The sequence below is a fragment of the Alteromonas sp. 5NW40-0090 genome (assembly GCF_057552975.1).
In genome coordinates this window covers 1-115,343 of the sequence record NZ_BAAJLT010000002.1, presented here as the reverse complement: position 1 = coordinate 115,343, position 115,343 = coordinate 1, and the positions used below count along the sequence as shown (strand labels likewise).

Sequence of the window (115,343 nt, the reverse complement as noted above, 5' to 3'; positions counted from 1 at the left end):
AGAAAGTAGGCGTTGCTCTTCTTCTTTCGCTTTGCGAACAATTTCTTCTTGTTCGCCCATCCATTTATCAAATTCCGCAGGCTCTTTAGCAATCACCACAACCGGCATATAGCCGTGGTCTTTTCCACAAAGCTCTGCGCACTGTCCGCGATAAATACCAGGCTCATTCACCTTGGCCCAAGACTCGTTAATAAAACCGGGGTTGGCATCTTTTTTCACAGCAAAATCAGGAACCCACCAAGAGTGGATCACGTCGTCTGAAGTAATAAGAAAGCGTACTTTTTTTCCAGTAGGAATAACCAATGGGCGGTCAACTTCCAGCAGGTAGTTATCTGTTTTCTGAAATTTGTTTTCTATTTGCTCGCGCTGAGTGGCGAGTAAAGAATAAAACTCTACGTCGCTATCCATGTACTTGTAATGCCATTTCCATTGAGAGCCTGTTACTAACACCGTCATGTCAGGCTCAGACGTGTCTTCCATAGCAATTAGGGTATTCGCTGCGGGTACCGCCATGAAAATAAGAATAAGGAAAGGAATAACGGTCCAAGCAATTTCAACCTTCACGTTCTCATGAAAATTTGCTGGCTTCGCGCCACGGGACTTTCTGTGCAGATACATCGAGGCAAACATAACCCCAAACACTACAACAGCAATGCCAACGCATATAAAAAACATCAGCATGTGGAGGTCGTAAACCTGACCACTGATGTCGGTGGCACCGCGTCTTAAATTAAGTGAAGAAGCCTCTTCACTGACTTCTTGGGCAAGAAGCAAAGGAGAAAAAAGCAAAAACGGTATTGTTGAACACCATTTTGCGAAAACGGTCGTTAGTTGTTTCACTCAGCACCTCCGTAATAGCAAGACCAAAAACGCTGATTATTTTGCGCGATGCCCTACCAAATGGTTTGCGAACGATTGACCCATCACCTCAACTTGTAAAACAAATTTAGAGTCATTGTTATTATTTTGTTAATCTCTGTCTAAGAATTGCGCAATAATGCCGTGCCGTCTAGTCTTTTCTGTTAAAAATTTAACGAAGCGTTCAATTTTTAATCATTTGCCGTGGCAGCCTTACGTTACATATTGGATGGAAAAAGAAATGAGCATGTACTAAGCGAGGATGAAATCAAACGCACATTTTGAACAACCCAAAGGTTCTATGAGCAATCATTTGACCATAAAATCAACAACTAATAGGTTGTAAATATTTATTTTCAAACAGACTTTAAAATAATGAATGCATATTCAGTAGTTCATTCACGGGCAAAATACGCTTAATACGTTTTCTGACAGTTTTGGTTGGGTTCATTTTTTAAAAGCGTGCTTGTACACCCTAACTCCAGAAAACTGGTAGAAATAAAGCAATAAAAGGCATAAAAAAAGCGGCTAGTGCGCCGCTTTTCGTTGAAGGTGTTAAAACCTTACATCCAGTCCGCGTTTCTTATAACGCCTACTGCGATCCCCTCAATAGCAAAAGGTTCGTTGGCTAGGTCTACTCGAATAGGTGCAAATTCTTCGTTTTCGGCATGAAGTAATACTTCACGACCACGTTTCTCTAAACGCTTTACCGTAACGTCTTCGTCTACACGTGCCACAACGACTTGGCCATTGTGAACATCGGTGGTGCGATGCACAGCAAGGAGGTCACCATCTAGAATACCTATGTCTTTCATACTCATGCCGTTAACACGCAGTAAAAAGTCTGCTTGAGGTTGAAACAGTGCAGGGTCTACCTTGTAGTGTGATTCTACATGCTCTTGCGCCAAAATTGGCTCACCCGCCGCCACACGTCCAATGAGAGGTAGGCCTTCTTCTTCAGGTACGTCATTTTCGAGGGGAATATTGAGTTTGATACCCCGAGAGGTACCCGGCAGAATTTCTATCACGCCTTTACGCGCCAAGGCTTTCAAATGTTCTTCTGCAGCGTTGGCAGAACGAAAACCAAGTTGACGAGCGATTTCCGCACGCGTGGGCGGCATCCCCGTTTCTTGCATGGTGGTTTTGATAAGTTCTAAAACTTCTGTTTGTCGAGCTGTGAGTGGGCGCATAAAAGACCTGTCTGTTCATACAGTTCCTGTAAGTATATACACCTAAAACTAAATAACAAGCACTTGCCGCGTCTTTTGCCATAAGCAATAGATAGCGACAAGTGTCTTACCTTTATTTCACAAGAAGGGCCATGTTCGGATTACCTATTTGAAGCTCTACTTCACCGGCATTGTTCTCTCGGGTATGCATACCATCGACATGATTAATGCCAATGGAAGGGCTACGCCAAATAACATGTCCTTTGTTATCTATTTCAGTGACTCGGTAAGCAACGTTGTCATAATAACCATACGATGAGTCATATTCTTCAGCTTGGTAAATGCCAAGTATTGATTGATTAGACGATGTCGTCGGAATAACGGCTATATTTTGAAGATTGAATGTAGGCGTTATGGCGTCCTTAAGTACCAAGGCGTCATTTGTTACGTCATAAATATTTATTCTATTGTAGTTTCTATCTAAGCATGCGAACTCAGAGGCGTCGTCGCCATCGGCATTAATTCTTATCAATTGACTACAAGAAACATCTAGTTCATTAAGTCCGACAAACTCGCCATCTCGCATTGTATAGAGCTTTAATGATTCATAGCCACTAACAGCAAAGAAGTGTTCACCATTATTGGTGAGCTCAGCGACAGCATCAATTGAAAACTCGTTGATGACAGAATCGATGAGGACTTGGTTTTCAATATCGAATGCTTTGAGTCGATTGTTTTCGACAATGACCGCATCAACAAAATTATCGTCATTAACGTCTACAGCTTCGATGAGTGAGACTTGGCTGTTTTGATTTTGGCTCAGCGACCACTGAATTGAGTTATCTGACAACTTAACTACGTTGAATGATGTATTGCTATTCAAAGCTCCTGTGAATAATTCACCCACGCCATCATTGTTATAGTCAGTAACAACGGGGCTGCTGTAGTCAAAAACATCGTCGCCGAGTTCGTCGCTAATGGTAACCTCATTATCCTTGTTAACTGACAGCACTTGAATTGATGTGTAGTAGTTAGTTGTCTCACTAACAAAGACAGCTCTTTCATCATTATCACCAAAAGGGGCCCAGCCGGCAGCAAAGTAATTAGAAGATTGTGCTTCAGTTCGTATATCTGATAAGACGTAGTCGCCCTCAGCATCTTGCTGTGCAACCTGAATTTCGCTGTCGCCGGTCCAGATAATTTCGTTTCGGCTATCGTTATTCAGGTCGCCGATTAAAAGCGACATACCGCTATACGTATCATGAATAACGCTCCATTGTTCCGAAATTTGACCACCTTCAAGCGTGAAAGCTTTCACCTCTCCCCACTGGCACTCAGAAATTACAAGCATTCCCTCATTTGAATGGTTATCTTTGCTATAGCTCAAATCGCAGATATCGTTATGCTCAGCTGTCGCCAAGTTACTTTTCGATACCGCTGAGTAGACTGAAATATTCTCCCAACGGTCGGCACCAATGATTTCATCGACACCGTCGTTATTCATGTCACCGACCGCGACGTAAGCGTCGCTAAACCCATTGCCAAAAAGCCATTGATTTGTGCCGCTATTAATATCGAAGACGTAACCATTGTTAGTCACCAACTCGATAGACGCGTCGTCATCTACATTACCAAAAGAAAGGGTTGATACACCATCGACATCGAACTGCTGTAACTTCTCACCAGTTGTTACATTATGAATGGAGATAGAAGTCGCATCGTAATAATGATCGCCGTGGAGGTATGCAATTTCTTCAATACCGTCGCTATCAATATCGTAGAACCATCCTGACGTAATTTTATCCTCTGCTACAAATACAGTTTCCGCGTTGTCGTTACGATCTTTTATAACTGACAAGCCTTGTTCAGTAAGGATATAGATTTCATCATTGCTATCACCGTCAGCATCCTGTGTATAAACGCCTTTAATTTCTCCTCTTGTAGGCAACTTGTAAGGGTACACATAGGTATTTTCTAGTTTATTTCCGTTTAACGAGAAGGCGCCCACATTTCGATGATTGACCGATATGAGTTCATTCACACCATTGGTTGAGGCAATCGCAAAACCTCTATTGTAAATCGGTGTTATTGAAGTTGTGCGGGCAAACGCCGGTGCTTTATCTGCATAAGCAGTTATTTCGACGGTTTGCAGGCTCTCATCGCCATCCAGACTCGCAAAGCTAAAGATATATGTTTGCGCATTGAACAGTTGACTGTCGGGCACCTGCCACGTTAGTAAGCCGTTGTCGTTTAAGGTAACTCCTGTAGGTGCAGCGACAAGCTGGCCTGCAACATCACTATTAATTTGATCAGGGTCAGTCATGCTTACCGTGAACTCGACGTAACCACCAGCAGTAACCGATTCAGGCATATTGGAGACGACAAGTGTCATTGGAGAGTCACTGATAGTGATAAAAACGGGTTGAGATTCAACGATATTAACACCGTCGGACACTACCATAGTTACTTTCAGTTCATCGCCGAATACCGCGTTATAAGCAGGCAGTGTACTGCCGCTAACCCCCTCTATAACAACGTTATTAATGTACCAGCGGTAAGATACTGACAAGTCAGATTCAGGCGTATCAGAGTCGTAATAATACCCCTCATCAACGGTTATATCGTCAGACGTGTAAACAGGGTCATAAGCATAATAATAGGGTTCACCAGCAACGGGAGGCGCTGAAATAGTTTCTATATCGGATAGAACGATGTTCGCGGTATTGCTGCTTGCAAATGTCTCGATACTGCTGAAAAACACGCCAACATCATAGGTGTCATCCCCGTTCGTATCTTCACCATAGCGAACCGCACCTTGCATAATATCAATGCCTGCGGTTCTATTGCCTTTAACTACAAGAGAACCTTGGTAAGCATAAGGTAGTCCTCCTTCCTCAGAGAAGTAAGAGAAATCAAGCTTACCTTTTGAGCCAATATGCATTGTCCCCTCGAACTCAGAGGAATACCTCAACCCATTAAAGCCATCGAAAGCAGTTCCATTTATTTTATAGGCTTCACCGTTAAAGGTCGCGGCCATGTACTGAATGAGTTCTTCGTTGTAGTAACCCGTGCGTGGGTCGTAACTTATTTCAGCTTTCATTAACCCTTTTAGCGTTGCACGTTGACTCCCTCTCCCTATCGAAAGACTCGTAAAATAGGACGTTGCCTCAAAATTGTCGTCATCTGATTTCGTAATAGCCACAGAAAACTGACCATCGTGATACGCGTTTAGATAATAGTGTAGGCATTGATCATAATCGACAATTATAGTTCCGAGGCCTGTGCTTAAATCGAGTTTTCCAGAGTACTTGATTGAGCCACTATCTGAGCATTGTATAACGCCATCAATGTTGCCGTTAGCATCGACAAGTTCAGAAACTTCAAATATGTCAAGATAAGGTGAACTAGCGAGATCTTCACCAAAAAGCGCAATATATACATTTTGCACAGCGCTTATGTCAGCGATTGCAACGTTTGTTTCACCCGTATAGCTATTATCAGCATAACGCTTAGCTGCGGTGTCTAGCTGTGCTATCGAGTAGTCTAAGGGATTCGATAAAATTTCTAATGCAGTGGGCTCTGGGGGCGGTGCAGGTGTCGGGTTAGTCGGAGAGTCCGAGCCCCCTCCACCACCACAGGCTGTAAGAGCTAGAATAGAAAAAAGACCAGAGAAACCCAAGCGCGAAGTGTTCATACATCGTCCCTGATTTGTAAGGCATGGTGGCCTAACATCAGCCAAAAGTACGAAACACGCCTAATTTGTTTACAACAATAAAATATTTGGTTTTTTTATAACTTATCTTCGTTTTCCTGGCAATATCTCTTTTGCCTGATACACAAGTCGCTAGCGGTTATCGACAAACAGCGACGGTCAATCGCCCCCCCAGACCACGCGATTTCGGCCTTGCTCTTTTGCCTTATAAAGGGATTTGTCAGCGGTTGATAACAGCGCGCTAAAGTCTGCGCCGTAGGTACTATCGACAAAAGTGGCTCCTATGCTGATGGTAAGGTTTATTTTATCGGTTTTATAGTTAACAACACTTTCTTCAACGGCTATGCGCAGCGCCTCTAGCTGCGTGTTAATTTCTTTTTTATTTTCCCCCAACATCACGATTGCGAACTCTTCACCGCCAAGACGGGCAACTACATTCGGTGAACCGTTTTGCTTGGATATTTTTCGAGCAACAGTAATAAGCGCTTGGTCACCTGCGTCATGACCGTACGTGTCATTTACACTTTTAAAATGGTCGATATCAACAATGGCAACACACGCACTGTGATGCAGCTTTGAAAACGCGACACACTCGTTAATGAATGCTCTTCGGTTATACAAACCCGTTAATGAGTCAGTCATAGCTAATTGCCGCAGCTTTTCTTCAGCGACAGCGCGTGCATCTTCTAATTCTACTGCATAGAAAAGACCGGCTAATGCATCTAAAAGAGGCTGTAGAAATTTGGCATCCTCTATAGAGTAGGGTTCAAACTTATTGGCCAACCCAATCATACCCACGACTCTGTCTTTGACTTTGATAGGCAAACCTAAAAAACGGCTAATTCGCGGATGCCCTTGGGGCACACCTTTAGATTTCGGATGACTCCCAGAAGTATTACTTATCGTAATTTCTCCCGTTAAAATAGTGGTACCAAAGAGGTTATCAAAACTGCTGAAGTATAAATTTCGCTTTTTATACTCGTTATATTGTGTGAAGCTGCTGGTGTCCCAAACGATTTCGGAAATGGCATGGATAAACAGCCTCGATGCATCGCCTTCATTTTTCATTTGCCCTACGAAAGCAAACTGACTGTCCGAAATATCAATGAGTTCGGGCAATACTGTTTGACAGGCCATGGTTAAATCGTTGTTTTGAAGGTATGAAGCTCGGGTCTTATTAATAAATTGCAGGAGCTGAGTTTTCTTTCGCTCGTGAAGCTCGCTTTCCATTCGTTGGGTAATGTCACGATGAATTCCGGCAACCCGAGTGGGTTTACCCATAGTGTCAGATTCTACAGTTTTTCCATAGCTTTCGACCCAAACCCAAGAGCCGTTAGTATGCTTCATACGAAACGTAGTATTGAAAACCTTGCTCTTTCCAGCAATATGTTCGTGTAACTGCTTTTCTACTTTTACATAATCCGCAGGATGAATCAGCTGTCTGAAAAAGCGCGAACTGGTGTCATAGTATTCATATTCAAGACCAACAATATCACACCAGCGTTTGTTTACTTGGTTTACATCAGCGGTCAAATTCCAATCCCACGTACCTAACTCAGAGGCCTCCAATAGTAGCCGCATGCGCTGGTTTGTTTTGTTGAGCTTGTCTTCCACATATTTTTGATCGCTGGTGTCAAATAAAAATGCCTGAACGGAATACAACATACCGTCTTCACGGAAACTAGCGGTAGAGATCATACTTACCCAAATGGTACGTGTGGGCGTGGCAATTTGAAGACGACAGGTATGCGTTTCCACGCCCTCCATATGGGCCTGCATGGCGAATGTAAAGTCGCCCTCAGCGTCTTGTGTCAAAACATCGCCAAGCTCGACTGCGCCGCTCAGTAAATCTTGTGACGATATGCCCAATACACGCTCGCTATTTTTTGAGATATGAACCAGTTTGAGCGACGTAGTATTTCGCCACGTAGCCAGAACAATAGGAGACTTTTCTATTAGCCCATGCTCCCGCTTGAGTGCTTCGTGTTCTTTTGAAAGAGAAATATGCTGACTAACAAGCGCGCCAATTCGATCTAGGACTTCTAGATATTTCTTGTCAATTTCTCTTGGAACGGTATCAATAAGACAAACAGCACCGATAATCTCATCATTAATTTCAATGGGTGTGCCTGCATAAAAGCAGATGTGTGGTTCACCGGTTACTAGTGGATTATCTTTAAATCTAAGGTCTTCATGTGCATTGTTAACAACAACTTGTTTGCGCTCTTCTACAACATGACTGCAGAATGCATGTTCTCTGCTTACTTTAGACAGCGACGTTCCATATCGCGCTTTAAATGTTTCTTCGAATTCACCAACAATGCCAATTAGCGCTATCGGCACTTTGTAAGCCCCCGCTAACACCACCATAAGGTCGTCGAGATCTAGCGGCACCTCATTATTGAGCATAAAATCATCAATTGTTTTCAGGCGGTTCTGATCATCCACTACTACTTGCTCATATTCATTAACCTTTATAAAAGTAGTAACTGACTCAACTTATAGCAATAAAATACCAATCTGCACAGATCATTGCCTACTCAGAAGGCGCTGGCGAGTTTAAAGTGTCCGTATTCTTTGCTGTGTCACCTTGATGTAGAACCACTATAATTGCGGCAACACGCCGCGATTACGAACATTTTACCTCTCGCTGAGTGGGTAATTGTCTGTGCGGACTGATGTATATACTGCTAATGTTGCATTGCCAATACCTTTGACAAGCCCTAAGCTAAACAACACTAGCCAAGTCCAAGAAACCCGGACGCTGTTGAACTTTCTGTCCAGCAAGGAGTCATTACAGCATGAAAAGCGATGATATTGGGTTGTCGCGAGATTGTGATGCGATTGTGTTACACTTCACCCGTTTTTATTTCATAGGATTACATAATTCATGTCGTGGATGCGAAAAGCCCTTTTGTCGGTATTTCATTATCCTGTTAAGTTACTGGTTAAAGCCCACAGTATTCCAGTTAACGTTGAAACCGAATTAGGAATAGATAAAAGCAAACCCATTGTTTATCTACTTCCCACCAACTCAGTCACAGATCAGCTTGCACTGAGAATGTCGACCAAAGCACTAGGTTTACCAAGCCCAACAGATACGCTCACATTGGCAGGACGAGAATACTCTTCGACGCTGTTTTTACGTAAAACCCAGCCCATTTTTCGCTCGTCAGCAAAAGATACCGGAATTGAAGAAGTCTTTACCGACCTTTTTCACTTGCATAGAGATCATGAAAACCTCGATCTACAAGTCGTTCCGGTTTACGTAACATGGGGCCGTGCGCCAGGACGGGGGAACCCGGGGCTAAGTGACTTAATTACCGATAAAGCCGCGCCAAGCTGGCTGCGAAAGCTCTTTATCGTGCTATTTTTAGGCCGTGATAATTTCATTAATTATTCGAAAGCGGTGTCAGCGCGAGCAATGTCTAATCAGCACGGCAGCGATCAAAGTATTGCTCACAAACTCGTACGTGTAGCGAGTACTCACTTTCAGCGTAAACGCCAAAGCATGACTGGCCCTACGCTGCTAGAGCGCCAGGAACTGAATAACAGTGTGTTAGGTTCAGATGCAGTACGTCGTGCTATTGCTGAAGAGTCGCGAAGCAAAAAAGTGTCTCATGAAAAAGCGAAAGAAACTGCACAAAGCTACATTACCGAGATTGCTGCTGATTATCGTGAAGGGCTTATCCGCTTTGGCGACAGACTGCTAACTAGAATCTGGAACAAAATTTATAACGGGATTAGTGTAGGTCACGCCGATCGCATTCGTGAACTCGCCGCCAATGGTCATGAGATCATTTATGTACCGTGTCACCGCAGTCACATGGACTACCTGCTTTTAACCTACGTGATTTATCACGAAGGTATGGTAACACCTCACATTGCAGCAGGTATTAATCTAAATTTCTGGCCTGTGGGCAAAGTATTCCGCCGTGGCGGGGCTTTCTTCCTACGCCGGAGTTTTGCTGGCAACAAGCTTTACACGGCTGTGTTCAGAGAATATTTAGAGTTGCTGTTTAACAAAGGTTACTCTGTAAAATATTACCCCGAGGGTGGACGCAGCCGTACTGGTCGCCTAATTCCGCCTAAAACCGGTATGTTAGCTATGACTATTCAAGCCATGCTCAAAGGCGTTAACCGCCCTGTAAGTATTGTGCCTGTCTACATTGGCTATGAAAACGTAATGGAAGTGAAGAGCTATTTGAACGAACTTAAAGGCTCTAAGAAGAAAAAAGAATCTAACCTTCAGGTGTTCTCTGCCATTCGTAAACTTAAAAATTACGGGCACGGTTATGTAAACTTTGGTGAGCCTATTGCGCTTAACCAGTTTCTTGAGAGTCATGTGCCGAATTGGCGAGATTGCCGCGACGCCGAACCTGAGAAAAAGCCAGCTTGGTTAACGCCTGCCGTTAATGAATTGGCTAATAACGTCATGACCCGCATCAACCGTGCAGCAGCATTAAACGGAATGGCGTTAGCCTCGTTATGTCTATTATCCTCTAAAAGACAAACCATGAGCGAAGCCGAGCTAAAACAAGCCATGGGCGATTTCATGGATTTATTTAAAGCCGTGCCGTTCAGCGATGATGCCACCATTCCAGATTCGTCGGCGGAAGAGCTACTGCGCGATACGCTCAAGTTAGGTCGCTTTGATATCAACGAAGATGATTACGGGCGCTTGATCAGTCCACAGCCAAAATCTGCGGTGTATCTGACCTATTACCGCAACAACATTTTACACTTATTCGCAATCCCGGGTCTTATTATGGCCTCTATCTTCGCGAAGAAAGGCACCACGAAGAACAGTATTTTTCAGCTTATTGCTGCACTTTATCCGTTGCTGCAAAAAGAGCTGTTCTTGCACCTTACCCAGGATGAAGCGCTTGCGCACACTGACGCACTGATCACAACGATGCTCGACAACGGGTTATTACGCCAAAAAGATGGCGAGCTTTTACCGCCAGATGCACACTGCAAACAATTCCATTCATCATGGTTATTAAGCCGCTGTATGCAGGAAACATTACAGCGTTATGCCGTGGTGTTAACCATTTTAGATAAAGAAAAAGTGATTAGCCGCAGTGCATTAGAGCGAGAAAGCAAACAAGTCGCCGAGCGTTTATCAGCGCTTTACGGGCTTAGCTCACCTGAATTCTACGATAAGAATGTACTGTCTAGTTTTATCAGTGCTTTAAAAGATAACCATTGGTTAGATTCTGAAAAAGACGGCAGCCTAAAATACTCGGAAGAGTGCGAGGCGTTGCGCGCTGATGTTATGGACTTAATATGGCCTGAGATGATTCAGCATTTAGAAAATGTTGCCCTCAACTCTGCAAGCTAGGGATATTGTCGCAGGCAGTAACTTTGCATTAGTCTTAGCAAAAACCCATGCTTTGGCATGGGTTTTTTATTGCGCGTCTATCTAGTCAATGGCCTCTTCTGATGCAGTTACGCAACGCTCAACAAATGCGAAGCCATTAAGGTCAAAATAGTGCCGCTTTGTATCGCTCCTCGGTAAACCTGCGCTTAACGTGAAGCAATACAAAGCGAAAACGGTTAAAAACGAGCCAGTGTTCGTATATGTATTGTTATCAAAGCCTGTTCGGCATACCGATAAGGCTTACGCTGGTTGCGACAGGAAAAAGCGATACGCTGGGTTATCCGTTACTTCTTCAACCTTATAGCCTAGCTCGGCGACATGCTGGTTAAAGTCATCTCGACTTTCTGGTGCGATATCAAAGCCCGCCAATACCAAACCTTCTGCTGCGCCATGGTTGCGATAGTGAAATAGCGTGATGTTCCACTGTTCACCTAACGTATTTAAGAAGTTCAGTAGCGCACCCGGGCGCTCCGGAAACTCAAAGCTGAAAACTTGCTCATTAAGTATTGTCGGCGGGCGGCCTCCAACCATGTGACGGACATGAAGCTTCGCTAATTCGTTATCGGTTAAGTTAACGCAGTCATACCCTTTGCTTTCAAGGTCGCTTTGCAGTGCCGCAAACTCTTGCTGACCGCCTTTAAGCTTAACGCCCACGAATATATGGGCTTCACTCTCGCTGGCATAGCGATAGTTAAACTCGGTGATGGCCTTTGCCCCAACGCATTCGCAGAACTGTTTAAACGCACCTTTCGTTTCAGGAATTTTAACTGCAAATACCGCTTCTTTCTGTTCGCCTAGTTCACAACGTTCAGATACATAACGCAGGGTGTGAAAGTTGATGTTTGCGCCACACAGAATGCCGCCTAACTTTTTACCTTTAAGGTCGTGTTGCTTAGCGTACTTGCGAATTGCCGCCACCGACAATGCGCCCGCTGGCTCAGCAATAACACGTGTATCATCAAAGATATCTTTAATTGCCCCGCATATTTCATCATTGGTAACGGTAATAGTTTCATCTACCAAACGATTACACAGGCGGAAGGTCTCTTGCCCCATCACTTTAACGGCAACGCCGTCGGCAAAAATACCCACGCTTTCAAGTTCTGTTGGCGCGCCTTGCGCTTTTGCTTTAATAAAACAGGCCGACTCTTCTGACTCTACTGCAACAATTTTTATACTTGGCTTTAATTGCTTTAGGTACACCGCAATACCCGCAGCTAAACCACCGCCGCCAACAGCTATAAACAAAATATCAAGATTGGGGTTTTGCTCTAGCAGTTCTCGCGCAACTGTGCCTTGCCCCGCGATGACATCGGGATCGTCAAAAGGCGGAACAAAGGTATAGCCATGGGTTTCGCACAATGCTTTAGCGTGGTTACTCGCTTGGTCAAAGCTGGTGCCATGCAATACCACATTCACGTTATCACCACCGAAGCGGCGTACTGCATCTACCTTGATATCAGGCGTGGTTTCAGGCATGACAATGGTCGCCTGAATGCCCTTCATTTTTGCGCTGTACGCTAAGCCTTGTGCATGATTACCTGCCGATGCACCAATGACACCGGCTTGTAGCTGTTCATCGCTTAACGAACAAATACGGTTATAGGCACCGCGCAGTTTAAAGCTTTTAACCGGTTGCTGATCTTCCCGTTTTAGAAAAATTTCATTACCAAGTTCAGCCGAAAGCAACGACATATAAGACAATTCACTCGCTACCGCCACATCGTAAACTGGCGCTAGCAAGATCTTCTTTAAGTACTCGTGATCGCTTACGTGTGTTGCTGTCATTACAAATTTTCCAGCTTAGTCACATCACGCACTGCACCTTTGTCGGCACTGGTTGCCAACGCCGCAAAGGTTTTAAGCGACGTTGAAACTTCGCGTACGCGATCTTTCGGCTTCCAGGGCTTATCACTGGCTTCCATTTTCGCGCGACGCTGTGCTAGTTCTTCATCGCTAATAGCAATATTAATACTTCGGTTAGGGATATCAATTTCAATTTTATCCCCATCTTCCACTAGGCCAATGCCTCCGCCACTGGCGGCTTCGGGGGAGCAGTGTCCAATAGATAAGCCGCTAGTGCCGCCGCTAAAACGCCCGTCTGTTACCAAGGCGCAGTGCTTACCCAATCCTTTAGATTTCAAGTAAGACGTTGGATACAACATTTCTTGCATACCCGGCCCGCCACGAGGGCCTTCGTAGCGAATAAAGACCACATCACCGGCTTTTACTTCATCGCCCAAGATACCTGCTACCGCGTCGTCTTGGCTTTCGTAAATACGGGCAGTACCGTTGAATTTTAGAATAGACTCGTCCACACCTGCGGTTTTAACAATACAGCCATCTTCTGCTAAGTTGCCATAAAGCACCGCTAGGCCGCCTTCTTGGCTAAACGCATTCTCGATGGAACGGATACAGCCGTTTTCGCGGTCATCATCAGCTTCATCCCAGCGACAATCTTGGCTAAAGGCTTTAGTTGTACGAATACCCGCAGGGCCCGCACGATAGAAAGTAATTGCGTCTTTATTTTCTGGATTAGTGATATCCCACTCGCTAATAACGTCAGTGAGCGGTTTACCTAAAACATGATTAACATCGGTGTTCAGCAAGCCCGCTTTATTAAGCTCGTTTAAGATACCTAAAACGCCACCTGCACGGTGTACGTCTTCCATGTGGTATTTAGGTGTAGAAGGTGCCACTTTGCATAAGTGAGGCACTTTGCGAGACAAGCGGTCGATATCATCCATAGTGAAAGGCACTTCACCTTCCATTGCTGCTGCTAGCAAATGCAGAATGGTATTGGTTGAGCCGCCCATAGCAATATCTAGGCTCATGGCATTTTCGAAAGCTTTAAAGTTGGCGATATTGCGTGGCAATACGCTTTCATCATCATCGCCGTAGTAACGTTTACAAAGCTCAACAATTTGCTTTCCTGCCTGCTTAAACAAACCTTCACGGTCGGCGTGCGTGGCTAGCATAGAGCCGTTGCCTGGCAGTGATAGACCTAACGCTTCGGTAAGACAGTTCATGGAGTTCGCGGTGAACATCCCTGAACATGAGCCGCAGGTAGGGCAGGCAGAGCGCTCAATTTCATCAGTATCAGCATCGCTAACTTTGTCGTCAGCCGCCGCGACCATTGCATCAACCAAGTCTAGTTTAATAAGCTGGTCTGAAAGCTTGGTTTTACCCGCCTCCATTGGACCGCCAGATACGAAAATAACGGGCACGTTCAAGCGCATAGACGCCATTAGCATTCCCGGGGTGATTTTGTCGCAGTTAGAAATACAAACGATGGCATCGGCGCAATGTGCGTTAACCATGTATTCCACTGCATCAGCAATAATTTCTCGAGATGGAAGGCTGTACAGCATGCCGCTATGCCCCATGGCGATACCGTCATCCACTGCGATCGTGTTGAATTCTTTCGCCACACCACCCGCTTCTTCAACGCTGCGCGCTACTAGCTGTCCAAGGTCTTTAAGGTGAACGTGCCCAGGTACAAACTGCGTAAATGAGTTAGCAATAGCAATAATAGGTTTGCCGAAATCAGAATCTTTCATTCCTGTTGCACGCCATAGCGCACGAGCGCCGGCCATATTTCTACCTTGCGTGGTAGTTGCAGAACGTAACTTGGGCATAAATCCTTCCCGTTAATTTAAGGTCTAGGGTTTAATGCTAGACCTAATATGTGAAACTTAAAAACAGTGGTAACTCAGTAATGCTTTGGCTAGTTTTCCAATACGCGCTGTTTTACTCAAAATTGCGTGTCATACTGATGATGTATTAAATCATCTTAGGTCGTTCAAGCGAAGGGCGACAAAGCCTAACTGCTTACAGACCAGTAGCGCTTTGTTTTATATGATATCTTTGACTTATAATGCCGTATTCCTCTGGCATTATAAAAATGAAATGTTGTTCGTTAGGGGTTATGGCTTTACCCCTACACGCAATGCGCGGCAAAACGCGAATTGGTATTGCGCAAAGAAATAGCATGAAACACACAGCATGATCAAGTTTTTTGCGGCAGAAATAGCGAGTTCTTACTAGTAGTAAAAGGGTAAAAAAGCATGTTCGATTGGTTTCACTGGTTAAACCTAGCAGGCGTTGCTGTATGTGCAATTTCTGGCACCCTTATGGCTTATCAGAAACGCATGGATGGATTTGGCGTGGTGGTCCTCGCCAGTGCTACCGCTATTGGCGGAGGAACACTTCGCGATGTGATGTTAGATGTCCCCGTGTTTTGGATCGCTGATACCGATTACTTATATACCACGCTCATTGCCGCTTTTATTCCCATTATCTGGCTACGAGTAAGCCCACGCTTCCCGTTTCACTATTTATTAATCGCCGATGCTTTTGGGCTGGCGCTATTTAACGTGGTTGGCATAGAGAAAGCCCTAGCCAACGAAACAGGCATGGCAGTGGCAGTGGCTATGGGTACCATTACCGGCGTATTCGGCGGCCTGCTACGTGACGTAATATGTCGGGAAGTACCGCTTGTACTCAACGGCGAACTGTACGCAATGACCTGTATTGCAGGGGGCGTGGTTTATGGAATAGGCATGCAATTGGAACTCGCCACACAGTGGTGCGGTATTGCAGCCCTTGTCACAACCGTATTATTTAGACTCGGCGCCATGCGATGGCATTGGCAGCTACCCGTTTTCTACAACGACCATCACTAGCGCTACTCTATATTTGCTGACAAGGCCCACCACTGGCTAGGCTTTGACAGCACGCTCGGTAAATCCCATCGTTAGTACAGTTACATCTTCTCTCTACTCTATCTAGAGTTTACGCCTAATGCGTTGGCTAATTCTATTGGACACGCCGAGGCTTTTGCATTTTTAAAGCTCAAACAATAAGTATGGAAAGAGAGGGGTTGTTTAGATTATGGGAATGGCTGTCGTTAAAACCTTTGCAGGGCAGGGCGTGTCAGCGCCAGAGGTAAGTGTAGAAATTCACTTAGCTAATGGTTTACCTGCTTTTCAACTGGTCGGCATGGCAGAAACCAGCGTTAAAGAAGCGCGAGAGCGGGTACGCAGCGCCCTCATTAACAGTGGTTTTGAGTTTCCCGCAAAGCGAATAACCGTTAATTTAGCGCCAGCAGATATTCCCAAGTTTGGCGGGCGGTTCGACCTTCCCATTGCCGTGGGTATTTTAGCTGCGTCGGGCTACATATCAGATATTAGCCTGCTTAACATTGCCTTTGTGGGCGAGCTTGCATTAAACGGCGAAATAAAGCAAGTGAACGGGCTGATTCCTGTGGTAATGGCAGCTGCAAACGAAGATATTGCGCTCGTATACCCGGGGGATAACGACGTAGAGGCGGCATTGGTTTCTCATGCAACGCGCTATCCCGCTTTCGATTTACTGTCTGTTTATGAACACCTTACCGGCAACAAAAAACTTGCTAAAGGCCAGCCTTTCACTTCTCATTCATCACGCAGCTCTTCAACTGGTTGGGACGATATTATCGGCCAAGAGCAAGCCAAACGTGCGCTAATTATTGCCGCCAGTGGTTCGCATAATTTGCTTATGGTAGGGCCTCCAGGCACGGGCAAAAGCTTACTCGCTAGCCGAATGCTGTCGCTATTACCCGATATGAGCGAGGAAGAAGCGCTGGAAGTTGCTGCTATCCATTCGGTGAAAGGCGAAAAGCTGCATGCAGAACGATTTTTAACCCGCCACCTGCGCTCACCCCATCACACAAGTTCTGCCGTCGCGCTTACTGGCGGTGGCTCTAACCCTGTGCCAGGTGAAATATCGCTGGCTCATAACGGTATTTTGTTTCTAGACGAACTGCCTGAATTTGGGCGAAAGGCACTAGATGTATTGCGCGAACCACTTGAAACCGGAGACGTGCATTTGTCTCGCGCTTCAGGAAGTGCGACATACCCTGCTAACTTTCAGTTAGTCGCGGCGATGAATCCAAGCCCGACAGGAGATATTGACGATAATCGGTTAACGCCACAGCAGCAACTCAACTACTTAAATCGCTTGTCTGGCCCGCTCCTTGATAGAATAGATATACAAGTAGAGGTGCCTCGACTGCCAGACTACGATCTGCCAGAACCTGCCAATAAACCTGACGACTCGTTACATGCCACGCGAGAGAGAGTTATTACGGCACGCCACAAACAAGAGCTTAGGCAAGGCAAACCCAATGGTGCTCTACATGCGGGCGAGCTTGCCGATATGTGCTTACTTGATGACGCTGATTTGCAGTTTCTACAAGCCGCTGCGAAACAGCTTAATTTGTCTATGCGGGTGTTTCATCGCACGCTAAAAGTAGCAAGAACTATTGCTGATATTGAAGAGGAAAACGCCGTGTCGAGAGCGCATATTGCAGAAGCGTTAGGCTATCGCGCTCTCGATAATCTTATTAAGCAGTTGAGCACCAGCTGATTACAAGCTAAATACAGCTTGTATCTTAAATTTACCCACGAGCTTGTACATTAAGCTGCATAAAGGCGTTAATAAGCGGCTCGTTTTGCTTATCCTGCAAGCAGCATAATCCTAGGGCATAAGGCTCAATATCTTCAACAGGTATTTGGGTTACTGCATTGGCCATACTAGAGTGATCAAGTACCACTTTTGGCACAAATCCCACGCCACATTCAAGTGCCACCATGCTTACGATAGCTTCATTCCCGCCAACGTAGGCATAAACGTTAGGGCGAATGCCATGCTCAGCAAACCAGTGATAGGCAGTACGTCGAGTTGGGCCAGTTTCAGGCATTATCACCTGATGTTTGGTCCAATCCAGCTGACTTAGCTGAGTAAGCCGCCACTCCCTTGGCGCAATAAGTACCAAAGGTACGTTATCAAGGGCAGTGAAATGCAAATCTGTCGGCATATCAGGGGTGTAAATAGCTATAGATAAATCGCACTGTTTGCCTTTCACTTTTTCTATCGCAAGGGCAGGATCGCCGGTAATTAAGCGTATATCAACACCCGGGTGCTGTTGTCTGAACTGTCTAAGCATAGCGGGCAAATGACTTTGACTGGCGGTAACCGAGCAAAATACGCTGATCTCCCCCTGTAGTGCGTCGTTGTCTTCTTTTAAATCTATTTTTAATTGCTGCCAATCTGCCAGCGCTTGTTTAGAGAATGACAGCAACTTGTGCCCGCTGTGAGTTAGCGCCACTTTGCGGTTGTCACGTTTGAATAGCGTACATCCTAACTCGTCCTCAAGGCGTTGGATAACCCGGCTTAACGTGGAAGGCGATACATACATAGCTTCAGCAGTTACGCCGAAGTGTAGACTAGTGGCCAGGTGATTAAAGAGCTGTAGACTTCGAAAATCCATACACGTTTCACTTTTTGCAATATTATCTTGCAAATATATCATTTTCCAAAACAAAAGAAATCTTTTAGTCTCACTACCAAGTCGTCATAGACGAGGTCTGTCAACACCAAGGTCGGTGTTTGATATTGACAAAAATGAATGTTGTTCGGAAATTTTTATGGCTAATTATTTCAACACCCTGTCACTTCGCCAGCAGTTAGATCAGCTTGGCCGCTGCCGTTTCATGGCACGCGATGAATTTGCTGACGGTTGTCAGTTCTTAAAAGGCAAGAAAATTGTCATTGTAGGCTGCGGCGCGCAGGGCCTTAACCAAGGTCTGAATATGCGTGACTCAGGGTTAGATGTTTCTTATGCGCTGCGTCAGGCAGCCATTGATGAGCAACGCGACTCATATAAGCGCGCAACCAGTAACGGATTTACCGTTGGTACATACCAACAACTTATTCCAGAAGCTGATGTGGTTTACAACCTAACACCTGATAAGCAGCACGCTAGCGTTGTAGAAGCCGTTATGCCGCTTATGAAAGAAGGTGCGACATTAGGTTACTCTCACGGTTTCAACATTGTTGAAGAAGGCCAGCAGATTCGTAGCGATATCACAGTCATTATGTGTGCACCGAAAAGCCCAGGCTCTGAAGTACGTGAAGAATATAAGCGTGGCTTTGGTGTACCAACACTGATTGCCGTGCACCCAGAAAACGACCCTGAAGGTAAAGGTTGGGATCAGGCTAAAGCACTAGCAAGTGCAACGGGCGGTGACCGCGCAGGTGTACTTGAGTCATCATTTGTGGCTGAAGTTAAATCTGACCTAATGGGCGAGCAAACCATTTTGTGTGGTATGCAACAAGTTGCAGCGGTACTTGCGTTTGAAAAAATGGTTGATGATGGTATCGAGCCAGGATACGCAGGTGCACTTATTCAGTACGGCCTAGAAGCTATTACTGAGGCACTTAAGATTGGCGGTGTGACTAACATGATGGACCGTCTTTCAAACCCTGCAAAAGTAAAAGCATTTGAGCTTTCTGAGCAGTTAACTGATTTACTTCGTCCGCTATTTGAAAAGCACCAAGACGACATCATCAGTGGTGAGTTCTCTCGCACTATGATGGAAGATTGGGCGAATGGCGATGCGAACCTACTTAAGTGGCGTGAAGAAACCGGTGAAACCGCGTTTGAAAACGCACCGGCTTATGAAGGTGAAATCAGTGAACAAGAATTCTTTGACCACGGCATCTTACTAGTTGCCATGATCAAGTGTGGTGTTGAAGTTGCGTTCGACGTAATGGTTGAAGCCGGTATTCTACCTGAGTCTGCGTACTACGAATCACTACATGAAACACCGCTAATTTCTAACACAATCGCACGTAAGCGTTTGTATGAAATGAACGTGGTTATTTCAGACACAGCAGAATACGGAAACTATTTGTTTGCTAACGCAGCAATTCCAATTTTGCGTGAGAAATTTATGCCTACCATTGATACCAGCGTTATCGGTAAGGGTTTAGCAGCTACTTCTAATCAAGTAGAAAACAAACGCCTTGTTGAAATTAACGAAGCCATCCGCTCACACGGTGTGGAATCAGTAGGTAAGACCTTACGTGGCTACATGACTGACATGAAAGCTATAGTTGTGTAAAAACAGAGGTTAAGACAGTTTCTGTCGTTAGGTGCTTAACTAAGCCCTCTTGCCCGACCATTTTGGTCGGGCTTTTTTATGCCTGTAATTCAGTAAGTCACGTCTCTCTTTACAGCGAACTGCTTCTAACCCAAAGCGTTTACTGACAAATGCTTACCTAGTTAAGAAACAACAACTTCCCGAACGCGTTCAGCGAAGCGAACTGACACATAAGCCAGTGCAAAAAAGATAAGAAAACCCCAACCTATTGGCATCAAGGTCCCATTTAAAAAACTATCGACAATAAGCGCAACGGGCACTGAGAATAAGCTTGAAAAGCAGCCAATAATGGCAGCACCTAAGCCTGCCATATCGCCAAGAGGCTGCATTGCCATAGCGTTTAAATTACCAAACAGTATGCCCACGAAGAAAAAGCCAACAAACATAACGGCCACAGTCGGAATTAACGGCGGCAGACCATCGTAAGCAAATAACAATGCCAAATACACCACCGCAAAACAATTTACTCCTTTAAGCGCAAATCGACAGAGCTTGCGCATGCCGAAGCGCATTACCATTTTTCCGTTAAAGTAAGAGGCAAGACCGATAGAAAAGGCAAGAGTAGCGAAGATATAGGGGAACCATTCACCTACATTGTAAAACACAGTAAAGATGGTTTGTGACGCGCTTAAATACGCCAAAAACGCCCCAAAAATACAGCCCATCGCAAAGGTGTAACCCATCACTTCGGGGTGGGTCAGGATAAATTTTGAGGATTTAAAAAAATGTGCGCGCGAGAATTTTCTGCGCTTCGCCCGAGGCAAGGTTTCTCCCTGGCGAGAGAAAAACCAGATTCCAGCCATAGTAGCCACTATGAGGAACATAGTGAAAATATGAAACCATGACGTCAATTCCATCACCGTTTGCCCGATAATGGGGGCCAACATGGGCACCAATATAAACACCATCATGATAAACGACATGACTTTTGCCATGGCATCACCCACGTATAAATCACGAATAATGGCCATTGAAGCTATGCGAGGACCAGAAACACCAAACGCTTGAATAACCCGCCCCACCAGCATGGTCTCTAGGTTGGTAGCCAGCATACACACAAAGGTACCAAGAGCAAAAATACACAGCCCGACAAGAATAGTTAAACGACGACCACGGCTGTCTGAAAAAGGACCAAAGAACATTTGCCCAAACGCCATACCTAAAAAGAACACGGTTACAATCAAATGGGTTTGGTGGGCCTCCTCTACATTTAGAGCTTCACCAATTTGAATAAGTGCGGGCAACATAGCATCTATACTGAGTGCCACCAGCGATGTCATGGTCGCCATCAACGCAACAAATTCAACAAGGCCAAGGGCAGGCTTTTGCACAACTGCAGTATCATCAGATACGCCATTAGATGTCTGGGGCATAAAGTCTCGAATATGAAATAAAGTGGGGAAATTAAAAAGGCGCGAAATAATCGCGCCTTGTATAGTATACCTGAAATTTGGTTAAAAAGCCGTCAACTCACACGCATTTGTCGTAAATACTGACACGTTTAACGGGAGCTATTCGGTTGCAAGGTCTGCCGGCATCGTCTCGCCGCTTTTGGCTGGTTTCAAATACGCACCCAAAAATGCGTCCATTTCTTTAAAAAACAAATGTCGATTACGCTGAATAGAAAGGTGGTGATCGCCACTTTCAAGCTCTACATACTTAAAGACTTTATCGAGGTCTTCCAATTCGTCAGCCATGTAACGACTGTGAAGAGGCGGAACAATACGGTCTTCTTCGCCATGTACAAGTAAAATAGGTGTCTTGATACTTTCCGCATTGTAATATGGTGAACGCGCTTCTAAATCCTCGTAGTCGTCCCCAATCTGATTTTTAACGAATTCATTGTTCAGGAAGCGGCGAGAATGAATGACGACGTGTTTAAGTGAACTTACGCCGGCAAAACTCACAGCGCATTTAAATAAATCAGGGGTTTTAACCGTTGCCATTAAAGCTGCATATCCACCGTAGCTTGCGCCAACAATGCACATATTATCCTGTTCCGCATAACCCTGTTTAACCATCCAGCCTGCCGCGTCAGTGATGTCGTCTTGCATAGCTAAGCCCCAGCCTTTCATTTGGCTTTGCGCGAAGCTGTACCCATAACCTCTAGAGCCTCTAAAGTTGGGACGTAGAACTGCATAACCTTTTGATGTGAAGTATGCTGTCCAATAGTCGAAACCACTGAAATCTCGTGCACCCGGACCGCCATGAGGGTGAATAATTGTTGGGAAGGGCCCGTCACCTTTGGGAAGGGTTAAGTATGCTTCAATCTTGATGCCATCTCGGGCTTCATATTCAATGAGTTTATGTTCTGATAATTGCGTAGAGTCTATTTGGCTGTATTGCTGAAATAATACATCGAGTGTGCCTTCCTTACGATTACCTAGTAAGTACACACCAGGCAAAATGTCCGATTCAGAATAAACAATATAGGTCTGTTCATCATCACTGAAACTGACTAGCGTATTATCGTAATCAGGAAGTCCTATATCGATACCATTTTGTAAGGCAACATAGCGTTCATCCCAGTAAAAACGACCGTCATGACGCACACCTATTGCATCTCGCGTGACCGGTGAGTAAATAAGGCTACCGTTTACGTCGTACCCTTCGTCAGCATAAACTTCCGTTCGCTCATTGGTTTTAAGATTTAGAGTATAAAGCGCGCGGTAGTCGCCTTTGTAACCCTTGAAGTATAAAATATCAGGGTCTTTTGCAAAGCCGACAGGGTATTCCCCTTTCTCAGTCATAGCGTTATAAGCAAACAAGGTTCGCCAGTCGTCACCTTCTTTTAAGAAAACCTCTCGTTCGCCAGTATCATAGTTAAGAGAAATGCCGATACGTACGTTACTCTGTTGATCCGTAAGCCAGTCTCTAATGCGTTTTTTACCACGCACGACTCGGCTTACTCCACCAGTGTTTACATTGACTTTATATACCGAAGGTAAGCCTAAAACCTCGGCATCTAATGCTATTAAAATATGCTCGGGATCATCGGGTAGCCAATCAATGACATCATCGTGAAATTGTGGAATATGACTAGGGTTGCCAGCACGGCGCTTAATACGTTCCCATTCAACCATGTTAAATGCGCCGCCCTCGCCATCAAACTTAACGCTAAGTAACCGTGTGTCGTGCACTTTGGTAGTGCCTCGTCGAGTCTCATAACGAGCACTGACTACCAAGCGCTCGTTATTCACCCAGTGATACCAATTTATTTTGACACGCTCATTGTCAGAGCGCAGCAGGTAATGCTTCTCTCCTTTTATCAGGTCAAAGGTGACAAGCATGGCAAAAGCCTCTTCTTGCTCAACATTTTGAACAAAAGCGATTTTCGTTCCATCGGGTGACAATGACGGTGTCCAATAGGTTGGCAGCGAGCTAAATGCTTCGTAGGTAGGCTTACCAACCGAAGGCTCTGCATTCAACGAGGTAGACATAGTAAATAGCAGTAGGGCAATAAATGAAGCCAGTGAGACAGTCTTTGTATAAGACATAACATTCCCTTGTAATTTTTTGTTGTTGGCGGAACTTAGCGAATGAGCAATTTTCAAAGCTATGCTAGCTTGAGTATACAAATTCACTCTCTAATGTACAAAAACAAACCCTCCAAGATTTGAAGTATCTACATTAGCGCAAGAATTTGATCTCTCGTCGTACTTTACGAATACAAACTGTATATGTGGTACTATTAACCATAGATAGAACATGGATTTTACCCTCTAGTGGTAAGCTTCTAAGCCCAGCGTTACCTTAAGGATTTGACCTTTTCATGCCTTCAACTTGGAGCAGGTTTGCCAGTTTGCAAGACCTATTTTTCCGACAATTTATGCTCAGAACATCCCAAGCAACGCCTTTACTGACTAAAGCTGCATGCTGCACACTGTTGTGGTTACTGTGCATGGCATCGTTTGCTCAAGAGTCAATCACTTATGACATCAAAGGCGTAGACGACTCAAAGCTTCGTAATAACATTCGTCTGCATTTAAATGGGCTTGATGTAGAAAAGGCGCTATTGACGGACCCCTATTGGCAAGACGAAGTTGCAGAAGCGGTGGCTACTGCAGTACAGCCTTATGGCTTTTACAACAGTGAGGCAAAAGTACGCATACTAGAAGGTGACAAGGTCGCCGTAAATGTTGCGTTAAATGCGCCCCTCACGATAAATAAAGTGACCCGTGAAATTATTGGTGCAGGGCGTGAAGACAAAGCCTTTAGAGAGCGATTTAATTCGTTACAACTTAAAGAAGGCGATGTGCTCAACCAAACCATTTATGAATCGTTTAAATCTTCTATGTTCAACTACGCGCTATCCAACGGCTATTTTGATTATTTTTGGCAGGCAACTCGCTTGGATTTGGTTCGCGACGAAAAACAAGCGAACGTGCTTTTAATTGCGCAAAGCGGGCCTCAATATCAATTTGGCGAGTTGAAGTATGTAGGGGATGACAAGGCTAGGGACATTATTGAACGATTAAAGCCTTTCAAAGCTGGCGATGCCTATTCGTCTGCAGTACTGGGTGATTTCAACCGCAGATTGAATCAATCTGGATATTTTACTCGGGTTATTGCCCGCCCCGTTGTCAGTGAAGCTGAAGGCTTACTTGTGCCAGTAGAGGTATCATTACTTCATAGACCCACAGATGCGTTTAATGTATCAGTGGGTGCCGCCACTGATACAGGGCCGAGGGTTCGCTTGGGCTGGGAACGACCTTGGGTAAACGATAAAGGACATTCGGTTTCATCTGATATCTTCATTTCTGAACCCGAACAATCGGTTACCGCCGACTACCGCATTCCTATGAGAAACATAACCCGAGATTACGCCAGCATTGAGGCCGGTTATCAGTTTATTGAATACAGCAACACGTCGTTCGAAAGTGAAACACTATCCCTTTCTGCACACCGCTATTGGCAAGGAGATGATTCTCCGTGGCAGCATGATGGCTCTATTACCTATTTGCGGGAAACATACGATCAGGGAGAATTGAGCACGAATACCACATCACTGGTCTTGCCTGGGTACTCTTTAACCTATCGTGATAAAGATAGTGAGCTTAATATTACCAACGGTGCTTATCTACAAATGCTCACCCAAATAGGGAGAGAGGGCTATGGCTCAGACATCGATTTCGCTAAAGCCGTTGTTGAAGCTATGGTTATTCGCACTTTTAATAATGTACATAGAATTACAATTCGTGGCGAAGTTGGGGCCATTAAAACCAATAGTTTTGATGAAGTACCTACATCACTTCGTTTCTACGCTGGAGGCGATCAAAGTATAAGGGGCTTTGAGTACCGTGAAATTTCACCTACTGCTGAAGTTATCGACCCGGAAACCGGTGATCTTGAAACAGACTCGATAGGTGGTAAGTATTTGTTCACATCAAGTGTAGAGTACGCTTACCAAGTGGCAGATAACTGGCGGGTGGCGGCGTTTATCGACGCGGGAACAGCAACTAACGATACCAGCACAACGCTGACCTACGGTATTGGACCGGGTGTTCACTGGCTTTCACCTATTGGGCCGGTGAGGTTTTACATCGCTAGAGGTTTTGCGCCTGAAGAGAACACATGGGATTTTCATATAATGCTGGGGCCAGAGCTATGAGAAAACGTACGCTTTCGGCTATTTTACTGTCACCTATTTTTATACTGGTGGGCATATATGCAGTATTAATCAGCCCGCTAGGGGGCCCTACCGTTAAGTTAATCGCCAACACGTTTGTTGATAATCTTTCTATTGATGCTATTGAAGGCGGATTCGCTGACACCTTAGAAGTGCATAATGTTGCATGGGAAAACCCGCAATGGAAGGTAACTGCACAATATGCCTATATTGATGTAACGTGGCGTTGTTTGTTTGAGCCCAGAGTATGCGTCAACGAGCTAACGCTTGAAAATGCAACGCTTACGCAACTATCAAACGCGCCTGAATCTTCGAATGACACTCCCACAGGAGACCAAGTTAAATTACCGTTGCCTATTAATGTCGGGTATTTAGCGCTAACGAATATAAAACTTGCTCTACTTACGACAACAGTAGAAATAGATGAATTAGAGTTAGCAGATTTTGAGGGCAATAGCGTCCTTACACTCGACAGCATAGCCGCGAAGGGAGTGCGCATTGCTCTGCTAAATCAAGATGAGGCACCCAGCGCTTCGCCTGTAGCCATAACCAATGCACCGGAAACTAAAAGTGAGCAGCCTGCTCAAAACCCTACTGCAAAGCAAGAGCAGATGGCAGAAGAACAGTCGCCAAGTACTGATAGCGCTTTGCCTACGTCATACTCGCTAAGCTACGACGTACCTGAACTCCCCAGTATAGCTTCGCCTATTCCCTTGTCTCTTGGCACATTGCTGGTAGAAGACCTTCAAATAACCCAAAACGGCAATAAACAGCACATTTCTCTCATCTCTTTATTGGACGCTCACTTCAAAGGCACCGATGTTGCTATTGAAGAATTGGCAGTTGTGCATGAACAGGTGGAAATAAAAGGTAAAGCAATAGCCTCGCTCAGTGGAAACTATCCGTTAGATGTCGCGGCTACCGCCAAAACGAAGCTCGACGATGCTCCGCAAGAAGTTAATATAACCGCCGCAGGTGCGTTGGACGATTTAACACTTTCAGTTGTAGCCAAAGGTGCGGTTACCGCAAACGCTAATCTCATGGCGAACATACTAGACAGTAACCTTCCCATAGAATTCACTGCGAACTGGCAAGAACAAGCCATACCGACAATGGAAAATACCACGCTCAAAGAAGGACAGTTAACGCTTTCCGGCACCATGGGTGATTATGTACTTAAAGGAGCTGGCGCCGCTACATTGCCTGACATTGGCAATGTACCGGTATCACTTGATGTGGTGCTGAAAAAGAACAACATCTTTGTTAATCAAGCCAATATCAATGCGCTAGAAGGCAGCTTAACCAACAAGGGTACACTATATCTTAACGAGAGCATTGCATGGGAAGGTAAGACAACGCTTAAAAACGTGTCAGGTAGACAGTTCAGTGCTTATGCTCCGGAAAAAATTAACGGGCAGATCGACAGCATCTTGCAATATTCTGAGCGCGGCGGCTTACATATGAGCCTGACAGATATGACGGTATCAGGCGTGCTTCAAAACAAACCGTTGCAAGTAAAAGGGAATGCAGTTTATGCCGGCCCCAGTGATTTATTTGTAACTAATATTAATGTTACGCAAGAAAATGAGCAGGAAAGAAATACTATCCGCGCCGTCGCTCAAGTGCTCAATAAACGTCACTTAAATGCTGATATTGCAATTAGCGTTAATGCTATTTCAAGCCTATACCCAGAAATAACCGGCGGGATAAATGGCAAGATAAATGCCACCGGCCCCTGGCAGAACCCGAGCGCAAACGGAACCCTAGCCCTCTCTGATATTGCCATTTCGCCTAATCTAAACGCTACCGCAGCCCAGCAAGGGCCGTTAAATGGCGAAATTGAAATCAATGGAACCTATCGCGATCACACAGCAAAACTTGACTTGGCAGTGCCCGACAACAAGATTGCGCTTTCGCTCAAAGGCGCGTGGACCAATAACCATTGGATTGGTGAAATCAGCGATACCGCATTAAAACTCGCTAATATGCAATGGACACTATCGAGCGCTTTTAGCGTAGATATTGGCAGCACACCGGTAACGGCCAAAATAGGCCAACACTGCTGGTCCTCTAGAAAAGAAGGGGAGCTGTGTATTGCAAATGTGAATTATCAGGAAGATAAAGCCAGTTGGGACATAAGCGCTACCTCACTACCGATTGGGTTATGGGCAAATGAATTAGCGCCCACCGTTGTTTCAAGCCCTTCGCAAGCAACGCTTACGGTAAAAACAAAGGGCAATTATTCACCCAAGGACCCTATAGATGCGACGTTTACAGCGTCGATGAGCGCTGCCCCGTGGCAATTAGGTGAAACACGGCCCCTTACACTTACTGTCAATTCCATAGAAACCAACGGGAAAATCAAGCAAGGTCAACTAACGTCGACATCCTTAATCTCTAGTCAAGACATTGGCGATGCAACGCTTTCGTTAAATACCCGGCCATTTGATGAGCGCATACCGCTAGAGGGTAAGTTAGTGATGGAAGGGCTCAACGTTGCGCCTTTCAAACCGCTTTCCCCAGCTATCAGAACCCTGACCGGAAAGCTTAATGGAGATATTAGGCTAAGTGGTTATGTTGACGACCCGGCCCTTAATGGTGAATTAGCTATTTCAAATGGCGCTATTGATATACAAGATACCCCCGTGACATTGGCAGATTGGAACCAAAAAGTGGTACTTGATGGCCAGACCGCTGCACTAGACGGTGCGTTTGTGCTAGGTGGGGGTAAAGGAGCGCTTAAGGGCAATATAGACTGGTCGTCTGATCCAAGCGCGACATTCAATTTAAAAGGGAATGGTTTCGAAATTCGTCAGCCAAATATCAGGCTAAAGGTATCTCCGAATATTGATATTGCTGCCACAAAAGAAAAGGTTGATGTTACCGGCGAAGTGAATATACCGTGGGCACGAATTGAAATAGAGTCGCTTCCCGAAAGCGCTGTTTCTCCTTCAAAAGACGTGCACCTGCGAGGCGAACCCGATAGAGAAGATCCGCTCGATATCGTTCACGCATCTGTGCTAGTTAATATAGATAAAAACAAAACCGAAGAAGTGAAGCTTGAGGCGTTTGGACTGACCGCAAGCTTATATGGAGGAATTCGCGTGAACACCCAGCCAGCGCTTGTGGGTTACGGTGACCTTCAAATACTGAACGGACGCTATAGTGCTTATGGGCAACAGTTAATCATTCAAACCGGTGAAGTGCAGTTCAACGGCCCCATCGACCAACCTTTGTTGCTGGTTGAAGCCATCCGCGACCCCGCTAAAACCGATGACGACGTTATTGCGGGAATTCGTATAGATGGGGCAGCCGACTCGCCAAGTATCAACCTGTTCTCAGAACCAGCGATGGATCAACAGGGCGTACTGTCGTACTTGCTTACGGGCTCAGGGCCAAACTCGGGAACACAAGATCCTAACTACGCTGCACTGCTATTAGGCTTTGGCTTGTCAAATACCAAAACCCTAACAGGGCAAGTCGGCAGCGCCTTGGGGATAGATGATTTTAGCCTAAGCACCAACGAAAACATGTTGTCGGTTACGGGGCAAATTAACGAACGATTATCAGTGGAGTATAATGTCGATGTTGGCTTAAGTAACAATGATGCAAACAGCACGTTGCGTCGCAGACAGCTTCCCCCTGATTTGGCACTAAAATATCAGTTATTACCTAGCCTTTACTTGGAAGCAATCCAAACCACACTGGAAGACCAGTCAGAGTTTGCGTTAGACCTTTATTATGAGTTTTTCTTGGGCGATAACAGAACCCGTAAAGATAGTGATGAAGACGACAGTGAATCTAACGAGTCCAATGAAAGTGCAGAGCTCAATTTGAAAGATAACGTGAGCGCTCTAAGCACAAGTAATAACAATTAAGCGCTCAAAGCCAAAACATCATACTTTTGCTTTCATACGCCCTTAACGCTGCTGCGCCATCTTCTCAAGCGTTTCGAGTTGACGCTCGAAGCGCTTTTGTCTTTTGCTCGCCCACACATACCACACTAACATCACAATGCTCATGGCAGTCATAACTATAGCCATCTTCATAATTTTCTCTTGGGTAGGCTCCCCATAAAAATAGCGCTCCACCAGAAAGCCACATCCAAACAACACTGCAGTCCAAGTCGAGTGTTTAGTGATTACAGCAATCTTCACGTTATTCTTAATTTGCTTTATTAGCTGCGTTAGGTGGTCAGCGGTTTGAGTGTCTTTTGAAAATGCAGCCACTCTTCTTAACCATAGCTGATAAACAAGCAGGGGAAGAGCCGTGATCAGCATGAAAACAAACATCGCGTGGGCAACAAAAGTGAACTTTTCCCAAGTAACAACTAGCAAGTAGATCGCTGGGATAAACGCTAAGGAGTCAACCACCATATACCAACGCTGCTTGGTTCGTTCACTGTTTAGGCTGGCTTTTACTTCCGAGAGGTTGATAGTCGTAACTGGCTGAGCTTGCCATAGCGCAGAAAGGCCATCATTTTGCTCATCGTCTACTGATACGGGCGGGTTCGTTTGATTCTCTTTATCTAAATTATGCATGCGGTTGCTCCTGCATGATACTTTGCTTGGCGCGCTTTAATATCACGCCAACATGATTTTTTGTCAGACCACAGACGTCTGCAATTTCATCGTAACTTAAGCCTTCAAGAGAAAGCGTTAGCACTTGTCTTGACTGCAATGGAAGTGCCCGTACCGCGCGCAACAAGCGCTCTAGCGACTGGTGTTGACTAGACATTTCCTCTGGTGAGTGGGTAGTACTCGCGAACCCGTCAGAGCCTAAATCATCGTGGTCATATTGATGGGTATCGAGACGCTTCACTTGATTTGCTACGTGAGTAACTGCGCGGTTATGAGCTATCTTCAAAATATAGGTTTTCACGCTGCTATCGCCCTTAAAGCGAGACAGCCCCTGCCAAACGGCAATAGCAATTTCTTGCAATAATTCTTGCTGCATCGCTTCGTTTGCTTCATAGCTGTTGGCTACACGGCTCAGTATTGCCCCGTATTGCGCAAAAACATCTTCAAAACCCTGCCCCAACGTCACATCCCTAATCACAAAAACTGTTGTTATTTTATTGTGTTACTTCTATCAGTCTGCCCCCACGAATTTTTATTACAAACTTTTTTCGTCAATGCTGTAATTTTTTTAAGCAGCAAACGACTAGTTAAAACAGTAAGTGCAGCAACGTGCGTTTAGGGCCATTTTCCCTAAAAGCCTTCAACCTTGAAATTTGGATTAGGAAAAAATTATGTCTACGTTAAGTATCGTTTTGTTAATTGGTAGCCTGACGTCACTTGTGCTTTTGGCAAGCTACTTAGACGCAAAATTTCAGTGGCGACTAAACGACTGGATGAACGGCGAGTGCAGCAACCCGTTCGTTAAAAGCGTGACCGACAAACAGCAGCAGCGTTTAGAGGAAAAAGATGCGCAGATTGAAGCTTTGATGGCGCGGATCGAAACCCTTGAAACCATTGTTACCGAGCCAGCTTACGAACTGAATAAGAAAATCAACGCGCTTAAATAAACCGTTTTACCAGCTCCTAGCTCGACACCGGTGGGCGACGCATAAAGCGGGGAACTTTCCCCATTGCAATGGCGTTGCCTACCAGCACAATGACCACCCCAACTACAGACAACACGCTCCAGGTATAGCCTTCGAAAAAGGTGGAAATAACCAGTGCAACCATGGGGTATACCAAGACCACATATGCAGCCTTGTCAGCGCCCATTTGCTTTAACAGTTTCATGTATGCGCCAAACGCAAACACAGAGCCAAAGATAGCCAGATAAAGCAGCGACAGATAGAACTCGGTATGGGTAGGAATGACCAACTTACCCGGCATTGCCAATGATGTGATGAAAAGCAGCACCATGGCATAGCTCATGGCATAGAAGTTCATTTGGATAACAGGCGTACCCGAGGTCAAAATACGCTCGGAGATAACGTTACCTGTTGAGGCGCAGAAAAAGCTGACAAACGCTATGGCGAGGCCGGTGGCAAGCGCCGCATCCATGGATACTTTGGAAAACTCAGGCACAAACAAACACACAATACCCAGCAAGCCAAACGTCGCGCCTATAACCACTTCTTTTCTTATCGGCTCTTTGAGCCACCAGCGCCGAAGCACAACGTTGATGTAGATAATGCAAGAACTCATAAGGGCTAACAGCGCGCTAATTATGTGCGCTTGCGCCATATACAGCAGCGTGTAATTTAAGCTGTATAAAAAGAGGCCGACTGCGGCCATTTTCACATGAACATGTATCGGTAGCTTAAGCGGTAAACGCCTAATAACACAGTAAATCCCTAAACAGGCCGACGCCAATAAATAACGCAGCGCAATAGCAAAGGTTTCAGAGGTATGCCCTATTTGGTAAGTGATGGCTATCCAAGTTGAGCCCCAAATCAGGCAGCACAGAGCAAATAAGGTTGCGTTATTCATAACGGTGTTCTAGCCCTGGGAAGCTGATAAACAATAAGATAAGTGGGCAGATAAATGGTCGATAGCACTATCGAGCAGTTTTTGCCTAGCTCCATTACCAATCCACGCATTATGCGGCGTTACCAGCAAGTTAGGTAACGCCTCTTTAAGCAATATATGGTCAACAGGCGGGGGCTCGACACTAAGCACATCTAATCCCGCGCCACCAATTTGGTTGTTTTTAAGCGCATGAAAGAGCGCCTCTTCATCAATCAAACCGCCGCGAGCCGTATTAATGAGAAAAGCGGTTGGCTTCATCAGCGACAACGTCTCGGCATTAATAAGCTTGTCGGTGGCTTCAGTAAGAGGGCAATGAAGACTTACCACATCGGCATTTGGTAAAAGCGATGCAAGACTTGGACGAGGGTCGTCTTGTTTACCTGGGCGAGCAGCGATACTCACCTGCATACCCATAGCCTTGAACAATGCCTCCACACGCTTGCCAAGCTCGCCATGCCCAACAATTACCGCATGCTTACCCGCCAATTCCACCACGGGATGATTGAGTAAGCAGAAGTGAGAAGAAGCAGACCATGCTTGGTTGCGCATATCGCGCTGATAGGGCAAAAAATTGGTGGCCAAATTCAACGCCAAGATCAACGTATGTTGAGCAACGCTGTCAGTGCCATAGCCCTCTACATTTTGAACGGTAATACCAGCCTGCTCGCAGTAATTACGGTCGATATTGTTCATGCCGGTCGCAGTTACACCAATATAGCGAAGCTGACTGGCCTGCTGTAAATCTTTGGCTTGTAGCACGACTTTGTTAACCAGCACAGCATCGGCATTTTTAATGCGCTCAGCAACGTCTTCGGCTTGAGTTTGTTGATGAAGCGTAATTGCGGCGTCGAAATTGTTTTGTACGTCATCGAGTGAAGAGGTATCAAGACTGGGCAAATCCATGGTTTCGGCGTCTAGAAAGACAACCTGCTTTTGTTTGCCGTTGCTCATCGCTTGTGATGCATTGTGTTTCGTCATTTTTGCCATGCTCTACATTACTTCCACAATCGACTCTAACGCTGTTTTCACATTAACAGGAATAGGAATGGCCTTGTCGGTTTTTCTATCTACAAACACATGCACAAATTGGCCATGAGCCACGCGTCGCTTATTCTCTCCGGCATAAACCGATAGACCATAAGTCACTGAACTTCTACCAATTTTGATAACGCGCAAACCTACAAAAATATCTTCAGGATAGGCTGCAGGAGCAATGTACTGACACTGACTGCTCACCACATACGCCACGGTTTGCCCGTTGTGTATATCCAGTCCGCCTTCCTCAATTAAAAAGCGATTCACCGCGGTATCAAAGAAACCATAGTACACGACATTGTTGATATGTCCGTACGCGTCATTGTCTTGCCAACGCGTGGCGATTGTGACTTTGTAAGGGTAGTCGGCAAGTGTAGGTGTGATATCAGTCATGATCGTCCCTTAGTGAATAAATGTATCGCTTTGTTGTTGGCGCAAATAATGAAAATCGATGAACGACTAACGCCAATTAATGTTTAATGCGCGGTAGTCTGTTGCAGCGATTCTTTTGAGTAGCGCTATGAGTAAAGCACCATATCGTCACGGTGAATGGCAACATCCGTTGTTTCATAACCTAACACACTGGCAATTTCTTTCGACTTTTTCCCTTTTATAAGCGTTAAGTCTTTTGCGTTATATAAGCAAAGCCCCTTGGCGATAACTTCGTCTTGGCAAACCACTTCAACAGCGTCGCCTTGTTCAAACAAACCGGTAACATCAACAATACCCGATGGTAGTAAAGACGCGCCTTTTCGCACTAACGCCTCTTTCGCTCCGCTATCCACTGCTATTCTGCCAGCGGTTTTAAGAGTATGGGTAAGCCACAGTCTGCGCGCGCTGGCGGGAGTGCTACTAGCATTGAATAGGGTTCCCGGCACTTTACCTTCAAGTAATGCATCGAAGGTTTCGCCTTTTCGCCCGTTTACAATAAGCGTTTGAATACCGCTACTGGTGCACTTATCTGCCGCTTCAATTTTTGTGCGCATGCCGCCTGTACCTACCGCTGTTCCAGCGCCGCCGGCGAGACCGTAAATGGTGCTGTCTATTTTATCTACCTGTGGAATGAGTGTGGCGTTGGCGTCTTTTCTTGGGTCTGCGGTAAATAAACCGTCAATATCTGAGCAGATAATGAGGGTGTCTGCTTGGGCGACCAGGGCGGTGTATGCACCCAAGTTATCGTTATCACCCACTTTGAGTTCGTTGACAGCTACTGTGTCGTTTTCATTCACAATAGGTAACGCATTGTGATTCAGAATTTCACGCAAGGTATTTTTTATATTTACGTAGCGGGTTCTATCGCGTAGATCATCCGCCGTTAACAATACTTGTGCACAGGGAAAGTCAAAAAAGCGCTGCCAGTTGGCCATCATTAAATTCTGGCCAATCGCAGCCATGGCCTGCTTTTCTGCAATCGATGCGTTGTGGCGAACCTTCACTTTGCTGCGGCCCGCGGCAACACTGCCAGAAGAGACAAGAATAATTTCTTTGCCTGCTTCGCGACTAGCAGTAATAAATCGAGCGAGAGACAGCAAATAACGCCCGCTGCATTCGTTGCCTTCAGGAGCAATGAGCGCACTGCCAACTTTTATAACGGCACGTTGCCAATTAAAACGGTTCATAGGGGAAAGAAAAAAGATAACAAGGGCTTAAGAATACGACAGTTAAAGCGCGAAACAAAACGATCTGTTACAGTTTTTTTGCGTTAAAACATGGTTAGTTTACGGTCAAAAAATTGGATTGTGACAGGCATACTTATATACTAAAGACGGTTATCTTATAACAATTCTAACTTACAAGTTGCAAGGAAACTGCATGAGCACCGCAAAACGACACCTATTCTGGCTAGCGCCAGTGTTGTCTATGTTGATTTCTCTTCCTACGACCGCCGCTATAAAACAAACAAAAGGCGATTTTGAAGATAAATTCCGTCAGCTAGACGAAGTTCTTCCTACTCCAAACGTATACCGTAACGCCGCTGGTGAGCCAGGCCACCAATATTGGCAACAACAAGTAGATTACGATATTGACGTAAAGCTGCTTGAAGACAAACGCCGCATTGAAGCAAGCGAAACCATTACTTACCACAACAACGCGCCAGATACGCTTAAGTACTTGTGGATCCAGCTTGACCAAAACAAATTCCGCGACGATTCAATGTCTGCGCTTACTACCACGTTTGGCGGTATCGGTAACCGCGGGCCAGGTACGCAGGCAGCCGATGGCGACAAGCCAGCTAAGCTAAGCATGGGCGCACTGCGCCGCCAGCAGTTTGTTGACGACAATGAACTAGGCTACACAATTTCTCGCGTTGAAGACAAAGCGGGCAACGATTTACGCCACACAATTGTTGGTACGCTTATGCGTGTTGATTTAGCTAAGCCTCTAAAGCCAGGCGGTAAAGTAACGTTCGATATCGATTTTGCGTTTAACATTGTAGAAGAAGACGCTGTTTCAGCACGTGCAGGTTACGAGCACTTCCCAGATGATGAGCGCGAAGGTGGTAACGACATCTTCTTGCTAGCACAGTGGTTCCCACGCCTGGCTGCCTACACTGACTACGAAGCATGGACCAATAAAGAGTTTATTGGCCGTGGCGAGTTCACGCTAGAATTTGGTAACTACGAAGTAGATATTACTGTTCCTGCTGACCACATCGTATCGTCTACAGGTGTGCTTCAAAACCCGAAAGACGTGTTAACTAAGACACAGCGCGACCGCCTGAAAAAGGCAGAAAAAGCTGATCGCATCGTATTCATCGTTTCACCAGAAGAAGCAATTGAGAACGAAAAAGAAGGCACGACCAAGCTTAAAACCTGGACCTTTAAGGCTGAAAACGTACGTGACTTTGCATGGGCCTCTTCGCGTAAATTTGCGTGGGATGCGCGTGGTTATCAGCAAGGCGGTGACACTCAGCCATTGGTAATGGCCATGTCTTTCTACCCGAAAGAAGGTGGTGAGCTTTGGCAGAAGTATTCAACAGAATCAATCATCCACACCATGGATGTTTATAGCCGTTTTAGTTTCGATTACCCATACCCAGTAGCCCAGTCAGTAAATGGCCCGGTTGGCGGCATGGAATACCCCATGATCACCTTTAACGGTCCGCGTACAGAGCTTCGTGACGATGGTTCGCGCACGTACTCGCTTGCTGAAAAACGCTTCCTTATTGGCGTAGTTATTCACGAAGTAGGTCATATCTATTTCCCTATGACGGTTAACTCTGACGAGCGCCAGTGGACATGGATGGATGAAGGTCTTAATAGCTTCCTAGACGGCGTTGCCGGTCGCGAGTGGGATCCTACGATCCCTTGGGGCGTTGAGCCTCGTGATATCACTGGCTACATGAAGTCTCAGACGCAGGTGCCAATTATGACCCAGTCTGACTCAGTTCTTCGCCTTGGCCCAAATGCCTATACCAAGCCTGCAGTAGCACTTAACATTCTTCGCGAAACTATTCTTGGCCGTGAGCTGTTTGATTTCGCGTTTAAAGAGTACGCGCAGCGTTGGATGTTTAAACGTCCTACACCCTCAGATTTCTTCCGTACTATGGAAGAAGCGTCAGGCGTTGATCTAGACTGGTTCTGGCGTGGTTGGTTTTACACCACAGACCATGTGGATATTAGCCTAGACAGCGTATATAAGCTTCGTTTAGACACTGAAGATCCAGATATCGATTTTGCTCGCGAGCGCGAAGCAGAAATGGAAAAACCGAAGTCACTTACCGATATTCGAAACAAAGAAGAAGGTAAAAAACTTTGGGTAGATCGCTTTGAAGATATCAGTGACTTCTACGACGAAAACGATCGTTACACCGTAACTAACAAAGAGCGTAACAAGTACAAGAAATTCTTGAAAGATCTTGAGCCTTGGGAACGTAAAGCCTTTGAGCGTGCGGTGAAAGAAGACAAAAACTACTACGTGCTTGATTTCAGCAACAAGGGTGGATTGGTGATGCCAATCATTCTTGAGCTAACGTTTGAAGACGGCACAAAAGAAGAAATGCGTATTCCTGCGGAAATCTGGCGTCGTACACCTAAAGCGGTAAGCAAGCTTATTGTTACCGACAAAGAAAAAGAGCTGGTAAGCGTGACGGTTGACCCGCATTGGGAAACAGCAGACGTAGACGTGGAAAACAACCACTACCCCCGTCGTATTATTCCTTCGCGTATTGAAGCGTACAAGAATAAGCCGCGTAACACTTACGAGTACCGCGACCTTATGCATGACTCAAAGACCGAGCTAAAAACCGACGACGAGGACAAAGATGACGAATAAGTTATCTTTGACCCGCTTGCAGCAGAGCGCGCATGCTCTGCTTGCAAGCGTAAGTGCATTCGCAATTACGGCTGCGCTATTAATGAGTGCGATGTCATACAGCACTACCGCCCAAGCGCATCAAATAAAAGCTGCAATTACCACAGTATTGTTCAATCCTAGAACAGAAAATATTGAAGTGATGCACCGCTTTAATTTGCACGATGCTGAACACGCGGTTAAAGCGTTGTTCGACAAGCATGCAGATATTATGGACGACGTAGAAACGCAGCAACAATTCGCTGACTACGTAGCCCAACACTTTGCAATTTTAAATGCGGCAGGCGAATCATTAAAACTTGCTGACGTGGGTTTTGAAGTTGAAGGTAAGCACTTTTGGGTTTACCAAGAAACGGCTGAACCACCCGTATTAGAAGGCATTAAAATTCGTCATGATGCATTGCGTGACTTGTGGCCAAAGCAAGTGAATACGTTAAACGTGGAAGGTAAGGGCGATATTAAGACCCTGACCTTTGCTGATAGCGTTAACTTACTGGAAGTGAGCTTTAAGAGCCAAAATAGCAACCACCACTAATACCTAGCAGTATAAGTTTATGAAAGCCCACCAGCATTCCTTGTCAAACGACAGTGAAAGCTGGTGGGCTTTTTTGTTTACTTGCTTCACGTGGCAATGAAGATAACAGATAGCAACCTTAGCTATTGCCGTCTCTCTTTCGAATGCTGCATTCGTATATAGAAACCGAACACTTAAAACACGCCTTTTTTGCGGGGTGTGAGACCGAAGTCGTATAGTCATTTTGGCATGCATGCTCTACCTTAACTATGGATAAACAGTTACTGAATTCAGTTAATGAGGTACATCATGACCCATAGCGCTGCATCACCGTTGCCTTCACAGGTCAAGAAACCCCAATCAAGAAGTGAGCGTAGTGCACGAAAACTACGCGCATCAAAGGCAGCTCAGTGCGCTGTTCAAGCAGAAAATGCACAGCAAACGCAAGATGCCGATGCAAAGAACGTCAAACAAAACAATGCGTTCGCTGATAAGAAAAATATCATGTGGGTGCTGTTAAGTGGCGCAATGGCGCTAACCTTTGTCGTCATGCTGTTTTTGCCAGATACAGGGATGGGCGGCGGCCTTGTTTCCACCTATTCTGCCATGCTTTGGTGTGGCTTTTTTGGTGCAGCACTTTGGCGTTATAGAGCGACAAGTGGCTGGGCTGGGTTTGCCTATGGAAGCGTAGTTGGGCTAGTACTCCAATTCGCTTCACAGATCATCTAAATATATAGCACTGTGTAAGCCGTAAACTTATTCAGTGCGCCACCTTTTTCTCAAATTTCTGCATTATTCCCCCTTAGTATCTGGTTCTCAGTGAAGCTGTCAGGTCTTATACCTTAAAACCCGATCCAGCCACCTTATTTAAAGGTATAAAAGATTGAGGTACTTTTTAAGTTGTGCTTAAAACAATAAAAATCAGTGTTCCTATTCGTCTTCAATAAAACAGAGAGCCCCCATGGCAGAGAAGCCCAATAAATCCACAGAATCGCTAAACCGTTCCAGTAGAGCAGTGCCATCATCGCGTTTATCGCGCATAGGCCGCTTGGGCTCATTGGCAGGTAGAATTGCGGGTAATGTGGTATCGCAAGGTGCCGGACAACTGCTAAAGGGTGAAAAGCCCGTGTTATCTTCGCTTCTCTTAACGCCAAAAAACATTTCTAACATTGCCGATCAGCTTGCCAGCATGCGCGGCGCAGCCATGAAACTCGGCCAGCTTATTTCAATGGATGCGGGCGACTTTCTCCCCGAAGAACTCGCCGCTATTTTAGGGCGGTTACGGGACGACGCTGACCCCATGCCCAAGGACCAGCTAATAGCTACATTAAATCAGTCTTGGGGCGACAAATGGCAAGATGACTTACTTTACTTTTCCTTTGCCCCTATAGCCGCAGCTTCTATTGGCCAAGTCCATAAAGTCATTACGATGGACGGTCGGATGTTAGCAATAAAAGTGCAGTATCCTGGCGTGAAAAAAAGCATAGATAGCGATGTGGACAACGTAGCTACGCTTATTAAGCTTACTGGCTTGGTACCCAAGTCATTAGATATAGGCCCGCTATTGCAGGAAGCCAAAGCACAGCTTCATCAAGAAGCAGATTATGTGCGCGAAGCTGACATGCTCAACCGTTATCGCACGTTCCTTGAAAATACCGACATCCAATGCAATGGGAGTAAGGCGTTTATCATTCCACAAACCTATGCTCCCCTTACCACCAGTACAGTGTTAGCGATGGATTTCATAGAAGCGCAAGATTTAGATACGCTATTAAACGAGCCGCAGGAAGTCCGAGACGCCGTAATGACTGCGTTATTGACTTTGTTTTTTAATGAAATTTTTCACTTTAAGCTGCTGCAGAGCGACCCTAACTTAGCCAACTATCTGTTTAAACCGAGTACAAAAGAAATCGTATTGCTAGATTTTGGTGCTACCCGGGAGGTGCCTGACGCCATTTCTGACCAGTATCAAGCGTTACTCAACAGTGCCGCAGCCAAAGATAGAGCGATGATGCAGCAAGCTGCGTTTAACATTGGGTTAATTGACGAAAACCATTCTCAAGAGCAAATAAACGCCGTCATAAACATTGGTATGGAGGCATGTGAAGCGATCCGCTGCGAAGGTGCTTATGACTTTGGTCAAAGCGATCTCATTGCAAGGCTTCACGAAAAGGGAATGGCACTAACTATGGAGCACAATTTTTGGCATACGCCGCCAGTAGATGCCCTGTTTATACACAGGAAGCTAGCTGGTTTATTTATGTTGGCTAAACGATTGAAAGCTAAAGTAGATATGCGGAAGGCTGCAGGCACATGGCTGAATCTATAATCTGGACTTTGCTAGCGTGTTAAGCGAGCAAGAAACTACTTATTACGCAACTTATATATCGTTTATATCGGTTTTGCGGTGCAGTACCATGTTTTACTGTGTAAACGTTACGCTGCTACCCTACAGAACGTGATAGAACCCACGTCAAAAAAAGCAAACAGCGCTCTCACAACAGTCTAATAGGGCAAATCCATACTGAACGGCAGCGCCATTTGCTCTTTACTTTTTGGCGGGTTGCCAATCATTTCATCGTAAGGCGTGTCGTGCTTCATTACTGCCTGCAGAACGCGGCAATGCGCGAAGGCCTCGCGTATATGACCAGCACTAAAAAAACGCATTGGCTTATCTTTGTTGTCGTAGAGCATGCCGCTTTGACTGTCGATAGTGAGATACACCAAATAAACATTCATCTCATACGACTGAACTTCCAGATAATCTATCGCGGTAGGCGACTCTTCAATATCCCGAAAATAAAACTTATGCATTTTTCTACCTCATGAATCATGTATGCACCTTGCACGCCCTATATTCTTATTTAGTGACAAAAGCTAGGGCAAAAAAGCTAGTTATATACGTCAGGCAAGGTGCTCAGGTTCATTAGATAATTCTAGCGGAGGTCGGTGGTTTTTGAACCGTACCGCATTTGCCAACACCAGCAAGGATGCAAGAGAGCAGGTACTGTATAGGAATGCCGCCGTTCCCATTCCAGAAGCAATCCATAGTAATGGAAATACCAGTAACCTAGGGCCTTCAACAGCTAAAGCGACTTTCGCTTTAAACAGTATAAAGCCATTTTGTATACCCATTACAATGACGGTTGCCACAGCAATGATCTGATGCTTGTTTGACAAGTTATTGATATTTAGAAGGAGATAAAGCAATACTCCCAGCATGATTAGATGCTGCATAACACTGTAGCGTTTTACTGCTCGGTGTAATTTGGGGTGATACTGTCTAAACTTACTCACGCTAATTATCCTATAAGTGCACATTTAAGTTGAAACGGGGTCGTGAGGCTCGAAATATTCATTAACTGTATAGATAACAACGAGCTAGCATTTGCATTTCAATGACTAATCAACACATTAATACACAAACCTAATTTGTTAAACATTTGTTTTAAAATTATTTTTCTCATTTACATAATATCGAAAGTAAATGAGAAGAAAAAATGGGGGTTTTCCTCTAAATTTGTATAAAAAGAAATCGGAAAGTGACTTTTTTACGTTCAAAAGTGTTTGAAATAAGGAATTTACAATCTAATGGAACATTTCTATTGATTGATTTTCTAAATTTGGGTGTTATCTCTGGTAGTATTACCAAAAGGAAAGTTTTGTAGCGGAGTCATTATGAGCGAATCGTCGGAAAAGAAATCGTTAGGCCCACACTTTATTATTGTAGGCATCCTTCTTGTTGTCATTCTGGCTGTTGTGTTTTGGCCGAGCGACGATGAGCCTGAGCCTGTAGTTACTCCTGAGCCCGAAGTGACTGAACCTGAAGTTACTACACCAGAAGAGCCTGAAGTATTTGAGCCTACTCAGCCAGCCCCAACAGTAGAGCTTGAGGAAAAAGACGAGGTCGAGCCGCTTCCAGAGACCGTTGAACCAGAGCCGGAACCTCTGGATACCAGCGATCCTGCGGTGAAAGCTTCACTTATTGAGAGTTCGTCTGCGAGCGAAGAAACCGTTAACCGCATGCTGGTTGACGAAGGTCTAATTCAACGTTTTGTGGTGTCGGTTACGAATCTAGCAAATGATGAGATGGCGCCCAACCACCAGTTGCTAACGCCACCTGAGCAGAACTTCCGCGTATATTCTCAAGCAGGCAAGCAGTGGATTGATGCAGCAAGCTATAAACGTTATACACCGTATGTAGATATGTTGGAGTCATTCAATAACGAAGCACTGCTTAACATATACGGTATTTATAAAGACGACATTCAGGCGAAGTACGCCGAAATTGGAAGTCCTGGCCAAGATTTCAACAGCGTATTACTAGATGCAATTGATCAGCTTCTTGATACACCTGAAGTACCAGTTCCTGTAGAGGTTTATACCGACTCGGTGGCCTACAAATATGCTGATGATCGATTAGAGAGTTTAAATGAGCCACAGAAACAACTTCTTCGTACTGGGCCAGATAACATGCGTCGAATAAAGGCAAAGCTACGTGAACTAAAAGTATTGGTTGAAGAGCGTGGATCTAACTAGATTTCAGCAACAACTAAAGGGCACGTCTTCAAAAGCGCGCCCTTTGCCTCCTGTTGATCAATGGAACCCAGACTTTTGCGGTGACATTAATCTAACTATAGCGCTTGACGGAAGGTGGTTTTACGAAGGCAGCCCTATAGGACGCGCAAGCTTAGTTCAGCTTTTTGCCTCTGTATTAAAGCGTGAAGGTGATAAGTATTTCTTAGTTACGCCTGTCGAGAAAGTGGGCATCACCGTTGAAGATACTCCCTTTCTTATTACGCAATGGGAAAAGGAAGAGGGTGGTTCTAAGGACAACAGTACCTACGTATTTATCACTCAAACAGGCGACGTTGTTCGGTTAGAACGCGCTGATCAGCTTGAACTCCGGGTTCCACCGAAAGCAGTACAGGACCCTGAAGCGACGCCCATTCCCTACCTCTGTGTTCGCAGAAATCTGTGGGCGAGGCTACATCAAAACACTTACTATCAACTATTAGAACAAGCCAAAGAAGTAACGAACGGATCGTGTACGCAATTTAAGATCCAATCTAACGGCACCCCTTTTGTGTTAGGTGAAATACGTTAAACTCGCTTATCCGCCGTTTTATTCGTTACTTCAATGTTTTACGCTATTGCGCTTTACCAGCTACTCCGTTATTCGTCATCAATAATACGCCATTGATGGCGCTTTGTTTTGCGTTATCGGTGCCCGTGCATTACATTCGATATAGTCTATAAAACAATCAACAAGAAGACCTATATCATGAAAAAGCCTCTGATTACGCTGGCTGTTGCCAGTGCCTTACTCTCATCACCCTTTTCTACTGTAGCCGATACCCTGATACATGCAGGAAAAGTGTTTACTGGTACATCAAACTCTCTTCAAGAAAATGTGACCATTGTGGTTGATGACAATAAGATCAAATCAGTAAACAAAGGGTTTGCTGAAGCACAAGAGGGCGATACTGTCATCGACTTGAAAACATCAACCGTGATGCCTGGCCTGATGGACATGCACGTTCATTTATCGTCTCAACATGGCGGGCCACAAACGTATCTGGAGCGCTTTTCACTTAACGAAGCCGACTATGCACTGCGTGCAGCAAATTACGCAAAAATAACCCTAGATGCAGGTTTCACCACGGTTCGTAACTTAGGTGACGGCTATAACGAAACGGTGGCATTAAGAAATGCTATTAGCAAAGGTTACGCCACCGGCCCACGTATCTACACTGTGGCTAAGTCTATTGCCACTACGGGCGGACACGCCGATCCAAGTAATGGTTTATCTCACTTACTTCGCCCTGATGTAGGCCCAAAGCAAGGGGTAGTTAATGGCGAAGTGGAGGCGCGAGAGGCAGTGCGGGCTCGATATCAAGATGGTGCAGACTTAATAAAAATTACTGCAACCGGCGGCGTATTGAGCGTTGCAAAAAGCGGCCAAAACCCGCAGTTCATGACCGATGAACTAGAAGCAATTGTTGAAACGGCAAAAGACTACGGTATGACAGTGGCAGTGCATGCTCATGGGAAAGAAGGCATGAAGCGGGCTATTGAAGCCGGTGTGGACTCTATTGAACACGGCACTTATATGGACGACGAAATTCGCACATTAATGAAGAAGCACGGCACCTACTATGTGCCAACAATACTGGCAGGAAAGTTCGTGGCAGATAAAGCTAAAATTGATGGTTTCTTTCCAGAGTTAGTACGTCCGAAAGCTGCCGCTATCGGCCCGCTTATCCAAAATACGTTTGAACAAGCGCATAAAGCAGGCGTAAAAATTGCTTTTGGTACAGACAGTGGTGTATCAGCCCACGGCGACAATGCGCAAGAGTTCTCTTTAATGGTTGAAGCGGGTATGAAGCCTGCTGACGCTCTGCTTAGCGCAACAGTGAATAGCGCTAATTTATTGGGCATCAGCGATATTCTTGGCACGCTAGAGAAAGGAAAACTGGCTGATATTATCGCGGTTCAGGGCAACCCGCTTGACGATATATCGCTTATGGAAAGCGTGTCTTTTGTCATGAAAGATGGAGTTGTATACAAGCAATAGAGAAAATTAAGTGGTAGAGACTACATGGAACTAGGTAAAAAGGTTAAGCAGAAGACCAAAAAGCTTGTCGATTCTAAGCATATGTTAAAGGGCATCACTCTTGCCTCATTTTTAGAATCGACCATTGTTCCTATACCACTAGAAGCTGTAATGGTGCCACTAATGCAAGCAAGACGGGAGTCGCTTTGGCAAATTGCATTAATGGCCACCATAGGCTGCGTGATTGGCGCAGTCTTCGGCTATGCCCTCGGCTATTACCTTTTTGACCTTGTTGGCCAGTGGGTTATCGATACCTTTTTTAGCCAAGAACAGTTCGAAAGCGTTAAACAACAAATGCAGAATCAAGGCTTTTGGTTTGTGATGACCCTAGGTATTGCCCCAATTCCTTTTCAAGTTGCGATGCTCGCAGCAGGTGCAACCCAATACTCACTCCCGCTTTTTCTTTTAGCCACTGTTATTGCACGTTCAATTCGCTATTTCGGGCTCGCAGCCGTGGTGTATTACACAGGAGACAAAGCTGAGCAGCTTATTAAGCGCTATAAAATGAAAGCCGTTATTGCTATCACTGCTGCAGTGGTTTTTTTATGGTGGCTTTCAAATTTGATAAGCCAATAAACTTGCCTGTAATAGTGGTTCAGAGCACCTAATAGGCGAGACAAACGATGCCGTTGGTTCACGACAACGTAAATATCAAATCAACCCAATAGATTTTTTGAACTTTACATTTGATAATGATTCTTATTTGCACTAATGTAATAAAAAACAGGAGGTGCTTATATGAATGTTCAGCGACTGTACCCGGTTTATAGAAAGTGGCTACAGCTAAACCCTTCAAACGCGCGACAGCATCGCTATGCTATGCAAGCGCAGACGCAACAGGCTCATCAACAGGGTAAATTGGATTACGCTAGAGAATTAGGTTACCAGACCTTTGAAGCGGCGAAGGTTATCCTTAACGCGCTGCAGCCCACATCATCGCAAAAGGTTAGCGTGGTACAAGAGGACGTACTCGCGTTCTCTACTATGGGAATGTACTTATCTACCCTACTTGCTGAAGAACATAGAAAACGAGAATCTCATGCGATTTTGCAGGAATGCCAGCAACAGCTCATTGCTATATTGCCCCTGCACGCCACAAATCCTTCCGTGTGCAGATTGATAACGTCCATTCAGCATACCCTTGAGCAAACTTATGTCCCCCAAGCAAGTAAACAGCTTGCCTCTTTTGCCGTGCATTAAATACTTTAGATAAAGGAGATAGTTATGGCGTCGAAACAAATTTCAAGCGAAGACGGCTTTGTCTCACTAAACGTCAGAGCATCTGTACTTCAAAAAATGCTTAATGGAGAAGTCTTGCACATGACAGATATTCACTGTACCTGTGCAAATAGCAAACGCATGTTGCAAAAGCTTCTCCTTCAAGCTGTAACAGAGAGTTCGGAGCGCTAACTCAGCACTAAGATTAAAGGAAATAGCAAAACGGAACGTAACTTGATAGGCAAATTATTAACTTAACATTTTATTTTGCAATCAAGCTATGAGAGGACACCGTGGAACCTTCGTCTAAATGGAAAGAGATAACCGCTAGAGCGGGATATAGTGCCAAAACCGTCATGTACGTTATGCTTGGTGTCTTCATTCTAACATCTGTATTTACTGCGCTTAACCGTGAAAAAGCCTCTCAGTCCAATGTCTTTCTTACACTTAAAGAACAACCACTCGGGCAGATCTTATTAAGCATTCTTGTTATTGGACTAGCGTGTTATGCCTGTTGGCGTTGGTTGCAGATTTTTATTACTGATAAATCGGACGACGAAAACACCTTCGTTTACATCATCAATCAGCTTTTCTATTTTGTATCGGGCGCAATTTATTTTATTGCTGCTTATGCAGGGGGTAAAACCTTATTAGAAGTACAAAGTAGCGCTTCATCTCAAGGTAGTGGAAAGAAGCTGAGTGAATTTCTAATGCAATACGAATGGGGGCTGTTGCTTGTGGCCGCAATTGGGCTTTGCATCATAATATTTGCCGTTGTGCAGTTCAAACATGCTTACACTGCAGACTTTTTAAAGAAGTTTTCACTACACGCTTTAAATCAGCGCATTAGAAAAAGTGTGAAAGTAACTGGTCGCCTGGGGTATACCGCAAGAGGGGTCGTTTATTCCTTAGTAGGTGGATTTTTTATCCTTGCCGCCATATTAAGTAACCCATCACAAGCAGGTGGATTACAAAAAGCACTAGAAACCTTAATGAAGCAGCCCTTCGGCCCTTATCTCATTGCCGCAATAGGCGCAGGCTTTGTTATGTTCGGCCTTTATTGTGCGCTAGAAGCAAAATACAGAAAAGTAGAGTAGAGACTTAAAAAAAGGCGCAAACAGCCTAAATTTGAGAGATAAAAGGGCGCTTAAGCGCGCCCTTTTTTAATAACATATTGGTAAGGTAAGGTCTCGGTTTGAGACGCAACCAGCGTATGATCCATAAAGCGGCAAAAGCTAGGAATATCTCTGGCAGTTGATGGGTCGTCAGCCGTGACCGATAGGGTTTCCCCATCGGCCAGCTTACGAATATTCAAACGCACCATCATCACCGGCTCTGGGCAACGCAATCCTATCGCATCTAAATGCTGACTAGCCGCGCTAAATGCGCTATCAAAATCAGATGCCATAATTTTCACGGTAGGTGTTTATAGCACTGATTTCATTATCAAAACCGCCTTTCTCGGTCAAATACGCCACCACATCAGCAAGCGATACAATAGAGATAACCTGAGTGCCAAAGTCGCGCTCCACCTCTTGAATAGCTGACAGTTCACCAGTACCGCGCTCTTGTCTGTCTAATGCGATTAACACACCAGACAAGCTAGCCTGCTGCTGTTCAATGAGTGTCATAGATTCGCGAATAGCCGTACCCGCAGTGATCACGTCATCCACCAGCATAACCTTGCCATCAAGCGGGCTACCAACTAGATTGCCGCCTTCACCATGGGTTTTCGCTTCTTTACGATTGAAGCAATAAGGCACGTCAAGATTGTGGCTATCTGCCAGTGCGACTGCGGTAGTAGTCGCAATAGGAATACCCTTATAGGCAGGACCGAACAGTACATCGAACTCGACACCTGCATCCATTAGCGCGTCAGCGTAAAAACGCCCTAGCTTGGCCAGATCGCCACCGCGATTAAACAAGCCTGCATTAAAAAAGTAAGGGCTTACACGGCCTGACTTTAAGGTAAATTCGCCAAATTTCAGTACGCCACGCTCAATGGCAAACTCAATAAAATCACGCTGAAACGCTTTCATGATGACCTCTTAATTGCTAACTAATATGTAGGCGTTAAATACGCTTAATTGTCTCGCTTACGCAAGTGCCGCTTTTTGAATATCGAACAGTTCGCGTAAGCCGTGCTTACCAATTTTCAACAATTCATCAAGCTCTTCAAACGAGAAGGGTTCGCCCTCTGCCGTACCTTGAACTTCGATCAGTTTGCCTGTTTCGGTCATTACGATATTCATATCTGTCTCTGCTTCAGAGTCTTCAGTGTACTCAAGATCAGCAATTGGCGTACCTTCATAAATTCCTACCGAAAGGGCGGCAATCATATGTTTAAGTGGGTTAGTTTTGATAATGCCCTTTGCACGCATGTAAGTAAGGGCATCAACCAAAGCTACGCACGCACCGGTGATTGACGCTGTGCGCGTACCGCCATCGGCCTGAATAACATCACAATCTAGTGTAATTGTGTTTTCACCTAGGAGCTTCAAATCAATCGCAGCGCGAAGTGAGCGCGCGATTAGACGCTGGATTTCTAGCGTACGTCCACCTTGTTTACCGCGCGCTGCTTCACGACCGCTACGCGTATGGGTTGCACGTGGAAGCATGCTGTATTCGGCGGTAACCCAACCTTTACCTTGGCCTTTCATAAAGCGTGGTACACCTTCTTCTACCGTCGCATTACACAACACCTTAGTATTACCAAACTCTACAAGAACGGAGCCTTCTGCATGGCAAGTGTACTGGCGAGTAATAGTAACAGGGCGAATTTGACTGGCGGTTCTGCCGCTTGGACGCATAGTGTTCTCCACAACGTAAGTGCTTAAAAATGGGTAGCGTTTTAAAGGTTTTATTGACGATATGTGAATAGAAAGCCCAATTCGCGGTCAAAACCTATAAATTCGATGTCGCTACGAAATTGCGCCTAAGTATAACGCAATACCCGCGGCCGTTAAAAACGAACTTTACATGTTTGCTTATTGAATTGCGTAAATGTGCGCTAATATACAAAATACAAGAAAACCTGCTGTAGATATTCACGTATACAACACGACGTTCGGGTTGTTTTTGCAGGCTTTCAGTTCAATTTAAAGGATATTTATGATTTACAGCATGACAGCGTTTGCGCGCGTAGAAACCAAAAAAGAATGGGGCTCAGCCGTATGGGAAATACGCTCGGTCAACCAACGCTTTTTAGAAACCTATTTTCGCCTACCGGAACAGTTCCGCTCATTGGAGCCGGTTTTACGTGAACGATTTCGTAAAAAGCTAGCCCGAGGTAAGGTGGAATGTGCGCTACGCTTTACCGCGAACGATGCTGCTGTAACCAAGCTTAGCTTAAACGAAGAGTTGGCTAAGCAAGTGCTTCACGCTGCCGACTGGGTGCAATCCCATGGCCAGTCCACGGGTGTAAACCCACTAGACGTTTTGCGCTGGCCTGGCGTAATTGCTGCAGAAGAAGCTGACATGGATACCATCCACGGTGACGTAATGGCGGCATTCGATCAGGCATTAAACGACTTCATCAGTGCTCGCGCTACAGAAGGGGAAGCCCTTAAAGGTATGATCACGCAGCGCCTAGACGCTATTGAAGTGGAAGCTAAAAAAGTGGCCGCGCGTATGCCTGAAATCATGGTGTGGCAACGAGAAAAAGTACAGGCCCGATTTGAAGAGGCAAAGGTTGAACTTGATGCAGGCCGTTTTGAACAAGAAATGATCATGCTGGCGCAAAAAGTAGATGTGGCAGAAGAGTTAGATCGTCTAAATGCTCACGTTAAGGAAACCCGCAATATCCTTAAAAAGGGTGGAGCAGTGGGCCGCCGTCTTGATTTCATGATGCAGGAGTTTAACCGCGAATCGAACACGTTAGGTTCAAAGTCTATTAGCACCGACATCACACAATCGGCCGTTGAACTTAAAGTACTGATTGAGCAGATGCGCGAGCAAATTCAGAATATCGAATAGATTCCTAGCTAGCAGGTTATTCCACCTATAATGCTAAAAAGCCCCGTATTTTGCTTGTAAATACGGGGCTTTATTTTGCTGGAAGCAAACAGAAAACTTAAGTATTAAACTAACTGAATTCGCATTTAAGTGTGCTCGTGTTTCGCGCCTGCTTATCGTTGGTTAGCTCACTAGATACTTCAAAATAAACAAGTATCATCACAAAGAGGACGTATTTCTATTCACTTGCAAACATAACGCAGAAAGCGCTTTCTTATATTCAGTTATATTTTTAAGTCTCGTGAGAAACCGCTTTCCCAAGAGGCATTCTAAGATTCATTGATCTACAGAGTTCGTTTATTGGTAGATAACATAGACCAAAAATGACGAGTCGCAAATCATTGAGCTTTCCCCGTGCTTTTCATAGCGAACTACTGTATATAGCGGCATAATGCAAAAACGTTAAATGATTGTTTTAATTAACGAGGTTTTGACCCGTGCCCACCATTTATCAAGTTGCCGAACGCGCTGGTGTTTCTTTATCTACGGTATCCCGTGTTTTAAACGGAAAAGCTTCAGTAAACGCAGCGTTGAAAGAGCGCGTAGAGAAAGCGGTTAAAGAGCTAAATTACCGCCCAAATTCTGTCGCTCGTTCATTGGCAAATAACCGCACTGACAGCGTCGGAGTACTTGTACCGGAACCCAACGCCCCTTTTTTTGGCGATCTAATGCAAGCTGTAGAGTCGACACTACGCATGGCCGATAAACACATTATTATTTCGGTAGGTGGGAATTGCCTTGAAACTGAGAAAGATGCAGTAGAGTTTCTTATTAGCCGTAACTGCGATGCCCTTATTATGCATGCCGAAGCATTATCAGACGAATATTTGTTAGAAATAAACAACAACAAACTTCCAATCGCTTTGGTTAACAGACAGGTAGAAGGGCTTCCCGAAGCTTGTACTACCTTAGACAACGAAAAAGGTGGGTACTTGGCAACCCGCCATTTACTCGAGCTTGGCCATAAAGACATTGCATATATCTCTGGACCGACTGACAAGTGTGACGCGAGATTGCGCTTGGAAGGACATAAGCGCGCCTTGTCGGAAGCAGGGTTGCCCACAAACCCACTGTTGATTTTTAAAGGCGACTATTCTGAAGATGACGGCAAGATTGGCCTGTTAGAGCTGATGGCGCGCGATGTGCCCTTCACGGCTTTAGTGTGCGCCAACGACTGGATGGCATCGGGTGCGATAAGCTGCGCGAGAGATTTAGGCATGAGCCTTCCCCAAGACTTATCTATTGTAGGTTTCGATGACGTGGTATTTGCCCACCATGTTTTTCCTCGTCTTACCACAGTCAGTAACCCCATTGTGGAAATGGCTGAAATGTCAGCCAAGTACATACTTAATAAAGTATATGGTCAGGCTAATAATGTTCAGCAGTATTTCGAACCGTCCTTGGTTGTTCGGGAGTCTACGGTAGAGCTTTGAGGATGAAGCCAAGCTGGTAAGTCGTAAACCGACTTTCACCTAAACTCTTAATTGAAACTTTCAATTAAGTGCCTTTCGCTCCCAATGGCGCACTTTGCTATCCATCTTAATGTGATGGTAGAACTCACTATAGACGTAAAGGCCTGTCTTATAAGTATTTAAGCCAAGGCGAGTGGTGTTTGGATTTGTAGGCGCTAAACCATTTAACAGGGAAATAAAGCACTAAACTAAGACCAGCAGCTATTAGCCATATTTGATAAATGTGGTCTACGCCCACGTATTTTCCTTTGTTCGCACCCCAAATAACGAAAGCAATGCCGTACATCACCAGCAATACGTACAGATGGAGGATGTAGAAAAACATCGGGACCGAGCCAAAGGTGTCAAGAAACGCAAACTGCGTATCCTTAACGCGCTCGAAAGCAAACAACAATAGAAACATGCCGGCCAGCGTAAAGAGCAAAAATGCTAGCGACGGGGGGTACTTAGTCAAATTAAGTAATGACATCAACGTAGTGATAGCACTTTGTTGTAGCTCCCAAGGCAAAGTCTCACCGTAAATATTTAAACCGCGAAGTAGGCAAAATAGGCTGAGCGACACAGCAAATAAACCAAGCAACCACCGACCGCGTCGCGCTTTATTAAGTTGTTGACTGTAAAGGGGCCCACATACATAACCGAGGAATATTACCCCTATCCAAGGAAGCACGGGATAACTCACTTTAATGTTTAAGGCGGCTGACTGAAGTATATATCCTCTATCGTGTAGCATTGTCCAAAGCGTATAGCCTGTTTCATGTGGAACATAGCTAATTGACGTAAGTGCATTATGTCCAAAGACAATTAAGAGGCCTAAAATGAGCAACAGAGTTCTTGGAAGATAACTCAATACAGCCAGAGCAATCATACTGATACCTATGGCCCACATCACCTGAAGATAAAGCGTTTGGAAACTTGCCCCCCAGCTAAACGTAATAAATGTGACCTCTAAGAACAAAATAAACAATCCACGCTTAATTAAGAACTCTCTGACATTGCGTGTCGGCTTGGCCTTATTCGCTGAGTCCATTGGATTGGCATAGAGCCATGCAGACAGCCCCGTCAAAAACACGAATGTGGGTGCACAGTAATGGGCGGCTAACCGTGTGAAAAATAGAGAAGGTGACGTAGTATCGATATCCATAGGATCAGATACCTGCAAATGCAGAAAAAAGCGCTCTCGCACGTGATCAATAAGCATAATCAGCATGACAAAGCCACGCATCATATCGATGCTTCGAATACGGTTTCGTTGAATACTAGAAGACATTTTAGCCATTATATCAAGGAGGAAATATTTGCTATCAACACAACTTCATTCAGAATTTCGCGGTAGTTTTAGCCACTTACAGCATCGATAGTTAAACGATTAACCCAATGCTATAACATTGCAGTAAACAGTGGCAATTATTTGCTTCGAATATACTAATGATGCGTTCAACAGCATAATAAGAAATACTAGAAGAAAAACGGAGTCACTATGAAATATCTATTGTTAGGTCTGGTCATGCTTGCTGTTGCGACGACGGCCGTTGCGAACAACGACCGCGACGCAGTGAATCAGACACTTAATGCTCTACATCACAATGCGTCTATTGCAGACTTTGAGCAGTATTTTGGTTTGTATCACGACAGCGCGATCTTTATTGGCACCGACGCATCTGAGGTATGGACCAAAGAAGCGTTTAAGGCGTATGCCAAACCTCACTTTGACAAGGGCAGAGGATGGACATACCACCCGCGAGACAGGCATATCTATTTTTCCCCTAATCACGACGTAGCCTGGTTCGATGAACTGCTCGATAATGAAAGCCTGGGAGAAACACGAGGCACGGGTGTCTTAATAAAAGAGAGAGCGAAGTGGAAAGTAACCCAATACCATTTAACGATCCCTATCCCCAACGCGCTTGCAGATAGCGTTGCTAATCAAATTAAAACCATGCAATAAAAAAAGCCCCGACATAACGGGGCCTTTGTTTCTCTTTAGGTCTTAACTACCTTTAGGTATTAGACTGTGTGAGTGGTTGAATTTCCATCTCTACTCGACGGTTCATCGAGCGGTTTGCTGCACTATTGTTAGGTACTTTAGGTGCGTATTCGCCCATACCTACCGTCGTGATACGCGTCGGGTTAACAGAATAGTTGATAAGTAAATTCTTAACCGCTCCTGCACGTCGCTCAGATAAAGACTGATTGTACTGCTCAGAGCCAGTGTCATCCGTATGGCCTTTAATCATAAGAACGGTTTTTTCGTAGTTGTTTACAACTTTGGCAACGTCTTGAAGAACCGGATTGAAGTTAGGGCTGATGCTAGAACTGTCAGTAGCAAAGGTAATGTCGCCCGGCATGATTAATCGTAGATTATCGCCTTCTCGCACAACTTGAACGCCAGTATCAGAAAGCTCATTTCGAAGCTCTTCTTCCTGTTTGTCCATGTAGTTACCTATCGCACCACCTGCGATTGCACCTACCGCAGCGCCCCACGCATAACGACTTTTGTCGTTATCACCTGTCGCTTTACCCAGCAATGCGCCTACTACCGCACCAATAGCGGCACCTTTTTGCGTATTATTCGGATCGGTTGCGCAACCTGCTACCGTTAATGATGCAGCAATTAAACTTACAGCAAGAGTCTTTTTCATAACTTCCTCTTATTTCGATTAAAAGCTCTACATTGAAAAGTGGCCAATATCCTTTACCACTTTCAACTAGCTTTGTGTAAAAATATGTATTAATTACCCTGGATGTTAGCAATTAACGTTCCATCCATTGGAGGTCGGGTAACGAGTAAAGCTTTATGCACGCTAATCTCCCTTTTAATCTGAAATTAAATAGTAATTTAAAAACAAAGACTAAAAGGTGAATTCCTCGCTTATTTTGTCGTTATCGTCGCTCAATTATATAAGTCATATGCTGAACGTAAGCTAAATGAATGAGCAATTTTATATGGGAAGGTAAGAGGGAGTAGCACCAGCACAATGTAAACTCTACACTGTGTTGCTAATAAGTGACGCTTTATCCTACGGAAACTGACCGTTCGAAAAATCCATTTACATCGATTTTATAGTCTGAAGCAATAACCGCTTTCTCTATACTTACAGTTTTATCTACAGAAAGGTCGATGTCTTTTGGCGTTAAGTAATGACTATTTCGAACTGAATAGAACACCTTAACTAAAGGTGTAAGCGGGGACGCTTTTTGTTCTATCACCATAGCTAGCCTCTCATTTGAGAGTAAAACAAGGCTTCCCACCGGATAAATCCCTAGGCATTTGATAAACTGTTGAACAAGCGATTGATCGAGACGTGCTGGTGCATCACTCATTAATATGGTGAACGCCTTTTGGCTCGACATACCCGCTTTATAAACTCGGTCAGCAGTAAGAGCGTCGTACATATCAGCAATCGCTAACATTCGTCCCGCTTTACTAATATCCTCACCTTTTGTTCCAGCAGGATACCCTAGCCCGTCCAATCGTTCATGGTGCTCACTTATGGCCTGTATAAGGGGAGGCGCTATGTCTGTGTCTTTTAAATAGTCTACGCCGTAATTTACATGACCTTTCATAATCTCCATTTCGCTATCCGTTAAACGTCCCGGTTTGTGGAGAATTTCATCTGGTATTTTTATCTTGCCTAAATCATGTAGAAAGCCAGCGTAAGAGAGGTCTTGGACTTCCTCATCTGACATGCCTAAGAATTTGCCGAAATTTGCCAATAGAATAGCAACGTTAAGAGAATGCTCTAATAAATAGTCGTCTTTCTCGCGAATTTTAGTCAGGCAAAGCAGCGCGTCGGGGTTTCTATCTACCGATTCAACTAATTTGTTTGAAAATGCTTTAGGAATACTTGCATCAAAAGGCGTCTCTTTTTGTACATTGGCAAGTAACAACTTTTGAAGTTCCTTGCCTTGCTCGTGAAGCTTTGCGGCTCTCACCAGCTCATTTTCGAGTGATACTTTTTTTGATTTTACCGGCTGATCAGAAGGCGAGTTTTGGTGCTTTTCCACAGTGGTCGATGAACTAGATTGCTCAACGTTAAACGCCTTATCTGTATCAATGGCGAGTGTCTTTACTCCTCGCTTTTTAAGCGTTTTAACCACATCACCAGACGTAACACGGCCCTGACTCGTAACGGTCAACGCACCTTTTTGCTCTAGAATTTGATGAACAAACATGCCTGGCACTAACTGATCAATAGTAATCTTTTTTATCATCTTATATGCACTGCACTATATTAATCGCCATATATTTGCTAACTGCTCTCATATAAAAAGTGAAAGCTTAGTACTCTAACTCTACTAGTATAGTGTGTAAATCTGGCTTCCAACCAAACTTCTTCATATTCACTCGGTAGTTTTTAACGACCACACCTTCCTCGGCTAATCGCTCTCGCTGCTCATCCGCTTTTTCAGAACCAGCAGGAAAAGCAATCTTGCCATCAGCACGCAGGACGCGATGCCATTGGCAGTCAGAATCAATTTCTCTTAAACACTTACCCATCATTCTTGCTCTGCCAGGTAATCCACACAAGTCAGCAAGCAAAGCGTAACTTATTACCTGTCCCTCTGGTACTAAAGAAAGTGTTTTCTCTACTCGAGATTGTACTGCTTCATGTGGCATGTTGTATATTATCCTATCTATTGAGTTACTTAAGTAATAACAGCTATAAACATATAGAAAGAGAGTCAAAAAAATAGGTTATGCGTCTTTATTGTGAATATTGTAAATACCCAAAGAAAACCTGTATTTGCTCTCATATCAACACCGTAAACACATCACTAGAGATTGTGATAATTCAACATGAAAAAGAAACGCTCCATGCAAAAAACACAGCGCGCTTAGTTTCTTTGTGTATTCCATCAGCGCGGATCATTCTTGCTAATGATGTTGTTGCTATGCAATCTCTATCCGAGCACTGCTTACCTCAGCATTCAGTGTTAATTTACCCGAGTGAACATAGCACACCTATAGAAGATGTAAGAGCCGACGAACGTTCTAAAATCAGCAAATTGATTCTTATAGATGGTAGTTGGAAACAAGCATTTGGCTTAGTTAAACAGAATCCATGGCTAGCAAAGTTGCGAGCGTTTCACTTCATTTCTGCACCGTCGTCTAACTATGCTATTCGTCATACGACATTAAGTAACGCACTCTCTACGCTAGAAGCAACCGCTTATGCATTGCAGCGCTTAGATCAAAACGATGTTTCTGGGCTTTACGAGGCCCAAAGAGCCTTACAAGATAAGTGGCAAGGCCCTATGTCACATAGAAGGCATTTGTAGCGTAGAACTTCGTTTAAAGCACACTACGCATTCATGGGAACGAAGCCCTTTTGATCTTTGACTAAACTTATCCAATTTCGAATGGCAGGGTAAGCGGAAAGGTCAAACCCACCCTCATGGGCAACGTGGGTATAGGCAAACAGTGAAATATCCGCAAGAGTTAGAGCATCACCAAGTAAAAACGGTGTCGTGTTGAGTTGATGCTCCATCACCGCCAGAGCACGATAACCACCGGCTTGTTTAGATTCGTATTCCGCTTTCCGCTCGTCAGGAAGCCCTAAATAAATGTTAATATAGCGAGCAACAGCAATGTATGGCTCGTGGCTATATTGTTCAAAAAATTGCCACTGCAAAAGCTGCGAAAAACTATAGGGAGACGAGGGGATTAAAGGTGTGTTAGATGACAGATAGTGCATGATGGCATTAGATTCAGACAACACCCTGCCATCATCGAGTTCTAGCAACGGAATTTTTCCGTTGGGAGACTTTTCTAAAAAAGACGGTGCTCTTGTCTCTCCCTTCATTATATCTACATCAACCCATTCGCAAGTTTTCCCTAATAAAGAAAGAAGCAGTTGAAGTTTGTAGCAATTTCCAGAGCGTTTATCGCCATATATTCTCACAATAGTAATCTCCATACGCTCACGGAAAAGACGGCATTCCAGTCCCTTTACTTATAAATAGGCTTCCGTTTGCTACAACACTTAATAAATATACATTTATTAATATAAGCAGCACACCTAAACATTGCAGTACCTTTCCTTCAAACCAAGCAAATATTCTATTTCTTTGCTTCTCTCTGATATTACGCTTTCTCTAATTAAATATTCTATTCTTTTGTCTAAATCAGTAGCCAACAACTGCTTTGCTTCACGTAAATTTCCATAATAGCTGATCAAAGGAGATACAAGTAATATTACTAAAAACAGACATATCGCGAAGATAAAAATCATATCGAATAGATGAATCGACAAATTTATCCAAAATACGGGCATAACCAAAAATATCAGTAATGAAGTGGTTATAGTTAAAGTGGCAACAGACAAAACACTTTCATACATTTTTATCTTAACAATAAGCTCTATATCATCAGTATTTAAAAATCTCCTTAAATGTCGATTTACTGTCGTTATCTGAAACAGATATAAGGACAGCAGTAACCAGAATGGTATCGCTCCTACCGCAACGATGAAAACTTCTTTCTCGTTAATTCTTGAGATTAACCCTTCAGTCATCATATACAAAAGGGGCATTATAAAACCAAATGAAGCCGACCATACTAGGTGCTTTTTAAACTGATCTGACAAGATTTTCCGGTGTATCCAAAAATTTTGGTGTCGTTTAGTTAAACCGAGAATAAGCGAAAGGTGCCTAGCAAGACTTCTCTGTATTATTCTGATAGATAGTAGAAATACTCCACTAAGAAGTGATGTGCCAATTGCCGTATTGAAATCTCTTTGTGCATCTTTAGATGCAATATCTAGCTGTACTGTACCTCCTATGATATGCAAAACAATCATAAAAATTACGAGTAATACCGGATACGTGAGACTTGCTAGAAAGTCAGTTTTTTTCATAGGACGAAATCTAATAAAGGATTTTATTACTACCCTTTGATGTTAAAAGAGAAAAGTAAAACCGTCGCCCAAGAAATTGCTACTAACGATACACAAGCAATCAGCCTTAAATTATCTTTCAATCTAAAAAGTCTGATGGAAAGCAAGTTTAACCTCTCAAGTTCTTGCTCGTATCCCGCAAGTTTATTTAATGACTCTTCTTCATTAATTAATTTCTCAAGTTCATCGCAACGTTTACTCTTATCACTTCCCCACTGGGAACGCAGTTTTAAAACAGGATAAAACAAATAAAATGCTGCTACGCACAAGAATAATAAAGCCATCATAATATCAAACAAGGGAACATCTTTGTTAACCCAGAAAACAGGAAATAGAGAAAACGCACCAATCGATAAAGTGGCATTCATAAATGATAAACGAGAAAGAGAAGAGAGCGAGTTTAAATGATCAATGCAACTATCTGTTTGGTTCATTACGTGATCTATCAAATAGCTTACGCTCGACGAGGAATGTATTAAGAAAAGAAAGAATAAGAACCAGAAGAGCACTGCACATACCGTAATGACATACTGATATAGGGGCACGTTAGTGAACAATAAATTTTCCACAAAAACATATATAACGGTGGTAAAGATGGCAGTTATAAGGCTATTGATACTGTGCAACTGAAGTTTTGAAAAAAGTTTTTCTCTGTGCTCGCTTAAGTGACTTAGTTGGTTGGTTTTTACCAGAATAGAAATTAATGTACTCAATAAATTTTTACAATTTAGTTGTAAACAAAGCCAAAAATATCCAGAAAGCAATGTCATGCCTAGTGCTGAGTTAAAATCCCTCTGCGCTCTTATGCCTCCAACGCTCACCTGCGATAAAGCGCCGCTGAAGTAGTGTACTAGTAGAAGGGCGGCGACCAGTATGAATGGGTACACTCCTATAGATACATCACTAGGTGAATTCGAGTAGGGGTTTAGTTTCATTACTAAAATAGTGTTTAAGTAAGCTATGCTTTTGCTTAGATAATATTACAAGATTTAAAGAAGCACATAGATGTCTACAAATATCTGACAAACATTAAGCGTTAAAAGCAGTGTAAGCAATAGAAATAAACGTAAGAGAATGTGAACGACCACTTTTCGTACTGCAATAAAAAACCCGCCAAATGGCGGGTTTTTTCAAAGCTGTGCTTTTTACTTGCGTAACTTCTGAATAAGACGAAGTTGTGCAATCGCTTCTGCAAGCTCGTGAGCTGCTTCTGCATAGTTAAAGTCAGCGCCTGGGTTGGCGATGTGCTCTTCTGCACGTCGTTTGGCTTCTTGTGCTGCCTGCTCGTCAAGATCTTCAGCTCGAACCGCGGTATCAGCCAGTACGGTAACATTGCCAGGTTGTACTTCTAGTACACCACCAGCAACATAGATTACTTCTTCTTCACCGTGCTGTTTAACCAAACGCACCATACCAGGTTTAATAGCAGAGATAAGTGGCGCGTGCCCTGGGTGAATACCCAGCTCACCTTCGCTACCTGTCACCTGAATCGCTTCAACGCGACCTGAGAAAATCGCTTTCTCCGCGCTTACTACGTCCAAATGTACTGTCATTGCCATGTGAACCTCCTGATTAGGTACGTTAGCATGATGCTAGGCTAGCAACTGCTAGCCCTGTCATTATGCTTTCTTGGCTTTCTCTAGCGCTTCTTCGATAGAACCAACCATGTAGAAGGCTTGCTCTGGAAGGTGATCATACTCACCGTCTAGAATGCCTTTAAAGCCACTGATTGTGTCTTTTAGCGATACATATTTACCAGGTGCACCAGTAAATACTTCTGCTACGAAGAACGGCTGAGATAGGAAACGCTGAATCTTACGAGCACGTGATACCACTTGCTTGTCTTCTTCAGATAGTTCGTCCATACCTAGGATCGCGATGATGTCTTTCAGCTCTTTATAGCGCTGAAGAACAGTCTGTACGCCACGTGCTACGTCATAGTGCTCTTGACCAATTACTAGCGGGTCTAGCTGACGAGACGTTGAATCTAGAGGGTCTACCGCAGGGTAGATACCAAGAGACGCGATATCACGAGAAAGTACTACCGTTGCATCTAAGTGAGCAAAGGTTGTCGCTGGAGATGGGTCAGTCAAGTCATCCGCAGGTACGTATACCGCTTGGATTGAAGTGATTGAACCTGTCTTCGTTGACGTAATACGTTCCTGAAGTACACCCATCTCTTCTGCTAGAGTAGGCTGGTAACCTACCGCAGATGGCATACGACCTAGAAGTGCTGATACCTCAGTACCTGCTAGGGTATAACGATAGATGTTATCTACGAAGAATAGAACGTCACGGCCTTCGTCACGGAACTTCTCAGCCATTGTTAGACCGGTAAGTGCAACACGTAGACGGTTACCCGGTGGCTCGTTCATCTGACCGTATACAAGCGATACTTTATCAAGTACGTTTGATTCGTTCATTTCGTGATAGAAGTCGTTACCCTCACGTGTACGCTCACCAACACCAGCGAATACTGAGAAACCGCTGTGCTCGATTGCAATGTTACGGATAAGTTCCATCATGTTTACGGTTTTACCTACACCCGCACCACCGAATAGACCAACTTTACCACCCTTAGCGAATGGACAAACCAAGTCGATTACTTTGATACCAGTTTCTAGTAGTTCTACCGAGCTAGACTGATCTTCGTAGCTAGGCGCTTCACGGTGAATAGACATACGCTCTTCTTCACCAATTGGGCCAGCTTCGTCGATTGGGTTACCCAATACGTCCATGATACGACCAAGTGTCTTCGTACCAACTGGAACCATGATTGGGTTACCGGTATTTTCTACTGCAAGACCACGTTTTAGTCCATCAGTAGTACCTAGTGCGATGCCACGAACAACACCACCACCTAATTGCTGTTGCACTTCCAGGGTTAGACCTGACAAGTCACCTTCGGTAACTTGTAGTGCGTCATAAACTCTTGGTACCGCATCTTGTGGAAATTCAATATCCACAACGGCGCCAATGATTTGGACGACCTTACCTTGACTCATAATTTGTCCTCGTTATCTCTTTTAAACCTTTGCCTACACCGCTGCGGCACCGCTCACAATCTCACTGATTTCTTGTGTGATTGCAGCCTGACGCGCTTTGTTATATACCAGTTGTAACTCATCAATGAGGTTACCGGCGTTGTCGGTTGCTGCCTTCATGGCAACCATTCGCGCAGCTTGTTCTGACGCCGCATTTTCTACAACACCCTGATACACCTGAGACTCAATGTAACGAACCATTAGTGCTTCCAAAATTTCTTTTGGATCTGGCTCGTAGATGTAGTCCCAACGATGTTGATATTCTTCGTCTTCTGACTTTGGCAAAGGCAATAACTGATTGATCACAGGTTTCTGTGTCATGGTGTTAACGAAGTCATTGAATACCAAGAATACTCGGTCAATTTGTCCTTCGTCGTACGCTTTAAGCATAACGCGTACAACACCCACTACATCGCTCACAGACGGCTTGTCACCTAAACCAGATTCAGCAGCAAGCAACTTGCCACCAAAGCGGTTGAAGAAACTGCACGCCTTAGAACCTAATGCAGCGAAATCCACTTCTACACCCTGTTCACGCCATTTTTTGACGTCTTGAGTGACGAGCTTAAATTCATTGGTGTTCAAGCCACCACATAAGCCTCGGTCAGTGGAAATCACAATGTAACCGACGCGCTTGACTTCACGCTCTTCCAAATAAGGATGGCGATATTCAAGGTTACCGTTTGCAATGTGACCAATCACTTTAAGCATATTTTGTGCATATGGACGGCCAGAAGCCATGCGTTCCTGCGCCTTTTTCATTTTAGACGCAGCAACCATTTCCATCGCACTGGTAATCTTCTGAGTATTTTTGATACTCCCAATCTTACCTTTTATTTCTTTACCGCTGGCCATGACTATCTCTCCGATTACTCAACGAATTGCGCTGGTGGTTAAACACCAGCACCATTGATTACCAAGTTTGTGTCGCTTTAAAGTTTGTTAAAGCGTCGTTCAACTTAGAGGCAATCTCGTCGTTGTAGTTACCTGATTCGTTGATAGTCTTCATAAGGTCAGCGTGTTCGCTGTTCATGTAAGAGTGAAGAGCGGCTTCAAAATCTAGGATTTTGTTAAGCTCGATACCCTTAAGGAAACCTTTTTCTACCGCGAACAGAGATACACCCATATCAGCAATTGAAAGTGGTGCGTACTGCTTCTGCTTCATTAGCTCAGTTACGCGCTCACCGTGCTCAAGTTGCTCACGAGTTGCGTCATCAAGGTCAGAAGCAAACTGCGAGAATGCCGCAAGTTCACGATACTGAGCTAGGGCTAGACGGATACCGCCACCCAACTTCTTGATGATTTTAGTCTGTGCAGCACCACCAACACGAGATACCGAGATACCAGCGTTAACCGCTGGACGGATACCTGCGTTAAACAAGTCAGTTTCTAGGAAGATCTGACCGTCGGTAATTGAGATTACGTTAGTTGGTACGAATGCAGATACGTCACCAGCTTGCGTTTCGATAATTGGAAGCGCAGTCAATGAACCTGTCTTACCTTTCACTTCGCCGTTTGTGTAACGCTCAACGTATTGTTCGTTTACACGTGCAGCACGTTCTAGTAGACGTGAGTGAAGGTAGAATACGTCACCTGGGTAAGCTTCACGGCCTGGTGGACGCTTAAGTAGTAGTGAGATTTGACGGTAAGCAACAGCTTGCTTAGACAAATCATCATATACGATTAGCGCGTCTTCACCGCGGTCACGGAAGAATTCACCCATAGTACAACCAGAGTAAGGCGCTAGGTATTGAAGCGCAGCAGACTCAGATGCAGATGCTGCAACCACGATAGTGTGGTCAAGTGCACCGTGCTCTTCTAGTTTACGTACTACGTTAGCGATAGTAGATGCTTTTTGACCAACCGCTACGTACACACATTTAATGCCTGTACCTTTTTGGTTGATGATAGCGTCAACAGCCATTGCTGTTTTACCACACTGACGGTCACCGATGATAAGCTCACGCTGACCACGACCTACTGGGATCATGGCGTCAACTGACTTATAACCAGTTTGTACTGGCTGGTCTACCGATTGACGCTCGATTACGCCAGGTGCAATTTTTTCAACTGGCTCGAAACCAGCTGCGTCGATTGCGCCTTTACCATCGATAGGCTCACCTAGTGTGTTAACAACACGACCTAGTAGTGCGTTACCTACTGGTACTTCAAGAATACGACCAGTAGATTGTACTTTATCGCCTTCTTTAAGGTCCGCATAAGGACCCATAACAACTGCACCTACAGAGTCTCGCTCAAGGTTTAGTGCAATTGCGTAACGGCTTCCAGGAAGCTCGATCATTTCACCTTGCATTACATCTGCAAGGCCGTGAATGCGGATAATACCGTCTGTTACTGCGACGATAGTACCTTCATTACGTGCTTCACTGCTTACATTGAACTGTTCAATTCTTTTCTTGATCAGTTCAGCAATTTCAGTGGAATTAAGTTGCATGCTCTTATCCCCGTTATGCTTGCAACGCGTCTGCTAGACGGTTCAATTTCGACTTTACGGAACCATCAATAACTGTATCGCCGGCATTAATTACCATTCCAGCGATCAGGGCAGGGTCCACGTTACAATTAAGCTTCACTTTACGTGCCAAACGTTTTTCCAAAGATGCAACCAACTCGTTTTGTTGTGCATCAGTCAGCGTAGATGCTGAGGTTACGTCCACTTCTATTTCTTTGTCGTAATCTGCTTTAAATGCATCAAACAAAGTAGAAATTTCAGGCAACGCGGCTAAACGTTTATTCTCAGCCAGAACCTTAACCAGGTTTTGGCCGTGTTCGTCGAGTTGCTCACCACAAACATTGTTAAAAATGTCGGCAAGCGTGTCAGCGGCAACCGCACCAGACAAAAGCTGGTGCATGTCATCGTTCGCTGCTACAGCGCCTGCAAAGGCTAGCATTTCTTGCCATTTTGCAACGGCATCTTTCTCGACAGCAAAATCGAAAGCAGCTTTAGCATAAGGACGAGCAACGGTTGTCAATTCAGACATGGCTCATCTCCCTATTAAAGCTCAGCGACAAGTTTTTCAACAATGTCGTTTTGTGCGTTTGCATCGATTTCACGTTGTAAGATTTGCTGTGCGCCAGCTACTGCAAGTGCAGAAACCTGCTTGCGCAAATCTTCTTTGGCACGATTGCGTTCAGCTTCAATCTCGGCATAACCAGAAGCGATAATCTTTTCGCGTTCCGCATGGCCTTTTTGCGTTTCTTCGTCAACCAATTGGTTGGCACGCTTTTTAGCCTGCTCGATAATTTCAGCTGCTTGCGCTTTCGCATCTTTCAATTGCTCAGTAGCTTTCGCTTGAGCAAGCTCTAGGTCTTTCTCTGCACGCTCAGAAGCTTCAAGCCCATCGGCAATTTTCTTCTGACGTTCTTCAATCGCTGCCATTAGTGGAGGCCATACATATTTCATGCAGAACACCACGAACACAGCGAAGGCGATTAATTGACCAATAAAAGTGGCGTTAAAATTCACAATCGCCCCTCCTCTTAAAGTTCGCTAAAAAAGTGTTTAGTAGAATTAGGCACCAACAGCGAACAATAGGTATAGAGCGATACCAACACCGATCATCGCGATGGCGTCGATAAGACCCGCTACGATGAACATCTTAACTTGTAGTTGAGGTGCTAGTTCAGGTTGACGAGCAGCAGATTCAAGGAATTTACCACCTAGTAGACCGAAACCAATAGCGGTACCTAGGGCACCAAGACCAATCAGTAGTGCAACAGCGATGTATAACATTTACGTCTCCGATTTAAGTTAAATTTAAAGTTAATGTTTAAAAGTCAAACTCTGTAAAAACGGTGCCGATTATAAATAAAAACCGACACCCGTTAATGCTTAGTGGTCTTCACACGCCAGGCTTAAATACACGATGGTTAGCATCATGAAAATAAACGCTTGAAGCGGAAGTACCAGAATATGGAACACAGCCCACATGAAGTGCAGTGGAAGCTGGAAATAACCAATTGTAGCAATCAAAATGAAGATTAGCTCACTGGCATACAGGTTACCGAACAAACGCAGCGCTAGTGAAAGCGGACGCGCAAGCAAAGTAACCGTCTCAAGAATGAAGTTCACCGGAATAAAGATTGGGTGACCGAAAGGCTGCATAGTTAGCTCTTTCGCAAAACCGCCAATACCCTTCATCTTAATTGAATAGAAAAGAATAAGGATAAACACGCCTGAAGCCAGTGCGAACGTTAAGTTAAGGTCAGTGGTTGGAACTGCCTTGTTGTAAACGTCGTGTGGATCCATGCCAAAAGCCGCCTGGCCAATAAGTCCAGATACCCATGGAATAAGATCAACTGGCACCAAGTCCATAAGGTTCATTAGCAATACCCATACAAAGATAGTTAGCGCTAGTGGCGCAATAAGTGCGCTCTTACCATGGAAAGTGCTTTTAACGTTGTCGTCAACAAACTCAACAACAAGCTCAACAAACGCCTGCATTTTGCCAGGTACGCCTGTTGTCGCTTTTGAAGCAACGCTTCTAAAGATAATTAGGAAAAGAAGACCAAGACCGATAGACCATGCCAGTGTATCAACATGCCATGCCCAAAAACCGGCGTCAGAACACGCTTTGTTAAAAGCAATTCCGTTGTCAGTTGAGCACATGGTGGCATTGGTCAAGTGGTGCTTGATGTATTCTGAGGTAGTGTATTCAGATGCCATTGTTTAACCCAAGTTGTAAAGTGTAAAAATTTGGTGACTGGTTTTTTAGTCTCAATCGGTCGAATACGTTGTTTTCGTTATCGCAACGCCTCGCGCTGTCTTTATTCTTTCGTACCGTAATGAAACATGGCTAGCCCGTGGCTAGCAGTTGTAATCACAAATGCCATGAAAATCTCTAATGGCGCGGCGTTTAAGCCTTTAAAAGCAATTACAAATAAAATGATTGTCAGTGCCAGCTTCAATTTTGAGCCTTGGCTAAAACTCCGTGCAACAAGGTCGTTTTTACTTGCACCTGCGTAACGAAACGCGAAAGCCATAAAAACACTGTTCGGCAGTATGCTAATTAAGGCACCTGCCGCTGCCGACATGGCGGAATGACTTCCTCCTGCGGCACCTGCGAAAGCGGTAACGAATAGGGCCGTGACAGCCTGAAAAAGTAGCCCTTTCTTGGCGAGGTCTAACCCGCGTTTTGCTAACTTGTTCGTCACTTTTACTCGCAGCTTGTTCACGTCTTACAAAAAGCGTCAGAAGTATACTGTTTTACCGACAATTTTCAACAGTACAACGCTTTTTGAAAGTTATTCTGAAAATTTTCTATTGCTATAACCGGAAAGGAGAGTGTCCGGTGTTAGCACCGAACAGCGTATCAATTGCGGGTAGGCAAAGGAACCGTCTAAATCTTTATTATTATAAACTATTGAATTTTAGAGATAATTCCATCTAATTGCTCAAGGTCGCTAAAGCTAATCGTCAGCTTGCCTTTGCCTTTCGCATTGTGGTCAATACTCACAGGAGTGCCTAAATTTTCTGAAAGTCGTGTCATAAGGTTTTGCACATCGGGATCAACTTTCTTCTCAGGCTTAGGTTTAGCTGGCTCCAAAAGCTTTTTAACAAGCTTTTCTGTATCGCGCACGGTAAGACCTTTGCCCGATACTACTTGCGCAGTTTCCGACTGGGTATCACCTTCTAGTGCTAACAGCGCTCTAGCATGACCCATTTCAATATCGCCATGTTCGACTAACAGTTTCACGTCGTCGTTTAAATTATTCAGGCGAAGTAAATTTGTCACAGTAGTGCGTGATTTGCCCACCGCTTCCGCCACTTCTTGATGGGTAAGCGCGAACTCATTCATTAAACGGTCGAGGGCTTGCGCCTCTTCCATGGCATTTAAATCTTCACGCTGAATATTTTCGATAAGGGCAATGGCCACTGCCGCTTCATCAGGCACGTTCTTAACCAAACAAGGCACTTCGTCTAGCTGTGCCAGTTGTGAAGCTCGCCAGCGACGTTCACCGGCAATGATTTCATAGCGGTGCTCGTCGACTTTTCTCACTACGATAGGCTGAATAATACCTTGCGCACGAATGGACGATGCCAGTTCTTCTAATGCCTCAGGTGACATGTCTTTACGAGGCTGATACTTGCCCGGCACTAAGTATTCAATAGGGAGTTTACTCAACTCACCGTTGGTTGAATTTACCTCGGCGGCATCTTGTTCTTTTTGAGCAGATGATTGGCTGGTTGCGAGTAGCGCATCTAAACCGCGGCCAAGGCCTCTTTTACGTGCTGACATAGTGTCCTCTATGGCATGTGCTGATAGTGATCAGCTTATTGTCGTTTAACTTGCTTTTGCCTGTGCAGGCGTTGTTTTGTCCCTACGACGCAGTATTTCACCCGCCAGTGCCAAGTAGGCTTTAGCGCCTGTCGATGACTTATCATAGTACATCGCTGGCGTACCAAAGCTTGGTGCTTCAGCTAGACGAACATTGCGCGGAATAACCGTGCGATAAACCTGTTCACCAAAATGGCGCTTCAACTGTTCTGAAACGTCGTTAGCAAGGCGGTTGCGCGGGTCGTACATAGTACGCAATACGCCTTCAATCTTCAATTCTGGATTCACTACAGATGCCAGTTTTTGAATGGTATCCATAAGAGCAGTAAGGCCTTCTAGCGCATAATATTCGCACTGCATAGGTACCATCACTGAATCAGCTGCAGCTAAGGCGTTCACTGTTAGCTGGTTAAGTGAAGGCGGGCAGTCGATAAAGACAAAATCGTAGTAATCCATGACAGGCTTCAACGCGTTGCGAAGCCTTACTTCTCGGGCAAACATTTCCATCAGCTTAATTTCTGCCGCGGTCACGTCACCGTTCGCTGCGATGAGGTCGTACTTGCCGCTTGTCGCTTTAACGATAACATCGTTAATTGGCTTTTCTTCAATCAACAATTCAAATGCCGTAGATTCAACGTCGTATTTATCAACGCCGCTTCCCATGGTCGCATTACCCTGTGGATCGAGATCAATCAGCAACACCTTACGTTTGGTTGCTGCCATTGACGCTGCCACGTTAACTGCAGTGGTTGTTTTTCCAACACCACCTTTTTGATTCGCGATCGCGATTACCTTAGCCACGTTAGATCCTGTTCTCGTCTATTTCTATTTTTCGGCTATTTCTTTTTTAGCCAAACCAGATGTCGTTCGCCTACCAAATTTGGCACAGTGAGGTTTTCCGTTTTGCTCACATGGAAGTGATCACTCACTTCGTCTATCTCATCTTGTGGAAACTGACCTTTAAGCGCCAAAAACTGACCTTCTGAATCTACCAGATGCTGACACCAGTGCAACATATCTTTTAGCGAAGCGAAAGCTCGGCTTAGCACAATATCGTAAGGCGTATCGCCATTGTGCTCTTCAACGCGGCTTTGCACAGGGGTAACATTAGTTAGACCAAGCGTGTGCACACATTGGGTCATAAACCGTACACGCTTGCCCAATGAGTCTAGCAATGTGAATGATTTATCTGGAAACGCGATTGCCAACGGCATACCTGGAAGGCCAGGGCCCGTTCCAACATCAATGATATTGTTACCATCAAGAAAGGGCACAATCGCGAGCGAATCTAGAATGTGTTTCACCATCATTTGCTTAGGATCGCGCACAGAAGTCAGGTTGTACGCCTTATTCCATTTATCCATAAGCAGCACATAGTCAACTAACTGCTGCTGTTGCTTATCACTTAAATCTAGTGAAAGGGCATCGAGTCCAGACACCAAAATGGTGTGCAATTCTTGCTGTATCGTCATCGAAAAATCTGTCTGTTCGCGTTAATGTTTTTTGCTCTACACAGTCCATACCATGAACACGCGCGGCGAATCGTTATTTGCTGCTCATTTACAGCCGTTTCTTAATGCAGCTCTTCATGCTCGATACAAGTGCGCTTGAAGAAGGCACCTGAATTAATTAACGCTGCAATTTATCAAAGCTACGCAATGAACATAAATTGGTGTAATGGGACGGTATGAAAAGCGCCGAGTTTTTCTAGTTTTCGCATAATTTAAGCGACTATGATTATCATAATACGCGAATAATTAAGAAAAACTAAGCGCTGCGAGTCATGTGTTGAGTTAAGCGCGTGTTTTACGCACTAATTTTCTCTTGCTTGCGCAACATGCCGTGTTTTTTAAGGTAAACCAGCAGCAATGAAATGGCCGCCGGGGTAATGCCCGAAATACGCGATGCTTTACCGATAGTTTCCGGTCTGGCTTCGGTTAACTTGGCTACAACCTCGTTCGACAAGCCGGAAATCTTGCTGAAGTCCATATCAACCGGCAACAGGGTATTTTCGTGTCGCTGCGTTTTCGCGATTTCATCCATTTGACGGGCAATGTAGCCGGCGTACTTAATTTGAATTTCCACTTGCTCTGCAGCAATCGGATCTTCAAGACCTGGGCCGACACTTTCAATTTCCATTAACTGACCGTAAGTCATTTCAGGTCTGCGGATCAGCTCTTCAAGAGAATGTTCACGACTCACCGGATTTTTCAGCATGGTATTAAGTTCTGGCGTTGCCGCGTGATCAGGATGGATCCACTGACCGCGTAAACGCTGTAGCTCACTTTCTACCGCTTCCATCTTGTCGTTAAATTTCGCCCAGCGCGCATCATCAACAAGACCAATTTCTCGGCCCATCGCGGTTAAGCGGCTATCTGCATTGTCTTCACGAAGCAGTAGTCTGTATTCTGCACGGCTAGTGAACATGCGGTACGGTTCTTTCGTACCCATGGTAGCTAAGTCGTCGATAAGTACGCCCATGTATGCTTGATCGCGGCGTAAAATCATCGGATCTTTTTCTTGAACTTGTAGCGCTGCGTTCGCACCTGCTACTAACCCTTGCGCACCCGCTTCTTCATAGCCAGTGGTACCGTTAATCTGGCCAGCAAAGAACAAACCTCGAATAAACTTGGTTTCAAGTGTTTGTTTCAGATCGCGTGGATCAAAGAAATCATATTCAATCGCATAACCCGGGCGAACAATGTGCGCATTTTCAAAACCTTTGATCGAGCGGACAAGGTTCATCTGTACGTCAAATGGTAAACTGGTTGAAATACCATTTGGATAAACTTCAATGCTGTTTAAACCCTCTGGCTCAACAAAAATTTGGTGCGATGTCTTGTCTGCAAAACGAGTGATCTTATCTTCGATACTTGGGCAATAGCGCGGTCCAATACCTTCGATAACCCCAGTAAACATAGGTGAGCGATCTAACCCACCGCGAATGATGTCGTGGGTTTTTTCGTTAGTGTGGGTGATGTAACACGGGATCTGTGTCGGGTGCATACTTCTATCACCCATGAACGAGAATACCGGCGTAGGATTGTCACCAGGCTGAGGCTGCATTACAGAAAAATCTAAGGAGCGCGCATCAAGTCTTGCTGGTGTCCCAGTTTTTAAACGGTCAACACGAAACGGAAGGGCACGTAGTCTATCTGCAAGTGCGATAGACGGTGGATCGCCGGCACGACCGCCGCGATAGTTTTCAAGACCAATGTGTATGGTTCCGCCAAGGAAAGTACCCACTGTCAGTACCACTGACTTGGCTTTAAACTTCAAGCCCATTTGCGTAACAACACCGCATACCTGATCGTTTTCAACAATCAGATCGTCAACGCTCTGTTGGAACAAGGTTAGGTTTTCTTGATTTTCAACAATGTCGCGAATAGCGTTTTTGTAAAGCGTACGGTCCGCTTGCGCACGCGTTGCACGAACAGCTGGGCCTTTAGAAGAATTCAATGTTCTGAACTGAATACCACCTTTGTCGATAGCCAGTGCCATTGCACCGCCTAACGCATCGATCTCTTTTACAAGATGACCTTTACCGATCCCACCAATTGCAGGGTTACACGACATCTGGCCTATCGTCTCAATATTGTGAGTGAGCAACAGCGTATTTGCACCCATGCGAGCAGCTGCAAGTGCCGCTTCTGTACCTGCATGTCCACCACCTACAACGATGACATCAAATGCTTCAGCATAAAACATGGTTAAACCTCACTATTAACTTACGATAAGCCGATTAAAAACTAATTTTTTTCACGCAGAGACTGCTGAAAAAAGGGCGCGTATTTTATCTGACTTATTGGATAAAGAAAATGATTAAATTTTCCTCAAAACCTGTTTTTGTAAAGGTGTGATCGAATTATAAGATCTTAAGATCTCTTTTAGATCTGTTTATTTTTACTTTTATTAGGATCGTCAAGATCTGTGGGTAACCGATCAAAGCACATAAAGATCATCAAGTTACGCGATCAATAACATTGGGAAATCCCGATCCATAACCCTACCTCAAACTTGTGTATAAATGGCCTTTTTATCCACACCCCGAATCGTTTGGAAAGTTATTCTTTTTTCGATCAAAGCTTATGCACAGTGGTTTGTAGGATCCTATCCACAGGGGTGATCAAGATGTGATCCAACTGGGGATAAAATGTTTGCTATTTATGTATCGCGATCAAAAGATCGTGTAGATACGTGTGTTATAGCGTGATCACATTGTGGAGGAGATCTTTTCTAAAAGCTGTGATTAGATCGCCCGATCGCATTTATCAACACCTTCAAAAAAAGTGCACGTTTTTATAAACGACGAGATTATTTTTTCAAAACAGCCCATTTTTCAGGAGAAAAACATAGGAGATGACCAAAATACAGTCACTTTTACAAGGGGGAAGTCGGTCTGTAAGAATGGTTATTTGTTTAACTGAAAGAGATCGTTGAGTGTATCTATGAATTGAAACGTATCGTTTTAGTAAAAAAGCGTGATCAATAGGCTAAGTGATTCGCTATTATTTAGTACAACAGGAACATGCAATAAGGTTTAATGAAGGAAAAGACCTAGCAGAGTAAGGGCAAGGTTTTTAGAGAGAGGAAACCAGGTGCTATTAGCGCACCTGGTTGGGTTGATAGCGCGGCTGTGAAACAGAGCCTTGCATGTCTTCTTGTTCAATGGTTAAGCCTTCACGGCGGCTTGGGCCTTGGAACCTAACCTTATAGGTGTCGTACTCTTTAATCGACTCAAAACAATAGGGGCCAAGGGCATTTTCAAGTTCGGCTAAATTGTGATTGGTGATCAAAATACAGTTTTTCTTGTTTACCAAGCGTTGTCTTAGCAGGTTACCAAACCAACTCTGCGCATTTTTCTTTAACACGCTTTCGTTTACACACACCTCATCAAGAATAAGCAGATCAACGTCTAGCAATTCCTGATTGATCTCCCTGAAGCGCTGTCCTGCATTGTCTGAAGCACCAAAATCAAATGAGAAATTGCGCATTTCAAGCAGTGTAGACAGTTGACGATAAAGCACTGAAATTTCGTACTGCTCTATAAGTTGATGGGCTATGGCGCCGGCGATATGTGATTTACCGCGTCCGTAATCGCCGTAAAATAGCATCATATGGGAGCCGCTTTGACGCCACGCAGGGTCATCATGGGCAGCAATAAAAGACTGAGCTATCGATACGGCTTCAATCACATCGTCACTGTCTTCAACTAAGTTGGCGAAGGTCCATTTAGGATTCAGATCAGAACGGCCATGAATAGCCTCTACACGTGCTTTTTTACTACGCTGCTGTAGTTGTGATACTTCTTCGTTCGCTTTCGCCTCGTACTGCTTGCGCAGCGTTTTATAGTCGATGTATTCACGATTGGGATCGACATCTTTGTTGAGCGCTCTCGCTAAATTAGCAATTTTGTCGGTTATACGATCCATAACGAATTAACTCTTCTTAGTTGCGGCATACTTTTCCACCAGCTTTCTAGCATTATCATCTGCTTCTATGCCGGCTGCAACTTTCACTTGTTGCGTTCCCACCACCTTTGTTGGGGCGTAGCCTGAAGCGAGCCGCTTTCGCTTGATATTGTTGGCAAACTTTTGTGTCCATTGAAATTCGCTAAACACTGAACTTGGTCTTCCCAACCAATAGGCAATGAATTCACCCACCTCGTTGTCATCAAATGTTTTATCGATAATACCAAGTAGCGAGGCCATTTCTTCAAACAACGCCTCATTGGGCGCCCAATTAGGGGTCATGGCGCTATGACGGGCATGTAGTTGGTCGAAGTCTGACTGCGGCTCGCTTAGAAGCGGAAGAAGTAAGGTTTTCCCGTTGATTGTATGCTCAAGATCAAGTTCAAGGGGGAGGGCAACCAAACCCACTTGTTCAAGCTGCTTCACCAAGCTATTGATTTGACGACCGCGTTGGTAAGGCTCATCTTTGCTGTCGCCGTTTAGCAAATTCAATAATTGCTTATAATCAATAGGTGCTGACGATGTCGTTGCCGAATTTGCACCTGTTCGAAGCCCAAGTAAATACAGTACCCGGCAATCGTTAGAAAGGGGAGATTGCAACGCCGCTAGTTCAGCTTGGGTAAGGTTGCTGTTCATCGCATTGGTTCCACGTAAAAACGCTTGTTAAGCATTGGCCAGCTTTTCGTCAAACCATTCTACGGCGGCATCTTCAGGGATAGGGTGTTCTAGTACATCAATGTATAGCGCGTCGGTAATTAACGTGCCACCTGCATTTTTAATGTGTTTTTCCATTTCTTTTGCGCCGAAACAAAAGGTGTCGTAACTGGTGTCACCTAGCCCAATAACGTATGCGTTTACCGCGCTTAAATCCGCGCCCTCTAGCTGTTTTGCGAACGGCTGGATGTTGTCAGGTAATTCGCCTGCACCATGGGTAGACGTACACACGATCCACGTTGATTCTGTTTTAATCTCATCTAAATTTGGTTCAGCATGAATAGTGTGGGTGTGCCCGCTCGCTTCAAGTTTTTCCGCAATGGCATCTGCCACGTATTCTGCGGCGCCTAACATGGTGCCAACGATGATTTCAAAATGCTTGCTCATTATTGGGTTGCTTCTCTATTTACGATTGTCGTCTTAACGTAAGTGCGGCTTATTCCGTAGGTTATTCACCTTCTTACTTTTATGGTCACGCTATTTGCCGATACAGAACGATGAAAAAATCTTACCAAGTAGATCGTCTGACGTAAATTCACCGGTTATCTCACATAGTGCCTGATGCGCCAAGCGCAATTCTTCAGCGAGTAATTCACCGGCCATGGCGTCATTCAGTTGTTGTTCGCCGGTGCTTACATAACTGTAGGCTTGATCGAGTGCATCTATGTGTCGTCTGCGCGCAATAAATTGGCCTTCCGTTGTAGTATCGAAGCCCATGGTTTTGGCTAGATGTGCTTTTAGCGTGTCGACACCGCTACCTTCTTTGGCTGATAGATTAATAACTGAGATATCACCTTGCTCGGTGGCAACCGTGCTTTGTCCAATATCTAAGGTACTAAGGTCGGCCTTGTTGCGAACTACGGTAACGGGGATGCCTTGTGGCAATCGGGCCATAAATTCTGGCCATATTTCATAAGGGTCGATAACAGCGGTTGCGGTAGAGTCCACAACAAATAACACATGGTCAGCTTCATTGATAGCTTGCCACGCGCGCTCAATACCAATTTGTTCCACTTTATCTGGGCTTTCTCGAAGTCCTGCTGTGTCGATAATGTGCACCGGCATACCATCAATGTGAATATGCTCTTTAAGCACGTCTCGCGTGGTACCGGCTATATCGGTAACAATGGCGCTATCTCGTCCTGCCAGGGCGTTTAATAAGCTCGATTTACCGGCGTTAGGTCGCCCTGCAATCACCACCTGCATACCTTCGCGCAACAAGGTGCCTTGTTTAGCCTGTTCACGCACTTTGGTTAAGCTTTCCATAATTGCGCTTAAGTCACCTGATACTTTCCCGTCAGATAAAAAATCAATTTCTTCTTCAGGAAAATCGATGGCCGCCTCTACGTACATACGCAGATGCACGATTTGGTCAGATAGCGTTTGAATTTGTGTAGAAAACTCACCCTGTAGCGAGCGCAGCGCACTTTTTGCTGCCTGTTTAGAGCTTGCATCAATCAAGTCGGCAATGGCCTCTGCTTGCGCAAGGTCTAATTTATCATTTAAAAAGGCTTGTTCACTGAATTCACCTGGATTGGCAAGCCGAGCATGGCCCGTTGCAAGCACGGCATCAATCAGCATGTCCATGACAACTTGACCGCCGTGTCCCTGCAGTTCAAGTACATCTTCACCGGTAAATGAGTTAGGCCCTTTAAAAAACAGTGCTATGCCCTGGTCTATTACGCTGTTGTTAGCATCAACAAACGGCGTATAGGTCGCAAGACGTGGTGTTAGTGCGCTTGGTACTAACGCCTCTGCGATGGCTTTAGCCTTAGGACCTGAAACACGTACAATACCTACGCCGCCACGACCGGGCGCTGTCGCTTGTGCGGTAATGGTGTCGGTAGAAAGGGTGAGTGATTCCATAATTAGTCGCGGAAGTTCTTAAATTGGAAAGGTTGGCCTAAGTTCGACTCTTTAACCAGCGAAATCACTTGCTGCAAATCATCACGCTTTTTACCTGTTACGCGAAGTTCTTCGCCTTGAATTGCCGTTTGCACTTTGATTTTGGCGTCTTTCACCAGCTTCACAATCTTCTTCGCCATCGGCTGTTCAATACCTTCTTTAAAGGTAATGGTCTGACGGTAAGTTCTTCCATGGGCATCGTAGGGTTTAACATCCATAGATGAAGTGTCGACGTTACGTTTAGACATCGCCGTTCTAAACATGCTTTCCATTTGCTGAAGTTGGAATTCAGCTTCGGCCTTCATGACCACGGTTTTATCTTTGTACTCAAAGCTCGCGTCAATACCGCGAAAGTCGAAACGCGTTGATAGCTCACGGCTTGCGTTTTCAGTGGCGTTGCGTACTTCTTCCATGTTGATTTCAGAAACAATATCAAATGATGGCACAGGTTATTCCTCTTAAGACAAAACAGCCCGCATAGGCGGGCTGTATAATTCATTGATCAGCGTGTTATTTACTGCTGATGCCCCGCTTCTCCATTGAAGCATAAATCATTTTGGCTTGAACCAAGGTAATCACGTTACTGACTAGCCAGTATAGTACCAGACCTGCAGGGAACCACAGGAAGAATACACTCATTGCTACCGGCATCCATTGCATGATTTTCTGCTGCATTGGATCAGTAATGGTGGTTGGCTGAAGTTTTTGCAATAGGTACATACTTGCGCCAGTTAGAATTGGCAGCACAAAGTATGGGTCTTTTGTAGAAAGGTCAGTGATCCAAAGAACAAAGTCTGCATGACGTAGTTCAACACTTTCCATCAGTACCCAGTAAAGCGCAAGGAAGATAGGCATTTGCAGAAGAAGAGGTAAGCAACCGCCCATTGGGTTTACTTTCTCTTTGCGGTAAAGCTCCATCATAGCTTGAGACATTTTTTGTCTGTCGTCGCCAAAACGGTCTTTTAGCTGCTGCATCTTAGGTGCTAAGTTGCGCATACGTGCCATTGACTCGTATTGCTTCTTAGTTAGCCAGTACATCGCGCCTTTCACTACAATAGTGATAAGGATAATTGCCACACCCCAGTTATTAACTAGGCTATGAAGGAAGGTAAGAAGGGCGAACAGCGGCTGTGAAATCCAGAAAAGAATACCGTAATCAACGGTTAGGTCTAGGCCGCGCGCAATTTTCGCTAGGCTTTCTTGATCTTTAGGACCCATATAAAGGGTAGACGCAAGGGTTTTGGTTTCACCAGGCGCTACGCTCTCAGACGGTGACAATACACCAATTACCGCATACTGATTTTTCAGATTACGAGAATAAAGCGTGTTAGTTTGCTCTTGTGAAGGTACCCATGCTGACACAAAGTAATGTTCAAGCATGCCAACCCATCCCGCTTTAGTGGTTTCGCGTAGGTTGTCATCTTCAATCTCGTCAAACGAGTACTTCTGGTAGCGGTCATCTTCTGTTGAATATGCAGCACCACGGTACGTTGGCATAAACATGTTGCTGTCGTCTTCAAACTCCATCACTTGTTTAAGCTGTGCATACGGCTGAACCGTTGCTGCACTACCGGTACCATTTTCAACGCTATAGCTTACGTTTACGTCGTACTGACCTTTAGTGAAAGTGAAGGTTTTGGTGATAGCCAGGCCCTGATTGTTTTTCCAAGTAAGAGGAATAACAAGGGTGTCTCCCGTCATTTCATAGAATTCACTTTGCGCGTTGTAAACAGGGCGGCCACTGCTGCTGGCATCAGGCCCTTGAGCACCGATTAGGCCACTTTGCGCTACATATAGACCGTTGCCAGAGCGAAGTAGGCTGTAAGGAATATCCGAACCTTGCTCTACCGGAAACTTAAGTAAGTCTGCTGATACTACATCACCGCCTAGCAAATCGATGCGTAAATCTAGCGTATCGGTTTTAACTTCAATAATGCGGTTTGAGCTTTGCGCCGCTGCGACAGGTTGTGCAGCAGGAACGCTATCACTACTTGGTACATCTTCGCTGCCATTTTCATTAAATGACGGTACGCCTTGTGATGTCTCTTGCGTTTGTTGTTGCTCAACAGGCACAACTGGCTGTGGCCCATAATCTTTTTGCCATGATTGCCAAAGCAAAAAGCTAACTAGCGCAAGGCCAATTATCAGAAAACTACGTTGCGATTCCATAGAGGTCTCTTTATTTTGAGTGTTTATCTTGTTGTTTTTCCGGCACTGGATCATATCCGCCGGCATGCAAAGGGTGGCATTTTAATATGCGTTTAATAGATAACCAACCGCCTTTTACTAATCCATGCGTTTTTAATGCGTCTATAGCATACCAAGAACAAGAAGGATGGAAACGACATCGTTGCCCTAACATAGGAGAAATGAACCATTGATAAAATTTTATCAAGGCCAAAGGCACTACAATTAAGAGTTGCCGCAACGCTTGTTTAATTTTTTCCATAGCTTGTCCAATGTAGCGAAAACTTCTTGGTTGCTAAGGTTGTCAGCGCCAGACTTGCCAATAACGATAATATCGACATTGGGTAAGTTGTGCTGTTTATGCCTAAAACTTTCTCTGACTAATCGCTTCAAACGATTTCTATCGTGAGCTTTACGGATACGTTTTTTCGCGAGCGTAATGCCTAAACGAGGAGATGAGAGTGTATTTTTTCTGGCTAGAACAGTAAAAGAGGGAGATACAGCTGGGGTTGCGTTATCAAACACATAGGTAAAGTGGGTGGGAGTTAACAGACGTAACTCCCTAGAAAAATTATTCTCGCCCACTTTGGCGTCTTTCAATTAAGCTGAAAGACGAGCGCGGCCTTTTGCACGGCGAGCTGCTAGTACTTTACGACCATTTTTAGTCGCCATACGAGCACGAAAACCGTGAGAACGCTTGCGCTTTAGATTGCTCGGTTGAAATGTTCTTTTCATGACCAAAGTCTCACTTATATTTAGTTAAACATAGGCGTTTTTGGTAACACATTATGCTGTTGCCAGAACAATGTGGTGTTTTCACCAGAAAAGCCCATCGAAAAAGGACGCTGAATTCTAGAGATCTCGGGGCGTGCTGTCAATGCATATTCTCGCTTTTCGGATGAATAAGTGAACAATTTTTGCTTTTTTTAACCGATAGCTTAATCGATAACGCTGTTTTCGTACAAATCGTCTGTGAATAACGTGTAAAATTTGGTTAGGTTATCCACAGTGTGTTGTGAAAAACCCAGAGATGGATATAAAAAGCAAGGTGATCTAACGGATTTTTAGCACAAATTTAGAATGAATTTTTCTCGTTATAGTTTGATTTGATCTAAAAGAAAAATTTATATTAATCAGTAGTTTGTTGTTTTGATCGAAAAGATCGATCGGGATCGCCATTTACATTGTGTTGATAACGTAAGATAATCCACAGCGATTAAAACGATAACTTAATTTCTCGCTGCTACCCAACACTTCCAACGCTATTTTCTTCTAATGGCGCTTTTTAGTGCCTGCTTTCTCTATGCTTGGCTTTTCAGGAGTTGGTTTTTCTAGCGAGTTACGGGAGCTAACTACGTACCATGTCCTTGTGGAACCAATGCCTTGAAAGATTGCGTCAAGAATTACCAACGCAACAGTTTAGTATGTGGATACGACCGCTTGTTTGTGAAGAACAACAAGGCGTGGTTGCACTCTATGCCCCCAATCGTTTTGTACTTGATTGGGTAAGAGACAAGTACCTGAATAATATTACCGCACTACTAAAAGAGTTTGCCGGTAGTGACGCACCACAATTGCGTTTAGAAGTGATGAATCGTCATAGTGTAAGCCGTAGTCAGCCTGTAAGTACCAGTGGATCTTCGCCTGCTCCAAATACGCCTAATAATAATCAACCAAGTAAGCCTAGTGCGCCTGCGGGCGGTCAAGGGTATCAGAACTATAATACTGGTAATCAGTCTGTTCAAAGCGGCAGTAATGGGCAGCACACATCGTCTTATTCACCAATGTCGAATAGCGGTATGCCATCAACGGCGAGCCAAGCGGGTGATCAAGGACAAAACAACGCGTTTTCAAAATCACCTTCATATACACAGGCTATGGATCTAAATGATCGCGGTACGCAAAACCACGACCGTAATGGATATAATGCATACGCAGATCAAGCGCCAAGATCGTCTACACCGCCGAAAGTGATCCCGATCCCTGAGGCGATGAAGCATAAAAGTAATATTAACCCGACTTATCAATTCGACAACTTTGTCGAAGGTAAATCTAACCAGCTTGCACGTGCGGCTGCGACTCAAGTTGCAAATAACCCAGGCGGTTCTTACAACCCATTATTTATTTATGGCGGAACGGGCTTAGGTAAAACTCACTTATTACATGCTGTGGGTAATGGCATCGTAGCAAATAATGGCGATGCTAAAATTGTATATATGCATTCTGAGCGTTTCGTACAGGATATGGTTAAGGCACTACAAAATAACGCTATAGAGGACTTTAAGCGCTTCTATCGCAGCGTTGATGCGTTACTTATCGATGATATTCAATTCTTTGCTAATAAAGAGCGTTCACAAGAAGAGTTCTTCCACACGTTCAATGCACTTCTTGAAGGTAACCAACAAATCATCCTTACTTCTGATAGATATCCTAAAGAGATTGATGGGGTAGAGGATCGATTGAAATCGCGCTTCGGTTGGGGCTTAACCATTGCTATAGAGCCACCAGAGCTTGAAACTCGAGTGGCTATTTTGATGCGCAAAGCGGCAGAGAACCGGATCCACTTACCTAATGAAGTGGCGTTCTTTATAGCTAAGCGGTTGCGTTCAAACGTACGTGAGCTCGAGGGTGCACTTAACCGTGTTATTGCTAACGCAAACTTTACCGGTCGCCCTATCACAATTGATTTCGTTCGCGAAGCCCTTCGAGACCTTCTCGCACTTCAAGAAAAATTGGTAACCGTTGATAATATTCAGAAAACCGTCGCAGATTATTATAAGATAAAAGTAGCTGATATTTTGTCTAAACGACGTAGTCGTAGTGTGGCGCGTCCTCGCCAGGTCGCGATGGCGCTGGCTAAAGAACTTACCAACCACAGTTTACCTGAACTAGGAAACGCGTTTGGTGGACGAGACCATACTACAGTTTTACACGCTTGTAGAAAAATAGAGCAGCTAAGAGAAGAAAGTCATGATATAAAAGAGGACTATAAGAACCTCATTAGGACTTTGTCTTCCTAACACTACGACCTTAGAGGCGAGATAGCACTGCGATGAAATTTACTATAAGCCGCGAACAATTTTTACAACCCCTACAGTTGGTATCTGGTGCTGTAGAGCGTAGACACACACTGCCAATTCTTTCCAATGTTCTCATCAAAGTAAGTGAGGACGCACTTTGGCTTACTGGTACAGATTTAGAGGTAGAACTAATTTCTAGCGTGAAATTAGAAGGTGAATTCACGGAAGGTGAAATTACTGTTCCTGCTAAAAAGCTGTTTGATATTATTCGCGGTATTTCTGAAGGAACAGATATTCATTTCTCGTTAGACGGCAGCAAAGCACTTATTCGTGCCGGTCGAGGTCGTTATACGCTTTCTACTCTATCTGCCAACGACTACCCAAATCTAGAAGACTGGGAAGGTGAAGTTGAGTTTGAATTATCGTGCAGTGATCTAAAACGTCTTATCGATGCAACGAGCTTCTCAATGGCTCAACAAGACGTACGTTATTATTTAAATGGTATGTCCCTTGAAACGGAAGAGAATATTATTCGTACCGTTGCAACAGACGGTCACCGCCTTGCACTTTGCCGCCTAAACTATGAGACCGCGTTGCCATCTCGTCAGGTAATTATTCCACGTAAAGGCGTGTTAGAAATTTCTCGTCTTATTAGCGAAGATGACAAATCTCTTAAGGTGCAAATAGGCGCCAACCATCTTCGAATTTTCTCAAACGATTTCATTTTCACTTCGAAATTAGTTGATGGTAGATTTCCTGATTATCGCCGTGTTTTACCTCAAAATGGCGACAAGGAAATTATTGCGAGTAAAGCTGTATTAAAAGAAGCATTTTCACGTGCGGCCATTCTATCTAACGAAAAGTTTAGAGGCGTACGATTAAACTTGTCTTCTGGTGAGCTTAAGATAACGGCGAATAACCCAGAGCAAGAAGAAGCGGAAGAAATCGTTGATGTTCAATATCAAGGTGACGATTTAGAAATTGGCTTTAACGTTGCCTATCTAATTGACGTATTGAATGCGCTTGGATCTGATGGTGTTAAAGTGAGCCTATCCGACTCAAACGCAAGTGCGCTTATTGAAGATGATGCAGATGACGCCGCGTTATATGTAATTATGCCAATGCGACTGTAGTTACTACTACATTTAGTATTTGCAGCGTTTCGCATACCCACGTTATTTTGTTATTTAAATTATCAATTCAAGAAGCGATGAGTGTTAATACTCCTCGCTTCTTTTCTTTCATCAGTGTGACCTCATGAAACTGGACCGCGTCCAGATTACACAGTTTCGTAATCTTACTTCCGTATCACTTTCTCCATCACCAGCGTTGACTATTATTAAAGGTGTGAATGGGAGTGGGAAATCCTCGTTAATCGAAGCACTTTATTACCTAGGCTTTGGACGTTCATTTAGAACAAATAAACACAGTTCAGTTATCCAAAATGAGAAGAACAACTTCAGTGTTTTCGCGTCATGCAAAACTGAAGAAGGGGATGAATTAAAGCTAGGCTTTCAACGAAGTAGAAATGAAACATTCACTTGTAGTATTAACGGTGAGCATTCAAATAAGTTATCAGATTTAGTTAGCCTAGTACCACTTCAACTTTTTACTCCGCAGAGTACTGACCTTATAATTGGTTCGCCTTCCGAACGTCGTAGATTTTGTGATTGGGGATTGTTTCACGTGGAACATCAGTTTCAATCACTTGCTAATCAGTACGGTAAATTTTTAAAACATAGAAATGCCTTGCTGAAACAGCAGGCAAATTTAAGTGCACCGCAAAACCAATACTGGGAATCTCAGTTTGCTGAACTTGGAGAGTCTCTTACAACTTCCCGACAAGAATACGTAGATAACCTTACTCCAATCTTCAAGCAATATGCGCAAGAATTTCTTCCTAACTTCGATGTGGAATTAAGTTACTATAAAGGGTGGGAAAAAGATGTCGGTTTATCAGAAAGCCTAGTTAAAAAACGTGAGTATGATGGTAAAATAGGACATACCTCTTCTGGGCCCCATAAAGCCGATTTAAGGCTTAAAGTGAATGGGGTAAATGCCCAAGAGCTTTTATCGAGAGGGCAGCTTAGAATGGCTGTGGCAGCGCTTCAAATGTCACAAACTAAGCTATTTAACTCGGCAACGCAGCGCAAAAGTATATTTTTACTTGATGACGTAGGCGCTGAGTTAGATGCCGATAAAAGAGAACAATTTATTGATGGGTTGCTAAAAATGGATACGCAGGTTTTCGTTACTGCAATAGAATCCACGCAACTCGCTTTTATACAAAAATACAACGAAAAGAAAATGTTTCACGTGGAACATGGAAGCGTGAAAGAGGAGTAAAAGCTAGTATGTCAGCAGAGAACAACTACGACTCGTCCAGTATTAAAGTACTTAAAGGATTAGATGCCGTAAGAAAGCGTCCTGGTATGTATATCGGTGATACTGATGATGGTACCGGATTACACCACATGGTTTTCGAGGTGGTCGATAACTCTATCGATGAAGCACTTGCTGGACATTGTTCTGAGATTACTGTGCTCATTCACAGCGATGGCTCAGTATCTGTGTCTGACGATGGACGTGGTATACCAACTGAATTGCACCCAGAAGAGGGTGTGTCTGCAGCTGAAGTTATCATGACGGTTCTTCATGCCGGCGGTAAGTTCGACGATAACTCTTATAAAGTATCGGGCGGTTTGCACGGTGTAGGTGTATCAGTAGTAAACGCACTTTCAAGCCGACTGAAGCTTCGTATTCGTCGTGGCGGTAAAGCGCATGAACAAGAATATCATCATGGTGTTCCACAAGCGCCGCTAGCGGTAACTGGCGATACTGACAAAACGGGAACTATGATCCGTTTCTGGCCAAGTTCTGACACCTTCACAGATACGCTTTACCACTACGATATTCTTGCTAAGCGTCTCCGTGAACTATCATTCCTTAATTCTGGTGTGTCGATTCGCTTGAAAGATGAACGCGACGGTAAAGAAGACCACTTCATGTACGAAGGTGGTATAAAAGCTTTTGTCGAATATTTGAATGAAAAGAAAACACCAGTTCACCAGAAAGTGTTTCATTTCAGCAGTGAACAAGAAGACGGTATTGCAGTAGAAGTAGCTATGCAATGGAACGATAGCTTCCAAGAGAACGTGTTCTGTTTCACAAACAATATTCCTCAGCGCGACGGTGGTACTCACTTGGCCGGCTTCCGTGGAGCCTTGACGCGTACATTGAATAACTACATGGAAAAGGAAGGCCTGAATAAAAAGGCTAAAACGAATGCCAGTGGTGACGACGCGCGTGAAGGTCTAACCGCGGTTATTTCCGTTAAGGTTCCAGATCCAAAATTCAGCTCACAGACAAAAGATAAGCTTGTATCTTCTGAAGTTCGCCCAGCAGTTGAGTCGGCAATGAATGAAAAGCTAGCAGAGTTCTTGTTAGAGAACCCTGCAGAAAGTAAAATCATTGCGGGTAAGATTATTGATGCTGCTCGTGCTCGCGAAGCTGCACGAAAGGCCCGTGAAATGACGCGCCGTAAAGGTGCCCTCGACTTGGCGGGTCTGCCAGGTAAGCTAGCTGACTGTCAGGAAAAAGATCCTGCACTAAGTGAATTATACATAGTGGAGGGTGACTCTGCGGGCGGCTCAGCTAAGCAGGGTCGTAACCGTAAAAACCAGGCTATTTTGCCGCTTAAAGGTAAAATCCTAAATGTTGAGAAAGCGCGTTTCGACAAGATGCTTTCTTCGCAAGAAGTTGCGACGCTTATCACGGCACTAGGTTGTGGTATTGGTCGTGACGAGTATGACCCTGAAAAGCTACGCTACCACAGCATCATTATCATGACCGATGCTGACGTAGATGGCTCTCACATTCGTACACTTTTACTAACGTTCTTCTATCGTCAAATGCCTGAAATCATTGAGCGTGGATATGTATATATTGCTCAGCCTCCGCTTTACAAAGTAAAGAAGGGTAAACAAGAGCAGTATCTTAAAGATGACGATGCGTTAACAAACTACCTCACATCAATTGCAATTGACGGTGCGTCTTTGCACACCAGCGACGAGGACCCAGGTATTAGTGGTGTAGGCCTAGAAAACCTTGTTAAGCAGTACCAATCGGTAGAGAAAATGATTGCACGTATGAAACGTCTTATGCCTGCATCTATCCTTTACAGAATGCTTTACACGCCTACGCTAAACCTCGAAGACCTTAAAGATGAATCTGCACTAGAGCACGTGGCTAAACACTTCGTAGAGCAGCTTACAGAGCGCGAAAACGACGGTGCTACATACCGCTATGAAATTCGCACTGATGCTGAACTTAGCGAGTACTACATTACAATTATCATGCGTATGCACGGAATTGATTATGAGTACATTATTGATCACGAGTTCATCGAGTCGTCTGAATACCAGCGCCTTAAAGAGCTTAACCTTGCCATTAACGACATGATGGGCAAAGACGCCTATATTCAGCGTGGCGAGCGTAGACAGCCAGTTGAGTCTTTCAAAGAAGCACTAGAGTGGCTAATGAATGAAGCGAAACGCGGCCAATACATTCAGCGCTATAAAGGGCTAGGTGAAATGAACCCTGAGCAACTCTGGGAAACCACCATGGACCCTGAAAGCCGCCGTATGCTACAAGTTACCATTGAGGATGCCATTGGTTGTGATCAGCTGTTCACTACATTGATGGGTGACCAAGTTGAGCCTCGTCGAGAGTTTATCGAAGCTAATGCGCTTAAAGTGGAAAACTTAGACGTGTAGATTATTTATATAATGATGCATATTTTAAAAACGACCCAGGTAGGGTCGTTTTTTTTGTTTACGAAAATGTATCTTAACGAAATATTGAAGAGCCTTACAAAGAGTTAAAGTTGTCCTAATATAAATTTATGTGACAAGCTGATAAGTAGTCTTATCAACTAAAACAGGGACATATAAATGACAGGACGTTTGGGTATTATTTCCATCATCGTAGGGTTTTTAATAATAGGCTGTTCAAAACAGGCTGGACTTACAGAGTCTCAGATTCGACTATCAGAGGCCAAGAAAGCCCAGGCTGTTCTCATTGAAAAAGCGAACACCATTCTAGACACCAAAGTTAAAGGTATTTTTCTAGAAGACTTAAACCACATTTCTTATGCGAGTGAAATAGCACTTCGTGCTAAGCAAGTATTTATTGATGCCAAAATTAACCTTAAGAGCGAAAGCTTAGCAGCCCTTGATAATCGAATTGGTTCTTATGTAAATAGTGCAGGCCTAACAGCAGTAAAGCTGCTGCACCAGTCATTAGATATGACGGTAAGCTTCAAGAAAGACATAGAAGATATGCCATTACAGCCACTAACCAGTAATAGCACGTCGACAAGTGATGGCATGGTGAAATTTTTGGCTAAGCAATACAGCGTTGATATTAAGTCATGTTGTATATCTGATTTGAAAGATATCGCCATATTTTTGAGTCAAGTAGACGAGTTGGAGCATTACCCGTTAAGAAAAATGATTGCGAATGTAGAGGTAAGATTATCAAACGTCTTAAGGCAACCTGAAACCGCGAAGAAATACAAAAATGAAATAAATGCGATAGGTGAGCAATATAAAAACACTCAATTAGAAAATAAACGTTAAATAATGGAAATAAAGGGATGGAAAATATTATGGTAAAAACAGTCATTGCATGCATGGGATTGCTAATGCTCCATACTGTACCAAGCGCTTTAGCACAAACTAATTATAAAACTGTAGATAATGCCGATAAATCAGTAACAGTGACAAAAGGTGCAGGAAAAGAAACAGTGCTAGTCATTGAAGACGAGGTAAAGTTTTCTATATCTCGAACACCAAGTATCAATAAATCCCAGCCGCCGCTACAGAACAATAATATTTCCCTTCAAGATGGAGTATTTGGCTTAACAATCAATGAAAGCGTAACAAGTATGCTGCGCGTACTCGGTACACCTACGTCAACGTATAGCGTTAACGAAGACACAGTGCTGTATTCTTACGGAAGAAACCTTTGGGTGGTGACGCACAAAGGAATAGTAAAAAAAGTGACTACAGAAAACCACTGGGTATCAACAACCCTCACTAATTCTATTGCCTTTGATAACCGTTTTAACAGTGATTGGCTAATAGAAGATAAAGTCGGCTACGAGACTAAAAAGGCGGAATTGTTAAAACAGTTGCCTGAGGGGAATCAAATTGAAAAAGGCAAATACCGAACTACTCTGAACAAAGAAGGCGATGTTAATCTTGATGTAATAATAGATTTGAAAATTATAAACGGTGAAAAGGAATGGCTAGTTAACGGTTTCGAGTATGGATATACGGATACTGTTTATATAAAAGATTCAAGCAATGAAACTAAGAAGGCACATCAATACAATGAAGTTATCGCCTTTGTTGACAGTAAGCGTAAACAGGGCGATACCATAACGATAGAGTTATTAGATGAGCAGGGGGTTCGTCCCGCTTTTGATGCTTATGCGGATAACGGTGATGTCATTCAAGTATATGGCAACCATCTTGTACTGAACTTTAGTTATCAAGAGCTAAGTAAGTTATCTGTTTACGAAAGTGTGTTTAGAAACAAACAGAATCTAGAAGATTGGAAGTTTGCGGAACATTATTTTGAACAACCTAGCACTGAGGTTATGGCCCTTTACGGTGATGAAGTAATGGGTAATGACGATTATTGGCAGGTATTTTTAGATGATGCAAAGTACGAACTATATTTCGTGGAAAACGATGATGGGACAATGATGCTAGCCGAACTTGAAATAGAGTTCTTTTGAATACCTGCTGCGAGAAAGACCAAAACTGATCTTTCTCGCAGAAGGTGAAAAGTCAAACCTATGCTAACTACAATTTAGACACGACCAAGGCGACTTCCCCCGCACTTGCTGCTGTTGCTGTAAAGCGGTAGGTGCCAGTTGAGGAGGGAGTAAATTGCAAGTTCTCTGAGCCCTGTTCACAGACTAAATAAACAGTAGAGCCTAACATGACAGGCTGCCCTTTATATTTGCCGCCACAGCTTTGTGAGGGCGTCCATTTTGCATCTGACAATCTAAAGTCGTAGGGTTGTCCGTCGGCAATGAGTTCAACGTCTACAGTCCAACCTGAACTTGAACGTTTGAACTTATAACTTGGGTCCGCCTCCCACCAGTTAAATACGCCTCTTAGGAACATGTTTTCGAATTGAATGCGAGGCACGTCCGGTGCTATTTCTGGAATTTTAAAGCTTCCACTGCTTGAGCATGCAGAAAGTGCTACGCACATAGAAGCAATAGTTAATAACTTTTTCACAGCGTCTCCATTAATAAAAAAAGCCCAACGTTAAGGCTGGGCTCTTTGTTTATCGCGGCATTAAACCGCGTTAACTTTCACTAGCCTACGACTTCGCGAGAATAGATATATCTGCGGTAGTAAGGAAAAGTTGCCTTAAAAGCGACAGTAAAGCAAGTCGGTTATTCTTAACTGCTTCTTCATCAGCCATAACCATTACGTTATCGAAGAAGTTATCGATTACATTTCGTAAGGTTGCAAGCGCAGTAAGAATGCGCGTGTAGTCCTGTGAAGGAACAGCAATATCAACCTCTTTTTGTGCGGCTTTCAGCTCAACGTAAAGCGCTTTTTCAGCTTCTTCAGCTAACAGTGACTCATCAATATTTACTGTGTCTGTCACTTTAACGTTCTGCTTAGCAAGGATGTTTGCTACACGCTTGTTAGCGGCAGCCAGCGCTTCGGCTTCTTCCAATGCTCTAAACTTATCTACCGCATGAACTCGGGCTAAGTAATCGGCTGGCTTAGTAGGGCGACGAGCAGCAACGGCCTGAATAACGTCAATGGCAATAGCTTGATCTTGTAGGAGCGCAGTAAATCGACCCAATACAAAATCAACAACCTGAGATTGCGTTTCAGTATTCGTTAACTTATCGCCATACACATCGATAGCTTTGCTCACTAGCGTTTCAAGATCTAGCGGCAGTGACAGCTCAGTGACAATACGTAATACACCGATAGCTGCACGACGAAGCGCAAATGGGTCTTTATCACCCTTAGGTAACTGACCAATACCAAAAATACCCACAAGAGTATCTAGTTTGTCAGCAAGTGCGACTGACGCGCTAACGCCTGAACTAGGAAGTGCATCACCAGCAAAACGCGGCATGTATTGTTCGTATAGTGCTTCTGCAACAGGTGCATCTTCACCGTCGTTTAGCGCATAGTATTTACCCATAACACCTTGAACGTCTGGGAACTCCATAACCATGTTCGACATTAAGTCGGTTTTGGCGAGAAGACCTGCTCGTGCAGCTTGTGTTTCATTCGCATCTATTTGCGACGCGATAAACGCCGATAGGGCAGATATACGCTCAGACTTTTCTTTTAGCGTACCTAGCTGTTTTTGGAACAACACGGTTTCTAAGCTTTCAAGGCGGCTTACTAATGTCGTCTTTTTATCGCTGTTAAAGAAGAACTCAGCGTCCGCAAGACGAGGGCGGATAACCTTTTCATTGCCAGAAATAACCTGAGACGCATCGCGACTTTCGATATTCGTTACGAATAAGAAAGTGTTTGAAAGTGCACCATCACTATCTAGCAGCGGAACATATTTTTGGTCGTCTTTCATGGTATAGATAAGTGCTTCTTTCGGTACTGCTAAGAAAGCCTCATCAAACCCAGCTTGAAGTACAACCGGCCACTCTACAAGTGACGCGATTTCTTCTAGTAAGTCTTCGTTATAATCTGGCTTAAGCGACAAGCTTTGTGCTGCGTCTTCAAGCTGCTGACGCACTTTAGCTTTACGCGCCTCAAAATCTGCCAGCACATATTGTTGCTCTAGGGCAGAGGCGTAATTGTCAGCATGATCAAGTTCAAAGCGACCTTCGCCGTGGAATCGGTGACCCTGAACAACGCGGCCGCTTGTTAAGCCCAATACAGAAACGTTAACCACTTCACTTCCGTAAAGCACGCAAAGGGTGTGAACCGGGCGTATAAACTGAGTGTTGTAATTACCCCAACGCATTGGCTTTGGAATAGGTAGCTTGCCTACCGCTTGGTTTATCAGCCCTTCTAGTAGCTCTGCAACTGATTGCCCTGGAACGTGGGCTTTATGAAGTAACCACTCTCCTTTGTCAGTTACAAGGCGCTCTGCGTCAGCAACGTCAATGCCGTTACCGCGAGCCCAACCTTGTGCTGCTTTAGTGGGGTTACCGTCGGCGTCAAACGCGGCTGATACTGCTGGGCCGCGTTTCTCTACTACTTTGTCAGCCTGACCTTCAGCAAGACCTGAAACATAAACGGCTAAGCGGCGAGGGGCTGCAAACCAGCTGACTGAATCAAAGCTTAAGTCAGCTTGTGTAAGCGCAGCTTCAAACTGCGTGGCGAAGGCTTCACCTAAAGACTTAAGCGCTTTTGGTGGGAGTTCTTCAGTACCTAATTCAACTAAACAATTTTCTGTACGCACGCTTATGCCTCCTTGTTACATAGCGGGAAGCCAAGTGCTTCACGTGCTTGGTAATAGCTTTCTGCACATGCTTTGGCTAGCGTTCGAACGCGAAGAATATAGCGCTGGCGTTCCGTCACTGAGATAGCATGACGAGCATCAAGCAAGTTAAATGCGTGTGACGCCTTCATAACCTGTTCATAGGCAGGAAGTGGAAGGTTGTTTTCGATGAGCTTTTTGCTTTCTGCTTCACATTCGTCGAAGGTTCTAAATAAAGCTTCGACGTTGGCGTGTTCGAAGTTATACGTCGATTGTTCTACTTCGTTTTGATGGAATACATCGCCATAGGTCACTTTGCCCATAGGGCCGTCAGTCCAAACCAGGTCGTAGATACTATCTACACCTTGAACGTACATGGCGAGTCGCTCTAAGCCGTAGGTAATTTCGCCGGTAACAGGCTTACATTCAAGGCCGCCTACCTGCTGGAAGTACGTAAACTGAGTTACTTCCATGCCGTTTAGCCACACTTCCCAACCTAGACCCCATGCACCAAGCGTGGGTGATTCCCAGTTGTCTTCTACGAAGCGAATGTCATGAACCAGCGGATCGAAACCTAACTCTTTCAAAGAGCCCAAGTACAACTCCTGAATATTGTCAGGTGAAGGCTTAAGCATTACTTGGAACTGATAGTAATGTTGTAAGCGGTTTGGGTTCTCACCGTAACGACCATCGGTTGGTCTACGGCACGGTTGAACATAGGCGCTACTCATTGGCTCTGGACCTAAAGAACGTAGGAACGTCATAGGGTGAAAAGTACCGGCACCCACTTCCATATCCAGAGGCTGAATAATAACGCAGCCCTGACGCGCCCAATAATCTTGAAGCGCAAGGATCAACCCTTGAAAGGTCTTAATATCGTATTTCTGCATACATCCGCTGCTTATTAGTTATCTGACTTAAAATAAAGGTGGGATAGTATACAATTTGTGAGGCATAGTATGTAGGTGTAAAGGGTGAAAAAACGTCACGAATAAAGCCAATATGCCACTTCACAACAAGGATTTAATCTTAAGCCATGCCCAATCAAACAAAAATAGAAAAAAATACGCCTTTGCATCGCTGTGGTTGGGTAAGCAGCGACCCTATTTATTTAGCGTATCATGATAACGAATGGGGGATACCCGAACTAGATAGTCGCGCGTTGTTTGCTAAATTATGCCTCGATGGACAGCAAGCCGGTTTATCTTGGCTGACTATTTTGAAAAAACAGCAGAATTTTGAACAGGCATTCTATCAGTTCGACCCTGAGAAAATTTCGAAGATGGGCCCCGCTGATGTCGACAGGCTGATGCAGGACAGCGGCATAATCAGAAACAAGCTCAAAATAGAGTCGATTATTAAAAATGCCAAGGGTTTTTTAGCTATCGAAGCGTCGCAGCCATTCAGTGATTTTATTTGGCAATTTACAGATGGACGTACGGTCATTAATGCGTGGGAAGACTTTAGGCAAGCACCCACATCAACTGATGCGTCTAAAGCAATGTCAAAAGCACTTAAAAAGCACGGATTTAATTTTGTAGGTGAAACGATTTGCTATGCTTTTATGCAAGCTGTGGGTATGGTCAATGACCACGAAGTAGGGTGTCATTGCTACGAGCGTACCTGCGAGCTCGCGATAAAATGACATAGGCAAAGGTAACCTGGTCAAAAGAATGGCCGACTACATACTGTACTCAGCCATTTTCGATATTGATTGCATCAGTTTTTATCTTTTAAATCAGCGTAGCGCTTACTCGTTATTTAGGGGCTACGAGTGTTTCACAATAAGCCTTCAGCGGTGGTAATTCGTCCAACACCTTAGATTCGTATTCCGATTCAATCTGCTCTCGAGCGATATCTTGCTTTCTTCGCTCATTCTTAGGTAGCTGTTGCCTTGCTTCTAAAATCGCAAATCCGCTTACCTCTGTAAATAATGCATGAATGTTGGGATACTGCGCTTTAAAATCAGGCGGAGTACTTATTGGAAGCGCGTTAAGCAGGTTCACGATGCGAATTACACCTTCTGACAAATCACATTGCTGCTGCTCCATCGCCTTAGCTATTACTATAATACTGTCGGTTATAGTGGCTACGCGCGACTGCCTTGCCGCTTCTTGTCGCTCTTTTTGTTGTTTTAACATAAACAGCAGTTTGCCTGCGTAAAAACCTAGCGCAAGAATAATTAGTAGCGCGATGCCTGAAAGTACTACCCAAAGCATGACTCTTTCCCGTTTTTATTAGTGCTTAAAGTCGTCGATATTAATAGCGTCTAAATCGTTAAACGGATCCATATCGTCGTCTTCATCATCCTCTTCTACTATTCCTAGTAGGTCACAAAGAATGCGGTGGCGTGCCATCTTCTCGTCGACATAAGCTTGTTGCTCACGGGTAAGCGGTTTATCGTCGTCAAGTTTGTCGAGTAAATCCGACAAGCGTTGATCTGCTTCAAGCGCGGCCAGTTCTTGGGCTGGTGTGGCGTACTTTTTCTTTTGAGCAGGGGTGGGCGTCACTGCTTTTACAAGCTGAATAGGTTTTTTACTGCCGTGGCGCGGATCTTTATTCTCAGCACTCTTTTTGCCCGTCACTTTTTTCTGTTCAACATTGTGGCGATTACCAGCGGGCTTACCTTTATGCTTTTTAGGGCGAGGCGAGTCTGATTTGCGGTTTTCGCTTGGTTTAAAGTCAGGATCTTTACGAACGCCGATTAGGCCGACTTTACGTGATTTCTTTGAACGTGCCATAATTTCCAAATAAACAAAGAGAGTGAAAAAACAACGCTATTATAGCGCGAATTAGCGTGTACGTATTGATCTTTGGGTGTGCTGTGTAAAATCAATAAGGCACGCTTAAAGTATTCCGCAAATTTACTTCAGCGCTTTCTCATCAAAACAACGTCATTAGCGGGGAAAGTGACATCATAGCCGTCCCTTTGTGCCAGAAAATGAAAGGTTGCTTCGCTGAAAAAACTTACGTGGGTGATATCATTTTTGTAGTGCCAATTAACAAACCTGGCCTTATCGAGTACGCGCTTTGTCATGATGGCTAGCACACCACCAGAAGCCACGAGTTTATTGAATAATGCCCACTCGACGTGAGGGGAGTGAAAATGTTCAATGGCCTCAGTACACGTTACAATGTCGTAGTTTTGCTCTAGCACCTGTAAATTATTTGCATAGAAGGGGTCGTACATATTCATCCTAACGCCTTCTTTTTCCAGCATACTGGCTAAAACTGGCGCTGGACCACAGCCAAAATCCAATCCGGCAAGCTCAACGTCTTTCGCACCTCTTATAAAAGGTGTAAGTGGTGTTAAAACCTTTCTTAAAAACTTTCGATAACCTTCGTCTTCAAAGCTATTCTCGTGAAGGTCATATTCCTGCTTTTCCAGTTCTTTAGATGGTAAGAATTCAGGAGAAACATAAACGAGTTTGCATTGATTACATTGAAGGTAATCGCGTTTTTTATCTGAGTGATAGTGAGATGCCGCGTTAGCGCTTTTGCATAAAGGACAGTACATAGGAAAGTGAACAATAATATGGGGCTTAAAAAAGAAAAAGGTGATGGCTTTCGCCATCACCTTACATTGTATGAGTGTCAGATGACACCTCTCCCGTTATACACATCTATGTGTAGCTGGCTTCCCTAGCTGTGCTCCCCTTATTTTTATTGTTAGCAGAGCTGCATTGTTGTTTTTGGCCCTCGTGGCTCTTTATCCCGTCTTCCATGCTGCATTTTTATTATTATTCTTGTTATTTAGCTTGTAGCTTTTCAAAGGCACCTACAAACTACGCCGTTAGATTACACGAATAATTTTAAAATACAACTTTTTCGGTAACAAAAATTTAACAACAATGTGCAAAAACGGTAATGCTTAGTGTAAGCCCGCGATATAGTTAGATAAAATCTCGATATCTTCGTCGGTTAATTTCATCGCAATATCGCGCATCATGCCATTCATGTCATTGTGACGTTGGCCTGAACGGAATGCTTTCAACTGAGCTGCAGTGTAAGTTGCATGTTGGCCGCTGATATCAGGGAAACCTGCTAAGCCCATACCGTTGCCCTTAGGACCGTGACACGCGATACATGCAGTTACGCCTCGAGACTCGTCGCCACCTTGGTACAATGCACGGCCAGCTTCAACGTATTGCTCTGGTGTTTCACCCGCCTTCGGCTCTTGGCTCGAGAAATAGGCGGCTAAGTCTTTCATGTCTTGCTCTGAAAGTGGGGCAGCCATGCCGTTCATCACAGCATTGTTACGACCTTCCTCGCCACCTGTTTGAGAGGCAAGTTTAAATTCGGTTAATTGCTTAACAATGTACTTCTCATGCTGGCCAGCAAGTTTTGGGTTCATGTCAATCATGCTGTTGCCATCAGGGCCATGACAGGCTGCACATACTGCAGATTTCGCTTTACCTGCCTCGGCGTCGCCTTCTGCCATAGCAGTTGCGCTTAAACCTAAAGACATACATACCAACAAACACAGTTTTTTCATAATAAATCTCTTAAATGGATCCAACGGCTCGCGTGATATACGTGATATCATGCGTATTTTACACATTTAACGCGTCAGAAAAACCTATTCCATGATAAAACTATGGTTTTTAGTTGGTTTATTCATTAAAAAACTGTAAACCGAAGGTTGAGACGCATGTGGAGGTAAGTCTAGATGTCGTATTACACCAAAGCAAAGTTCTTTACGAGTGCACCAGACATTCGTCATTTGAAAAACGATACAGGAATTGAAGTCGCGTTCGCTGGCCGCTCAAATGCAGGTAAATCGAGCGCACTTAACACATTAACGCGTCAAAAAAACTTGGCCAGAACCAGTAAGACGCCGGGGCGTACACAATTAATCAATGTCTTTGAGTTAGAAGAAGACTTGCGCTTAGTTGATTTGCCAGGTTACGGGTTTGCAAAAGTTCCTGTTGCTATGAAAAAGAAGTGGCAAGCGTCACTGGGCGAATATCTTCAAAAGCGTAAATCACTAAAAGGCTTAGTGGTATTAATGGATATTCGTCATCCTTTTAAAGATTTAGACCAAGATCTTATTCACTGGGCAGTAGCTTCAAATATTCCGGTATTGGCACTTTTGACCAAGGCCGACAAACTTAAAAGCGGTAAACGTAAGGCGCAGCTGTTAATGGCGCGCGAAGCGGCGATGGCATTTATGGGCGATGTTACCGTGCAAACCTTCTCGTCATTGAATAAGCATGGTTTACCAGAACTAGAGCGTATTTTGGATACGTGGTTCGGCTTAGACAAAAAAGAAGACGCTGAAGACTCTGACAACGAAGTTCAATAATCTTAATAATGTGTAATAAGTCCACTAGCTTGATTTACTACATAGATGGAAGCGGGGTTTTAGAAAAAAGAACGCCCCGCTTAATGCGAGGCGTAAACTGAGAGAAAACACATAAAAACCGTAGATATAGAGTCGTGATAAATAGAGAAGTTCAGAAAAATTAAAATAAAATTCGCTTTATTTTTTAAGTTGTTGATATTTATGGATTATTTATTTTCCGCAGATATAAAAAAACCCCGACAAAACTGTCGGGGTTAAAGCAAAGGTTTGAAAACAGCTTTCTCACCTCTGTACCCTACATGTGTAATATTACAACAAAGCACAGAAAAGGCAAGGGTGTTATGTAATTAAATTACCAAATTTAATGAATATAACGCGCCTTTTAAAGTAAAAACTGTAATCTAATTACCAAACTAGTGCGCTTCATCCCAGTTTTCGCCCACACCAGCCTCAACAACCAGCGGAACATTTAGCGTAGCTGCGCTTTCCATAAGAGCAGTAATAGTAGAGACATAGGTTTCCACTTTGTCTTCTTTTATCTCAAAAACCAATTCATCGTGCACCTGCATCATCATTGTCACATCATCAGATGCATTTTTCCTAATCCAGTCATCAACTTTGATCATTGCCATCTTAATAATGTCTGCCGCTGTGCCTTGCATAGGCGCGTTTATCGCTGCGCGTTCCGCGCCTTTTCTACGCGCACCATTACTGGCTTTGATATCAGGCAAATAAAGTCTGCGACCAAATACGGTTTCTACATAACCTTTTTCCTTGGCGCTCTCACGTGTTGAGTCCATATACTCAAGCACGCCAGGGTAGCGTTCGAAGTAAAGGTCCATATACTTTTGCGCTTCGTTACGCGGAATACTAAGCTGCTTAGACAATCCAAAGGCGCTCATACCGTAAATCAAACCGAAGTTAATCGCTTTTGCGCTGCGGCGCTGTTCAGTAGTTACTTCGTCAAGAGGTACCCCAAATACTTCCGCAGCGGTTGCTTTATGAATATCTTTGCCATGGGCAAATGCATCAAGTAGGCCTTTATCACCTGAAAGGTGCGCCATAATACGCAGCTCAATTTGCGAGTAGTCGGCTGCAACGAATTTATTTCCTTCTCTTGGTACAAATGCCTGACGTACGCGGCGACCTTCTTCATTGCGGATAGGGATGTTCTGTAAGTTAGGATCGGTTGAAGAAAGACGTCCTGTCGCGGTGACCGCTTGATGATAAGACGTATGCACTCGGCCCGTACGATGATTTATCATCTTTGGAAGTTTATCGGTGTAAGTGTTCTTAAGCTTGGTCAAGCCACGGTATTCCATGATCTTTTTCGGCAACGGGTACTCAAGCGCCAGCTCTTGCAATACATCTTCAGAGGTAGACGGCGCACCTTTAGGCGTTTTTTTAATGATCGGTAGCGACATCTTTTCAAACAAGACATGTTGAAGCTGCTTAGTAGAACCTAAGTTGAATGGCTCGCCAGCTTCCTCATGTACTTCACTTTCAAGCTCTGCAATCCGTGTGGCAAGATCTTGGCTTTGCTGACGCAGTCTTTGACTGTCAATCAGTACGCCTTCTTGTTCCATGCGAGAAAGGACGCACGCAAGCGGAACTTCAACGTCTATCAACAAGTTTTTAAGTTCAGGAATATCTTTTAGCTTAGTCCAAATGGCGTTGTGTAAGCGAAGCGTGATGTCAGCATCTTCTGCTGCATAAGGCCCAGCTTCTTCAAGGCTGATTTGATTAAACGTAAGCTGTTTTGCGCCTTTACCTGCAATCTCCTCAAAGTGGATAGTTTTATGACCAAGGTAGGCTAGGGCAAGTGAGTCCATATCATGACGTTGTGCGGTACTGTTTAGTACATAGCTTTCAAGCATGGTGTCAAAGCCGATGCCGTTTAGAGTAATGCCGTAGTTTGCTAATACGTTTTTATCGTATTTGATGTGTTGGCCTACTTTGATCACCTTGTCCGATTCTAAAATAGGCTTTAATGCGTCTAATACAAATTCCCGTGATAGCTGGGCGGGTGCATCTGGATAATCGTGAGCAACAGGCACATAAGCAGCTTCACCTTCATCTATACAAAATGAAACGCCAACTAACTCCGCATCCATGTAGTTAAGGCTGGTTGTCTCGGTATCAAAAGCGATGAGTTCGGCTTTTTCTAGTTTCGCTACCCAAGCGTTAAAACGCGCCTCATCTAGCACGGTCTCATACTTCGACTTATCTATTTCTACCGCTACACTTTGTTCGGTATCTTCTACGCTGTCACTTTTGTTTTCGTCTGCGTTTGAATTGGTACCTGAGGTATCTCCGCCAGCAATTAGCGCACTTACTTCTGCATGCCAGCGTTTGAACTCATATTCCGCAAAAAGATCGCGAAGTTGTTCGTTATCGGCCTGACACGGCATTAACGTCTCAACGTCGTAGTCAAGGTCAAGATCGATACTGATTGTAGCTAGGGTATAAGAAAGACGAGCTTGCTCTTCGTATTCCTGCATTTTAGCCGCCATCGACTTACTGCCTCTAAACGACAGATCTGCAATTTTATCCAGGTTCTTATATATGTCGTCGATACCGCCAATACCGTTTAACAAGGCTTGAGCACTTTTATCACCTACACCAGGTACACCTGGAATGTTATCGACTTTATCGCCTTTAAGCGCAAGGAAGTCGATCACAAGCTCTGGTGGAATACCAAACTTCGTATTTACACCTTCGACATCCATCAGTTGGTTTGTCATTGTGTTGATTAAGGTGACATGTTCATTTACTAGTTGCGCCATGTCTTTATCGCCGGTGCTGATAAGGGTATCAATACCTTTTTCTGTGGCGTGTTTGGCTAATGTGCCAATCACGTCATCAGCTTCTACACCCGATTCAACAATAACAGGTAAACCCATTGCCTTAATGATGGCGTGCAACGGTTCGATCTGGCTTCTTAGCTCATCCGGCATCGGAGGTCGGTTCGCTTTGTACTCTTTATAGATGTCATCGCGAAAGGTCTTGCCTTTAGCATCAAAAATCACCGCCATATGCGTCGGGTTGTATTGTTTGATCAAGCTTTTAAGCATGTTAACAACACCATAAATAGCACCGGTGTCTTGGCCTTTTGAGTTGGTTAATGGTGGTAAACCGTGAAAGGCACGAAAAAGATATGACGATCCATCGACAAGAATAAATGGAGGCTTTTTAGAATCAGGCATAGATGGCGATTTTCCAATAGAGAATATGAGCGCAAGGATGCCACAGCCTAGGGCAGATCGCCATATCATGAAGGAACATTAAGGTCGATAGCGGATCGCATTTCGCCTGTGGATAACTTTGTGATCTAAAATTTTAGGCACAGTGATCCGGATGATCTTTGTCAAGTTAAAGATCACCTTTCAAATCAAGAAAAATAAGGGAATGAGACTTAGGTGTGAAAACAGCGTACCTGCTACTTACCATTCCATTTTATGTGGATAACTTGGTGTACTTTTATTTTTGGTTTAACCAAGTCGGTCAAGTAATGTAGCATAACCATTAACAATGTATACACGTATTATTAAGAACTTTTTTTGAACAGTTGGGTGTTTAATAGCCAAATTTTGAATAAGTAGATGGCATAGCGTCTAGGAGGACAATATGAAACAAGTAGCCGTTATTTTAAGTGGTAGTGGTGTGTTTGACGGGGCTGAGTTACACGAAGCGGTATTGACACTTTTAGCCATTGAGCAAGAAGGCGCGTCTTACCAGTGTTTTGCTCCAGATGTAAACCAACTGCATGTAGTCAATCACTTAACCGGTGAGGTATCAGAAGGTGAAGCTCGAAATGTGTTAGTAGAATCGGCCCGTATTGCCCGAGGTGATATAAAACCCGTGACTGAGTGCGACGTAACTGCTTTTGACACACTTATTTTACCTGGTGGCTTTGGCGCTGCGAAGAACCTGTGTACGTTTGCTGTAGACGGTGAAAATTGTACCTTTAACGAAGAGGTGCTGAGAGTGTGCAAAGCCTTTGCACAAGCTAAAAAGCCCGCAGCGTATGCGTGTATTGCACCAGCGCTAGCAGCAAAAGTGTATGGCAATAAAACTAAACTGACCATTGGCAATGACGAAGCCACGGCTGGTGGGTTGAATGCCTTAGGAGCAACGCATGTAGAGTGCCCAGTTGATGAGGTGGTTGTTGATAATGACGCAAAGCTTGTTACAACACCTGCGTATATGCTGGCGCAAAGCATTAGTGAAGCCAATGCGAGTATTACTCAGATGGTCAAAACCGTGCTTGCTATGAAATAGAAAACTAAAAAAATAAAAGTGGTTGGTTTTTTCCCAGTGAAAAGACTAGGTGCCTTTATGTGTAATTAGCCTAATCTAGTGGGGAGACAAAGGTTTCCCCTTGTTCATTATAGTCCTATAATCAAAACCCTATGCGTAACGTATAGGATTTCATCTACCTTGTTTCACGTAGATAGATTCGCTTTTTGAAACCTTATCAAAAAGCACATTGTAACTAGGGCTCTGTAGTCCTTATGCGCACTATAAAAATAAAGGCATAACAAACAATGCACTACCGTGCCATCATACGAATACTTGGGTTATTAATTGCGCTTTTTAGCGTAACCATGATCCCACCCGCTATCGTGTCGTTGATTTATCAAGATGGCAGTGGCCTGCCTTTTATCCTCGCATTTATATTTTGTGTCATCGGCGGTATGGCACTGTGGTACCCCAACCGTCAGCAGAAAAATGACTTAAGAGCGCGAGAAGGATTTCTGATTGTTGCGCTGTTTTGGTCGGTGCTGGCAAGCGTGGGGGCAATCCCGCTTATCTTGCTAGAGCAGCCAAGCATGACGGTGACCGATGCTTTCTTTGAGTCATTTTCTGGCTTGACTACAACTGGGGCTACGGTTATCGAGGGGATAGATTTTCTTCCTCACTCAGTACAGTTTTACCGTCAACAACTTCAGTGGTTAGGCGGCATGGGTATCATTGTACTTGCCGTTGCTATATTACCTATCCTTGGAGTTGGAGGTATGCAGCTGTATCGTGCAGAAACGCCTGGCCCAGTTAAAGATAATAAAATGACCCCGCGTATTGCCGATACGGCAAAGCATTTGTGGTACATCTATTTGTCTATAACCATTGCATGTGCCGGTGCATACTGGCTTGCGGGAATGAGTATTTTCGATGCTATTTGCCATTCTTTCTCAACGGTTGCTATTGGCGGCTTTTCAAACCACGACGCCAGCTTAGGCTATTTCAGCAGTCCGATGGTTAACGTAGTGTGTACCGTGTTTTTGCTTATTGCTGCGTTGAACTTCTCATTACACTATGCGGCGGTGAGCTCTCGTTCGGTTAAAGGCTATTTTAACGATCCAGAGTTTAAGGCGTTCTTTATCATTCAAGCTTCACTCATCGGGATTTGTTTCTTAGTACTTACACTTTCAGGCTATTACAGTTCGGCTGAGCAAGCTTTGGATCAAGCCATGATCCAAGCGGTATCTATTAGTACAACCGCAGGGTTTGCCACAACCGATTTTTCGGTATGGCCTACATTCCTGCCCATTATGCTAATTTTTTCTAGCTTTATTGGAGGGTGCGCGAGTTCCACGGGTGGGGGCTTAAAAGTAGTACGCGTGTGCTTACTTTTCCTACAAGGCAAGCGCGAGGTTGATAGGCTAATTCATCCGAAAGCGGTATACAGCGTTAAGTTTGGCGACCGTGCTATGCCCGACAGAGTCGTTGAAGCGGTATGGGGGTTCTTTTCGGCCTATGCTGTGGTGTTTGTCATCATTATGATAGGTTTAATTGCTACGGGCTTAGATAATCTAAGTGCCTTTACTGCTACGGCAGCTATGTTAAACAATTTAGGCCCAGGGTTGGGCAGCGTAGCGGCTAACTATGCTGATGTAACAGACGCTGGTAAGTGGATACTGGTGATTGCTATGGTATTCGGTCGGTTAGAAGTTTTTTCATTACTGGTGCTGTTCTCGCCTACTTTTTGGCGCAGTTAACAAATAAACCGGTAGTTTTGATGCGAGCTAAAGGGCGATAAATATCGCCCTTTAATTTTATGTCTTCAACTTTTATTCTTGCGGCACCTATGTCGCTTTGCTAAACCGCTAACCAAAGAAAAATGCGCTGGGCTGGAACAGCTTTTCCACATCATTAATGTACTTCTTATCTACCAAGAACAAAATGACATGGTCGTTTGCTTCAATCTTAGTATCGCTGTGAGCGATAATCACCTGTTCGTCACGAACAATAGCCCCAATCGTGGTACCTGGCGGTAGTTTAATATCGCCTATTTGTTTGCCAACTACCTTAGAAGTATTTTCATCACCGTGTGCTATAGCTTCGATTGCCTCGGCCGCTCCTCGTCGTAATGAATAAACGTTAACAATATCTCCACGGCGCACGTGAGTCAGTAGTGCCGAAATTGTGGCTTGTTGAGGCGAAAACGCAATATCTATTTCACCACCTTGTACCAAGTCGACATACGCACTTCGCTGAATAAGCACCATGGCTTTTTGTGCACCCATGCGCTTTGCCAGCATGGCTGACATGATATTCGCTTCATCGTCGTTGGTAACGGCTATGAAAGCGTCGACTTGCTCGATGTTTTCTTCACTTAGCAATTCAGGGTCAGACGCGTCACCACTAAATACAATGGTTTTATCTAAGTTGGCAGATAAATACTTGGCCCTTTCTGGACTGTATTCGATGAGCTTAACGTTATGATTATGCTCTAGCTTTTTCGCAAGGCCTGCACCAATCAAGCCACCGCCGGCAATCATAATTCGTTTGTAGCTTGATTCGAGCTTTTGCAGCTCACTCATTACTGCGCGAATGTGTTTGGTAGCGGCAATGAAGAACACTTCATCATCGGCTTCAATAACCGTGGTGCCTAACGGGCGAATAGGGCGGCCACGCCTGTAAATGGCAGCAACCCGGGTTTCAACGTTCGGCATATGGTCTTTAAGGGCAGACAACGCATGGCCTACCAATAAGCCACCGTAATAGGCTTTAACCGCAACAAGGCTGGCCTTGCCTTCAGCAAACTCAACCACCTGAAGTGCACCCGGGTAGTCGATAAGACGTTTGATGGCCTTAGTTACCAACTGCTCAGGAGCGATAATGTGGTCAACGGGAATGTCTTGCTGCTTATATAGCTGCTCTTGGTAAATGATGTACTGTTCAGAGCGCACGCGGGCAATTTTAGTGGGAGTCTTAAATAAGCTGTAGGCCACCTGACAGGCCAACATGTTGCTTTCATCACTATTGGTTACGGCTATCAGCATATCGGCATCTTCCGCTCCGGCCTTACGCAACACATCAGGGTGTGATCCCACGCCCGTTACTACTTGTAAATCAAGGCGGTCTTGAAGTGCGCGCAATATAGTGGGGTCAGAGTCAATAACCGTTATTTCGTTATTCTCACCCACTAAGTTTTCAGCAAGTGTTCCGCCTACTTGGCCGGCCCCTAAAATGATGATCTTCATCGTTATTATTTTGCCTTCATATTCGTGCTGGTCTTAACTGTGTGACATTGCGCAACTATTGAACTCAGTCTATCGACTTTACCAGCCTCGCATAATAGAAACCATCCATTTGTTGCTCCCCTGGCGTTATCTGACGTCCAGGTCTATCGACGGTTTCGGTTTTTAGTATGGGCGATAATGTGGCATCTGGTGTGTCGGACAAAAACTGCTGTATTTGCCCCATGTTCTCTTTTGGTAAAATAGAACAGGTTGCATAAAGTAGTGTGCCACCTGGTTTTAATAAGCCCCAGAGCGTATCTAATATGCGGCGTTGAAGCTGCGCTAAATTGTCAATGTCATTAGATTTTCGAAGCCAGCGAATATCAGGGTGACGTCGAATCACGCCGGTAGCAGAGCAGGGGGCATCCAGTAAAATTCTGTCGAAGGGCTTTCCGTCCCACCAAGTTTCTGGGTTAGCAGCATCACCCTGCTTAATATCGACAATGTGCTTAAGGCGAGTCATGTTTTCTTCTACTCGTTTTAGGCGGGTAGCATCAGCATCAAGCGCTAATACGTACTGTGTATCAGGTGCTGACTCAACAATATGCCCTGTTTTTCCGCCCGGTGCTGCACAGCAATCTAAAATACGTTCGTTTGCCTGTGGCTGTAAGTAGTGTGCGGCCAATTGAGCTGCACCATCTTGCACCGCAAAGTGCCCTTTATCAAAGCCAGGCAGGGCTGTAATGTCTTCACGTTTAGTCAGAATTACGGCATCAGCATGGTTTGCGCTAAGGGTATATTCAACCCCTGCTTTATCTAACGCTTGAGTAAATGCTGCCAACGATGTTTGCAACTTATTTACGCGAAGCCAAATGGGGGCCATGGCATTCGTTTCGTAACGAATTTGCTCGGCATCGTCACCATAGGCGTTTTCTATGGCCTTAAACAGCCACTTAGGTAAACCGCTGTTGATAATGGCATCGTCTACTTTTTTGTCGGCAAGGTTCTCTCGCTGAAAATTGCGTAATACCGCATTCACCAAGCCTTTAAGCGCTGCTGCGTTTAAATAAGACGCTGCAGCAACCGTTTCACCTACTGCAGCGTGATTGCTAACGCGGGAAAAGTTAAGCTGATACAAACCAAGAAGAATGAGGTGTTCAATAGCCTTTTTATTTCCCTTTAAGGGTCTATCAAGCAGAGAGCGCAGCCAATACTGTAAAAGGGGAAGTCGACGCATTACCCCTAACGACATCTCCTGAATCCATGCGTTGTCTTTAGCGTTATGTCTGCGCTGAACGCGTTCTAGGCACTCTCGAGATGACTTGCCTTGCTCTAAAATTTGATAAATAACCCACGCGCAATCTGCGCGCAGGTTCTTTTGTTTGGGAAGGGGTAATGGTTTCACGTTTAGTCCGCTTGTGTCAGACAACGGCCCACTTCAAACCATGTTTGGCGGGCATTGATAACGTCTGACGCTGGAAGCGCCTTTTTGCCAGGAATTTGAAGAGATGTAATGCATAGAGCATCGCGCCCAGTAGCGATAGTAATGCCTTCTTTATTAGCACTAACTACAGTACCTGGCTCAACGTCTTTTTCTAACGGCACAACGCTGGCAGACCATACTTTAACGTTCTGATCTTCGACCTGCATCCACGCTACAGGCCAAGGGTTGAAGGCGCGGATATTTCGCTCTATTTGCTCTGCATCGTCTGCCCAATTAATCAGGGCTTCTTCTTTTGAAAGTTTTTTCGCGTAGGTCGCTTGAGAGTCGTTTTGTTTGGTGGGCGTGTAACGATCAAATTCATTAACGACCTCAACCAACGCTTGTGGTCCTAGCTCTGCAAGCTTCTCATATAAGGTGGCGCTGGTATCTTCAGATGTAATAGGTAATGTTGCTATGTGCAGCATGTCACCCGTATCTAAACCTTCGTCCATTTGCATTATGGTTACGCCTGTCTCAGCGTCTCCCGCCCAGATTGAACGCTGTATTGGTGCCGCGCCTCGCCATTTGGGCAGTATAGACCCATGCACGTTAATACACCCTAGTTTAGGTGCATTTAATACCGCGGTAGGCAGTATCAGCCCATAAGCAACAACCACCATTAAATCGGCATTAAGCGAAGCTAATTCATTCTGGGCTTCTGATGCTTTGAGCGTTTGTGGCTGGTATACGGGAATGGTGTTTTCTTCTGCTAACACTTTAACCGGACTAGCAGTAAGCTTTTTACCTCGCCCAGCGGGCCTATCAGGCTGAGTGTAAACAGCAATGACCTCGTGCTCACTTTCTATCAAGGCTGATAGATGTTTAGCTGCAAAATCCGGAGTACCGGCAAAAATCACTTTCAATGGAGTTGTCACGTTATTCCTTAGGCTTTTGCAGCAAGACGCGCTTCTTTCTCAAGCTTTTTACGAATACGTTGGCGCTTAAGCGGTGAAAGGTAATCAATAAACAGTTTACCTTTTAAATGATCCAGCTCGTGCTGAATACAAATCGCTAACAAACCTTCTGCATCCAACTCAAAGCTCTCGCCATTTTGGTCTAGCGCCTTCACGGTAATCGCTTCGGCGCGCTCAACTTTCGCGTAATTACCCGGCACTGATAAACAGCCTTCTTCGCTAATCGTGGAGCCATCTTTACGAATGATTTCAGGGTTAATAAATACGCGTGGCTCGTTTTGATCTTCCGATACGTCCATTACAACAACTTGAACGTGGCGGTTAACTTGCGTTGCAGCAAGGCCAATACCGTTCTCGTCTTTCATGGTATCGAACATGTCCGATACCAATTGTTTAATTTCGTCGTTAACCTCTTCAACCGGCTTAGCTACCGTGCGAAGACGTTCATCAGGAAAACTTAATACGTCTAAAATTGCCATTTCTCGCTTACTTCACCTTTTCGCTGTATAAATTCATATACGATCTAATTGCCAGCACGCTTTACAGTGCTTATTAAGTTACTATTCTAACGTATATCGGGTTGTTTCGTGCAGTTTTTTACCGAAACCCTATTAGAATACCTAGTTATGCCGATATAGTGCTATTGTCTGAAAAAGCAACAATAAGTGACAATGAATAATTTGCAGGTGATTAATTTGAAAAAGCGATTAACTTACGCGCGTTGTGCAACAACTCTTATCCTTGGAGCGCTTTTGTCATTGCCTGCGCTCGCACTTCAATTAAAAGACAGTGCACCTGAAACCTATACCGTTAAGCGTGGTGATACCTTATGGGAAATCGCAAGTATTTTTCTAAACGAACCTTGGTTATGGCCAGAGTTGTGGAGAACGAATACGCAAATCGACAACCCCCACCTTATTTATCCTGGCGATGTTATCGTCGTAGGATATGTTGACGGTCAGCCTGTCTTAAGCGTTAAAAGAGATAAGCTCGCCTACAACTTGTCACCTTCAACCGATAAGCGAATTAAGTCAAAACCTGTCGACGTACTGTCCTGGATAACTATTTCTCCCTTTATAAGACATCATATGCTAATAGACGAGGGGAGCTACTCAGCATTACCCAGGCTTCTAGGTAATCAAGACGGCAATGTAAGATTCGCATCAGATGACTTTGTGCTAAGCCAGCAACAATTCAGTACCGACGACCAGTACAGAGTGATAAGAAAGCACGCTACTATCAAAAATCTTGAAGGCGAGACGTTGGGCATTCAGGTTACGCATGTGTCTAACGCTTCTCTAGTAGAAAAAGACCAAGCAGACGATACCATGCTGCTTTTTATTGACGATGCCAATCAAGAAGCAAAGCGCGGCGATAAACTTATGGCTGGTGGTTTTTCCCACCCTGAAGATTTTGAGCTCATTCCAGCGACTTCACAAAGAGGGGCTGTGGTGGGTGACTTGCACGACCATGATTTACTCGGCAAGTACGACGTTGTCATTCTTGATTTAGGCTCTATGGATGTGGCGCCAGGCACAGTATTGGGCGTGTACGCGCAAGGTCCAGCAATTATTGATGAAGATAGCCCACGCTATATTGATGAGCCCGGTGCTAAAAGTGGTGGTGAGTGGTTTATCGATACAGTAGCGCAGCCTGCGCTTAAAGTAGGCGAAGTGATTGTGTTTAAAACATTTGATGCGGCAAGTTACGGATTAATAACGCGAGCGAACAGAGGGATTAAGCGCGGTTTCATTGTCGCTAAGCCTTAAATGCTTAACGTTTTATTGTCGCTCTAAAAGGAGCGACAATGAACAAGCAAACTTCTCATATAGACGGCGACCTCTCTGCATGGTTAGCACTGGCCTCTGCGCAACGTGTTTCTCCTAAAACCTGGTTACAGGCAATCAAACATTATCAACTATCTCCCGCTGAGTTAGCCGGTAACACATCATCACTTCCCGACACTGTAAAACAGCTTACATGTCAAATATCAAAACCTTTAGTTGATGCAGCTTTTACGTGGAAACAGGGGAGTAACAATAGACATATTATTACTTATTCGTCTTCATACTATCCTCAATCGCTCAAGCAGTTAGACAGTCCACCTCTTGTAATATTGGCAACAGGAGATTGTGCTTTATTGCAAAGTCCACAAATAGCAATTGTAGGTAGTAGAAGATCTAGCTTTCAGGGGAGGCGTATAGCAAGCGACATTGCGTTTGGGTTGTCAGAAAACGGCATTGTGGTGACTAGCGGGCTCGCTATGGGCATTGATAGTGCTGCACACCAAGGCGCGCTGTCTGGTAGTACTGGAACCATTGCAGTAATGGGTACGGGACCTGAAAAGGTATATCCAGCTAAAAATAGTAAGCTCTATGAAGCTATTAATAATGACGGAGGTGTCACCGTCACAGAGTTTTTTCCAGGTCAGGGGCCTAAGCCTTGGCATTTTCCCAGGCGAAATCGAATTATCGCAGCGTTATCGCTTGGAACCTTAGTGGTAGAGGCAAAAATTAAGAGTGGCACCTTGATAACTGCGAATTTGGCCGCAGATATGGGGCGAGAAGTATTCGCTGTGCCAGGCAATATCGCTAATGCTTACGCTGAAGGTTGTCACTGGTTAATCCAACAGGGCGCGAAATTAGTAACGAATATAAGCGATATTCTAGATGAAGTTGGCGTTCAGCCTGAACAACTAGGCTTGAATGTTGACGAGCAAAACGAAAAAAGTACAGCGAATAGCTTGGCAACCGATAAATTATTAGCTAGTGTGGATTATGACATCACCGCTATTGATGTCATAGCCCAGCGCAATGCCTTATCTGTATCGCAAGCAATGGCATCATTATTAGAATATGAGTTGCGTGGTTTAGTGGCCGCTGTCCCTGGTGGTTACGTTAAATTGAGGGGAAAATAATATGTTCGATATCCTCATGTATCTGTTTGAAAACTTCATTCACAGTGAAACGGAAATTCGTGTTGACCAAGACGAGTTAACGGAAGAGCTTGTGCGCGCAGGATTTCATCACGATGAGATTTATAAAGCCCTCGCATGGTTAGAAAAGTTAGCGGCACTGCAAGAGACGGACATCAAACCGTACTTTTGTAAAGGCATTAGCACTAGCTTAAGCCGTATTTACACGCATGAAGAACAAATGCGTTTAGATGTGGAATGTCGTGGTTTTCTTATGTTCTTAGAGCAGGTCAATGTGTTGGATGCCTCCACACGCGAAATGGTTATAGATCGTGTTATGGAAATTGACTCCAATGAATTTTGTTTAGAAGACCTGAAATGGGTTGTGCTAATGGTACTATTCAACGTACCAGGCAAAGAGAAAGCCTACGCACAAATGGAAGATCTTTTGTTCGAAGAGCCAGATGGTGTTCTGCATTAATGCAGTTGTAGTCACTGGTATTTGAATCTTTACTTAAAAATGCGCTGTAAAATTACAGCGCATTTAAGGCCTTAACGTCCAATACATGTCTAAAATAGACCATTCACTCTTTTCAGCACACGAGCATGCTCTTGATGATAATTTCGGAGATTGCCCCGAGTGCGGTAAACCTCTTCATATAAAGAATAGTAAATCTGGCCCTTTTATCGGGTGTACGGGCTATCCGGAATGTAGCTTTAGTAAGCCACTTCACGACAAACAAACCACCATACTGAAAACCTTGGACGGTGTAGCCTGCCCTGAGTGCGCATCCGACTTAGCCATAAAGAAGGGGCGGTTTGGCATGTTTATCGGCTGTACTAATTTTCCTTCATGCCATCACATAGAGCCCATTAAAGAAAAAGAAGACACTTTGGTGGATTGTCCAAAGTGTAAGAAAGGACACCTAATCTCGCGTACTAACAAATACGGCAAACAGTTTTTTGCGTGCAACCATTATCCACAATGTCGATATGTGCTAAATTTCACGCCGGTAAATGAAAGCTGCCCAGACTGCGGTTGGGGAGTATTAATAGATAAAAAAGGGCAGTTACAGTGCCCTCAGCCGGCTTGCGGCTATAAAAAGTAATTACATAAAGAACTATACGTAGAGATCAAAACCATGTCTGATATCCAAAATGGGAACGTAAACACGTTTACCCCCGTTGAGGCTAACTCACCTGAAGTAGACCCTGTTGTTGCCGCATTCCAAGCTGGCAGTTTAATCGTTTATCCAACCGAAGCGGTAATGGGCATCGGATGTGACCCCGACAATGAAGCCGCAGTAAATGCGCTGTTAGAGATAAAACAGCGGCCGGTAGAAAAGGGCGTGATCTTGATTGCTGCAAACTACAGTCAGCTACTGCCTTATGTTAACGATAACGCCATTCGCCCTGACAGACGCACCGATATTTTTTCGAGCTGGCCAGGCCCTAATACCTGGCTATTACCTAAGTCGTCATCTGCGCCAGTTTGGTTAACCGGCAAGCATAGTAAAATAGCGGTGCGCGTAACTAATCACCCTGTAGTAGTGGAATTGTGCAACAAGTTAGGTAAGCCGTTGGTTTCTACAAGCGCTAACCTGACCGGCCAACCGCCAGCCACCACCACTGAAGAAGCAAAAGCCGTATTCGCTGATTCCGTTTTCTATGTAGAAGGGGAAGTAGGCGGTGCAACTAAACCCAGTACCATTCGCGATGGTGACACAGCAGAGGTGATAAGAGCATGACATCAGCAGGATTACTGGACGGTAAAAACGCCGCTGAAGTAATAGAGCAAGTAAAACGCTATTTGCTTGGGCTGCAAGACACCATTTGCCAAACCCTTGAACTTGCCGATGGAAAAGGTCATTTTGTTGAAGACAGCTGGCAGCGTGAAGAGGGCGGCGGTGGCCGTTCTCGAGTACTAAAAAATGGTGCGGTGATTGAACAAGGCGGGGTTAACTTTTCTCATGTTTTTGGCAGTCAAATGCCTGCTTCAGCAACGGCTAATCGCCCTGAGCTTGCGGGAAGAAACTTTCAAGCAATGGGTGTATCACTCGTTATTCATCCACATAACCCGTATATCCCAACGTCACATGCCAATGTTCGCTTTTTTATTGCAGAAAAAGAGGGCGAAGCTCCTATCTGGTGGTTTGGCGGCGGTTTCGACTTAACGCCATTTTATCCGTTTAAAGATGACGTGTCGCATTGGCATAATACGGCTAAAAAATTATGTAAGCCATTTGGCGATGATGTCTACCCTAAATATAAAAAGTGGTGCGACGATTACTTTTATCTAAAACACCGCAATGAAACACGCGGAGTGGGTGGTTTATTCTTCGATGACCTGAATGAATGGGGCTTTGAACAGTCATTTGCGTTTATGCAGGCTGTTGGTAATGGTTTCATCGATGCTTACGTTCCTATTGTTGAACGTCGTAAGCTAACCGATTTCGGTGAAAGAGAGCGTGATTTCCAACTTTATCGCCGGGGCCGCTACGTTGAATTTAACCTTGTATTCGACCGGGGCACTTTATTTGGACTGCAAACCGGCGGGCGCACCGAATCTATCTTAATGTCAATGCCGCCGCTAGCGCGTTGGGAGTATTGTTACACGCCTGCACCAGGTAGCGCCGAGGCCAAGCTGACAGACTGGTTAAAACCTACTGATTGGTAATCAATTGTTAAATAAGGCAGCGCTTAAATCCTTAAGCGGATCGCCGATAGCAGCTTTCATCTTTAATGACTAAAAAACGCCGTATTAACGTTAATGCGGCGTTTTTTTGATCTACATCAAGGTGGAATATCAACTGTGTTTCAGTGAGTTACCAAACTTGCGCTGGATCAATGTTTCTCTTAACCACAGGCGTAAAGTAGCGCCATCTTAGTTAAACACAAAAGAGACACATCATGCGCAAACACTTTTTATCTGCATCTGCACTTTGCCTTACACTTGCTGCACTCTCACCTTTAGCTAGCGCTCACCAGCAGGGCGACTGGATTGTTCGTGGCGGTCTTACTACCGTTGCTCCTGACGAATCGACTTCTAACATCGTCGCGGGTGGAACTGATCTTGGCGTGGCCCTTAATATCGGTAACGATACTCAACTAGGTCTTAATGTAGCGTACTTTATTACTGACAATATTAATATCGAGCTGCTTGCCGCAACGCCCTTTAAGCACGACGTTAATTTTTCTGTTGCTGATCCGTTAGGGACGGGTAATCAGCTTGGTGAAGTCACGCATCTTCCTCCTACGCTTACCGCAAACTACTATTTTAATGATGCCAGCTCTGCGTTTCAGCCGTACATTGGTGCAGGTGTCAACTATACCTTTATCTTTGATGAAGAGTTTACAGGTGCGAATGAAACAGCTGGCTTAAGCGACCTTTCGCTTGATAATTCATTTGGCTTGTCAGCACAGGTGGGAATGGATTACCAAATTGATACCAAATGGCATGTTAATGCATCGGTTCGATTTATTGATATAGATACCGAAGCAACCTTTAAAGTGGGTGATGCTGCTGGAAAGGTGAGTGATATTGAAATAGACCCTTGGGTATACACGATATCGGTAGGTTACACCTTCTAAGGCCTAAACCTAACAATTGAAGCTTTCATAATTGCACTACTTTATACGTCAACAAGAGCGTAGACAGTAACAGGGGACTTGCGCGTTAAAAGGTTAATCCTTTCAACGCGCTTTTTTATTTTGTATTCACCATGTGATTGGCGAGTTGATCAAGTGCGTCTATCAATTGTTGAGCTAAGGCGATATCTTCAACCGTTTTAAACATGGCTTTTCGCATGCAATACATCCACTGCGCTTTTAACTCCGGTGTTACGGTATAAGGTAGGTGGCGTGCACGCAGACGCGGGTGACCAAACTGCTGCTGATAATCATCAGGACCACCAAGCCACAAGCTTAAATACAAAAAGAATACATGGCGAATTCTGTCTAATGGCTGAGGATGAATAGCAAGTAGTTCACTCGCAAGTGGGTCGGTCTCCATAATGTCGTAAAACGTATTTGCTAATTCCCGTACTTTCTCCTCTCCACCTATACGTTCATATGGTGTACTCTGCGAAGCACGATTATCGCTTTTCTTCTTTATATTAAATAAGTCTCGTATTCCCATGAAAAAATTCGCTGTATTCGGAAATCCTATTGCACAGAGTTTATCACCAACTATCCATCAAATGTTTGCTGAACAAGTGGGAGAAAAGATTTCTTATGAAAAGATACTTGCGCCTGAAGATGGTTTTATTGAAGCTGCCAAAGCGTTTTTAGCGCAGAAAGGTGCTGTAGGCTGCAATGTCACCATGCCTTTTAAGCTAGATGCATTCAACCTGGCAAAGGTAGATGACCAAGCGGCTAAAGATGCACAAGCTGTTAATACACTAATGAATAGTGGCAATGATGAAGTGCTTGGGTACAACACAGATGGTGTGGGCCTGGTAAATGATTTACTTAATAGTGGAGTGGAAATTAAGGGTAAGCGCGTGTTGCTTATTGGTGCCGGCGGCGCAGCTCGCGGCGTCATTTCCCCGTTAATAAAAGCAGGGGCCGCTTCTTTAACCATTGCAAATAGAACCAAAGCAAAAGCTGAGGAAGTAGTAAATGCTGCCTCTAACGCTAAAGTGCAGGTGGTCGCGCTTGAAGATATCGCAGATGTTGCGCCTCATATTATTATTAATTCAACAGCCGCCAGTTTAAGCAATGAATTGCCGTGCCGTTTAAATGATGGTGTTTTACAAAATTGTGAAGTGGTGTACGACATGGTTTATAAAAACTCACCCACGCGCTTTATGAGAGATGCGGCCGAACTTGGTGTTAAGACACAAATCGATGGATTAGGGATGCTGGTTGAGCAAGCGGCTGAAGCATTCTACATATGGACACAAAAGCGCCCCGATACTTCAGATATTGTAAAACGTGTCAGGGCTATCGTTGAGCAAGGTGAGAAGCGAAACTAGTTCGCTTCTTCAAGGTACTCATCTTTCAATACAACATAGTTAACGGCAGACTGTTTCAGGAATGCCATTTCAGCGTCGTTGAGCGGTCTTTTCTTTTGCATGGGGTTCCCAACGTAAAGAAATCCGCTTTCTAATCTTTTGTTCGGCGGTACTAATGTACCTGCACCAATAAACACATCGTCTTCAACAACAACACCATCCATTACAATAGCGCCCATGCCAACGAGAATTCGATTACCCAACTGGCAGCCGTGCAACATACACTTATGCCCAACGGTGACGTCCTCACCAATAATAAGTGGGAAGCCGTCGGGGTTTTTCTCAGATTTACGGGTAACGTGTAAAACACTGCCATCTTGAATATTAGAACGGGCGCCAATACGAATTTTGTTAACGTCGCCACGAGCAGCGACCAGCGGCCAAATGCTCGCGTCATCTTCTAAAACTACATCACCGACGATTCTTGCCGAGCCATCAACATAGACATTCTTTCCTAATGTAGGAGAAACACCTTTAAAACTATCAATCGATTTATGCATTACACACTCATATGAATTGCGCAGAAAGTGAATTACACAAACTCTAACAGCAATGCCGGTGAGTTGGTACTAGTAGGGTGTACTGAGCCTACCCGTCATGCTTTAAGCAACAGGTAACTATCCGTACGTTGCAACACGCGAAGAGGAGGGTAGTAAATCACAAGGAGAAAAATGATAATGTAGTTTGCTAATAGAATTTATCGAGACATTGTAATGCCCAAGCGCTATGTATTTTTCACTGCCCTTCCCTATGCCTATCCTATTTATAGACCACTACAAGAGGCCATTAGAGCTAGAGGTGATGAAGTAGCCTGGTTTTTGGAAGGAGAATGTCCCGATCTTTTGAAGCCTGATGAAATTCGCCTTCACACTATTAATGATGTTGTTGAATACAATCCCTTAGCCATATTTGCGTGTGGAAATATCATCTATCACTTTTTGCCGGGAATAAAGGTATCAGTATTTCACGGTTATCCGATTGGCAAGCGAGGGGAGAAGAGTAGCGCTACAGATGATCACTTCTCTATTCGCGGGTGGTTTGATATGTACTGTACTCAGGGGCCAAGTAGCACAGAGTATTTTAAGCAGCTTGAGGCTAAACATCAGTTTTTTAAAGTGTACCAAACAGGTTGGGCGAAAGTGGATGACTACTTTTCTCCATATAAGAGGGAAAACGATGTTCCCACTATTCTCTATGCCACCACTTTTTCTAAAGGCATTACCTCTGCTCCCGTACTTGTCGACACAATAAGTAGTTTAGTGAAAGAAAAGAAATGGAATTGGCGTTTAACATTTCATCCTAAACTCAACGATCAAGCACTATTAAATAGATATCGTGCGCTGGCAGAAGAAAATAGTAATGTTACCTTTGTCGATAATGTGCGTCTTGAAGACTTTCAGCAATCAGATGTCATGTTGTGTGACAGCAGCTCTATAATTTTAGAGTTTATGATGATGAACAAACCTGTTGTCACTTATCGCAATACAAACCCTGGACAACATCTACTTAATGTCACAGAAGTAAGCGAAGTAGAAAACGCCATTGAAACTGCATTAACGCGACCCGCATCATTAATGAAAGAGGTTAATGACTTTGCCCATTATCATGAAGCCTATAGAGATGGACGTAATTGCGAACGTATTTTAGATGCAGTCGATGACTTTAATAGTAATTATAAAGGTAAGATAAAAGCTAAGCCGCTTAACCTGTGGCGCAAGTTCAGGTTAAGGAATAAGCTGAAATACTGGAAATAGTTGGTATTTTGAGCGTTCAAAACGAATATGACACTTTTTTTAAAATAAG

Annotated in this window: 104 protein-coding genes (1 of these 104 running past the window's edge); 41 read left to right on the top strand and 63 right to left on the bottom strand. The window is 44.4% G+C overall.

What is annotated here, in order from left to right; translation table 11 throughout:
• The 4 genes from coxB to AC27KT_RS02560 form a co-directional block, all read right to left on the bottom strand.
• Nucleotides 1-840: the 5' portion of a cytochrome c oxidase subunit II gene (gene coxB / locus AC27KT_RS02575; protein WP_487127131.1), read on the bottom strand. The gene continues 324 nt to the left of window position 1, outside the view; 840 of the gene's 1,164 nt are visible here — the first part of the coding sequence; the start codon lies at nucleotides 838-840; its stop codon lies beyond the left edge, outside the window.
• 581 nt (nucleotides 841-1,421) lie between these two features.
• Nucleotides 1,422-2,048 carry a transcriptional repressor LexA gene (lexA, locus tag AC27KT_RS02570; protein WP_039221362.1) on the bottom strand — a complete coding sequence of 209 codons (627 nt, stop codon included), beginning with the start codon at nucleotides 2,046-2,048 and terminating at the stop codon, nucleotides 1,422-1,424.
• 112 nt (nucleotides 2,049-2,160) lie between these two features.
• Entirely contained in the window at nucleotides 2,161-5,721 is a 3,561-nt protein-coding gene (locus AC27KT_RS02565; RefSeq protein ID WP_487127128.1) for a hypothetical protein, read from the bottom strand.
• A gap of 177 nt (nucleotides 5,722-5,898) precedes the next feature.
• The gene (locus tag AC27KT_RS02560; RefSeq protein ID WP_487127126.1) at nucleotides 5,899-8,187 is read right to left on the bottom strand and encodes a sensor domain-containing diguanylate cyclase; all 2,289 of its coding nucleotides are present in this window, start codon (nucleotides 8,185-8,187) and stop codon (nucleotides 5,899-5,901) included.
• 442 nt (nucleotides 8,188-8,629) lie between these two features.
• On the opposite strand from AC27KT_RS02560, the gene plsB reads away from it, so the two are divergent.
• A complete protein-coding gene (gene plsB / locus AC27KT_RS02555) occupies nucleotides 8,630-11,083 on the top strand; it encodes a glycerol-3-phosphate 1-O-acyltransferase PlsB (protein WP_487127124.1) in 2,454 nt (817 codons plus the stop codon).
• A gap of 279 nt (nucleotides 11,084-11,362) precedes the next feature.
• Here the strand turns inward: plsB and ilvA are convergent, their stop codons facing one another.
• Together ilvA and ilvD are read right to left on the bottom strand one after the other, a co-directional pair.
• Complete coding sequence (gene ilvA, locus AC27KT_RS02550) at nucleotides 11,363-12,910, bottom strand: threonine ammonia-lyase, biosynthetic (protein WP_487127122.1); 1,548 nt, start codon at nucleotides 12,908-12,910, stop codon at nucleotides 11,363-11,365.
• A complete protein-coding gene (ilvD, locus tag AC27KT_RS02545) occupies nucleotides 12,910-14,760 on the bottom strand; it encodes a dihydroxy-acid dehydratase (protein WP_071816478.1) in 1,851 nt (616 codons plus the stop codon). Before ilvD ends, ilvA begins: the two co-directional genes overlap by 1 nt.
• Before the next feature lie 429 nt (nucleotides 14,761-15,189).
• On the opposite strand from ilvD, the gene AC27KT_RS02540 reads away from it, so the two are divergent.
• Complete coding sequence (locus AC27KT_RS02540; protein WP_487127119.1) at nucleotides 15,190-15,807, top strand: trimeric intracellular cation channel family protein; 618 nt, start codon at nucleotides 15,190-15,192, stop codon at nucleotides 15,805-15,807.
• A gap of 208 nt (nucleotides 15,808-16,015) precedes the next feature.
• Nucleotides 16,016-17,530, top strand: a complete 1,515-nt coding sequence (locus tag AC27KT_RS02535) for a YifB family Mg chelatase-like AAA ATPase (protein ID WP_487127117.1) — start codon at nucleotides 16,016-16,018, stop codon at nucleotides 17,528-17,530.
• Between the two features lie 31 nt (nucleotides 17,531-17,561).
• Here the strand turns inward: AC27KT_RS02535 and ilvY are convergent, their stop codons facing one another.
• Entirely contained in the window at nucleotides 17,562-18,434 is an 873-nt protein-coding gene (gene ilvY / locus AC27KT_RS02530; protein ID WP_487127115.1) for an HTH-type transcriptional activator IlvY, read from the bottom strand.
• A 157-nt stretch (nucleotides 18,435-18,591) separates the two neighbouring features.
• On the opposite strand from ilvY, the gene ilvC reads away from it, so the two are divergent.
• Nucleotides 18,592-20,070 (top strand): ketol-acid reductoisomerase, encoded by a 1,479-nt coding sequence (ilvC, locus tag AC27KT_RS02525; protein WP_187447529.1) that lies wholly within the window; start codon nucleotides 18,592-18,594, stop codon nucleotides 20,068-20,070.
• Between the two features lie 161 nt (nucleotides 20,071-20,231).
• Here the strand turns inward: ilvC and AC27KT_RS02520 are convergent, their stop codons facing one another.
• A complete protein-coding gene (locus tag AC27KT_RS02520; protein ID WP_487127113.1) occupies nucleotides 20,232-21,482 on the bottom strand; it encodes a multidrug effflux MFS transporter in 1,251 nt (416 codons plus the stop codon).
• 138 nt (nucleotides 21,483-21,620) lie between these two features.
• Nucleotides 21,621-23,606, bottom strand: coding sequence for an alpha/beta hydrolase family protein (locus AC27KT_RS02515; RefSeq protein WP_487127111.1), 1,986 nt, complete (start codon nucleotides 23,604-23,606; stop codon nucleotides 21,621-21,623).
• Nucleotides 23,607-23,881: 275 nt separating this feature from the next.
• Here AC27KT_RS02515 and AC27KT_RS02510 point away from each other — a divergent pair, with 275 nt between their 5' ends.
• Both AC27KT_RS02510 and AC27KT_RS02505 read left to right on the top strand, forming a co-directional pair.
• Nucleotides 23,882-25,720: an autotransporter assembly complex protein TamA gene (locus AC27KT_RS02510; RefSeq protein WP_487127109.1), complete on the top strand. Its 1,839-nt coding sequence runs from the start codon at nucleotides 23,882-23,884 to the stop codon at nucleotides 25,718-25,720.
• Nucleotides 25,717-29,616: a translocation/assembly module TamB domain-containing protein gene (locus AC27KT_RS02505; RefSeq protein ID WP_487127107.1), complete on the top strand. Its 3,900-nt coding sequence runs from the start codon at nucleotides 25,717-25,719 to the stop codon at nucleotides 29,614-29,616. The genes AC27KT_RS02510 and AC27KT_RS02505 overlap by 4 nt, the downstream gene beginning before the upstream one ends.
• A gap of 42 nt (nucleotides 29,617-29,658) precedes the next feature.
• Here AC27KT_RS02505 and AC27KT_RS02500 read toward each other — a convergent pair whose 3' ends face one another.
• Together AC27KT_RS02500 and AC27KT_RS02495 are read right to left on the bottom strand one after the other, a co-directional pair.
• A complete protein-coding gene (locus AC27KT_RS02500; RefSeq protein WP_487127105.1) occupies nucleotides 29,659-30,279 on the bottom strand; it encodes a hypothetical protein in 621 nt (206 codons plus the stop codon).
• Complete coding sequence (locus AC27KT_RS02495) at nucleotides 30,272-30,778, bottom strand: RNA polymerase sigma factor (RefSeq protein WP_014980752.1); 507 nt, start codon at nucleotides 30,776-30,778, stop codon at nucleotides 30,272-30,274. The genes AC27KT_RS02500 and AC27KT_RS02495 overlap by 8 nt, the downstream gene beginning before the upstream one ends.
• Before the next feature lie 211 nt (nucleotides 30,779-30,989).
• On the opposite strand from AC27KT_RS02495, the gene AC27KT_RS02490 reads away from it, so the two are divergent.
• A complete protein-coding gene (locus tag AC27KT_RS02490) occupies nucleotides 30,990-31,265 on the top strand; it encodes a hypothetical protein (protein WP_014951413.1) in 276 nt (91 codons plus the stop codon).
• Nucleotides 31,266-31,281: 16 nt separating this feature from the next.
• On the opposite strand, the gene AC27KT_RS02485 is transcribed toward AC27KT_RS02490, so the two are convergent.
• The 4 genes from AC27KT_RS02485 to proB all read right to left on the bottom strand — a co-directional run bounded on the left by AC27KT_RS02485 (nucleotide 31,282) and on the right by proB (nucleotide 34,877).
• Complete coding sequence (locus tag AC27KT_RS02485) at nucleotides 31,282-32,184, bottom strand: DMT family transporter (protein ID WP_487127103.1); 903 nt, start codon at nucleotides 32,182-32,184, stop codon at nucleotides 31,282-31,284.
• 9 nt (nucleotides 32,185-32,193) lie between these two features.
• Complete coding sequence (locus tag AC27KT_RS02480; RefSeq protein WP_487127101.1) at nucleotides 32,194-33,210, bottom strand: D-2-hydroxyacid dehydrogenase; 1,017 nt, start codon at nucleotides 33,208-33,210, stop codon at nucleotides 32,194-32,196.
• 3 nt (nucleotides 33,211-33,213) lie between these two features.
• Complete coding sequence (locus tag AC27KT_RS02475) at nucleotides 33,214-33,651, bottom strand: acyl-CoA thioesterase (RefSeq protein ID WP_168463697.1); 438 nt, start codon at nucleotides 33,649-33,651, stop codon at nucleotides 33,214-33,216.
• A gap of 125 nt (nucleotides 33,652-33,776) precedes the next feature.
• The gene (proB, locus tag AC27KT_RS02470; RefSeq protein WP_487127099.1) at nucleotides 33,777-34,877 is read right to left on the bottom strand and encodes a glutamate 5-kinase; all 1,101 of its coding nucleotides are present in this window, start codon (nucleotides 34,875-34,877) and stop codon (nucleotides 33,777-33,779) included.
• A 193-nt stretch (nucleotides 34,878-35,070) separates the two neighbouring features.
• Between proB and AC27KT_RS02465 the strand changes: the two genes are divergently transcribed.
• The 4 genes from AC27KT_RS02465 (at nucleotide 35,071) to AC27KT_RS02450 (ending at nucleotide 40,415) form a co-directional block, all read left to right on the top strand.
• Nucleotides 35,071-37,533 carry a M1 family metallopeptidase gene (locus AC27KT_RS02465; protein ID WP_487127097.1) on the top strand — a complete coding sequence of 821 codons (2,463 nt, stop codon included), beginning with the start codon at nucleotides 35,071-35,073 and terminating at the stop codon, nucleotides 37,531-37,533.
• Nucleotides 37,523-38,107, top strand: coding sequence for a DUF6702 family protein (locus AC27KT_RS02460; RefSeq protein ID WP_487127095.1), 585 nt, complete (start codon nucleotides 37,523-37,525; stop codon nucleotides 38,105-38,107). The genes AC27KT_RS02465 and AC27KT_RS02460 overlap by 11 nt, the downstream gene beginning before the upstream one ends.
• A 288-nt stretch (nucleotides 38,108-38,395) precedes the next feature.
• On the top strand, nucleotides 38,396-38,815 hold the full coding sequence (locus tag AC27KT_RS02455) for a hypothetical protein (RefSeq protein ID WP_487127093.1): 420 nt from the start codon (nucleotides 38,396-38,398) through the stop codon (nucleotides 38,813-38,815).
• Nucleotides 38,816-39,047: 232 nt separating this feature from the next.
• Nucleotides 39,048-40,415 carry an ABC1 kinase family protein gene (locus AC27KT_RS02450; protein WP_487127091.1) on the top strand — a complete coding sequence of 456 codons (1,368 nt, stop codon included), beginning with the start codon at nucleotides 39,048-39,050 and terminating at the stop codon, nucleotides 40,413-40,415.
• Nucleotides 40,416-40,591: 176 nt separating this feature from the next.
• On the opposite strand, the gene AC27KT_RS02445 is transcribed toward AC27KT_RS02450, so the two are convergent.
• Both AC27KT_RS02445 and AC27KT_RS02440 read right to left on the bottom strand, forming a co-directional pair.
• Entirely contained in the window at nucleotides 40,592-40,900 is a 309-nt protein-coding gene (locus tag AC27KT_RS02445) for a DUF6482 family protein (RefSeq protein ID WP_487127089.1), read from the bottom strand.
• 90 nt (nucleotides 40,901-40,990) lie between these two features.
• A complete protein-coding gene (locus AC27KT_RS02440; protein ID WP_487127087.1) occupies nucleotides 40,991-41,383 on the bottom strand; it encodes a hypothetical protein in 393 nt (130 codons plus the stop codon).
• Nucleotides 41,384-41,764: 381 nt separating this feature from the next.
• Between AC27KT_RS02440 and AC27KT_RS02435 the strand changes: the two genes are divergently transcribed.
• The 7 genes from AC27KT_RS02435 (at nucleotide 41,765) to AC27KT_RS02405 (ending at nucleotide 47,017) form a co-directional block, all read left to right on the top strand.
• Nucleotides 41,765-42,625 (top strand): DUF3014 domain-containing protein, encoded by an 861-nt coding sequence (locus AC27KT_RS02435; protein ID WP_487127085.1) that lies wholly within the window; start codon nucleotides 41,765-41,767, stop codon nucleotides 42,623-42,625.
• Nucleotides 42,612-43,193 (top strand): DUF1285 domain-containing protein, encoded by a 582-nt coding sequence (locus AC27KT_RS02430; protein ID WP_487127083.1) that lies wholly within the window; start codon nucleotides 42,612-42,614, stop codon nucleotides 43,191-43,193. Before AC27KT_RS02435 ends, AC27KT_RS02430 begins: the two co-directional genes overlap by 14 nt.
• 177 nt (nucleotides 43,194-43,370) lie before the next feature.
• Nucleotides 43,371-44,663: an amidohydrolase family protein gene (locus tag AC27KT_RS02425; protein WP_487127081.1), complete on the top strand. Its 1,293-nt coding sequence runs from the start codon at nucleotides 43,371-43,373 to the stop codon at nucleotides 44,661-44,663.
• Nucleotides 44,664-44,687: 24 nt separating this feature from the next.
• Complete coding sequence (locus AC27KT_RS02420) at nucleotides 44,688-45,278, top strand: YqaA family protein (protein WP_487127079.1); 591 nt, start codon at nucleotides 44,688-44,690, stop codon at nucleotides 45,276-45,278.
• A 162-nt stretch (nucleotides 45,279-45,440) separates the two neighbouring features.
• The gene (locus tag AC27KT_RS02415) at nucleotides 45,441-45,902 is read left to right on the top strand and encodes a hypothetical protein (RefSeq protein WP_487127077.1); all 462 of its coding nucleotides are present in this window, start codon (nucleotides 45,441-45,443) and stop codon (nucleotides 45,900-45,902) included.
• Nucleotides 45,903-45,926: 24 nt separating this feature from the next.
• Nucleotides 45,927-46,112 (top strand): hypothetical protein, encoded by a 186-nt coding sequence (locus tag AC27KT_RS02410; RefSeq protein WP_334038564.1) that lies wholly within the window; start codon nucleotides 45,927-45,929, stop codon nucleotides 46,110-46,112.
• Nucleotides 46,113-46,213: 101 nt separating this feature from the next.
• Entirely contained in the window at nucleotides 46,214-47,017 is an 804-nt protein-coding gene (locus AC27KT_RS02405; RefSeq protein WP_487127075.1) for a DUF1206 domain-containing protein, read from the top strand.
• 50 nt (nucleotides 47,018-47,067) lie between these two features.
• On the opposite strand, the gene tusA is transcribed toward AC27KT_RS02405, so the two are convergent.
• The 3 genes from tusA to rph are packed head-to-tail and all read right to left on the bottom strand — an operon-like array spanning nucleotide 47,068 to nucleotide 48,730.
• Entirely contained in the window at nucleotides 47,068-47,328 is a 261-nt protein-coding gene (gene tusA, locus AC27KT_RS02400) for a sulfurtransferase TusA (RefSeq protein ID WP_487127073.1), read from the bottom strand.
• Nucleotides 47,318-47,959 carry an orotate phosphoribosyltransferase gene (gene pyrE, locus AC27KT_RS02395; protein WP_487127071.1) on the bottom strand — a complete coding sequence of 214 codons (642 nt, stop codon included), beginning with the start codon at nucleotides 47,957-47,959 and terminating at the stop codon, nucleotides 47,318-47,320. The genes tusA and pyrE overlap by 11 nt, the downstream gene beginning before the upstream one ends.
• A 57-nt stretch (nucleotides 47,960-48,016) precedes the next feature.
• Complete coding sequence (rph, locus tag AC27KT_RS02390) at nucleotides 48,017-48,730, bottom strand: ribonuclease PH (protein WP_025257195.1); 714 nt, start codon at nucleotides 48,728-48,730, stop codon at nucleotides 48,017-48,019.
• A 301-nt stretch (nucleotides 48,731-49,031) separates the two neighbouring features.
• Between rph and AC27KT_RS02385 the strand changes: the two genes are divergently transcribed.
• Nucleotides 49,032-49,895 (top strand): YicC/YloC family endoribonuclease, encoded by an 864-nt coding sequence (locus AC27KT_RS02385; RefSeq protein ID WP_487127069.1) that lies wholly within the window; start codon nucleotides 49,032-49,034, stop codon nucleotides 49,893-49,895.
• 476 nt (nucleotides 49,896-50,371) lie between these two features.
• A complete protein-coding gene (locus tag AC27KT_RS02380; RefSeq protein ID WP_487127067.1) occupies nucleotides 50,372-51,367 on the top strand; it encodes a LacI family DNA-binding transcriptional regulator in 996 nt (331 codons plus the stop codon).
• Nucleotides 51,368-51,515: 148 nt separating this feature from the next.
• Here AC27KT_RS02380 and AC27KT_RS02375 read toward each other — a convergent pair whose 3' ends face one another.
• On the bottom strand, nucleotides 51,516-52,685 hold the full coding sequence (locus AC27KT_RS02375; protein WP_487127065.1) for an acetyltransferase domain-containing protein: 1,170 nt from the start codon (nucleotides 52,683-52,685) through the stop codon (nucleotides 51,516-51,518).
• 201 nt (nucleotides 52,686-52,886) lie between these two features.
• On the opposite strand from AC27KT_RS02375, the gene AC27KT_RS02370 reads away from it, so the two are divergent.
• Nucleotides 52,887-53,354 (top strand): nuclear transport factor 2 family protein, encoded by a 468-nt coding sequence (locus tag AC27KT_RS02370; protein WP_487127063.1) that lies wholly within the window; start codon nucleotides 52,887-52,889, stop codon nucleotides 53,352-53,354.
• A gap of 52 nt (nucleotides 53,355-53,406) precedes the next feature.
• Here the strand turns inward: AC27KT_RS02370 and AC27KT_RS02365 are convergent, their stop codons facing one another.
• The 3 genes from AC27KT_RS02365 to AC27KT_RS02355 all read right to left on the bottom strand — a co-directional run bounded on the left by AC27KT_RS02365 (nucleotide 53,407) and on the right by AC27KT_RS02355 (nucleotide 56,027).
• Nucleotides 53,407-54,048 (bottom strand): YiaD family glycine zipper/OmpA-like lipoprotein, encoded by a 642-nt coding sequence (locus AC27KT_RS02365; RefSeq protein WP_014951442.1) that lies wholly within the window; start codon nucleotides 54,046-54,048, stop codon nucleotides 53,407-53,409.
• 373 nt (nucleotides 54,049-54,421) lie between these two features.
• Complete coding sequence (locus AC27KT_RS02360; protein ID WP_487127061.1) at nucleotides 54,422-55,621, bottom strand: cyclic di-GMP phosphodiesterase; 1,200 nt, start codon at nucleotides 55,619-55,621, stop codon at nucleotides 54,422-54,424.
• A gap of 67 nt (nucleotides 55,622-55,688) precedes the next feature.
• A complete protein-coding gene (locus AC27KT_RS02355; protein WP_487127059.1) occupies nucleotides 55,689-56,027 on the bottom strand; it encodes an MGMT family protein in 339 nt (112 codons plus the stop codon).
• A gap of 80 nt (nucleotides 56,028-56,107) precedes the next feature.
• Here AC27KT_RS02355 and AC27KT_RS02350 point away from each other — a divergent pair, with 80 nt between their 5' ends.
• Nucleotides 56,108-56,689, top strand: a complete 582-nt coding sequence (locus AC27KT_RS02350; protein ID WP_487127057.1) for a tRNA-uridine aminocarboxypropyltransferase — start codon at nucleotides 56,108-56,110, stop codon at nucleotides 56,687-56,689.
• A 23-nt stretch (nucleotides 56,690-56,712) separates the two neighbouring features.
• On the opposite strand, the gene AC27KT_RS02345 is transcribed toward AC27KT_RS02350, so the two are convergent.
• From AC27KT_RS02345 to rpmH, 25 genes are all read right to left on the bottom strand, one after another.
• Entirely contained in the window at nucleotides 56,713-57,312 is a 600-nt protein-coding gene (locus AC27KT_RS02345) for a glutathione S-transferase family protein (RefSeq protein WP_487127055.1), read from the bottom strand.
• Nucleotides 57,313-57,429: 117 nt separating this feature from the next.
• On the bottom strand, nucleotides 57,430-58,266 hold the full coding sequence (locus AC27KT_RS02340; RefSeq protein ID WP_487127053.1) for a hypothetical protein: 837 nt from the start codon (nucleotides 58,264-58,266) through the stop codon (nucleotides 57,430-57,432).
• A gap of 29 nt (nucleotides 58,267-58,295) precedes the next feature.
• Nucleotides 58,296-58,739 carry a hypothetical protein gene (locus AC27KT_RS02335; protein WP_487127051.1) on the bottom strand — a complete coding sequence of 148 codons (444 nt, stop codon included), beginning with the start codon at nucleotides 58,737-58,739 and terminating at the stop codon, nucleotides 58,296-58,298.
• 711 nt (nucleotides 58,740-59,450) lie between these two features.
• Nucleotides 59,451-59,864, bottom strand: coding sequence for a F0F1 ATP synthase subunit epsilon (locus tag AC27KT_RS02330; RefSeq protein WP_039221270.1), 414 nt, complete (start codon nucleotides 59,862-59,864; stop codon nucleotides 59,451-59,453).
• Between the two features lie 60 nt (nucleotides 59,865-59,924).
• Entirely contained in the window at nucleotides 59,925-61,310 is a 1,386-nt protein-coding gene (atpD, locus tag AC27KT_RS02325; RefSeq protein ID WP_039221268.1) for a F0F1 ATP synthase subunit beta, read from the bottom strand.
• A 33-nt stretch (nucleotides 61,311-61,343) separates the two neighbouring features.
• Nucleotides 61,344-62,204 carry a F0F1 ATP synthase subunit gamma gene (gene atpG, locus AC27KT_RS02320; protein WP_012520217.1) on the bottom strand — a complete coding sequence of 287 codons (861 nt, stop codon included), beginning with the start codon at nucleotides 62,202-62,204 and terminating at the stop codon, nucleotides 61,344-61,346.
• A gap of 58 nt (nucleotides 62,205-62,262) precedes the next feature.
• Complete coding sequence (gene atpA / locus AC27KT_RS02315; RefSeq protein ID WP_014951450.1) at nucleotides 62,263-63,804, bottom strand: F0F1 ATP synthase subunit alpha; 1,542 nt, start codon at nucleotides 63,802-63,804, stop codon at nucleotides 62,263-62,265.
• A 13-nt stretch (nucleotides 63,805-63,817) separates the two neighbouring features.
• The gene (atpH, locus tag AC27KT_RS02310; RefSeq protein ID WP_014951451.1) at nucleotides 63,818-64,351 is read right to left on the bottom strand and encodes a F0F1 ATP synthase subunit delta; all 534 of its coding nucleotides are present in this window, start codon (nucleotides 64,349-64,351) and stop codon (nucleotides 63,818-63,820) included.
• Between the two features lie 14 nt (nucleotides 64,352-64,365).
• Entirely contained in the window at nucleotides 64,366-64,836 is a 471-nt protein-coding gene (gene atpF, locus AC27KT_RS02305; protein WP_014951452.1) for a F0F1 ATP synthase subunit B, read from the bottom strand.
• 45 nt (nucleotides 64,837-64,881) lie between these two features.
• Nucleotides 64,882-65,103 carry a F0F1 ATP synthase subunit C gene (gene atpE / locus AC27KT_RS02300; RefSeq protein ID WP_012520222.1) on the bottom strand — a complete coding sequence of 74 codons (222 nt, stop codon included), beginning with the start codon at nucleotides 65,101-65,103 and terminating at the stop codon, nucleotides 64,882-64,884.
• Nucleotides 65,104-65,202: 99 nt separating this feature from the next.
• Nucleotides 65,203-66,036: a F0F1 ATP synthase subunit A gene (atpB, locus tag AC27KT_RS02295; RefSeq protein WP_012520223.1), complete on the bottom strand. Its 834-nt coding sequence runs from the start codon at nucleotides 66,034-66,036 to the stop codon at nucleotides 65,203-65,205.
• Between the two features lie 101 nt (nucleotides 66,037-66,137).
• On the bottom strand, nucleotides 66,138-66,524 hold the full coding sequence (locus AC27KT_RS02290) for an ATP synthase subunit I (RefSeq protein WP_239217921.1): 387 nt from the start codon (nucleotides 66,522-66,524) through the stop codon (nucleotides 66,138-66,140).
• A 206-nt stretch (nucleotides 66,525-66,730) separates the two neighbouring features.
• Entirely contained in the window at nucleotides 66,731-67,609 is an 879-nt protein-coding gene (locus tag AC27KT_RS02285; RefSeq protein ID WP_014951454.1) for a ParB/RepB/Spo0J family partition protein, read from the bottom strand.
• A 45-nt stretch (nucleotides 67,610-67,654) separates the two neighbouring features.
• The gene (locus AC27KT_RS02280) at nucleotides 67,655-68,449 is read right to left on the bottom strand and encodes a ParA family protein (RefSeq protein WP_014951455.1); all 795 of its coding nucleotides are present in this window, start codon (nucleotides 68,447-68,449) and stop codon (nucleotides 67,655-67,657) included.
• Nucleotides 68,450-68,484: 35 nt separating this feature from the next.
• The gene (gene rsmG, locus AC27KT_RS02275) at nucleotides 68,485-69,120 is read right to left on the bottom strand and encodes a 16S rRNA (guanine(527)-N(7))-methyltransferase RsmG (RefSeq protein ID WP_014951456.1); all 636 of its coding nucleotides are present in this window, start codon (nucleotides 69,118-69,120) and stop codon (nucleotides 68,485-68,487) included.
• 334 nt (nucleotides 69,121-69,454) lie between these two features.
• Entirely contained in the window at nucleotides 69,455-71,356 is a 1,902-nt protein-coding gene (gene mnmG / locus AC27KT_RS02270; protein WP_487127045.1) for a tRNA uridine-5-carboxymethylaminomethyl(34) synthesis enzyme MnmG, read from the bottom strand.
• 896 nt (nucleotides 71,357-72,252) lie between these two features.
• A complete protein-coding gene (locus tag AC27KT_RS02265; RefSeq protein WP_014951458.1) occupies nucleotides 72,253-73,080 on the bottom strand; it encodes an ATP-binding protein in 828 nt (275 codons plus the stop codon).
• 6 nt (nucleotides 73,081-73,086) lie between these two features.
• Nucleotides 73,087-73,755, bottom strand: coding sequence for a DnaT-like ssDNA-binding domain-containing protein (locus tag AC27KT_RS02260; RefSeq protein ID WP_487127042.1), 669 nt, complete (start codon nucleotides 73,753-73,755; stop codon nucleotides 73,087-73,089).
• A 27-nt stretch (nucleotides 73,756-73,782) separates the two neighbouring features.
• Complete coding sequence (mioC, locus tag AC27KT_RS02255; protein WP_487127040.1) at nucleotides 73,783-74,220, bottom strand: FMN-binding protein MioC; 438 nt, start codon at nucleotides 74,218-74,220, stop codon at nucleotides 73,783-73,785.
• Between the two features lie 90 nt (nucleotides 74,221-74,310).
• Entirely contained in the window at nucleotides 74,311-75,699 is a 1,389-nt protein-coding gene (gene mnmE / locus AC27KT_RS02250) for a tRNA uridine-5-carboxymethylaminomethyl(34) synthesis GTPase MnmE (RefSeq protein ID WP_487127038.1), read from the bottom strand.
• A gap of 2 nt (nucleotides 75,700-75,701) precedes the next feature.
• Nucleotides 75,702-76,184 (bottom strand): YajQ family cyclic di-GMP-binding protein, encoded by a 483-nt coding sequence (locus tag AC27KT_RS02245; protein WP_014977844.1) that lies wholly within the window; start codon nucleotides 76,182-76,184, stop codon nucleotides 75,702-75,704.
• 64 nt (nucleotides 76,185-76,248) lie between these two features.
• Nucleotides 76,249-77,907: a membrane protein insertase YidC gene (gene yidC, locus AC27KT_RS02240; RefSeq protein WP_487127035.1), complete on the bottom strand. Its 1,659-nt coding sequence runs from the start codon at nucleotides 77,905-77,907 to the stop codon at nucleotides 76,249-76,251.
• 10 nt (nucleotides 77,908-77,917) lie between these two features.
• Nucleotides 77,918-78,166, bottom strand: a complete 249-nt coding sequence (yidD, locus tag AC27KT_RS02235; RefSeq protein WP_081765860.1) for a membrane protein insertion efficiency factor YidD — start codon at nucleotides 78,164-78,166, stop codon at nucleotides 77,918-77,920.
• Complete coding sequence (rnpA, locus tag AC27KT_RS02230; protein WP_487127033.1) at nucleotides 78,151-78,510, bottom strand: ribonuclease P protein component; 360 nt, start codon at nucleotides 78,508-78,510, stop codon at nucleotides 78,151-78,153. Before rnpA ends, yidD begins: the two co-directional genes overlap by 16 nt.
• A gap of 15 nt (nucleotides 78,511-78,525) precedes the next feature.
• Nucleotides 78,526-78,660, bottom strand: coding sequence for a 50S ribosomal protein L34 (rpmH, locus tag AC27KT_RS02225; protein ID WP_014290886.1), 135 nt, complete (start codon nucleotides 78,658-78,660; stop codon nucleotides 78,526-78,528).
• Nucleotides 78,661-79,286: 626 nt separating this feature from the next.
• Between rpmH and dnaA the strand changes: the two genes are divergently transcribed.
• From dnaA to AC27KT_RS02195, 6 genes are all read left to right on the top strand, one after another.
• Nucleotides 79,287-80,945, top strand: coding sequence for a chromosomal replication initiator protein DnaA (dnaA, locus tag AC27KT_RS02220; protein WP_487127031.1), 1,659 nt, complete (start codon nucleotides 79,287-79,289; stop codon nucleotides 80,943-80,945).
• 32 nt (nucleotides 80,946-80,977) lie between these two features.
• Nucleotides 80,978-82,078: a DNA polymerase III subunit beta gene (gene dnaN / locus AC27KT_RS02215; RefSeq protein ID WP_012516526.1), complete on the top strand. Its 1,101-nt coding sequence runs from the start codon at nucleotides 80,978-80,980 to the stop codon at nucleotides 82,076-82,078.
• 124 nt (nucleotides 82,079-82,202) lie between these two features.
• Nucleotides 82,203-83,291: a DNA replication/repair protein RecF gene (recF, locus tag AC27KT_RS02210; protein ID WP_487127028.1), complete on the top strand. Its 1,089-nt coding sequence runs from the start codon at nucleotides 82,203-82,205 to the stop codon at nucleotides 83,289-83,291.
• Between the two features lie 8 nt (nucleotides 83,292-83,299).
• A complete protein-coding gene (gyrB, locus tag AC27KT_RS02205) occupies nucleotides 83,300-85,720 on the top strand; it encodes a DNA topoisomerase (ATP-hydrolyzing) subunit B (RefSeq protein WP_014947711.1) in 2,421 nt (806 codons plus the stop codon).
• A gap of 177 nt (nucleotides 85,721-85,897) precedes the next feature.
• Nucleotides 85,898-86,584, top strand: a complete 687-nt coding sequence (locus AC27KT_RS02200) for a hypothetical protein (protein ID WP_487127026.1) — start codon at nucleotides 85,898-85,900, stop codon at nucleotides 86,582-86,584.
• A 29-nt stretch (nucleotides 86,585-86,613) separates the two neighbouring features.
• Nucleotides 86,614-87,750, top strand: coding sequence for a hypothetical protein (locus AC27KT_RS02195; protein WP_487127024.1), 1,137 nt, complete (start codon nucleotides 86,614-86,616; stop codon nucleotides 87,748-87,750).
• Nucleotides 87,751-87,817: 67 nt separating this feature from the next.
• Here AC27KT_RS02195 and AC27KT_RS02190 read toward each other — a convergent pair whose 3' ends face one another.
• The 3 genes from AC27KT_RS02190 to glyQ form a co-directional block, all read right to left on the bottom strand.
• Complete coding sequence (locus tag AC27KT_RS02190; RefSeq protein WP_487127022.1) at nucleotides 87,818-88,261, bottom strand: hypothetical protein; 444 nt, start codon at nucleotides 88,259-88,261, stop codon at nucleotides 87,818-87,820.
• Nucleotides 88,262-88,346: 85 nt separating this feature from the next.
• Nucleotides 88,347-90,425, bottom strand: a complete 2,079-nt coding sequence (glyS, locus tag AC27KT_RS02185; protein WP_487127020.1) for a glycine--tRNA ligase subunit beta — start codon at nucleotides 90,423-90,425, stop codon at nucleotides 88,347-88,349.
• Nucleotides 90,426-90,427: 2 nt separating this feature from the next.
• Complete coding sequence (gene glyQ, locus AC27KT_RS02180; RefSeq protein ID WP_014947716.1) at nucleotides 90,428-91,333, bottom strand: glycine--tRNA ligase subunit alpha; 906 nt, start codon at nucleotides 91,331-91,333, stop codon at nucleotides 90,428-90,430.
• A gap of 146 nt (nucleotides 91,334-91,479) precedes the next feature.
• Between glyQ and AC27KT_RS02175 the strand changes: the two genes are divergently transcribed.
• Nucleotides 91,480-92,088 carry a DNA-3-methyladenine glycosylase I gene (locus tag AC27KT_RS02175; protein ID WP_487127018.1) on the top strand — a complete coding sequence of 203 codons (609 nt, stop codon included), beginning with the start codon at nucleotides 91,480-91,482 and terminating at the stop codon, nucleotides 92,086-92,088.
• Between the two features lie 112 nt (nucleotides 92,089-92,200).
• Here the strand turns inward: AC27KT_RS02175 and AC27KT_RS02170 are convergent, their stop codons facing one another.
• The 4 genes from AC27KT_RS02170 to AC27KT_RS02155 form a co-directional block, all read right to left on the bottom strand.
• Nucleotides 92,201-92,662 (bottom strand): DUF2489 domain-containing protein, encoded by a 462-nt coding sequence (locus tag AC27KT_RS02170; RefSeq protein ID WP_487127016.1) that lies wholly within the window; start codon nucleotides 92,660-92,662, stop codon nucleotides 92,201-92,203.
• A gap of 18 nt (nucleotides 92,663-92,680) precedes the next feature.
• Nucleotides 92,681-93,184 carry a Der GTPase-activating protein YihI gene (gene yihI, locus AC27KT_RS02165; RefSeq protein WP_014947719.1) on the bottom strand — a complete coding sequence of 168 codons (504 nt, stop codon included), beginning with the start codon at nucleotides 93,182-93,184 and terminating at the stop codon, nucleotides 92,681-92,683.
• A gap of 128 nt (nucleotides 93,185-93,312) precedes the next feature.
• Nucleotides 93,313-94,017, bottom strand: coding sequence for a class I SAM-dependent methyltransferase (locus AC27KT_RS02160; RefSeq protein WP_487127014.1), 705 nt, complete (start codon nucleotides 94,015-94,017; stop codon nucleotides 93,313-93,315).
• 297 nt (nucleotides 94,018-94,314) lie between these two features.
• Nucleotides 94,315-94,938: a c-type cytochrome gene (locus AC27KT_RS02155; RefSeq protein WP_014996768.1), complete on the bottom strand. Its 624-nt coding sequence runs from the start codon at nucleotides 94,936-94,938 to the stop codon at nucleotides 94,315-94,317.
• Nucleotides 94,939-95,112: 174 nt separating this feature from the next.
• Between AC27KT_RS02155 and yihA the strand changes: the two genes are divergently transcribed.
• Nucleotides 95,113-95,748, top strand: a complete 636-nt coding sequence (gene yihA / locus AC27KT_RS02150; protein WP_136782372.1) for a ribosome biogenesis GTP-binding protein YihA/YsxC — start codon at nucleotides 95,113-95,115, stop codon at nucleotides 95,746-95,748.
• A 413-nt stretch (nucleotides 95,749-96,161) separates the two neighbouring features.
• Here yihA and polA read toward each other — a convergent pair whose 3' ends face one another.
• A complete protein-coding gene (polA, locus tag AC27KT_RS02145; RefSeq protein ID WP_487127011.1) occupies nucleotides 96,162-98,954 on the bottom strand; it encodes a DNA polymerase I in 2,793 nt (930 codons plus the stop codon).
• Nucleotides 98,955-99,375: 421 nt separating this feature from the next.
• Between polA and elbB the strand changes: the two genes are divergently transcribed.
• Together elbB and AC27KT_RS02135 are read left to right on the top strand one after the other, a co-directional pair.
• Entirely contained in the window at nucleotides 99,376-100,029 is a 654-nt protein-coding gene (gene elbB / locus AC27KT_RS02140; protein WP_487127009.1) for an isoprenoid biosynthesis glyoxalase ElbB, read from the top strand.
• 266 nt (nucleotides 100,030-100,295) lie between these two features.
• Entirely contained in the window at nucleotides 100,296-101,747 is a 1,452-nt protein-coding gene (locus AC27KT_RS02135; RefSeq protein WP_487127007.1) for a TrkH family potassium uptake protein, read from the top strand.
• Between the two features lie 108 nt (nucleotides 101,748-101,855).
• Here AC27KT_RS02135 and trkA read toward each other — a convergent pair whose 3' ends face one another.
• From trkA to def, 4 genes are all read right to left on the bottom strand, one after another.
• Complete coding sequence (trkA, locus tag AC27KT_RS02130; protein WP_334019400.1) at nucleotides 101,856-103,235, bottom strand: Trk system potassium transporter TrkA; 1,380 nt, start codon at nucleotides 103,233-103,235, stop codon at nucleotides 101,856-101,858.
• A 64-nt stretch (nucleotides 103,236-103,299) separates the two neighbouring features.
• Nucleotides 103,300-104,619: a 16S rRNA (cytosine(967)-C(5))-methyltransferase RsmB gene (gene rsmB, locus AC27KT_RS02125; RefSeq protein ID WP_487127005.1), complete on the bottom strand. Its 1,320-nt coding sequence runs from the start codon at nucleotides 104,617-104,619 to the stop codon at nucleotides 103,300-103,302.
• Between the two features lie 2 nt (nucleotides 104,620-104,621).
• Nucleotides 104,622-105,572, bottom strand: coding sequence for a methionyl-tRNA formyltransferase (fmt, locus tag AC27KT_RS02120; RefSeq protein WP_487127003.1), 951 nt, complete (start codon nucleotides 105,570-105,572; stop codon nucleotides 104,622-104,624).
• Between the two features lie 8 nt (nucleotides 105,573-105,580).
• On the bottom strand, nucleotides 105,581-106,090 hold the full coding sequence (gene def / locus AC27KT_RS02115) for a peptide deformylase (RefSeq protein ID WP_487127001.1): 510 nt from the start codon (nucleotides 106,088-106,090) through the stop codon (nucleotides 105,581-105,583).
• A 207-nt stretch (nucleotides 106,091-106,297) separates the two neighbouring features.
• Between def and AC27KT_RS02110 the strand changes: the two genes are divergently transcribed.
• The 7 genes from AC27KT_RS02110 to AC27KT_RS02080 all read left to right on the top strand — a co-directional run bounded on the left by AC27KT_RS02110 (nucleotide 106,298) and on the right by AC27KT_RS02080 (nucleotide 112,116).
• Complete coding sequence (locus AC27KT_RS02110; RefSeq protein ID WP_487127582.1) at nucleotides 106,298-107,380, top strand: LysM peptidoglycan-binding domain-containing protein; 1,083 nt, start codon at nucleotides 106,298-106,300, stop codon at nucleotides 107,378-107,380.
• Nucleotides 107,381-107,418: 38 nt separating this feature from the next.
• Complete coding sequence (gene dprA, locus AC27KT_RS02105; RefSeq protein ID WP_487126999.1) at nucleotides 107,419-108,528, top strand: DNA-processing protein DprA; 1,110 nt, start codon at nucleotides 107,419-107,421, stop codon at nucleotides 108,526-108,528.
• 1 nt (nucleotide 108,529) lies between these two features.
• Nucleotides 108,530-109,006 (top strand): DUF494 family protein, encoded by a 477-nt coding sequence (locus tag AC27KT_RS02100; RefSeq protein ID WP_014947732.1) that lies wholly within the window; start codon nucleotides 108,530-108,532, stop codon nucleotides 109,004-109,006.
• An 85-nt stretch (nucleotides 109,007-109,091) separates the two neighbouring features.
• Nucleotides 109,092-109,634 (top strand): DNA topoisomerase family protein, encoded by a 543-nt coding sequence (locus tag AC27KT_RS02095; RefSeq protein ID WP_039222332.1) that lies wholly within the window; start codon nucleotides 109,092-109,094, stop codon nucleotides 109,632-109,634.
• Between the two features lie 33 nt (nucleotides 109,635-109,667).
• Nucleotides 109,668-110,273: an L-threonylcarbamoyladenylate synthase type 1 TsaC gene (tsaC, locus tag AC27KT_RS02090; RefSeq protein WP_014947734.1), complete on the top strand. Its 606-nt coding sequence runs from the start codon at nucleotides 109,668-109,670 to the stop codon at nucleotides 110,271-110,273.
• Nucleotides 110,270-111,202, top strand: coding sequence for an oxygen-dependent coproporphyrinogen oxidase (hemF, locus tag AC27KT_RS02085; protein ID WP_487126996.1), 933 nt, complete (start codon nucleotides 110,270-110,272; stop codon nucleotides 111,200-111,202). Before tsaC ends, hemF begins: the two co-directional genes overlap by 4 nt.
• Before the next feature lie 233 nt (nucleotides 111,203-111,435).
• Nucleotides 111,436-112,116: an OmpW family outer membrane protein gene (locus AC27KT_RS02080; RefSeq protein ID WP_487126994.1), complete on the top strand. Its 681-nt coding sequence runs from the start codon at nucleotides 111,436-111,438 to the stop codon at nucleotides 112,114-112,116.
• A 115-nt stretch (nucleotides 112,117-112,231) separates the two neighbouring features.
• Here the strand turns inward: AC27KT_RS02080 and AC27KT_RS02075 are convergent, their stop codons facing one another.
• The gene (locus AC27KT_RS02075) at nucleotides 112,232-112,663 is read right to left on the bottom strand and encodes a group II truncated hemoglobin (protein WP_487126992.1); all 432 of its coding nucleotides are present in this window, start codon (nucleotides 112,661-112,663) and stop codon (nucleotides 112,232-112,234) included.
• On the opposite strand from AC27KT_RS02075, the gene aroE reads away from it, so the two are divergent.
• Complete coding sequence (gene aroE / locus AC27KT_RS02070) at nucleotides 112,662-113,501, top strand: shikimate dehydrogenase (protein WP_487126990.1); 840 nt, start codon at nucleotides 112,662-112,664, stop codon at nucleotides 113,499-113,501. The two genes, AC27KT_RS02075 and aroE, sit on opposite strands and share 2 nt — an antisense overlap.
• Here aroE and AC27KT_RS02065 read toward each other — a convergent pair.
• A complete protein-coding gene (locus AC27KT_RS02065) occupies nucleotides 113,498-114,040 on the bottom strand; it encodes a gamma carbonic anhydrase family protein (protein ID WP_014996785.1) in 543 nt (180 codons plus the stop codon). The two genes, aroE and AC27KT_RS02065, sit on opposite strands and share 4 nt — an antisense overlap.
• 342 nt (nucleotides 114,041-114,382) lie before the next feature.
• Between AC27KT_RS02065 and AC27KT_RS02060 the strand changes: the two genes are divergently transcribed.
• Entirely contained in the window at nucleotides 114,383-115,294 is a 912-nt protein-coding gene (locus tag AC27KT_RS02060; protein ID WP_487127580.1) for a UDP-N-acetylglucosamine 2-epimerase, read from the top strand.
• The last annotated feature ends 49 nt before the right edge of the window (nucleotides 115,295-115,343 follow it).

Coding starts and splice junctions, on each gene's coding strand:
- AC27KT_RS02455 (WP_487127093.1), top strand. CDS start 38,396: ATGACCCATAGCGCTGCATCACCGTTGCCTTCACAGGTCAAGAAACCC.
- ilvY (WP_487127115.1), bottom strand. CDS start 18,434: ATGGATTTTCGAAGTCTACAGCTCTTTAATCACCTGGCCACTAGTCTA.
- rpmH (WP_014290886.1), bottom strand. CDS start 78,660: ATGAAAAGAACATTTCAACCGAGCAATCTAAAGCGCAAGCGTTCTCAC.
- AC27KT_RS02360 (WP_487127061.1), bottom strand. CDS start 55,621: ATGATAAAAAAGATTACTATTGATCAGTTAGTGCCAGGCATGTTTGTT.
- AC27KT_RS02485 (WP_487127103.1), bottom strand. CDS start 32,184: ATGAATAACGCAACCTTATTTGCTCTGTGCTGCCTGATTTGGGGCTCA.
- hemF (WP_487126996.1), top strand. CDS start 110,270: ATGACATCAGCAGGATTACTGGACGGTAAAAACGCCGCTGAAGTAATA.
- AC27KT_RS02565 (WP_487127128.1), bottom strand. CDS start 5,721: ATGAACACTTCGCGCTTGGGTTTCTCTGGTCTTTTTTCTATTCTAGCT.
- tsaC (WP_014947734.1), top strand. CDS start 109,668: ATGTCTGATATCCAAAATGGGAACGTAAACACGTTTACCCCCGTTGAG.
- dnaN (WP_012516526.1), top strand. CDS start 80,978: ATGAAATTTACTATAAGCCGCGAACAATTTTTACAACCCCTACAGTTG.
- AC27KT_RS02475 (WP_168463697.1), bottom strand. CDS start 33,651: ATGACTGATATCACACCTACACTTGCCGACTACCCTTACAAAGTCACA.
- AC27KT_RS02080 (WP_487126994.1), top strand. CDS start 111,436: ATGCGCAAACACTTTTTATCTGCATCTGCACTTTGCCTTACACTTGCT.
- plsB (WP_487127124.1), top strand. CDS start 8,630: ATGTCGTGGATGCGAAAAGCCCTTTTGTCGGTATTTCATTATCCTGTT.
- AC27KT_RS02155 (WP_014996768.1), bottom strand. CDS start 94,938: ATGAAAAAACTGTGTTTGTTGGTATGTATGTCTTTAGGTTTAAGCGCA.
- AC27KT_RS02340 (WP_487127053.1), bottom strand. CDS start 58,266: ATGAAAAAAACTGACTTTCTAGCAAGTCTCACGTATCCGGTATTACTC.
- AC27KT_RS02520 (WP_487127113.1), bottom strand. CDS start 21,482: ATGCCCCAGACATCTAATGGCGTATCTGATGATACTGCAGTTGTGCAA.
- AC27KT_RS02135 (WP_487127007.1), top strand. CDS start 100,296: ATGCACTACCGTGCCATCATACGAATACTTGGGTTATTAATTGCGCTT.
- pyrE (WP_487127071.1), bottom strand. CDS start 47,959: ATGAAAGCGTTTCAGCGTGATTTTATTGAGTTTGCCATTGAGCGTGGC.
- def (WP_487127001.1), bottom strand. CDS start 106,090: ATGGCAATTTTAGACGTATTAAGTTTTCCTGATGAACGTCTTCGCACG.
- aroE (WP_487126990.1), top strand. CDS start 112,662: ATGAAAAAATTCGCTGTATTCGGAAATCCTATTGCACAGAGTTTATCA.
- ilvD (WP_071816478.1), bottom strand. CDS start 14,760: ATGCCCAAGTTACGTTCTGCAACTACCACGCAAGGTAGAAATATGGCC.
- yihA (WP_136782372.1), top strand. CDS start 95,113: ATGTCGTATTACACCAAAGCAAAGTTCTTTACGAGTGCACCAGACATT.
- AC27KT_RS02065 (WP_014996785.1), bottom strand. CDS start 114,040: ATGCATAAATCGATTGATAGTTTTAAAGGTGTTTCTCCTACATTAGGA.
- mioC (WP_487127040.1), bottom strand. CDS start 74,220: ATGAGCAAGCATTTTGAAATCATCGTTGGCACCATGTTAGGCGCCGCA.
- AC27KT_RS02100 (WP_014947732.1), top strand. CDS start 108,530: ATGTTCGATATCCTCATGTATCTGTTTGAAAACTTCATTCACAGTGAA.
- AC27KT_RS02540 (WP_487127119.1), top strand. CDS start 15,190: ATGTTCGATTGGTTTCACTGGTTAAACCTAGCAGGCGTTGCTGTATGT.
- AC27KT_RS02285 (WP_014951454.1), bottom strand. CDS start 67,609: ATGTCAGCACGTAAAAGAGGCCTTGGCCGCGGTTTAGATGCGCTACTC.
- AC27KT_RS02170 (WP_487127016.1), bottom strand. CDS start 92,662: ATGCTTTGGGTAGTACTTTCAGGCATCGCGCTACTAATTATTCTTGCG.
- proB (WP_487127099.1), bottom strand. CDS start 34,877: ATGAACCGTTTTAATTGGCAACGTGCCGTTATAAAAGTTGGCAGTGCG.
- AC27KT_RS02535 (WP_487127117.1), top strand. CDS start 16,016: ATGGGAATGGCTGTCGTTAAAACCTTTGCAGGGCAGGGCGTGTCAGCG.
- AC27KT_RS02480 (WP_487127101.1), bottom strand. CDS start 33,210: ATGGCAAAAATGACGAAACACAATGCATCACAAGCGATGAGCAACGGC.
- AC27KT_RS02175 (WP_487127018.1), top strand. CDS start 91,480: ATGCCCAATCAAACAAAAATAGAAAAAAATACGCCTTTGCATCGCTGT.
- AC27KT_RS02385 (WP_487127069.1), top strand. CDS start 49,032: ATGATTTACAGCATGACAGCGTTTGCGCGCGTAGAAACCAAAAAAGAA.
- trkA (WP_334019400.1), bottom strand. CDS start 103,235: ATGAAGATCATCATTTTAGGGGCCGGCCAAGTAGGCGGAACACTTGCT.
- AC27KT_RS02075 (WP_487126992.1), bottom strand. CDS start 112,663: ATGGGAATACGAGACTTATTTAATATAAAGAAGAAAAGCGATAATCGT.
- AC27KT_RS02095 (WP_039222332.1), top strand. CDS start 109,092: ATGTCTAAAATAGACCATTCACTCTTTTCAGCACACGAGCATGCTCTT.
- AC27KT_RS02500 (WP_487127105.1), bottom strand. CDS start 30,279: ATGCATAATTTAGATAAAGAGAATCAAACGAACCCGCCCGTATCAGTA.
- AC27KT_RS02420 (WP_487127079.1), top strand. CDS start 44,688: ATGGAACTAGGTAAAAAGGTTAAGCAGAAGACCAAAAAGCTTGTCGAT.
- AC27KT_RS02195 (WP_487127024.1), top strand. CDS start 86,614: ATGGTAAAAACAGTCATTGCATGCATGGGATTGCTAATGCTCCATACT.
- lexA (WP_039221362.1), bottom strand. CDS start 2,048: ATGCGCCCACTCACAGCTCGACAAACAGAAGTTTTAGAACTTATCAAA.
- tusA (WP_487127073.1), bottom strand. CDS start 47,328: ATGGCATCTGATTTTGATAGCGCATTTAGCGCGGCTAGTCAGCATTTA.
- recF (WP_487127028.1), top strand. CDS start 82,203: ATGAAACTGGACCGCGTCCAGATTACACAGTTTCGTAATCTTACTTCC.
- AC27KT_RS02445 (WP_487127089.1), bottom strand. CDS start 40,900: ATGCATAAGTTTTATTTTCGGGATATTGAAGAGTCGCCTACCGCGATA.
- dprA (WP_487126999.1), top strand. CDS start 107,419: ATGAACAAGCAAACTTCTCATATAGACGGCGACCTCTCTGCATGGTTA.
- AC27KT_RS02370 (WP_487127063.1), top strand. CDS start 52,887: ATGAAATATCTATTGTTAGGTCTGGTCATGCTTGCTGTTGCGACGACG.
- ilvA (WP_487127122.1), bottom strand. CDS start 12,910: ATGACAGCAACACACGTAAGCGATCACGAGTACTTAAAGAAGATCTTG.
- AC27KT_RS02260 (WP_487127042.1), bottom strand. CDS start 73,755: ATGAACAGCAACCTTACCCAAGCTGAACTAGCGGCGTTGCAATCTCCC.
- AC27KT_RS02265 (WP_014951458.1), bottom strand. CDS start 73,080: ATGGATCGTATAACCGACAAAATTGCTAATTTAGCGAGAGCGCTCAAC.
- AC27KT_RS02435 (WP_487127085.1), top strand. CDS start 41,765: ATGAGCGAATCGTCGGAAAAGAAATCGTTAGGCCCACACTTTATTATT.
- AC27KT_RS02410 (WP_334038564.1), top strand. CDS start 45,927: ATGGCGTCGAAACAAATTTCAAGCGAAGACGGCTTTGTCTCACTAAAC.
- AC27KT_RS02365 (WP_014951442.1), bottom strand. CDS start 54,048: ATGAAAAAGACTCTTGCTGTAAGTTTAATTGCTGCATCATTAACGGTA.
- AC27KT_RS02355 (WP_487127059.1), bottom strand. CDS start 56,027: ATGCCACATGAAGCAGTACAATCTCGAGTAGAGAAAACACTTTCTTTA.
- AC27KT_RS02350 (WP_487127057.1), top strand. CDS start 56,108: ATGCGTCTTTATTGTGAATATTGTAAATACCCAAAGAAAACCTGTATT.
- mnmG (WP_487127045.1), bottom strand. CDS start 71,356: ATGTTTTATGCTGAAGCATTTGATGTCATCGTTGTAGGTGGTGGACAT.
- dnaA (WP_487127031.1), top strand. CDS start 79,287: ATGTCCTTGTGGAACCAATGCCTTGAAAGATTGCGTCAAGAATTACCA.
- yidC (WP_487127035.1), bottom strand. CDS start 77,907: ATGGAATCGCAACGTAGTTTTCTGATAATTGGCCTTGCGCTAGTTAGC.
- atpH (WP_014951451.1), bottom strand. CDS start 64,351: ATGTCTGAATTGACAACCGTTGCTCGTCCTTATGCTAAAGCTGCTTTC.
- atpB (WP_012520223.1), bottom strand. CDS start 66,036: ATGGCATCTGAATACACTACCTCAGAATACATCAAGCACCACTTGACC.
- AC27KT_RS02160 (WP_487127014.1), bottom strand. CDS start 94,017: ATGGCGAAAGCCATCACCTTTTTCTTTTTTAAGCCCCATATTATTGTT.
- AC27KT_RS02490 (WP_014951413.1), top strand. CDS start 30,990: ATGTCTACGTTAAGTATCGTTTTGTTAATTGGTAGCCTGACGTCACTT.
- AC27KT_RS02425 (WP_487127081.1), top strand. CDS start 43,371: ATGAAAAAGCCTCTGATTACGCTGGCTGTTGCCAGTGCCTTACTCTCA.
- AC27KT_RS02335 (WP_487127051.1), bottom strand. CDS start 58,739: ATGAACCAAACAGATAGTTGCATTGATCATTTAAACTCGCTCTCTTCT.
- polA (WP_487127011.1), bottom strand. CDS start 98,954: ATGCCTGATTCTAAAAAGCCTCCATTTATTCTTGTCGATGGATCGTCA.
- AC27KT_RS02505 (WP_487127107.1), top strand. CDS start 25,717: ATGAGAAAACGTACGCTTTCGGCTATTTTACTGTCACCTATTTTTATA.
- AC27KT_RS02375 (WP_487127065.1), bottom strand. CDS start 52,685: ATGGCTAAAATGTCTTCTAGTATTCAACGAAACCGTATTCGAAGCATC.
- glyQ (WP_014947716.1), bottom strand. CDS start 91,333: ATGCAGAAATACGATATTAAGACCTTTCAAGGGTTGATCCTTGCGCTT.
- mnmE (WP_487127038.1), bottom strand. CDS start 75,699: ATGGAATCACTCACCCTTTCTACCGACACCATTACCGCACAAGCGACA.
- ilvC (WP_187447529.1), top strand. CDS start 18,592: ATGGCTAATTATTTCAACACCCTGTCACTTCGCCAGCAGTTAGATCAG.
- atpD (WP_039221268.1), bottom strand. CDS start 61,310: ATGAGTCAAGGTAAGGTCGTCCAAATCATTGGCGCCGTTGTGGATATT.
- rsmG (WP_014951456.1), bottom strand. CDS start 69,120: ATGACGATACAGCAAGAATTGCACACCATTTTGGTGTCTGGACTCGAT.
- AC27KT_RS02460 (WP_487127095.1), top strand. CDS start 37,523: ATGACGAATAAGTTATCTTTGACCCGCTTGCAGCAGAGCGCGCATGCT.
- AC27KT_RS02465 (WP_487127097.1), top strand. CDS start 35,071: ATGAGCACCGCAAAACGACACCTATTCTGGCTAGCGCCAGTGTTGTCT.
- atpG (WP_012520217.1), bottom strand. CDS start 62,204: ATGGCCAGCGGTAAAGAAATAAAAGGTAAGATTGGGAGTATCAAAAAT.
- gyrB (WP_014947711.1), top strand. CDS start 83,300: ATGTCAGCAGAGAACAACTACGACTCGTCCAGTATTAAAGTACTTAAA.
- AC27KT_RS02515 (WP_487127111.1), bottom strand. CDS start 23,606: ATGTCTTATACAAAGACTGTCTCACTGGCTTCATTTATTGCCCTACTG.
- AC27KT_RS02450 (WP_487127091.1), top strand. CDS start 39,048: ATGGCAGAGAAGCCCAATAAATCCACAGAATCGCTAAACCGTTCCAGT.
- atpA (WP_014951450.1), bottom strand. CDS start 63,804: ATGCAACTTAATTCCACTGAAATTGCTGAACTGATCAAGAAAAGAATT.
- AC27KT_RS02510 (WP_487127109.1), top strand. CDS start 23,882: ATGCCTTCAACTTGGAGCAGGTTTGCCAGTTTGCAAGACCTATTTTTC.
- rph (WP_025257195.1), bottom strand. CDS start 48,730: ATGCGTCCAAGCGGCAGAACCGCCAGTCAAATTCGCCCTGTTACTATT.
- yihI (WP_014947719.1), bottom strand. CDS start 93,184: ATGGCACGTTCAAAGAAATCACGTAAAGTCGGCCTAATCGGCGTTCGT.
- AC27KT_RS02200 (WP_487127026.1), top strand. CDS start 85,898: ATGACAGGACGTTTGGGTATTATTTCCATCATCGTAGGGTTTTTAATA.
- AC27KT_RS02330 (WP_039221270.1), bottom strand. CDS start 59,864: ATGGCAATGACAGTACATTTGGACGTAGTAAGCGCGGAGAAAGCGATT.
- AC27KT_RS02415 (WP_487127077.1), top strand. CDS start 45,441: ATGAATGTTCAGCGACTGTACCCGGTTTATAGAAAGTGGCTACAGCTA.
- atpE (WP_012520222.1), bottom strand. CDS start 65,103: ATGTTATACATCGCTGTTGCACTACTGATTGGTCTTGGTGCCCTAGGT.
- elbB (WP_487127009.1), top strand. CDS start 99,376: ATGAAACAAGTAGCCGTTATTTTAAGTGGTAGTGGTGTGTTTGACGGG.